General features: G+C 72.4%; 102 protein-coding genes, 4 tRNA genes, 1 pseudogene and 1 riboswitch (2 of these 108 running past the window's edge). Of the genes and pseudogenes, 50 read left to right on the top strand and 57 right to left on the bottom strand.

From position 1 onward, the window contains the following. Positions 1–4,328 carry the 5' portion of a DEAD/DEAH box helicase gene (locus CP982_RS17035; protein ID WP_150511326.1) on the bottom strand. It extends 445 nt beyond the left edge of the window, so the window shows 4,328 of its 4,773 coding nt (coding positions 1–4,328); its start codon is at positions 4,326–4,328; its stop codon lies off the left edge, out of view. Positions 4,329–4,438: 110 nt separating this feature from the next. Further along, positions 4,439–4,789: a hypothetical protein gene (locus CP982_RS17030; protein ID WP_150511325.1), complete on the bottom strand. Its 351-nt coding sequence runs from the start codon at positions 4,787–4,789 to the stop codon at positions 4,439–4,441. A 488-nt stretch (positions 4,790–5,277) separates the two neighbouring features. Here CP982_RS17030 and CP982_RS17025 point away from each other — a divergent pair, with 488 nt between their 5' ends. The 3 genes from CP982_RS17025 to CP982_RS17015 are packed head-to-tail and all read left to right on the top strand — an operon-like array spanning position 5,278 to position 9,214. Further along, complete coding sequence (locus tag CP982_RS17025) at positions 5,278–7,353, top strand: helix-turn-helix transcriptional regulator (protein ID WP_150515534.1); 2,076 nt, start codon at positions 5,278–5,280, stop codon at positions 7,351–7,353. Continuing rightward, positions 7,353–8,345 carry a hypothetical protein gene (locus tag CP982_RS17020; RefSeq protein WP_184925501.1) on the top strand — a complete coding sequence of 331 codons (993 nt, stop codon included), beginning with the start codon at positions 7,353–7,355 and terminating at the stop codon, positions 8,343–8,345. Before CP982_RS17025 ends, CP982_RS17020 begins: the two co-directional genes overlap by 1 nt. Beyond that, positions 8,342–9,214 (top strand): DUF6339 family protein, encoded by an 873-nt coding sequence (locus CP982_RS17015; protein ID WP_150511324.1) that lies wholly within the window; start codon positions 8,342–8,344, stop codon positions 9,212–9,214. The genes CP982_RS17020 and CP982_RS17015 overlap by 4 nt, the downstream gene beginning before the upstream one ends. Before the next feature lie 22 nt (positions 9,215–9,236). Here CP982_RS17015 and CP982_RS17010 read toward each other — a convergent pair whose 3' ends face one another. The 4 genes from CP982_RS17010 to CP982_RS16995 all read right to left on the bottom strand — a co-directional run bounded on the left by CP982_RS17010 (position 9,237) and on the right by CP982_RS16995 (position 13,052). Continuing rightward, positions 9,237–10,412 carry a DNA cytosine methyltransferase gene (locus tag CP982_RS17010; protein ID WP_242785901.1) on the bottom strand — a complete coding sequence of 392 codons (1,176 nt, stop codon included), beginning with the start codon at positions 10,410–10,412 and terminating at the stop codon, positions 9,237–9,239. 124 nt (positions 10,413–10,536) lie between these two features. Then, complete coding sequence (locus CP982_RS17005; RefSeq protein ID WP_150511322.1) at positions 10,537–11,508, bottom strand: DNA cytosine methyltransferase; 972 nt, start codon at positions 11,506–11,508, stop codon at positions 10,537–10,539. Further along, positions 11,505–11,912 (bottom strand): very short patch repair endonuclease, encoded by a 408-nt coding sequence (locus CP982_RS17000; protein WP_184925498.1) that lies wholly within the window; start codon positions 11,910–11,912, stop codon positions 11,505–11,507. The genes CP982_RS17005 and CP982_RS17000 overlap by 4 nt, the downstream gene beginning before the upstream one ends. A 90-nt stretch (positions 11,913–12,002) precedes the next feature. Then, positions 12,003–13,052 (bottom strand): SEC-C domain-containing protein, encoded by a 1,050-nt coding sequence (locus CP982_RS16995; RefSeq protein WP_150511320.1) that lies wholly within the window; start codon positions 13,050–13,052, stop codon positions 12,003–12,005. A 262-nt stretch (positions 13,053–13,314) separates the two neighbouring features. Here CP982_RS16995 and CP982_RS16990 point away from each other — a divergent pair. The 3 genes and pseudogenes from CP982_RS16990 (at position 13,315) to CP982_RS16980 (ending at position 15,585) form a co-directional block, all read left to right on the top strand. Further along, positions 13,315–13,808: pseudogene (locus tag CP982_RS16990) on the top strand (sortase domain-containing protein). 11 nt (positions 13,809–13,819) lie between these two features. Next, positions 13,820–14,050 (top strand): DUF3311 domain-containing protein, encoded by a 231-nt coding sequence (locus CP982_RS16985; protein ID WP_229879159.1) that lies wholly within the window; start codon positions 13,820–13,822, stop codon positions 14,048–14,050. Beyond that, positions 14,047–15,585: a sodium:solute symporter family protein gene (locus CP982_RS16980; RefSeq protein WP_150511319.1), complete on the top strand. Its 1,539-nt coding sequence runs from the start codon at positions 14,047–14,049 to the stop codon at positions 15,583–15,585. The genes CP982_RS16985 and CP982_RS16980 overlap by 4 nt, the downstream gene beginning before the upstream one ends. On the opposite strand, the gene CP982_RS16975 is transcribed toward CP982_RS16980, so the two are convergent. Then, positions 15,551–16,966 (bottom strand): MFS transporter, encoded by a 1,416-nt coding sequence (locus tag CP982_RS16975; RefSeq protein ID WP_150511318.1) that lies wholly within the window; start codon positions 16,964–16,966, stop codon positions 15,551–15,553. The genes CP982_RS16980 and CP982_RS16975 overlap by 35 nt on opposite strands. A gap of 152 nt (positions 16,967–17,118) precedes the next feature. Here CP982_RS16975 and CP982_RS16970 point away from each other — a divergent pair, with 152 nt between their 5' ends. From CP982_RS16970 to CP982_RS16950, 5 genes are all read left to right on the top strand, one after another. Continuing rightward, on the top strand, positions 17,119–17,649 hold the full coding sequence (locus CP982_RS16970; protein ID WP_150511317.1) for a winged helix-turn-helix transcriptional regulator: 531 nt from the start codon (positions 17,119–17,121) through the stop codon (positions 17,647–17,649). A 27-nt stretch (positions 17,650–17,676) separates the two neighbouring features. Next, on the top strand, positions 17,677–18,033 hold the full coding sequence (locus tag CP982_RS16965; RefSeq protein WP_221515520.1) for a DUF6412 domain-containing protein: 357 nt from the start codon (positions 17,677–17,679) through the stop codon (positions 18,031–18,033). Positions 18,034–18,127: 94 nt separating this feature from the next. Continuing rightward, complete coding sequence (locus CP982_RS16960; protein ID WP_144003636.1) at positions 18,128–18,892, top strand: YidC/Oxa1 family membrane protein insertase; 765 nt, start codon at positions 18,128–18,130, stop codon at positions 18,890–18,892. Between the two features lie 116 nt (positions 18,893–19,008). Further along, positions 19,009–19,866, top strand: a complete 858-nt coding sequence (locus tag CP982_RS16955; protein WP_150511316.1) for a fumarylacetoacetate hydrolase family protein — start codon at positions 19,009–19,011, stop codon at positions 19,864–19,866. A gap of 140 nt (positions 19,867–20,006) precedes the next feature. Next, the gene (locus CP982_RS16950; RefSeq protein WP_229879160.1) at positions 20,007–21,593 is read left to right on the top strand and encodes a choice-of-anchor A family protein; all 1,587 of its coding nucleotides are present in this window, start codon (positions 20,007–20,009) and stop codon (positions 21,591–21,593) included. 18 nt (positions 21,594–21,611) lie between these two features. Here CP982_RS16950 and CP982_RS16945 read toward each other — a convergent pair whose 3' ends face one another. Next, positions 21,612–22,097 carry a heme-degrading domain-containing protein gene (locus CP982_RS16945; protein WP_150511315.1) on the bottom strand — a complete coding sequence of 162 codons (486 nt, stop codon included), beginning with the start codon at positions 22,095–22,097 and terminating at the stop codon, positions 21,612–21,614. Further along, a complete protein-coding gene (locus tag CP982_RS16940) occupies positions 22,094–23,179 on the bottom strand; it encodes a Gfo/Idh/MocA family oxidoreductase (protein ID WP_150511314.1) in 1,086 nt (361 codons plus the stop codon). The genes CP982_RS16945 and CP982_RS16940 overlap by 4 nt, the downstream gene beginning before the upstream one ends. Before the next feature lie 56 nt (positions 23,180–23,235). Between CP982_RS16940 and CP982_RS16935 the strand changes: the two genes are divergently transcribed. The 13 genes from CP982_RS16935 to CP982_RS16875 all read left to right on the top strand — a co-directional run bounded on the left by CP982_RS16935 (position 23,236) and on the right by CP982_RS16875 (position 35,944). Further along, on the top strand, positions 23,236–24,381 hold the full coding sequence (locus CP982_RS16935; RefSeq protein WP_150511313.1) for an ROK family transcriptional regulator: 1,146 nt from the start codon (positions 23,236–23,238) through the stop codon (positions 24,379–24,381). A gap of 201 nt (positions 24,382–24,582) precedes the next feature. Next, positions 24,583–25,296 (top strand): hypothetical protein, encoded by a 714-nt coding sequence (locus CP982_RS16930; RefSeq protein ID WP_150511312.1) that lies wholly within the window; start codon positions 24,583–24,585, stop codon positions 25,294–25,296. A gap of 198 nt (positions 25,297–25,494) precedes the next feature. Next, entirely contained in the window at positions 25,495–26,271 is a 777-nt protein-coding gene (locus tag CP982_RS16925; protein ID WP_150511311.1) for a GntR family transcriptional regulator, read from the top strand. Positions 26,272–26,431: 160 nt separating this feature from the next. After that, positions 26,432–27,553: a TIGR03364 family FAD-dependent oxidoreductase gene (locus CP982_RS16920; protein WP_150511310.1), complete on the top strand. Its 1,122-nt coding sequence runs from the start codon at positions 26,432–26,434 to the stop codon at positions 27,551–27,553. 5 nt (positions 27,554–27,558) lie between these two features. Next, on the top strand, positions 27,559–28,266 hold the full coding sequence (locus tag CP982_RS16915) for a phosphonatase-like hydrolase (RefSeq protein ID WP_372503370.1): 708 nt from the start codon (positions 27,559–27,561) through the stop codon (positions 28,264–28,266). Further along, positions 28,263–29,318 carry an ABC transporter ATP-binding protein gene (locus tag CP982_RS16910; RefSeq protein WP_150511308.1) on the top strand — a complete coding sequence of 352 codons (1,056 nt, stop codon included), beginning with the start codon at positions 28,263–28,265 and terminating at the stop codon, positions 29,316–29,318. The genes CP982_RS16915 and CP982_RS16910 overlap by 4 nt, the downstream gene beginning before the upstream one ends. Continuing rightward, positions 29,311–30,231 carry a 2-aminoethylphosphonate ABC transporter permease subunit gene (locus CP982_RS16905; protein ID WP_150511307.1) on the top strand — a complete coding sequence of 307 codons (921 nt, stop codon included), beginning with the start codon at positions 29,311–29,313 and terminating at the stop codon, positions 30,229–30,231. Before CP982_RS16910 ends, CP982_RS16905 begins: the two co-directional genes overlap by 8 nt. Then, positions 30,218–31,036, top strand: coding sequence for an ABC transporter permease (locus CP982_RS16900; protein WP_150511306.1), 819 nt, complete (start codon positions 30,218–30,220; stop codon positions 31,034–31,036). Before CP982_RS16905 ends, CP982_RS16900 begins: the two co-directional genes overlap by 14 nt. A 38-nt stretch (positions 31,037–31,074) precedes the next feature. Next, a complete protein-coding gene (locus CP982_RS16895) occupies positions 31,075–32,145 on the top strand; it encodes a 2-aminoethylphosphonate ABC transporter substrate-binding protein (RefSeq protein ID WP_150511305.1) in 1,071 nt (356 codons plus the stop codon). A gap of 149 nt (positions 32,146–32,294) precedes the next feature. Further along, positions 32,295–33,779, top strand: coding sequence for an alkaline phosphatase family protein (locus CP982_RS16890; RefSeq protein WP_150515529.1), 1,485 nt, complete (start codon positions 32,295–32,297; stop codon positions 33,777–33,779). Positions 33,780–33,861: 82 nt separating this feature from the next. Further along, positions 33,862–34,641: an HAD-IIA family hydrolase gene (locus CP982_RS16885; protein ID WP_150511304.1), complete on the top strand. Its 780-nt coding sequence runs from the start codon at positions 33,862–33,864 to the stop codon at positions 34,639–34,641. Between the two features lie 101 nt (positions 34,642–34,742). Next, the gene (locus CP982_RS16880) at positions 34,743–35,261 is read left to right on the top strand and encodes a hypothetical protein (protein ID WP_229879161.1); all 519 of its coding nucleotides are present in this window, start codon (positions 34,743–34,745) and stop codon (positions 35,259–35,261) included. Between the two features lie 59 nt (positions 35,262–35,320). Beyond that, positions 35,321–35,944 carry a class F sortase gene (locus CP982_RS16875; RefSeq protein ID WP_150515528.1) on the top strand — a complete coding sequence of 208 codons (624 nt, stop codon included), beginning with the start codon at positions 35,321–35,323 and terminating at the stop codon, positions 35,942–35,944. A gap of 160 nt (positions 35,945–36,104) precedes the next feature. On the opposite strand, the gene CP982_RS16870 is transcribed toward CP982_RS16875, so the two are convergent. The 3 genes from CP982_RS16870 to CP982_RS16860 all read right to left on the bottom strand — a co-directional run bounded on the left by CP982_RS16870 (position 36,105) and on the right by CP982_RS16860 (position 38,600). Continuing rightward, a complete protein-coding gene (locus tag CP982_RS16870; RefSeq protein ID WP_150511302.1) occupies positions 36,105–36,947 on the bottom strand; it encodes a CbtA family protein in 843 nt (280 codons plus the stop codon). Positions 36,948–36,964: 17 nt separating this feature from the next. After that, positions 36,965–37,192 (bottom strand): CbtB domain-containing protein, encoded by a 228-nt coding sequence (locus tag CP982_RS16865; RefSeq protein WP_144003619.1) that lies wholly within the window; start codon positions 37,190–37,192, stop codon positions 36,965–36,967. A gap of 38 nt (positions 37,193–37,230) precedes the next feature. Continuing rightward, a riboswitch (cobalamin riboswitch) is annotated at positions 37,231–37,359 on the bottom strand. Between the two features lie 419 nt (positions 37,360–37,778). Beyond that, positions 37,779–38,600, bottom strand: coding sequence for an ANTAR domain-containing protein (locus CP982_RS16860; protein WP_229879162.1), 822 nt, complete (start codon positions 38,598–38,600; stop codon positions 37,779–37,781). A gap of 159 nt (positions 38,601–38,759) precedes the next feature. On the opposite strand from CP982_RS16860, the gene CP982_RS16855 reads away from it, so the two are divergent. Further along, on the top strand, positions 38,760–39,794 hold the full coding sequence (locus CP982_RS16855) for a glycoside hydrolase family 6 protein (protein WP_150511301.1): 1,035 nt from the start codon (positions 38,760–38,762) through the stop codon (positions 39,792–39,794). A gap of 125 nt (positions 39,795–39,919) precedes the next feature. Here CP982_RS16855 and glxA read toward each other — a convergent pair whose 3' ends face one another. The 4 genes from glxA to CP982_RS16835 all read right to left on the bottom strand — a co-directional run bounded on the left by glxA (position 39,920) and on the right by CP982_RS16835 (position 45,022). Beyond that, positions 39,920–41,857, bottom strand: coding sequence for a radical copper oxidase GlxA (gene glxA, locus CP982_RS16850; RefSeq protein ID WP_150511300.1), 1,938 nt, complete (start codon positions 41,855–41,857; stop codon positions 39,920–39,922). Then, the gene (locus CP982_RS16845; protein WP_150511299.1) at positions 41,854–43,839 is read right to left on the bottom strand and encodes a glycosyltransferase family 2 protein; all 1,986 of its coding nucleotides are present in this window, start codon (positions 43,837–43,839) and stop codon (positions 41,854–41,856) included. Before CP982_RS16845 ends, glxA begins: the two co-directional genes overlap by 4 nt. Before the next feature lie 331 nt (positions 43,840–44,170). After that, complete coding sequence (locus CP982_RS16840) at positions 44,171–44,884, bottom strand: FadR/GntR family transcriptional regulator (RefSeq protein ID WP_150511298.1); 714 nt, start codon at positions 44,882–44,884, stop codon at positions 44,171–44,173. 64 nt (positions 44,885–44,948) lie between these two features. Then, a tRNA-Lys gene (locus tag CP982_RS16835) sits at positions 44,949–45,022 on the bottom strand. A gap of 243 nt (positions 45,023–45,265) precedes the next feature. On the opposite strand from CP982_RS16835, the gene CP982_RS16830 reads away from it, so the two are divergent. From CP982_RS16830 to CP982_RS16795, 8 genes are all read left to right on the top strand, one after another. Further along, on the top strand, positions 45,266–46,570 hold the full coding sequence (locus CP982_RS16830; RefSeq protein WP_150511297.1) for a peptidoglycan-binding protein: 1,305 nt from the start codon (positions 45,266–45,268) through the stop codon (positions 46,568–46,570). A 49-nt stretch (positions 46,571–46,619) separates the two neighbouring features. Continuing rightward, positions 46,620–47,849: an SPFH domain-containing protein gene (locus tag CP982_RS16825; protein WP_150511296.1), complete on the top strand. Its 1,230-nt coding sequence runs from the start codon at positions 46,620–46,622 to the stop codon at positions 47,847–47,849. Continuing rightward, entirely contained in the window at positions 47,836–48,534 is a 699-nt protein-coding gene (locus CP982_RS16820; RefSeq protein WP_150511295.1) for a nucleoside/nucleotide kinase family protein, read from the top strand. The genes CP982_RS16825 and CP982_RS16820 overlap by 14 nt, the downstream gene beginning before the upstream one ends. Positions 48,535–48,690: 156 nt before the next feature. Continuing rightward, entirely contained in the window at positions 48,691–49,290 is a 600-nt protein-coding gene (locus CP982_RS16815) for a lytic polysaccharide monooxygenase auxiliary activity family 9 protein (protein WP_150511294.1), read from the top strand. 118 nt (positions 49,291–49,408) lie between these two features. Beyond that, complete coding sequence (locus CP982_RS16810; protein WP_150511293.1) at positions 49,409–49,948, top strand: DUF3592 domain-containing protein; 540 nt, start codon at positions 49,409–49,411, stop codon at positions 49,946–49,948. Between the two features lie 3 nt (positions 49,949–49,951). Further along, the gene (locus CP982_RS16805; protein WP_150511292.1) at positions 49,952–51,202 is read left to right on the top strand and encodes a sensor histidine kinase; all 1,251 of its coding nucleotides are present in this window, start codon (positions 49,952–49,954) and stop codon (positions 51,200–51,202) included. Then, positions 51,169–51,834 (top strand): response regulator transcription factor, encoded by a 666-nt coding sequence (locus CP982_RS16800; RefSeq protein ID WP_150511291.1) that lies wholly within the window; start codon positions 51,169–51,171, stop codon positions 51,832–51,834. The genes CP982_RS16805 and CP982_RS16800 overlap by 34 nt, the downstream gene beginning before the upstream one ends. A 14-nt stretch (positions 51,835–51,848) precedes the next feature. Next, entirely contained in the window at positions 51,849–52,139 is a 291-nt protein-coding gene (locus CP982_RS16795; RefSeq protein WP_150511290.1) for a hypothetical protein, read from the top strand. Here the strand turns inward: CP982_RS16795 and CP982_RS16790 are convergent. The 11 genes from CP982_RS16790 to ehuB all read right to left on the bottom strand — a co-directional run bounded on the left by CP982_RS16790 (position 52,079) and on the right by ehuB (position 62,509). After that, a complete protein-coding gene (locus tag CP982_RS16790; protein ID WP_150511289.1) occupies positions 52,079–54,295 on the bottom strand; it encodes an MMPL family transporter in 2,217 nt (738 codons plus the stop codon). The genes CP982_RS16795 and CP982_RS16790 overlap by 61 nt on opposite strands. 169 nt (positions 54,296–54,464) lie before the next feature. Next, entirely contained in the window at positions 54,465–55,157 is a 693-nt protein-coding gene (locus CP982_RS16785) for a response regulator (RefSeq protein WP_150511288.1), read from the bottom strand. Beyond that, positions 55,090–56,355, bottom strand: coding sequence for a sensor histidine kinase (locus CP982_RS16780; RefSeq protein WP_150511287.1), 1,266 nt, complete (start codon positions 56,353–56,355; stop codon positions 55,090–55,092). Before CP982_RS16780 ends, CP982_RS16785 begins: the two co-directional genes overlap by 68 nt. A gap of 110 nt (positions 56,356–56,465) precedes the next feature. Next, a complete protein-coding gene (locus tag CP982_RS16775; protein WP_150511286.1) occupies positions 56,466–57,305 on the bottom strand; it encodes an endo alpha-1,4 polygalactosaminidase in 840 nt (279 codons plus the stop codon). Next, positions 57,302–58,036 (bottom strand): thioesterase II family protein, encoded by a 735-nt coding sequence (locus tag CP982_RS16770; RefSeq protein WP_150511285.1) that lies wholly within the window; start codon positions 58,034–58,036, stop codon positions 57,302–57,304. Before CP982_RS16770 ends, CP982_RS16775 begins: the two co-directional genes overlap by 4 nt. A 142-nt stretch (positions 58,037–58,178) precedes the next feature. Continuing rightward, positions 58,179–58,252, bottom strand: a tRNA-Lys gene (locus CP982_RS16765). A 77-nt stretch (positions 58,253–58,329) separates the two neighbouring features. Then, positions 58,330–59,088, bottom strand: a complete 759-nt coding sequence (locus CP982_RS16760) for an IclR family transcriptional regulator (protein WP_150511284.1) — start codon at positions 59,086–59,088, stop codon at positions 58,330–58,332. A gap of 212 nt (positions 59,089–59,300) precedes the next feature. Further along, positions 59,301–60,116, bottom strand: a complete 816-nt coding sequence (gene ehuA, locus CP982_RS16755) for an ectoine/hydroxyectoine ABC transporter ATP-binding protein EhuA (RefSeq protein ID WP_150511283.1) — start codon at positions 60,114–60,116, stop codon at positions 59,301–59,303. After that, complete coding sequence (gene ehuD / locus CP982_RS16750; RefSeq protein ID WP_150511282.1) at positions 60,106–60,771, bottom strand: ectoine/hydroxyectoine ABC transporter permease subunit EhuD; 666 nt, start codon at positions 60,769–60,771, stop codon at positions 60,106–60,108. The genes ehuA and ehuD overlap by 11 nt, the downstream gene beginning before the upstream one ends. After that, the gene (gene ehuC / locus CP982_RS16745) at positions 60,768–61,580 is read right to left on the bottom strand and encodes an ectoine/hydroxyectoine ABC transporter permease subunit EhuC (protein ID WP_229879163.1); all 813 of its coding nucleotides are present in this window, start codon (positions 61,578–61,580) and stop codon (positions 60,768–60,770) included. The genes ehuD and ehuC overlap by 4 nt, the downstream gene beginning before the upstream one ends. Further along, complete coding sequence (gene ehuB, locus CP982_RS16740) at positions 61,577–62,509, bottom strand: ectoine/hydroxyectoine ABC transporter substrate-binding protein EhuB (protein WP_229879164.1); 933 nt, start codon at positions 62,507–62,509, stop codon at positions 61,577–61,579. Before ehuB ends, ehuC begins: the two co-directional genes overlap by 4 nt. A 131-nt stretch (positions 62,510–62,640) precedes the next feature. Between ehuB and CP982_RS16735 the strand changes: the two genes are divergently transcribed. The 4 genes from CP982_RS16735 (at position 62,641) to CP982_RS16720 (ending at position 66,034) form a co-directional block, all read left to right on the top strand. Further along, a complete protein-coding gene (locus tag CP982_RS16735) occupies positions 62,641–63,132 on the top strand; it encodes a DUF3830 family protein (RefSeq protein ID WP_170316442.1) in 492 nt (163 codons plus the stop codon). Positions 63,133–63,326: 194 nt separating this feature from the next. Further along, entirely contained in the window at positions 63,327–64,142 is an 816-nt protein-coding gene (locus CP982_RS16730) for a hypothetical protein (protein ID WP_150511280.1), read from the top strand. 14 nt (positions 64,143–64,156) lie between these two features. Then, positions 64,157–64,687, top strand: a complete 531-nt coding sequence (locus CP982_RS16725) for a carboxymuconolactone decarboxylase family protein (RefSeq protein ID WP_150511279.1) — start codon at positions 64,157–64,159, stop codon at positions 64,685–64,687. Positions 64,688–64,771: 84 nt separating this feature from the next. Further along, positions 64,772–66,034 carry an MFS transporter gene (locus CP982_RS16720; RefSeq protein WP_150511278.1) on the top strand — a complete coding sequence of 421 codons (1,263 nt, stop codon included), beginning with the start codon at positions 64,772–64,774 and terminating at the stop codon, positions 66,032–66,034. A gap of 18 nt (positions 66,035–66,052) precedes the next feature. Here CP982_RS16720 and CP982_RS16715 read toward each other — a convergent pair whose 3' ends face one another. Further along, positions 66,053–67,468: an amidase gene (locus CP982_RS16715; protein WP_150511277.1), complete on the bottom strand. Its 1,416-nt coding sequence runs from the start codon at positions 67,466–67,468 to the stop codon at positions 66,053–66,055. A 162-nt stretch (positions 67,469–67,630) separates the two neighbouring features. After that, positions 67,631–68,617: a D-2-hydroxyacid dehydrogenase gene (locus tag CP982_RS16710; RefSeq protein ID WP_170316441.1), complete on the bottom strand. Its 987-nt coding sequence runs from the start codon at positions 68,615–68,617 to the stop codon at positions 67,631–67,633. 336 nt (positions 68,618–68,953) lie between these two features. On the opposite strand from CP982_RS16710, the gene CP982_RS16705 reads away from it, so the two are divergent. The 3 genes from CP982_RS16705 to CP982_RS16695 all read left to right on the top strand — a co-directional run bounded on the left by CP982_RS16705 (position 68,954) and on the right by CP982_RS16695 (position 71,845). Then, entirely contained in the window at positions 68,954–69,889 is a 936-nt protein-coding gene (locus CP982_RS16705) for a maleate cis-trans isomerase family protein (protein ID WP_150511276.1), read from the top strand. Next, a complete protein-coding gene (locus tag CP982_RS16700; protein ID WP_150511275.1) occupies positions 69,886–70,626 on the top strand; it encodes a maleate cis-trans isomerase family protein in 741 nt (246 codons plus the stop codon). The genes CP982_RS16705 and CP982_RS16700 overlap by 4 nt, the downstream gene beginning before the upstream one ends. A 118-nt stretch (positions 70,627–70,744) precedes the next feature. After that, complete coding sequence (locus tag CP982_RS16695; RefSeq protein ID WP_150515524.1) at positions 70,745–71,845, top strand: LLM class flavin-dependent oxidoreductase; 1,101 nt, start codon at positions 70,745–70,747, stop codon at positions 71,843–71,845. Positions 71,846–71,997: 152 nt separating this feature from the next. Here CP982_RS16695 and CP982_RS16690 read toward each other — a convergent pair whose 3' ends face one another. Beyond that, positions 71,998–73,854: a putative bifunctional diguanylate cyclase/phosphodiesterase gene (locus tag CP982_RS16690; RefSeq protein ID WP_184925476.1), complete on the bottom strand. Its 1,857-nt coding sequence runs from the start codon at positions 73,852–73,854 to the stop codon at positions 71,998–72,000. 337 nt (positions 73,855–74,191) lie between these two features. Between CP982_RS16690 and CP982_RS16685 the strand changes: the two genes are divergently transcribed. Then, on the top strand, positions 74,192–75,463 hold the full coding sequence (locus tag CP982_RS16685) for a M6 family metalloprotease domain-containing protein (protein WP_150511273.1): 1,272 nt from the start codon (positions 74,192–74,194) through the stop codon (positions 75,461–75,463). Between the two features lie 68 nt (positions 75,464–75,531). On the opposite strand, the gene CP982_RS16680 is transcribed toward CP982_RS16685, so the two are convergent. The 7 genes from CP982_RS16680 to CP982_RS16650 form a co-directional block, all read right to left on the bottom strand. Next, positions 75,532–75,605 (bottom strand) — tRNA-Lys (locus CP982_RS16680). Then, positions 75,596–76,198: a bifunctional DNA primase/polymerase gene (locus CP982_RS16675; RefSeq protein WP_150511272.1), complete on the bottom strand. Its 603-nt coding sequence runs from the start codon at positions 76,196–76,198 to the stop codon at positions 75,596–75,598. Before CP982_RS16675 ends, CP982_RS16680 begins: the two co-directional genes overlap by 10 nt. A 146-nt stretch (positions 76,199–76,344) precedes the next feature. Then, entirely contained in the window at positions 76,345–76,692 is a 348-nt protein-coding gene (locus CP982_RS16670; protein ID WP_150511271.1) for a hypothetical protein, read from the bottom strand. A gap of 247 nt (positions 76,693–76,939) precedes the next feature. Continuing rightward, positions 76,940–78,286, bottom strand: coding sequence for an AAA domain-containing protein (locus CP982_RS16665; protein ID WP_150511270.1), 1,347 nt, complete (start codon positions 78,284–78,286; stop codon positions 76,940–76,942). Continuing rightward, positions 78,283–79,872 carry a hypothetical protein gene (locus CP982_RS16660; protein ID WP_150511269.1) on the bottom strand — a complete coding sequence of 530 codons (1,590 nt, stop codon included), beginning with the start codon at positions 79,870–79,872 and terminating at the stop codon, positions 78,283–78,285. The genes CP982_RS16665 and CP982_RS16660 overlap by 4 nt, the downstream gene beginning before the upstream one ends. 118 nt (positions 79,873–79,990) lie before the next feature. Further along, positions 79,991–81,157 (bottom strand): hypothetical protein, encoded by a 1,167-nt coding sequence (locus CP982_RS16655; RefSeq protein ID WP_150515523.1) that lies wholly within the window; start codon positions 81,155–81,157, stop codon positions 79,991–79,993. Further along, the gene (locus CP982_RS16650; RefSeq protein WP_150511268.1) at positions 81,051–82,169 is read right to left on the bottom strand and encodes a phosphatase PAP2 family protein; all 1,119 of its coding nucleotides are present in this window, start codon (positions 82,167–82,169) and stop codon (positions 81,051–81,053) included. Before CP982_RS16650 ends, CP982_RS16655 begins: the two co-directional genes overlap by 107 nt. 293 nt (positions 82,170–82,462) lie before the next feature. On the opposite strand from CP982_RS16650, the gene CP982_RS16645 reads away from it, so the two are divergent. Further along, complete coding sequence (locus CP982_RS16645; RefSeq protein ID WP_150511267.1) at positions 82,463–83,059, top strand: histidine phosphatase family protein; 597 nt, start codon at positions 82,463–82,465, stop codon at positions 83,057–83,059. A 12-nt stretch (positions 83,060–83,071) separates the two neighbouring features. Here CP982_RS16645 and CP982_RS16640 read toward each other — a convergent pair whose 3' ends face one another. Further along, positions 83,072–84,493, bottom strand: a complete 1,422-nt coding sequence (locus CP982_RS16640) for an NsdA family TPR-like regulatory protein (protein WP_150511266.1) — start codon at positions 84,491–84,493, stop codon at positions 83,072–83,074. A 569-nt stretch (positions 84,494–85,062) separates the two neighbouring features. Between CP982_RS16640 and CP982_RS41755 the strand changes: the two genes are divergently transcribed. Together CP982_RS41755 and CP982_RS16630 are read left to right on the top strand one after the other, a co-directional pair. After that, positions 85,063–85,410, top strand: a complete 348-nt coding sequence (locus CP982_RS41755; protein ID WP_170316643.1) for a hypothetical protein — start codon at positions 85,063–85,065, stop codon at positions 85,408–85,410. A 266-nt stretch (positions 85,411–85,676) separates the two neighbouring features. Next, positions 85,677–86,540, top strand: coding sequence for a spermidine synthase (locus CP982_RS16630; protein ID WP_150511265.1), 864 nt, complete (start codon positions 85,677–85,679; stop codon positions 86,538–86,540). 19 nt (positions 86,541–86,559) lie between these two features. Here the strand turns inward: CP982_RS16630 and CP982_RS16625 are convergent, their stop codons facing one another. Further along, entirely contained in the window at positions 86,560–87,084 is a 525-nt protein-coding gene (locus tag CP982_RS16625; RefSeq protein ID WP_150511264.1) for a hypothetical protein, read from the bottom strand. A 131-nt stretch (positions 87,085–87,215) separates the two neighbouring features. Here CP982_RS16625 and CP982_RS16620 point away from each other — a divergent pair, with 131 nt between their 5' ends. Together CP982_RS16620 and CP982_RS16615 are read left to right on the top strand one after the other, a co-directional pair. Beyond that, the gene (locus CP982_RS16620) at positions 87,216–87,902 is read left to right on the top strand and encodes a response regulator transcription factor (RefSeq protein WP_184925473.1); all 687 of its coding nucleotides are present in this window, start codon (positions 87,216–87,218) and stop codon (positions 87,900–87,902) included. Next, positions 87,899–89,350, top strand: coding sequence for a sensor histidine kinase (locus CP982_RS16615; protein WP_150511263.1), 1,452 nt, complete (start codon positions 87,899–87,901; stop codon positions 89,348–89,350). The genes CP982_RS16620 and CP982_RS16615 overlap by 4 nt, the downstream gene beginning before the upstream one ends. A 180-nt stretch (positions 89,351–89,530) precedes the next feature. On the opposite strand, the gene CP982_RS16610 is transcribed toward CP982_RS16615, so the two are convergent. From CP982_RS16610 to CP982_RS16595, 4 genes are read right to left on the bottom strand one after another with little or no spacing between them, the layout of a single operon-like run. Next, entirely contained in the window at positions 89,531–90,979 is a 1,449-nt protein-coding gene (locus CP982_RS16610; protein ID WP_150511262.1) for a GH1 family beta-glucosidase, read from the bottom strand. A gap of 57 nt (positions 90,980–91,036) precedes the next feature. Then, the gene (locus tag CP982_RS16605; RefSeq protein WP_150511261.1) at positions 91,037–91,978 is read right to left on the bottom strand and encodes a carbohydrate ABC transporter permease; all 942 of its coding nucleotides are present in this window, start codon (positions 91,976–91,978) and stop codon (positions 91,037–91,039) included. A 9-nt stretch (positions 91,979–91,987) separates the two neighbouring features. Then, positions 91,988–92,947 (bottom strand): carbohydrate ABC transporter permease, encoded by a 960-nt coding sequence (locus tag CP982_RS16600; RefSeq protein ID WP_150515520.1) that lies wholly within the window; start codon positions 92,945–92,947, stop codon positions 91,988–91,990. Between the two features lie 37 nt (positions 92,948–92,984). Beyond that, positions 92,985–94,307: an ABC transporter substrate-binding protein gene (locus tag CP982_RS16595; RefSeq protein WP_150511260.1), complete on the bottom strand. Its 1,323-nt coding sequence runs from the start codon at positions 94,305–94,307 to the stop codon at positions 92,985–92,987. A 318-nt stretch (positions 94,308–94,625) separates the two neighbouring features. Between CP982_RS16595 and CP982_RS16590 the strand changes: the two genes are divergently transcribed. Further along, positions 94,626–95,681 (top strand): LacI family DNA-binding transcriptional regulator, encoded by a 1,056-nt coding sequence (locus tag CP982_RS16590; RefSeq protein WP_150511259.1) that lies wholly within the window; start codon positions 94,626–94,628, stop codon positions 95,679–95,681. Between the two features lie 81 nt (positions 95,682–95,762). Here the strand turns inward: CP982_RS16590 and CP982_RS16585 are convergent. The 4 genes from CP982_RS16585 to CP982_RS16570 all read right to left on the bottom strand — a co-directional run bounded on the left by CP982_RS16585 (position 95,763) and on the right by CP982_RS16570 (position 98,532). Further along, positions 95,763–95,835: transfer RNA gene (locus CP982_RS16585), tRNA-His, on the bottom strand. Between the two features lie 113 nt (positions 95,836–95,948). Then, positions 95,949–96,551, bottom strand: a complete 603-nt coding sequence (gene orn, locus CP982_RS16580; RefSeq protein ID WP_150511258.1) for an oligoribonuclease — start codon at positions 96,549–96,551, stop codon at positions 95,949–95,951. Between the two features lie 10 nt (positions 96,552–96,561). Further along, entirely contained in the window at positions 96,562–97,872 is a 1,311-nt protein-coding gene (locus CP982_RS16575) for a helix-turn-helix domain-containing protein (protein WP_150511257.1), read from the bottom strand. A gap of 396 nt (positions 97,873–98,268) precedes the next feature. Beyond that, positions 98,269–98,532: a hypothetical protein gene (locus tag CP982_RS16570; protein WP_150515519.1), complete on the bottom strand. Its 264-nt coding sequence runs from the start codon at positions 98,530–98,532 to the stop codon at positions 98,269–98,271. Between the two features lie 693 nt (positions 98,533–99,225). Between CP982_RS16570 and CP982_RS16565 the strand changes: the two genes are divergently transcribed. Beyond that, complete coding sequence (locus CP982_RS16565; protein WP_150511256.1) at positions 99,226–99,750, top strand: universal stress protein; 525 nt, start codon at positions 99,226–99,228, stop codon at positions 99,748–99,750. A 179-nt stretch (positions 99,751–99,929) separates the two neighbouring features. Then, positions 99,930–100,493, top strand: a complete 564-nt coding sequence (locus CP982_RS16560) for a GPR1/FUN34/YaaH family transporter (protein ID WP_150511255.1) — start codon at positions 99,930–99,932, stop codon at positions 100,491–100,493. Positions 100,494–100,592: 99 nt separating this feature from the next. On the opposite strand, the gene glmS is transcribed toward CP982_RS16560, so the two are convergent. The 3 genes from glmS to CP982_RS16545 all read right to left on the bottom strand — a co-directional run bounded on the left by glmS (position 100,593) and on the right by CP982_RS16545 (position 103,696). After that, entirely contained in the window at positions 100,593–102,410 is a 1,818-nt protein-coding gene (gene glmS / locus CP982_RS16555; RefSeq protein WP_150511254.1) for a glutamine--fructose-6-phosphate transaminase (isomerizing), read from the bottom strand. A gap of 29 nt (positions 102,411–102,439) precedes the next feature. Next, entirely contained in the window at positions 102,440–102,697 is a 258-nt protein-coding gene (locus CP982_RS16550; RefSeq protein ID WP_144003572.1) for a hypothetical protein, read from the bottom strand. Between the two features lie 96 nt (positions 102,698–102,793). Further along, positions 102,794–103,696 carry a DUF4429 domain-containing protein gene (locus tag CP982_RS16545; RefSeq protein WP_150511253.1) on the bottom strand — a complete coding sequence of 301 codons (903 nt, stop codon included), beginning with the start codon at positions 103,694–103,696 and terminating at the stop codon, positions 102,794–102,796. Positions 103,697–103,821: 125 nt separating this feature from the next. Here CP982_RS16545 and CP982_RS16540 point away from each other — a divergent pair, with 125 nt between their 5' ends. Next, positions 103,822–105,432, top strand: a complete 1,611-nt coding sequence (locus CP982_RS16540; protein ID WP_229879165.1) for a beta-N-acetylhexosaminidase — start codon at positions 103,822–103,824, stop codon at positions 105,430–105,432. Between the two features lie 87 nt (positions 105,433–105,519). Here the strand turns inward: CP982_RS16540 and CP982_RS16535 are convergent, their stop codons facing one another. The 7 genes from CP982_RS16535 to CP982_RS16505 form a co-directional block, all read right to left on the bottom strand. Beyond that, positions 105,520–106,101 (bottom strand): GNAT family N-acetyltransferase, encoded by a 582-nt coding sequence (locus tag CP982_RS16535; protein ID WP_150511251.1) that lies wholly within the window; start codon positions 106,099–106,101, stop codon positions 105,520–105,522. After that, entirely contained in the window at positions 106,098–107,171 is a 1,074-nt protein-coding gene (locus CP982_RS16530) for a SidA/IucD/PvdA family monooxygenase (RefSeq protein ID WP_150511250.1), read from the bottom strand. The genes CP982_RS16535 and CP982_RS16530 overlap by 4 nt, the downstream gene beginning before the upstream one ends. Then, positions 107,155–108,597 carry a pyridoxal phosphate-dependent decarboxylase family protein gene (locus CP982_RS16525; RefSeq protein WP_150511249.1) on the bottom strand — a complete coding sequence of 481 codons (1,443 nt, stop codon included), beginning with the start codon at positions 108,595–108,597 and terminating at the stop codon, positions 107,155–107,157. Before CP982_RS16525 ends, CP982_RS16530 begins: the two co-directional genes overlap by 17 nt. A gap of 249 nt (positions 108,598–108,846) precedes the next feature. Then, positions 108,847–109,887: an ABC transporter substrate-binding protein gene (locus CP982_RS16520; RefSeq protein WP_150511248.1), complete on the bottom strand. Its 1,041-nt coding sequence runs from the start codon at positions 109,885–109,887 to the stop codon at positions 108,847–108,849. A gap of 152 nt (positions 109,888–110,039) precedes the next feature. After that, positions 110,040–111,200: an acyl-CoA dehydrogenase family protein gene (locus tag CP982_RS16515; protein ID WP_150511247.1), complete on the bottom strand. Its 1,161-nt coding sequence runs from the start codon at positions 111,198–111,200 to the stop codon at positions 110,040–110,042. 5 nt (positions 111,201–111,205) lie between these two features. Continuing rightward, positions 111,206–112,165: a hydroxymethylglutaryl-CoA lyase gene (locus CP982_RS16510; protein ID WP_150511246.1), complete on the bottom strand. Its 960-nt coding sequence runs from the start codon at positions 112,163–112,165 to the stop codon at positions 111,206–111,208. Beyond that, positions 112,162–113,050, bottom strand: partial view of an acetyl/propionyl/methylcrotonyl-CoA carboxylase subunit alpha gene (locus tag CP982_RS16505; protein WP_150511245.1) — the 3' portion only. Its footprint extends 1,058 nt past the window's final position; only the last 889 of its 1,947 coding nucleotides appear in the window; its start codon lies off the right edge, out of view — the gene reads right to left on this strand; its stop codon occupies positions 112,162–112,164. Before CP982_RS16505 ends, CP982_RS16510 begins: the two co-directional genes overlap by 4 nt.

Genomic DNA, 113,050 nt, shown 5'->3' with positions numbered 1-113,050 from the left:
TGGTCGTCGGCGAGACGTTGCTCCGCGCCCTTGGACAGGATGCTGAGCTGATCGGCACGTACCCGCTCGTCGTGTGTCAGCTCGATGGTGCCGCCGGTCAGTTCCTTGTGCGCGACCCGGGCGAGCATGCCGAGTTCCTGCAGCTCGGCATAGGGGTCGTCCGAGGCGAAGATGCCTTCGTCCAGGCGACGACTGCCGAATCGTCGGATCAGACGTTGGGTCTCCTCGACGTTGGTGTTGCGGAAGGGCGTCGCCGTCAGACCGAGGAGGTGGCGGTCGGTGCGGGAGTGCGTCAGGCCGAGGAGTTCGAGGATCTCCGTGTACTGGGGCGAGATCGCCGTATGAGCCTCGTCCACGATGACGAGTGACGCTCCGCGGAGCCAGGCGTACGCGCGGGAGCCCAGGCACACGCGCAGCTTGACGTCCGTGGCCACGACGAGGTGAGGGCGGTGGTCGACCGGCCCCGCCTCGTTCGTCGCCCACAGGCGGCTGATGGCCAACGGCGAGTCGGCGCCGACCTTGGACCATACGAACTGCCAGCTCTGTACGGCTTGTTCGCACAGTTCCTCGGTCTGGGCGATCCACAGAATCGGACCGGCCAGTTGCTCGTTCTGTTTGATCCAGCGGATCACCGCCTCCGCAGCCACCCGTGTCTTGCCCGCACCTGTGGGCAGGGACAGCATGCCGCGCTGCGGCGAGAGCCGGTCCAGCATGCTGAAGACGTTCGTGGCAAGGCGCTCCTGGTAGTCGTGGAGGCGGGGGAACTCCGTCGGGCCGTCGACATCGATGCGGGGAGCCGGGACAGGAGCGCGTACCCCTGCGAAGGAGTCCGGGAAGCCCAGATCGGAGACGAACTTCACTGCGGGAGTCGCCCCGGTGAACGAAGAGGGGGCGTGATTGGGGTACTCGGCGGTCAGATCCTTGACATGGGCTTGGAGCACCCCGTCGCCGTGCGCGTTGAACGCCATCTGGGCGATCCGTCGCGCCGAGGGCTCCCCACCGTCGAGTTCTGCTTTCTCGCTGGCCAGCAAGCCGGGCGGAAGGCCCGCCTGGAGGGCTTCGGCACCGATCAGCAGCTCCAGCTTCGCCCGGATGGACTCCGCCTCACGGACGGCGCGGAATGTCGCCTGGAGCTGCTGATCCTGTTCCTGGCGGTTCTGTGCTTCGAGGACCGCGCGGCATGCGGTTTCTCCCAGCTTCCACTGGAGCGCGTGGTCGGCGGCGCACAGGGTGGCCAGTCTGTCCGCAGGAGCGAGAACGAGCACAGTTGTGCCCTGCAACGCGCTTTTCAACGGCCTGGCTCGGACACCGTTCGGAGTTCGGACCACCTCTTCCAGTTCCGAGCAGAACTGCAGCTCGTAGTTGTTGACCCGGTTGCCCAGCCGTTGCCGGAGTGTGGGGAATTCGTCCCGCAGGGGGACCGCGCCGCCGGACGCCACATGCCGGGTTTCCTTGCTGATGACGTCGGCGTGACGCAGCATTCCCCACTGTGTCACCAGCAACTCGGCGTCCTCCGGAGTGCCCGCGAGCAGGGCGGGCAGACGCTCGGACCGAAGGGCCCGGTACTCCTCGGCCGAAGCTGCCACGGCGATCTCCCCGTCCTCCCTCGAGCCCCACTCCGATCCGATGCGACAGCGGGTGAGGGAGCCCTCGGGGAAGGCCACTTGGAGACGGGTCAACATCACATAGGTCCGACCGACGAAGCTGTCGTCCTCACTCCGGAGCAGCTCCTCCAGCAGATGTGTCCAGTGTGCTTCGGGTACGTCGTCCATCAGCACGGGGAGGTGGAGCTTGCGCGCCTTCTCGGGGCTGATGTCGGCGACCGGCAGGACGTCGCTGTAGGCGTCCAGCTGAGGCCCGACTGCGTCGACCACCGCTGTGATGCCTTTGGACGTCGGCACGCGACCATGGCGACGCACCATCCAGCGCAGCGGGGAGGCCACTGCTGCCCTGGTGTTGGCCTGTGCGCCGAACTGCCTGGTCCAGACATCTATCACCGAGTCGTCCGGGAGCGCCTTGACGAAAGCTGCTCTGCCTTCGTCCGAGAGCAGCGGGAGCAGGTGCAAGGGGCCTCCGACGGCGGCGCCTTCCAACTTGATCCGAGAGATGTGCGGCCGAGTCGCCTTGCTGTCGAGCGTGCGACAGTAGTTGTCGAAGACCGCCGCCCGGTATTCGTCGAACCAGGCTTCGTGCTCCGGCCGGAACCCCCCGACAGGGCGGTCCGACAGACCGAACTCGCGGAAGACGGCCAAGTCGTCGGAGTGGAAGGCCATGTCCACGGCGACCGAGGCATCACGGGACCCGTCGGTGGGCACCACTGTGCCGGGAACTAGGCAGTTGTACATGCTGCGGAAGCGTCCGTCCTTGGTCCGGACACGGAGAGTCACCTGCGGATGCGGCACTCGATCGCGGACCACCGCGGTGACGTGGCTGCCGCCCGCGCTGCGGAACAGCTCCCAGAACCTCGTCCAGTCCTGTGCGGAGTATCGATCGAACCCTTGGTCGAGCACGCCGATGAACCGCCCCCGTGCATCCGCCTCACGGATGCCGATGAGGTGGAACGCGGACGTGAGCGATGTGTCCTCCGACAGTTCCGGGTGCGCATAGACGAGGTCGTCCTCGAGGCCGTCCTGGACGGTCTGCCGGAATACCTTTCCTGCGATCGGTGGTACCAGACCGTGCTTCTCGGTGAGCACGATGCGCGCCGTACGCGCCTCGTCCGCGAACGGGGAGTCCTCCTTGATCATCTCCGCGAGGATGAGGATGGCCACGGCGGACGCTCGGGGCGATCCGTCGGCGACGAGGACCTCCAGCCACTCGCGGACCGTGGCGCGCTCCTGCTTGGCCGCGGCGATGACGTGCTCGACCTTGCCGGAGCGGAGTTCGGTGGCCTCCACGGAGGGGTGGAGCCAGTCACCGGGGCGGCCCGGACAGGCGTTCCACATCTCGAGCCACCGCAGCTTGAGCTTTCCCCGCTTGCCCATGTCCGGATGGAGGCGCAGATCCCGAGGGACGCGCAGAGTACCGTCCTGATCGGGGAGTGACGGACGCGTCGCCGCCATGTCCCAGACGCGCTCGGTCAGTTGCTGGTCGGCCCAGTTGAGGGTCTCCGACTCCTTCGTCCGGCCGGGCAGCAGGGGGAGGTAGGCTCCCGGGTCCTGCTGCGGCGCCAGGTGCGGCAGGGATTCCACCACCAACCCGGCAGCGGCCCGGATCAGTTCCTCGTTGAAGGGGCTGGCGTCGAGCAGGTTCTGCCGGTCCTCGTTGGTCTTCCAAGCGCCGTTGAGGATCCCACTCAACGTCATCGGGTACTTGGTCGGGAAGAACGACCAGAACTCCCCCCGTCCTCGAGGGACGCTCAACAGCTTGTCACCGGTGTACTCGGGCACGGCCCAGGCGATGTCGATCGTTCCCCTGTCGTGCATCTCCCCGGCGCTGCGGCGCGCCGCCTCGCTGGGGAGATGAGCATGAGTGAAGACCCGCCAGTCCGTGCGCGCGGCTTGATGCCCGGTCCGCGTCTCATGGATCGTGTGTCGGAAGCCGGTGTGCTCGACCTTGATGACCCGACGTCCGGGGGGCAGGACTCTGCGGTCCTCGAGTACGACCGTTCCGACGTGGTGGGAGAAGAGCTGGAACCGGGCGGGGAACTCGTCGCGTGCGGAATCCTTGCCAGTCTGACGAAGGTCGCCCGCGAGTCTCTCCGCAGCCCCACGGATGAGCGGGAGGCGTACTACTGTCGTCGCCCAGCCGAGGAGTTCGTCGAGGATCGCGTCGGCCTGCCGCTCCTCGTCCACGTTCAGTGGCCGGGCCATCCTGAGGACCGGAGCCTCGAAGTCGGCATCGGGCGCGACTCCACACGCCTCGGCGATCTCCGAGAGCGCCCAGTCCCGGTCGAAGCCGAAGCCGAACCTTCCTGATTCGCTGAAGAACTGGGGCGCATCCGTGATGGCGAGCACCGATTTCACGCCGACACCGAAGCGTCCGATCTGCCTTCCGCGCTTCTTCGAGACACTCATCCGAAGGATGGTGTCAGCACCTTCCGGGGTGACCGGAGTTCCTTCGTTGGCACAGTAGAGATGATCCGTCGAGAGAACCACCTGGATGGTCCCACCGGGTTCTTCGGCGATTTCGTCGGCCGCGTTCTGGACTATCTCGAATATCTGCCGATTTCCGTAGCCGCCTTGTGTGATCCGCCGTTCGCCGTTTGCGTGTTCCTGGACCAGGCCGGGATCCACGCGATAGGTCTCCAACACTCGTGCGGATTGTTCGAGAACCTTCTTGATGACGGGGGACGACCCTGAATCGTCCGCCCGCTCGAGATGACTCACCAGGTATCCGTTTCTGTGATCGGCGGCGGTGGGCGCCGGCCGTGCCGCGCTACGGACACGACCGGCGAGCTCGGCGAGGGTGACCGCGCAGGCCGGTGGCCAGGGGGTTTCTACGGCGTGTCGAGGTCGATGTCCAGCGTGATGACGAGGGTGACACGGCGGCCGCCGGGGCGTTTGCGGGGCGAACGGCTACGGATGCCGGGACGCCCGGGCGGGGCCGTCAGGGCACGCCGCGTGCGACGGCGGCGACGGATCGAGGAAGCGGCCGAGGTGCCCGGAAGGGCGGCCGCCCTGCGATCCATGATGTCGAGCAGCTTCCGATAGGTCTGAACCACTCCGAACGTGATGTGCTGGTCGGTCAGGAATGCGGCCTTGCTCTCCTCGCCTGCGAGGGAGTCGTACCGGGTCACGAAGTCGCGCATCATTTTCAGCACGGGATCGTCTTCGAAGGAGTGGGTCACGGGAATCCTCATCCTCTCGGAATGGAAGTGCTTCGGGTGGTGCGGTGCGGCGCATTCTGCGAAGGTGCATACGGAAAGGAGGGCGTGGCGAAATCCCTCTCCGCGGGATGCCCGTGAGGCGGCAGATATTTCTGCACAAAGGACCCTAGGGTTGACCTTGTCGCCGTCGCAAGGGCTTTGAGGAAAAGGAACGCAATCACGTTCCGACGGTGGGCTGTGGCGGTCGCGGGGCGATCTGGTGTGCCTGGAGCTGGCCGCTCGGGGTGACCGACGGCCCAGTGGGACGAAACGGGCAAGGCTCGCCATTGGTGCGGATCGTGCTGCCGTCGATCCTCCCGAGGGCGGATCGGCCTGTCAATTAACCTTATACAAGGCACCGTTTGTCAAACAGCGCTGGTAGGGTGGGGCCCCGATGCTGGCAGCAGCTAGGAGTGGCGGCAGTGGACGGTGGGGAAGACTTCGGGCCTTGGCTGGCCCGGCAGTTGAGGATGGCCGGGAGGACGCAGACGGAGCTGGCGACCTCCGTGGGAGTGACGCGTGCTGCGGTTTCGGCCTGGATCACCGGGCGGGCGAGACCGCGCGACGAGACGATCAGGAAGATCGCGGAAGCTCTCGGTACGGATCTCGGCACGGTGCGTAATCGCACTACGGACACCCTCGTCGGTCGACCCGTTGCTTGGTATCACCGGCCCGCACCCCTCGACGGGGGTCGGGAGTTCGGCAACCCGGCGGCCTTCGCGTTCGAGGCCGATGTGTCGGCGTTGGCCCGCGAAGCCACCCAGAACAGCCTCGACGAACGCATCGTCGACGGCGGACGACCGGTGCGTGTCCGATACACGCTGGACGAGCTGACAGGGGAGACCCTGGCTCGATTCCGCCGGGCGATCCGCTGGGAGGAACTCGTCCCGCACTACGAGGCTGCGGCGTCGCAGGACCAGAAGGTGGGGCAGGCCATCTCCGCTGGTCTCCGCGACATGAACACGCGGGACCGACTGGTCCTTCTGCGGGTCGATGACTACAACGCGCATGGTCTGACCGGCGATGACTACGAAGATGGTCGTTTCGCGGCCGTCATGCGACGTCAGCTCGACAGTCACAAGTCGGGAAGGCACGCCGGTGGTTCGTACGGTCTGGGAAAGGCCACGCTCTGGGCGGCCAGCCGACTCGGCCTCGTGCTGGTCAACTCCACCCTGCACGAGCCGCACGAGGGGCGCACGGAGGGACGGCTCATCGGACGTCTCGATCTGCCGTGGCGTGAGGTCGACGGCAAGGCGTGGGCCGGGCCTGCCTGGTTCGGCAGGCCGGATCCCCACGTGGAAGGAGCCGACGTCGCCCGCTCCTGGTGGGCCGACGAGGGGATCGTCGAACAGCTGCGCCTCACGCGTGAGGGCGACGAACCCGGCACGTCGTTCCTGATCGTCGGTGCCCACGACGTCGCCAGCCTCATCGATGCCACGTCGTCCGAAGGTGACGGGGTGGCGGACGACGACAGTGTGCACCGCATGCATGGGCGGCTCGTCCAGGCTCTCGAGCGGAACTTCTGGGCCGCCATGACCTCCGGTGCGGGCCGTCGGCCACTCCTGGAGGCATCCGTGCGAACGCTGCGCAACGGGGCGGAGGTCATCGCGGAGGAGCGCGTGGACCCCAGGGCCTCACAACCTTCGCGCACCCGCGCACTGCAGGCCTTCCTGGACGGCACGACGGTGGAACGCCTGACGGAGAAGGGGGCGGGCCAAGTGGTCATGACCACCGTGCCGTTGAGCGTGCCCGGCCGGGAGGAGCGGAGGAGCGGAGGGGAGCACCGGGCAGTGCTCCTCGTGACGGAGGCCGAAGACGACGACGGGGTGCTGAACACCCTGACGACGATGAGGGGCAACCGCATGACGGTCAGGATGAAACCGGTCCCGAACCTGCCCATCGGTACCGACCCCTTCCAGGCTGTGCTGCTTGCCGGACACGCCGCCGGTGACGGGGCGCCCTTCGCCGACGAGGCCGAGACCTTCCTGCGCGCGTCAGAGCCGCCCGAGCACGACAAGTGGGGGCAGACGGACGAACTGCGGACGCGTTACTCGCCCTCCGCGTACCGACGGATCGGGTCCCTGGTCCAGGAGACCCACAAGGCCGTGCGCGAACTCGTGGCGGCGCCCAAGGAGAAGCGACGCACGAGCGCCGAACGGATCCGCAAGCGACTGGCGGTCGGCGGCAAGCGTGCGGTGCGGCCCGCGACGGTCGCCGGTCTGCCGACGCTGGACGAGTTGCACGCCCACATCGGCGATGGCGGCGCCTGGTGCATCACCGCCGAGGTGAAGATCCCGGCGGGCGGTGACTCCTGGCCCCTGGTTCCGGTTGCCAAGTTGGCCGTGCGGTCGGGGCCGAAGCCGGTACTGGCGTGGTCGGAACTCGCAGCGGTGCACAACTGTGAAGTGGTGGACGGGGTACTGCACTTCACCGGCGGAGCGCGGAGAGCGACCTTCAGCGGCGTCACCGATGTGACGACCCACCCGGTCAAGAGCACGCTCAGCAGCCTTGTCGTCGAGCTGCGAACGGGCAAGGGGGACAAGTGATGAGGGCCTATCCGTACCCACGTCTCTCCGGCCGCGTGTCACTACGCGTGACCGCTGTGGAACTGAAGGCCCCGGGCGAGAGTCGGGAACCACTCGACGTCAAGGCGTTCTCCGCCGTCGAGCAGGTGGTCGCTCTCGGCGGGACCGAGCGCGACGACTGGGAGAGCGCACGTCTGAAGCTCTCGGCCACCGTTCCGAGCAAGGCCACGGACCCCGATGGCCCCTGGTCCGATGTGTCGGTCGTCGCAGTGCTGGCGGAAGGGGCCACCAATGCGCGAACAGTCGTTCCTCTGGAGCCCAGCACGGAGAGCGGGCGGGAGTGGACCGGCTCCATGGACGTGTGGCGTGCCGATCACCTCGACCGCGCTTCTCTGAACGTCCACGTGGTCGCCAGGACCGACGGTGTCGCCGGACGTGTCATCGCCACTTCGCAGAAGGACTGGATCGTCGACCTGTCCGCCAGGGCGCCCAAGCGGCAACGCGAGCTCGACGTCGTCGAAGTCAGCTTCAGCAAGGGGCCGCAGTGGCTGCAGCCCTTCAAGGGGGTGCCCTGGATCGTGGACACCTCCGGTGACGTGGCGGCCGTCCATGTGAACACCGACTTCGAGGGCCTCACGGACCTGTTGTCCGGCGCCGGATCCGCAGCCGAGGGGCTGGTTCGTGACCTGATGCTCGCCCAGATGCGCACGGACGTGTGGACCGCCGTGTTTCACGTCGCCATCGGTGACCTGGAGATCGAGGAGGACGGTACGCCACTCTTCTCCCACGACTGGCGGGGCGAAGTGCTCCGCGAGATGCTCCCGGACGTCATGCCCGGTCGACCGCTCGAGGAGGCCTTGGGCGAGGTCCATCGACGACGCGCCGGAGCATCCGGATGGATCGATCTCCAGCCCCGTATCCATTTCGCCGCCACACAGAGGGCCCAGATGCCCAAGGCCCTGTCCACCGCGATCCGTGGCCTGGACCGACTTCACCAGGGGGCGGACGCATGATCCACAAACCGGCCTATGTTCCTGAGCGTTTGGCGCTGCTCTCCGATCTCAATGCGGCGCAGTACATCACGGACGGGCTGCTCAACGGGAAGGAGGGCGTCCCTGCCATAGCGCTCGACAAGGTCGTGGAACCCTTGCCCCACGAGGGAGCTCGCACCGCGTCGGGACCGTTGAGGGAGCTCGTCGAAGACGCGATGCACGAGTACGAGGGCGGGAAGCCGACCCAGGCGGACGCCTGGCTCGCTCCTCGGCTGCACGCCACACTGCGGCTGAGCCGCAGGGAAGCCGCCGACCGAAGACTGTGGAACCACCTTGCTCTGGGAATCGCCCCGGACTACGTCGTCTGGCGGCATGGTAAACGCTCGAAGGTGGCGGCCGGTCGGTTCCGTGGGCCCGCGGACACACAAGCCTTCGCTCGACTCTGGTGGATGGCGGAGCTCTTCCGGAACGGCCCTGACTATCGGCCCGTCGTCACGGCCTGTGGTGTTCAGGACGTGCCCAACACCCTCCTCCGCCTCGATGTCATCGACCACCGACCCACGGCGCTGGCCATGGTGCGGCTGATGGAGACGGGTGCGGTGACGACGGGCCGTGAAGTGAACGCCTTGGGGAAGGCGGTCAACGCCTCCGCGGCCACCCTGATGTACGACGTCATCGCTCCGGACGTCGAGCGTGACGGACTTCCGGGACAGGAGTGGATCGAGGCATCCGAGTCGGCCGGGCCGGTGCCCCGCAGGATGCTCCCGGAGGGACCGAACGAGGAGCGGGCCCCCGGCAGCTCGGTGGAGTTGCTGGCCGACCACTTCGCGGAGCTGTTCGCCGATGCGCCGGTGCGCGGCCGAGTGGCGGACGAGGACGGTGAAGACTGACGACTCTGGTCGGACGGCGCCTTCAGTCGCTCCCGGCGGAGTCGTCGTCAGCCGGGGGCCGCCACTCCCTCAGCCTGTCGAGCAGGTCACGGTCCGGTCGCCCGAACCCGAGCGCACAGCTCAGGATGTGCAGAGAAAGACGCGGCGGAATGGCATTGCCGATCTGCTGGGCCACATCCGTCGATCGCCAGGGATATGCGGCGGGGAAGGACTGAAGAAGGCCCGCTTCCTTGAAATCCAGTCGGTCGAGCTCCTCCCCCATCTCCTTCGAGCCGGACTTCGTCTCCTTCAGAAGGTAGACGCGGTTACGCCGGATCTTGCCGGTGACAGTGGCCGAGGGTTCCTCGGACGTACGCCGGCCGCGCTTCTTGGGGTCACCGCCGGAGCCGTAGTTGGAGACCACGACGAAGTCGGCGGGGCGGTCGAGCAGGACGTCCTGCATCGCCGTCCAGCGCTCGATGGGATCGTCAGCCTCGGGGCGCGCGAACAGGGCTGCCTGCTGGTCCTGCTCGGGCTCCTTCCGCTCGGGAAGACGCTCGGCCCCCGGACGGTACCGCTGATGGGTCGGTCGGGGGAACTCCACGGTCTTGGTGCTGCTCTCCGGCGCGTACCGGGCGATCAGTACGGCGCGACGGCGGGTCTGAGGGACGCCGAAGTCCTCGGAGTGGAGGACGTGGGCGTCAGCGGCATAGCCGGCGTCCCGGAGGATGTGGACGTAGTGCTTCCACACGGGCAGAACCGTCGGCACCTGTTCCAGGAGGATGACGTCGTACGGTCTACCGCGCTTGAGCTTGGCTTCCATGATCCAACGGAGTGGCTGGAGCACGAGACCTGTGCGTTCGTCCGACATGGCGTCGGTCTCGGCCTTGACCTCTTTCCAGGCAGCTTCGAAGGAGGCCACGGTCTCGTGCCCACTCAGACGCGTGGCCAGCCGCTTGACGTCCTCCAGCGCTTTGTGTCCCTCGCGGTTTCCCGCGACCGAGAAGGACTGGCACGGGGGCCCCCCCGTGAGCACGTTCGCATCCTCGACCTCCGCATCGCAGGGGCCGAGGTTCGCGACGTCCTTCTCCTCCGTGGTCCGCAGGCGGGCCGCTGCACGGGTGGTGCGTGTCGGGTCGTCCCACTCCACCCCGATGGACTCCACTCCCATGACCGTGGCGGCGATGTCGAGGCCGCCGGGGCCGGCAAACAGATCCACGATACGGAAATCTGCAGGCCGGAGAGGTCGGTCAGGTGCGGGGGTCATGGGATTGAAGTGTAGCCGGCGGCGGGTGGTGCTCAGGTCCGCACGGGAGAGCCGATGGGAGAGTCTTCGCAGCCGGTCAGCCCTGCAGGGCATCGGCGATCGATGTCCCCAAGGCCTTGCCGACAGGTGGTGGAGAGGCGTGCCCGATCTGGCGATAGCGGGCCGTCTTCTTTCCGGCGAAGATCCAGTCAGTGGGAAAGGCCTGGAGGACGGCTGCTTGGTCCACCGTGAGCTTCTTCAGAGAAGAGCCGGAATTGTCCGATTCCTGTTCGCCGTCCGGTCCGGGTACCTCGTCGGCCAGCGCGCCGCCGTTGATTCCCATGCGGGCCCACGCCCTTTTGGAGCCGGTCAGCCCGAGATCGGCGCCTCCTCGCTTGTCCGAGCCGCCGACCAGGGTCGGAGCCACCTGGTCCGCTTGTTTCGCCCAGTCGTCGGTGCCCGTCCAGCCTCGCGCCGACATCGAGGGGTGAAGTGCCTCTCCCGCCGTCGTGTAACGCGTCACCGTCGACGTGGGCGGCTGGAACCTGCCGAAGTACTGCTTCTTCAGGGCGACGAGCACGCCCTGCTTGCGGTCCTGCGGAACACCGAAATCCTGTGCGTTGAGGATGAACCAGCTGAAGCCGTAGCCGAGGTGCTCGAGCTCCCCCTGAATGAAGGAGCGCACCTCGTCGAACGCCTCACTGTCCACGAGACCCGGGACGTTCTCGATCAGGAGAGCTCGGGGTTGTACGGCGTGGGCCAGGTAGACGGTGGCCTCGAGGAGGCGCAGCTCGGCGCCGGTCTCGACGCGCTTCGCGGTCGCTGAGGACTTCACCCGAGGGAGGCCGGCGGAGAGCAGGTCGACGTCGTACGTTTGCTGGTGGTCGACCGGATTGAAGTCCTGGAGATCCGTCTGGAGGACGTTCCACGCGGGCCTGTTCGTCCGCAGCGTTTCACAGGCGACCTGCTTCTCGTCCAGGAGCAGGACCGGTTGGAAGCCGGCCTGTTCCAGCCCGAGGGCCAGCCCTCCGCCGCCGGAGCAGACATCCACGAATCTCAAGCCGCTCACTGCTCTCCCTCGCTCTGCGGTCGACGCACCCGGCGTTGTCGTGCGACGGCGGCCGCCACGCGCTCGGCCACACGATCGGGTGCTTCATGTTCCCAGAACCGTAGAACGATCCATCCCTCATCGGTCAAACGTTCGTTCGTCTCCGTGTCGCGGGCGATGTTGCGGTCGAGCTTGTGGCGCCACCACTCCGCGTTCGCCTTGGGCTGCGTCGCGTGCTCCGGGCAGCCGTGCCAGAAGCAGCCGTCGAGGAAGACCGCCACTTTGGCGCGGGTGAACGCGATGTCGATCGTCCGTCGGGGCATTCCCGGGACACGGACGTTGAGTCGGTATCGATGCCCGTCCGCGTGCAACAGCCGTCGCACGGCCATCTCGGGAGCGGTGTCTCGGCTCGCCTGGCGACTCATCCGGAGAGAGACGCCGGGTGACGACGGCTTTGCGGTACTCAACAAGTTCTCGTCTCGTGCGGACGGGCCCCCGATCGAAGGGAACCGCTGTCAGCTTCCGGCGCCGTGGCAGTCGCCATAGGAATCGCCCGACCCGCACCAGCAATTCTCCGCAGGCCTCGGCGGCCACTCCTCCGCCCGTCCCCTGGCCGCCAGTGTTGTCGCGTACTGGGGGAGGAGGGTCGGGTCCGAAGGGGGTGTGTTCTCGGAGGCGGCGAAGGCTTCGTAGGAGGGGACTGTGCCGGTGACGATGCCGAGGTTGGGGGTGCCGGAGGCGGAGAGTTCGCGGAGGGAGGACTCTATCGTCGCCAAGTGGGCCTCGTGGGAGGGGTATTCGGCGGAGAGGCCGGGATACGCCGTCAGGAGTTCGGTGAGTTCCGTGGCGGGCCAGTGCAGGACCGCTACCGGGAAGGGGCGGGACAGGGCCTCCCGGTACGTGCCGAGTTCCGCCTGGAGGCGGGTGATCTCGGCGCGGATCTCCTCCGGGTTCTCCGAGCCGAGGGTCCAGATCCGCTTCGGGTCGTGGAGCTCGTCCAGGGGCACCGGCGTGCGGCCCGACGCCGCCGCGCGGGCCCGGTGGACGCGGTCCGCGCGCTCGTCCCAGTTGTCGTGCGGGGCGCCGAGCAGCCGCCGTACGCGGTGGCGGCCGTAGAGCAACGGGTGGGTGGAGTAGGGGGGTTCGAGGTCGGGCGCGGGGAGGAGGAGGGTCAGCGCCTGCGAGAACGTGTCCTGCGCCTGGTCCAGCTCGTCGTGGGACTCCAGGGACTCCGCCACGATCACCCAGGGGGCCGGGTCCGTCGGCCGCTGGCCGCGTACGCCGTCGATGATCGCCCGTGCCTCCGCCTCGTGGCCGTACTCCCAGAGGTTCGCGGCCTTGAGCGCGCGGATCAGCGTGGGGTTCTCCGGCGGGTGCGGTGCCGACGGGGACAGCAGCTGGTCGTAGAGCGTCGTCGCGCGCTCTCGGGCGTCGGCCAGCTCCAGGTGGGCCGCGGCCTGGAGGAGGAGGTGTTCGGCGTCCTCGGGGTAGAGGCCCGCGGTGCGCACCAGGCGCTCCGCTTCGGCGATGTGGTCGACGTGGTCGGCAGGCGTGTCGGGGCGCATGGGTGACACCGTACTGCCGTACCCGGGGCGGGGTGTATGGGCCTCGTCGTCGGTGTGGCCCGGGGTTTTCCGGTGGGTCGTCCGCAAACCCGTCCGTGACCCCTCCGCGACCCGTGCACAAACCCGTGCGCGACCCGTCCGCGGAGCGCCCGTCCCTGGGGCCGGCCTCTTCATCGCCGTGCCTCTGTCTTGCGGGCCTGCGAAGGGCCTGCCGAGCCGTCGGAAGGGGGCCGGGGTGGTTCGCGTCGTCACCCGTCGAGCGGTGCGAGGCCCGCGTCGGTCGCCGCTCGCCCGCTGCCTCTGGTACGCCGCCGAACTCCTCGTCACCCTCGGGTTCGTCCTGCTCCTGCTCGTCGTGCACCAGCTGTGGTGGACCAACCGCCAGGCCCGGGCCTCCAGTTCCGGCGTGGGGGCCGTGTCCGGCAAGGAGCCCGTCGCCGAAGGCATCGGCAAATCCGGAGGCTCACCGCAACACCCACGGTGAGCCTCCGGCACCTCGACCGGCTCCGCCCCGGCGACCGGCTGGTCCTCGCCACCCGCGAGGCCACGTACACGTACGTCGTCGACCAGGTCCTGCCGCGGACGTCGGCGCGCGACGGAGGGGTGCTGAAGCCGGTGCCGCGCAGTGACGTGCGGGCGGGGTACGGGTACCGGACGGCCGGGTACTACCTCACGCTCACCACCTGCACCCCGGCCTACACCTCCACGTACCGCCTCGTCGTGTGGGGGAAGCTGCGTTCGACGACGCCTCGGTAGGCTGACGCCCCGTGATCATTCGCCGTCAGCCGCGCGCCCCGCGCCGGCCGCAGCTGCTCTGGCTGCTCGCGCCCTTCGTGCTGTACCTGGGGGCGCTGCCCTTCGCCAACCGCGTCGACCCGGTGGTGCTCGGGCTGCCCTTCCTGTTCGTGTGGCTGCTCGGGGCCACGCTCCTGACGCCGGTCGCGGTGTGGCTCACCTACCGGACCGACCGCGGGCGGCGGACGGGGCGGCGCTCGTGAACACCGCCGTCGCCACCTCCGTCTTCGGCGTCTTCATGGTCGCGACCGTCGCGCTCGGCCTGCTCGCCGTCAGAGGCCGCGGCGGGCAGGGCGGGCTCACCGAGTGGTCGGTGGGCGGGCGTTCGCTGGGGCCCGTGTTCATCTGGGTCCTGATGGCGGGCGAGGGGTACACGAGCTTCAGCTATCTGGGGGCCGCGGGCTGGGGGTACAACTACGGGGCGCCCGTCCTCTACGTCGTCGCCTACATGTCCTGCGGATACGCGGTCGGGTACGTCGTCGGGCCGCTCCTTTGGGACTACGCGCGGCGGCACGGGCTCGTCAGCGTCAGCGACATGGTGGCGCACCGCTTCGGCCGGCCCTGGCTCGGCGCGGGCGTCGCCGTGCTCGCGACCGTGTTCCTGCTGCCGTACATCCAGCTCCAGATCACGGGGATGGGCGTCGTCGTCTCGACGATCTCCTACGGCGCCATCAGCCTCAACTGGGCCTACTTCATCGGCTTCGCCGTCACCACCGGGTTCGTGGTGGTGAGCGGCCTGCGCGGCAGCGCGTGGGTGTCCGTCCTGAAGGACGTGCTGGTCATCGGCACGCTCGCGTTCCTCGCCCTGTACGTGCCGCTGCACTACTTCGACGGGTACGGGGACTTCCTGGACCGGGTCGTGAGCGAGAAGCGCGACTGGCTCACGCTGCCCGGCCACGGCGGATCCCCGTACGGGGAGGCCTGGTTCGCCACGACGTCGTTCCTCAACGCGCTCACCGTCGTGATCTTCCCGACCACGGTCGCCGGGTACCTCGGCGCGCGCAGCGCCGACGCCCTGCGTCGCAACGCCATCTGGCTGCCCGCGTACAACGTCCTGCTCTTCGTGCCGATGCTGCTCGGCATCGCGGCGCTCTTCGTGGTGCCGGGGCTTACCGGGGCGGGGTCGAACCTGGCCCTGTTCAAGCTGGTGGTGGACTCGCTGCCCGCGTGGGCCGTCGGGGTCATCGGGGTCGCGGCGGCGCTCTCGTCCATCGTGCCGATGGCGGTGTTCATGCTGGTCATCGGGACGATGTGGGGCAGCAGCGTGCTGTCGCTGCTGCCCCGGTGGCGGTCGCCCGCGCGGCAGAAGCTCGCCTCGCAGGGCGTCGTCGTGGCCGCGGGCGCGCTCGCCCTGGTCCTGACGTACGCGACGCCCAACACCCTCGTACGGCTCTCGCTCATCTCGTACGAGGGGATGGCGCAGCTCGTGCCGATGCTGCTGGTGGGCCTGGTGTGGCGGCGGCTCACGCTCGCGGGGGCGCTGAGCGGCCTCGTCGTGGGCGTCGCGGTGGTGTGCGGTCTCGTCTTCACCGACCGCGATCCGGTGTTCGGCGTGAACGCCGGGATCGTCGCGCTCGGTGTGAACCTCGTGGTCGCGCTCGTGGTGTCGTACGCCGGTCCCGCCGACCGGGACCCCCGGCCCGACGGCGAGGTGCTCGCGCGGGACCCGGTCGACGGCGAGGGCGATGACGGGGGCAACGAGGTCAGCGGCGCCGTTCCCGCAGCGTCAGGACGGTGAGCGCGGCCAGGACGCCGAGGCCCGCCGACACCAGGAGCGCCACGTCCGCGCCGTGCGCGAGCGCGGCGGGCGAGGAGCCCGAGGCCGTGGACACCGCGATCATCAGGGCGACGCCCGCGGCGGAGCCGATGTAGCGGGCGGTGTTGCCCGCGCCGGAGCCCATGGCGGCGCGCTCCGGCGGCACCGACTCGACGGCGAGCAGCGGCAGGGCGGCGTTCAGCAGGCCGCTGCCCACGCCGGAGATCAGCAGCCCTGGCAGCAGGCGCGGCCAGGAGCCGCCGGAGGCCGCGCCCAGCATCGTCACGGCGGCGACGGCGTGCAGCAGGAACCCGGCGGCGAGCTGCGCCCCCGCGGAGGCCCGACCCGCGAGCCGCCTGGCCTGGAGGGCGACCAGGAAGCCGGTACCGGCCCAGAGCATGAAGAGCCATCCTGTGCCCATCGCGGACAGGCCCAGGGTCTGCTGGAGCACCGTCGGCAGATAGCTGAACAGGGCGATCACCGAGAGCCCGGTGAACAGGCCGCCCGCCGACGAGGCGAGGAACAGCGGGCGGCGCAGCAGGCCGAGGTCCAGCATCGGCGTCGCCGTACGTCGTTCCACATATGTGAACGCGGCGAGCAGGGCGGCGGCGGTGAGCAACAGGCCGCCGACGGGCAGCCGCAGCCAGCCGTCGCGGCCCAGGGTGAGCGCGGCGAGCAGGGCGACGAGGGCGAGGCCGAAGGTCAGCGCGCCCGCGAGATCGGGGCGGCCGGGGCGCGGCGCCCGGGACTCGGTCAGGGCGCGCGGGCCGAGGACGCCGACGGTGAGGGTGGCCACGGCCATGACGGCGTACGGCAGGCGCCAGTTCGTGAGCGTGGCGAGGGCGCCCGAGACGACCGGCGAGAGAGCTATGCCGCCGCTGACGAACGCGCCCCAGATCCCCGTCGCCCGGATCCGCCCGGGCCCGGCCGGGTACGCCTGCGCGATCAGTCCGAGGCTGGCCGCGAGCACGGCGGCGCCGGCCGCGCCCTGGACCACGCGGGCGAGCGTGAACATCCACGTCGAGGTGGCGAGCCCGCCGAGCGCCGTGGTGACGCCGAGCGCGTACGTCCCGCACAGGAAGATCCGGCGCCGGCCGTAGTCGTCGGCGAGGCTGCCCGCGACGAGGAGCAGGGCCGCGAGCCCGAGCGGGGTGCCGTTCAGGAGCCAGGCCTGCGCGGACAGGGAGGTGCCGAGCGCGGCGGCCGTCTCGGAGAGCGTGACCATCGGGGCCGTGTACGTCATCAGGACCATGAAGGTCGCGGCGCTGGTCAGGGCGAGGGTGCGGGCCGGGGACGCCGCACGGACGGGCGCGGTGGAGGAGGCGGAGGAGGCGGTGACCGCCGCCGTGGCTGTTCGTGGCATGGGTGGGGTGCCCCTTCGGGATGCGCGTGGTGAGGCGCACGCGACGACGACTCGATCGAGTTCAATGAATGAACCTTCGGTGCGTCATGACCGTAGCAGGGGTCAGTTCAATGAATGAACCTTGCGTCGGCGAAAGGGCTACAGTGGGCGCCATGGCTCTCGGCAAGGACTACGCGGCGCAGGAGTGCTCCATCGCCCGCGCCCTGGAGGTCGTCGGCGAGCGCTGGACCCTGCTCGTCGTGCGCGACGCGCTCTACGGCGTCCGCCGCTACAACGACTTCCTCGTCCACCTCGGCATCCCGCGCGCGGTCCTCGCCGCCCGGCTGCAGACGCTCACCGACGCGGGCGTCCTGGAGAAGCGGCCCCTCGCGGACGCGCCCCGGCGGCACGAGTACGTGGTGACCGAGCGCGGCCGCGCCCTGTGGCCGGCGCTGCGCGCGCTCGGCGCCTGGGGGCGCGAGGCCTTCGCCGACACCGCGCCGCTTCGCTACTTCCGGCACGCGCGGTGCGGTACGGAGCTGGGGGCGGCGGGGGAGTGCCCGGTCTGCGGCCTGCTCGTGCCGGTCGGCGACGTGGAGATGCTGCCCGGCCCGGGGCTTGATCCGGAACCGAGTGATCCGGTCAGTCGGGCGCTGTTCGCTCCCCGACGGCTGCTTCAGCCCGTCGTCACTGATCCGGTATAAACGGATCCTGTATAAACAGCAGCGGACATGTACGCACAGGAGTTCGGAGAGGGGGCGGCCTTGATCAAGGAACTGGTCAAGCGCTGGGGCACGGCCCTGCGGCCCGCCGTCCTGCTGTTCGTCCTGCTCGTCGAGACCGTCCTCGCCGACACCGGCAGCCTCGTGGGCGCCGTCGCGTTCGCCGCGACCGCCGCCGCGGGCTCCGCCCTCGCCCTCTGCTCCCTGCTCGCCGCGCGCTCCGCGCCCGCCGTGCCCCGCACCCGCGTGCGCACCGCCATCCGCGACCGCGAGCGGCGCACCGCCTTCCTGCCCCAGCGCGACCCCGACGCCCGGGGCCGCACGCGCCCGCGAGCGCCCGGCCGTCCCCTCCTGACGGCCGCGTAGGGAACCCCCGGCTCCACCCCCCGGACCCCGCGCGGGTCGTCATGCCGATACGCACTCACCCCGGCACGACGAGACCCCCGGAGGGCTCACCCCCATGTCTTTCATCGCCGATCTGGTCGCGCGCCTCGCCGACCTGCTCGAACCGCTCTTCCACGGCTCCGCCATGGCCGCGGCCATCGTCCTGGTCACCGCCTGCGTACGCCTCCTGATCCACCCGCTGTCCCGGGCCGCCGCACGCGGCCAGAAGGCACGCGCCAAGCTCAACCCGCAGATCGCCGAGTTGCGCAAGAAGCACGGCAAGAACCCGGAGAAGCTCCAGAAGGCGGTCCTCGAACTGCACCGCAAGGAGAACGTGTCGCCACTGGCCGGCTGTCTGCCGGGCCTCTTCCAGCTGCCCGTGTTCTTCCTGCTCTACCACCTGTTCTCCAGCTCGGACATCGGCGGGAAGGCCAACGCGCTCCTCGACCACAAGCTGCTCGCGGCGCCGCTCGGCGGGCGCTGGGCCGACGCGCTCGGCGACGGCGGCGTCCTCGGCGGGGCCGGGCTCGTCTATCTGGTCCTCTTCGCGCTCGTCGCCGCCGTCGCCACCTTCAACTACCGGCGCACGAAGCGGCAGCTGGCCGGGGCACCGCTGCCCGCGGCCCAGGGCGGCGAGCAGATGCCCGGGGCGCAGGCGATGGCCGCGATGACCAAGTTCATGCCCCTGATGTCCTTCATGACGCTGTTCTCCGTCGCGGTCGTGCCGCTCGCGGCCGCGCTGTACGTCGTGACCAGCACGACCTGGAGTGCGGTGGAGCGGGCCGTGCTGTACCGGAACATGCCGCAGGGCGCGGCGGGAGCCATGGCCACGGCCATGTGATGGTCCAGTACGTGAACGGGGTCTTGCGGGCCGGACGCCGGGCTTGGAGGATCGACCGACCTCCGATGGCGCCGCACCTCCATCGGCCGGGCCGGGCTCGACCAAGGGAGACAGACATGAAGCTGCTGCGAGTCGGTACCGCGGGCGCCGAGCGCCCCGCGCTGCTCGACGCCGGGGGCAGCCTGCGCGACCTGTCCGGCGTCGTCGGCGACATCGACGGCGCGCTGCTCGCCGACGACGCCGCGCTCGCCCGTGTGCGCGCCGCCGCCGACGCCGGTGACCTGCCCGTGCTCGACGCGGCCGGGCTGCGGATCGGGCCGCCGCTCGCGCGGATCGGCAAGGTCGTGTGCATCGGCCTCAACTACCACGACCACGCCGCGGAGGCGGGCGCCGAGCCGCCCGCCGAGCCCGTCGTCTTCCTGAAGGCGGCGGACACGGTGGTCGGGCCGAACGACACGGTGCTCGTGCCGCGCGGCTCGGTGAAGACGGACTGGGAGGTCGAGCTGGCGATCGTCATCGGGCGCACCGCGCGCTACGTGGACTCGCACGAGGAGGCGCTCGCGCACGTGGCGGGCTACGCGGTGGCGCACGACGTGTCCGAGCGCGAGTTCCAGATCGAGCGCGGCGGGACCTGGGACAAGGGCAAGAACTGCGAGACCTTCAATCCGCTCGGGCCCTGGCTGGTGACGGCGGACGAGGTGCGGGACCCGCAGGCCCTGTCCCTGAGGCTGTGGGTCAACGGCGAGCTGAAGCAGGACGGCACGACGGCCCAGCAGATCTTCCCGGTGGCGGAGGTGGTCCGCTACGTCAGCCGGTTCATGACGCTGTACCCGGGCGACGTGATCAACACGGGGACGCCCGCGGGCGTCGCCCTCGGCCGGCCGGAGCCCAAGCCCTATCTGCGGGCCGGGGACGTGGTGGAGCTGGAGATCGACGGGCTCGGGCGGCAGCGGCAGGAGCTCAAGGACGCCTGACGCCCGGTCAGGCCCCTAAGGGGTGTCGAGCCTGCCGCTGGTCGGCCTAATGGGGGGAGCGCTGAGCGTGTCTCCCGCCACCCATGTCCGTAATGAGCATATTTCCAGGTATGCGAAGAAAAAGCTCAGCATATCTGGCGGTGGCCATCACGGTCGCGGCGGCCACGGTCCTCGGCGGCCTGGCCGGGCAGGGCGTCGCCGACCCCCTGCCCGGCGGGCTCGGCCCCTGTAAGGGCGCTGCCTGTCCGGGTACGTACCCCGAGGTCAACAACGGTCCCGTGGCAGGCCGCGACGAGAACATCAACGTCTTCGTCGGCGAGGACATGCTCGTCCGCGAGGCGGCGGCGGAGGCCGAGGGCAAGGTCGTCGTGCTCGGCGACTTCGACATGAACAAGCGGGCGGGCGCCTCGCAGATCTACAACGTGGGCGTCGCCGGTGTCGGCTCGCGCGTGCCGCCGCCCAACGGCTCGGACTTCCTGACCACGGGCGGCGACCTGACCGTCGCCACCGGCCAGCGGCTGCTCGCCGAGGAGGGCGGCGTCTCCGGCCGCGTCGTGTACGAGGGCACGGCCAGCGGCACGGTCGCCCCTCCGGCGGTGCAGGAGGCCGGGGCGGCCGACCCGTACGCCGCGCTGCCCGGCCAGCTGACCGCGGCCAGCCAGTGCTACGCGTACGACCAGGGCGCGAAGCGCGCGACCACCGGCACCGCCAACTACACCCCCACCGGGACCATCCTCACCGGCGACGGCACGTCCAAGCTCCAGGTCTTCGACGTCGACTTCGACCTCGCGAGCCCCAACGGCGGCCAGCAGGGCATCACCTTCGCCGCCATCCCGGCCGACGCCACCGTGCTGGTCAACATGTACGGCACGGAGCGCCAGATCAACACGTACGTGGGCGGGTTCCCCGACGGGCTGCGCGAGCGGCTCCTGTGGAACTTCCCGGACGCCACCTCGGTGGAGTTCAACGGCACCGCGCAGTTCGCGGGCAGCGTGCTCGTGGGCTCGGCGGGAAGCACCTCGACGGTGCGGATGCCGGGCATGAACGGGCGCTTCTTCACGGTGGGTTCGCTGACGCACACCTCGGGCGCGGGGGGCGGGCAGGAGTTCCACGCCTACCCGTTCAACGGCGACCTGCCGACGTGCACCTCGCCGTCGCCCTCGCCGTCCCCGTCGGAGAGCGAGAGCCCGTCTCCGTCGCCGTCCCCGTCGGACAGTGACGACCCGTCGCCTTCACCGTCTCCGTCCGACAGTGATGACCCGTCGCCGTCTCCATCACCTTCGGACAGCGACGACCCGTCGCCCTCGCCGTCCCCGTCCGACAGCGATGACCCCTCGCCGTCTCCGTCGCCCTCGGACAGCGACGACCCGTCGCCTTCACCGTCCCCGTCGGACAGCGACGATCCGTCGCCGTCTCCGTCGCCGTCGGACAGTGACGACCCGTCGCCGTCGCCGTCTCCGTCCGACAGCGACGGGCCCTCGCCTTCGCCCTCCGACAGCGATGGCCCGTCCCCGTCCCCGTCGGACAGCGACGGCCCGTCGCCCTCGCCGTCCCCGACGGACTCGCCCACGCACCCGCACCCGACCAAGAGCCCCGACGAGATGGCGCACACGGGCGCCTCGTCCGGGGAGCTCGCGCTGGTGGGCGGGATCGCCGCCGCGCTGCTCGCGGCGGGTGTCACGGTCGTGGTGACGGTACGCCGCCGCCGCGCCGGAGAGTTCGAGTGACGGACCCTCACCCGGGCGTCAGGACGCGCTGAACCGCTCCAGGGCCTCCACCACGAGCGCGTGATCCGCGACCTGGGGGAGGCCCGAGACGGTCACCGTGCCGATGACGCCCACGCCCTCGACCCCGATCGGGAACGCGCCGCCGTGCGCCGCGTACCGGTCGGGGTCGAGGCGCGAGGAGTCATCGAACGTCGTGCCCTTGGCGCGGAACCGGCTGCCCACCAGGTACGACGAGCAGCCGTACCGCTCGACGACGCGGCGCTTGCGGTCGATCCAGGCGTCGTTGTCCGGCGACGAGCCGGGCAGCGCCGCGTGGAAGAGCTGCTGGCCGCCGCGCCGGATGTCGATCGCGACGGGCGCCCGGCGCTCACGCGCGAGCTCCACCAGGAGACAGCCGAGCGCCCAGGCGTCCTCGTGGGTGAAGCGCGGCAGCGTCAGCCGGCGCTCCTGCTCCTCGATCTCCTCGATGGAGGGGGCCGTCGGCTCGGTCGGACGGGTCGTCACAGCGCCACCGCCACGCCGTCGCGGGCCGAGCGGCGCGCGGCCTCCAGGACGTCGAGGGCCGCGGCCGCCTCGTGCGCCGTGACCGGGTTGTCGCCCTCGCCGCGCAGGGCGGCGGCCACGGCCGCGTAGTACGCGGGGTAGTCGCCCGGCAGCGTGGGCTCGGGGCGGCCGCCGCCGGTCAGCGGGGACTCGCCGGAGCCGACCCGGCCCCACACGCACTCGGGCTCCGCGCCCCACGGCCCTTCGGCGTCGCCGCCGCCGGGGCGCCTGCCCTCGCGCAGGGCGGCCTCCTGCGGGTCCAGGCCGTACTTCACATAGCCCGCGGCCGAGCCGAGGACGCGGAAGCGCGGGCCGAGCTGGGCCGCGGTCGCGCTCACGTACAGGTGCGAGCGGACGCCGCCGGTGTGGGTGATCGCGATGAAGGTGTCGTCGTCGGCCCGCGCGCCCGGACGGCGGACGTCCGCCTCCGCGTACACGCGCGCCGCCGGGCCGAAGAGCACCAGGGCCTGGTCGACGACGTGGCTCCCCAGGTCGTACAGGAGTCCGCCGATCTCCTCGGGGTCGCCGGACTCGCGCCAGCCGCCCTTGGGCTGCGGGCGCCAGCGCTCGAAGCGGGACTCGAAGCGCCAGACGTCGCCCAGCTCACCGGCCGCGAGCAGCTTGCGCAGCGTACGGAAGTCGTTGTCCCAGCGGCGGTTCTGGAAGACGGACAGGAGCAGGCCGCGCTCGTCGGCGAGCGCGGCGAGGTCCCGGGCGTCGGCGGCGGTGCCCGCGAGCGGCTTGTCCACGACGACCGGCAGGCCCGCCTTGAGCGCCGCGGTCGCGAGCGGTACGTGCGTTTTGTTCGGCGACGCGATCACGACGAGGTCGAGCTCGTCGGCGCGGTCCCACAGCTCGTCCGCGGACGCGGCTGTCCGGCTGCCGTACGCCGTGGTCGCCTCGGCCTGCCGGTCGGGGTTCGAGGTGACGACCGTGTCCAGGACGAGGCCGTCGGTGGCGGCGATCAGCGGGGCGTGGAAGACGGAGCCCGCGAGGCCGTATCCGATGAGGCCCACGCGGAGGTCGTTCTTGCCTTCAGTCATGACCTCCACTTTGGCAACGCTGTTGCCAAAGTGCAAGCGACAGCGACAATGGAGGGGTGAACAGGGCTGACTCCGGTACGACCGGGCCGACGGGAGCGAATCTGCGGGCGCTGCGCGGGCACAACGCGGCGGTCGTGCTCGAACTGCTGCGCGGCTCCGGGGGCGAGGGCGTCAGCCGCCTCGAACTCGCGGCGCGGGCGGGGCTCACGCCGCAGGCCGTCAGCAAGATCGTCGCGCGCCTCCGGGGGGACGGGCTCGTCGCCGACGCGGGGCGGCGGGCCTCCACCGGCGGGAAGCCGGCCATGGCGCTGCGGCTCGTGCCGGAGGCAGGGGGTGCGGTGGGGGTGCATCTGGAGCGGGACGCGCTGGTGGCCGTGCTCGTGGATCTGGCGGGGGCGGTGGTGGCCGAGCGGCGGGTGGGGGTGGACTTCCCGGCGGGGGCCGAGGCCGTGGTGGATCTGGTAGCCCGGGAGGTGCGGGTCCTCGCCGACGCCGCGGGCGCGGCGCTCGGGCCCACGGGCCTGCTGGGCGCGGGCGTGGCCCTGCCCGGCCCTCTGGACCACGTCCGGGGTGTGCTGCACCGGGTCACCGGCTTCCCCGGCTGGGACGGGTTCCCCCTGCGGGAGGCGTTGGCGGCGCGGCTCGGCCTTCCGGTGGTGGTGGACAAGGACACGAACGCCGCCGCGCTCGGGATCGCGCTCGGCGGGGGCGCGGAGTCGTTCGCTTATCTGCATCTGGGCACGGGGCTCGGCGCGGGTCTCGTGCTCGGGGGCGGCCTCTACCGGGGGCCCCGCACCGGGGCGGGGGAGTTCGGGCACCAGGTGGTGCTGCTCGACGGGCCCGTGTGCGAGTGCGGCGACCGGGGATGTCTGGAGGCGCTGTGCCTCGCGGCCGTCGCGCGCGGGGATCTGGAGAGTGCGGCCCGGCTGCTCGGCACCGGCGCGGGCAATCTGGTCTCGCTGCTCGACATCGACCTCGTGCTGCTCGGCGGGCGGACCGTGGCGGCCGCCGAGGACCTGTTCGTGCGGGGTGTCGGCGCCGTGGTCGCCGCGCGCTCCCGGCGGGAGGGCGCGCGCGGCCGCGTCGGCGTCGGGATCGCGCCGGGCGGCGAGCGCGGAGTCGCGGAAGGGGCCGCGCAGTTGGTGCTCGCGCCGCTGTTCGGCCACGCGGACGCGGCCCTGCCCGGCCGCGGGACCGGCTGACGCGCGGCCGGATCGGCTGTTCGAGGGGAATTCCGCGGGCGGTCGGCCGCAAGGAGTGGCGACGGCGGGGTGCGGCCGGGCGTCCGTGGCAGGGTCGGCCTCGGCCTGTTGCCTCCCGGCGGGGCGACCTGCGGGCGGGGCAACGGGGCATGTCCCGGCGCGAGTTCGACGCGCCCCGCCCGCGCTCAGCAAAGGTCCCGCATGCGACTCCGCTGCCGCCTGGCCGCAGGCGTCACCGCCGTGGCCGCCGCCCTGGTGCCCGCCGCGGCCGGGGCCGCCGAAGCCGCCCCGCGCCTCCTACCCCGCGCCGCCTGCTCCGCGCCCGCCTCCGCCGACTTCCCCGTCGGCGCCCGCGTCCGGCAGGGCCCCGCCGTCTACTACGCGGGTGGCGGCTACGGCCGCTGGTCCCTCCGGCTCGTGAACACCACGGGCGGCGCCTGCGAGCACATCCACCCCGTCGTCGTACTCGTCGACCGCAAGGGGAAGCTGCGGGCCGAGCAGGTCCAGCTGGAGTTCCGGGCCGGGGGCCGCTGGCGGGCGGTCGCGTTCGAGGGGGCCGGGCGGGGGGAGAACGTCGGGGTTCTCGACGACGGGGCCGGCGGGTTCACCGTCAGGCCCGGTGAGCCGGTGAACGTGCCGGTGCGGCTCGCGTTCACCTCGGGTGCCGTGTCCGACCGCGTGGTGGCGAGCGCCGCGGTCGTGCAGCGCCGGGGCGGGGACGGCGACTGGGTGGGGGAGTCCGGCGACTATCCCTTCGACGTCGTCGGCGACGGCGGCTCCTGGCCGTCCCCCGGCGAACTCGCGAGGACCGGCCCGAACACCCTCCTCGGCCTCGGCGCCACCGCAGCCGCCCTCCTCCTCACCGGCACGACCCTCGTGGCAACATCCCGCCGCCTCCGCCCCAGAACCCGCTGAACGACAGCGCCCCGAAGGGGTACGCGGGCGTCCGGGGCAGCGCCCCAAAGGGGCGCGGGGAACTGCGCGCCCAGCCACGACGATCCCGCAGACGGTCGAGGACCCCTCGCGGCAACTCCAGCGGAGCCCTCAGGGGTACAGGGGCCCGGCCCCGGCTGTCCAGCCTGGCCGCACGGCCACACGTGCGACGATCCCCCTGTGGACCACCAGACCAACCCCCTCGCCGCCCCACCCGCCCACCGGCCCGGCGCAGCCGTCCGCTCCGGCATCCCCGAGCACGGCCGCATCCCGAAGTACTACGCGGTCAAGGCCCGCATCGCGGAGCTGATCGAGGAGCTGGGCGTGGGCCGGGCGCTGCCCACCGAGCGGGACCTCGCCGAGCGCTACGAGGTGGCGCGCGAGACCGTGCGGCAGGCGCTGCGCGAGCTGCTGCTCGAAGGCAGGCTGCGCAGACAGGGGCGCGGCACGGTCGTCGCGGGGCCCAAGCTGGAGCAGCCCCTCTCCCTCGCCAGCTACACCGAGGGCGTGCGCAGACAGGGCCGCACCCCGGGCCGCACCCTCATCTCCCTCGACCGCTTCGCCTGCCCGGCCGCCCTCGCCGCCGACATCGGGGCCGTGCCGGACGAGCCGGTCTGGCACATGGAGCGCGTCCTGCTCGCCGACGACGAGCGGGTGGGCCTGGAGAGCACGTACGTCACGGTGGCCCGGGTGCCGCGCCTCGACGAGGACTTCGACCCCGACTCGTCCTTCTACGCGTATCTGCGCGACCGGCTCGGCATCGCGTTCGGGGACGCCGACGAGCGGATCGAGACCGTCCTCGCGACGCCGCGCGAGGCGCTGCTCATCGGGACGCCGCCCGCCCTCCCGATGCTGCTCCTGCACCGCGTCTCGCGGGACACGGAGGGCGGCCCGCTGGAGCGGGTGCGGACGCTGTACCGGGGCGACCGCTTCTCGTTCACGACGCACCTCGGCTGAGCCCTCGGCGCAATCGGGTCCAACTCTCCCTTTCCGGGCGCTACTTGGACTCTTTTGGTCACGGAAAGATAACGGGTCTAGTCCAAGCTTGCTCGGCAGTTCACCCTTTGGTTGCCATCCGGCCCACCCCGGGCCACCCGCCGAAAGGAGCGTTGCCGCCGTGAGAGTCATCGTCGTAGGAGCAGGCGTGGTCGGAACCATGCACGCCTGGCACGCAGTGGAGCGCGGCCACGAGGTCGTACAGATCGAGCGCGAGAGCGAGGCCCGGGGCGCGTCCCTTCGCAACTTCGGACAGATATGGGTCAGCGGCCGCGCGGGCGGCGAGGAGCTGGAGACGGCCCTGCGCGCCCGCGAGCTGTGGGAGGGGATCGGCGCCCGCGTCCCGGGCCTCGGCTTCCGCGCCAACGGCTCGCTGACCCTGGTGCGCACCGAGCGGGAGCGCGCCGTCGCCGAGGCCGCGCTCGCCCGCCCCGACGCCGCGGCCCGCGGCTACAAGCTGCTCGCCGCCGACGAGGCCCGCGCGCTCAACCCCGCCCTTCGCGGTGACTTCGCCGCCGCCCTGTGGTGCGAGCGGGACGCCGCCGTCGAGCCGCGCACCGCGCAGCTGCGCCTCCGCGAGGAGCTGCGGAAGTCCCCGCGCTACACCTTCCTGCCGGGCCGCGAGGTCCGCGACGTGGTCGGCCCCGCGTCGGTGCGCGACGACCACGGCGACGTGCACACCGGCGACGCGGTCGTGCTGTGCACCGGCGCCTGGCTCGGCGGCCTCGTCCGCGAGCTGGCCCCGGAGCTGCCGGTGCGCCGGGTGCGGCTCCAGATGATGCAGACCGACCCGCTGGGCGAGCCGCTCACCACGTCCGTCGCCGACGCCGACAGCTTCCGCTACTACCCGGCGTACCGGTCCCCTGAGCTGGACGCCCTCAACGCCGGGCAGGCGCAGCCCGCGACGGCCGCCGCGCACAAGATGCAGCTGCTCATGGTGCAGCGCGCGGACGGCGGCCTGACCATCGGCGACACCCACGAGTACGAGCACCCCTTCGCCTTCGACACCGTCGAGGACCCGTACGACCACCTCACCGAGGTCGTCGAGGGCTTCCTGGGACGCCCGCTGCCGAAGGTCCGGCGGCGCTGGGCGGGGGTGTACGCGCAGTGCGTCGACACCAGCAGGGTCGTGCACCGCGAGCGCGTGCGCGACGGGGTGTGGCTGGTCACCGGGCCCGGCGGGCGCGGCATGACCTGCTCGCCCGCGATCGCCGAGCAGACCGCCAACGAGCTGGGATGGTGAGAGAGTTGAACGCGAACATCAAGAACGCGAACATCAAGCTGGTCGTACTCGACATGGCCGGGACCACCGTCGCCGACGGCGGCCTGGTCGAGCGCGCCTTCGCCGCGGCCGCGGGGGAGCTGGGCGTCGAGCCGGACTCCGCCGACCACGCGGCGAAGCTCGACTACGTCCGCGCCACCATGGGCGAGTCCAAGATCTCCGTCTTCCGCCATCTCTTCGGCGCCGAGGACCTGGCCCAGCGCGCCAACACCGCCTTCGAGAAGGCGTACGGCGAACTGGTCGACGACGGCCTCGTCGCGCCGGTCGACGGGGCCCGCGAAGCCGTCGACGCGCTCAAGGCCGACGGTCTCACCGTGGTCCTGACCACGGGCTTCGCCCGCGTCACCCAGGACGCGATCCTGGACGCCCTCGGCTGGCGGGACCTGGCGGACCTCACCCTGTGCCCCGCCGACGCGGGCGGACGCGGGCGCCCCTACCCGGACATGGTGCTCGCCGCGTTCCTCAAGGCCGGCGCCGCCGACTCGGTGCGCGAGGTCGCCGTCGCCGGGGACACGGCGTACGACATGCGCAGCGGCGTCCGCGCCGGTGCCGGGATCGTGGCGGGCGTCCTGACCGGAGCCCACGACGAGCCCGCCCTGCGGGGCGCGGGCGCCACGCACGTGCTGCCGTCGGTGGCGGAACTGCCAGCGCTGGTACGGGGCTTCGGGTCATGAGCAGCGGCATCCGGTTCGACTCGGTCACCGTCGCCTACGGCGGCAACGTCGTGCTCGACTCCCTCGACCTGACCGTCGATCCCGGCGAGGTCATGGCGCTGCTCGGGCCCTCCGGGTCCGGCAAGACCACCGCCCTGCGGGCCGTCGCCGGATTCGTGACGCCCGCCTCCGGACGCGTGTTCATCGGCGAGCGCGACGTGACGGGCCTGCCGCCGCACCGGCGGGGCATCGGCATGGTCGTCCAGCAGTACGCGCTCTTCCCGCACATGCGCGTCGACGAGAACGTGGCGTTCGGACTCAGGGCGCAGAAGGCGCCCAAGCAGGAGGTCCCGGCGCGCGTCGCCGACGCCCTGGAGCTGGTCGGCATGGCCGCGTACGCCAAGCGGTACCCGCGCGAGCTGTCCGGCGGGCAGCAGCAGCGCGTCGCCATCGCCCGCGCCCTCGCCATCCGGCCCGGCGTGCTCCTCCTCGACGAGCCGCTGTCCGCGCTCGACGCGCAGCTGCGCTCCGGGATGCTCGCCGAACTCGCCCGGCTGCACCGGGAGCTGCCGGACGTCTCCATCCTGTACGTCACCCACGACCAGGTCGAGGCGCTCACCCTCGCCGACCGGATCGCCGTCATGGACAAGGCCAGGCTCCAGGACTGCGGCACCCCGCAGGAGCTGTACCGCAGGCCCCGCACGGAGTTCACGGCCTCCTTCGTGGGCAACGCGAACCTCCTGCCGGTGTCCGTGGGCGAGGGCGCGGTGTCCCTCGGCGCGACCGAGGTCAAGGTCGCCACCGACGGGGTGGCGGCTGGGGTCACGGCCACGCTGTGCGTGCGGCCGCACCTGATGGGGCTCGGCCCCGGGCCCAACGCGCTGACCGGGAGCGTCACGGAGGTGCAGTGGCGCGGGGCCACCCATCGGCTGTACGTCGACGTGGGCGGGCACGCGGTGAAGGCCGACGTGCGGGAGCTGCGGGTGCCCCCTGGGCTGGGGGAACAGGTCACGCTGCACTTCGCGCCCGAGGACGCGGTGCTGCTCTCCGCAGGGGTGGGCAGCGATGGGTGACCTTACGCCGGGCCTGGTCGAAGGCGGGGCGGCATCCAGTGCTGTGCCCACCCGTCCCGCCCTGCGGGACGATTGCCCACAGCGGGCAAGACGAGTGCCGTCCTTCGTCTGGGCGTTGCCTCCCCTCGCTCTGCTCGGGCTTGTGTTTCTCTATCCGCTCGGCCTCGTCGTCCAGCAGTCCGTGCAGCCGGACACGGGCGGGACCTCCCTCCAGCCGTACGCGGACGTCTTCGCGTCCGAGGCGTTCCGGGACGCGCTCGGGACGACCGTGTGGCTGGCCGTGGGGGCGACCGTCGGATGTCTGGTGCTCGGCTTCGTGCTCGCCCTGGTCATCGCGTTCGTGCCGTTCCCCGGAGGGAAGGCCGTCGCCCGGTTCATCGACGTCTTCCTGTCCTTCCCGTCCTTCCTCATCACGCTCGCGCTGCTGTTCATCTACGGCACCAAGGGCATGGCCAACGGGCTGTGGACGGACGCGACCGGGAGCGGCGGCGACGGGCCCTTCCAGTTCCTGACCACGCCGTGGGGCGTGCTGCTCGCCGAGATCACGTACTTCACGCCGTTCGTGATGCGGCCGCTGCTCGCGGCGTTCTCGCAGCTCGACACCGCGCAGCTGGAGGTGGCCTCCAGCCTCGGCGCGCGGCCCGCGCGGATCGTGCGGAAGGTGATCCTGCCGGAGGCGCTGCCCGCGCTCGCGGCGGGCGGCAGCCTCGTCCTGGTGATGTGCCTGAACGAGTTCGGGATCGTCCTGTTCACCGGGGCCAAGGGCGTCACCACGCTGCCGACGCTCATCTACGGCAAGGCGATGCTGGAGTCCGACTACCCGGCCGCCTGCGTCGTCGCCGTCGTCAACATCGCGATCTCCGTGGGCCTCTACGGCCTCTACCGGGTGGTGAGCCGTCGTGCTGGTGCATAGCCGCAAGGGCAAGTGGGGGCTGTGGGCGGTGTTCGCCGTCCTCTTCCTGCCGGTGTTCGCGCTGCCGCTCGCCGTCATCGTCGCGGCCTCGTTCGCGGGCCACTGGTCGGGGGCGTTCCCGTCCGCGTTCACCACCGAGCACTACTCAGCCGCGACCCGGGGCGAGTCCCTGGAGGCCCTCACCACCAGCCTGCTCACCGCGCTCGGCGCGAGCGCGCTCGCCCTGGCCGTGGGCACCTGGGCCGCTCTGGCCGCCGACGCGCTCAAGCGGCGCGGCGGTGTCGCCGCGCGGGTGTGGGGCCGGGTGCTCGACACCCTGTTCATGCTGCCCGTCGCCGTGCCGTCGGTGGTCGTGGGGCTCGCGCTGCTCGTCGCCTTCAGCAAGCCGCCGATGATCCTCAACGGCACGTCCACGATCGTCGTCCTCGCGCACGCCGTCCTCGTCACGGCCTTCGCCCACCAGTCCGTCTCGGCGGCCGTGCGGCGTCTCGACCCGGCGTACGAGCAGGCCGCCGCGTCCCTGGGAGCCCGGCCCGGTCACGTCCTGTGGCGGGTGAAGCTGCCGCTCCTGCTGCCGTCCCTGACGGCGGCGGCCGGCCTCTGCTTCGCCCTGTCCATGGGCGAGCTGAGCGCCACGATGATGCTCTACCCGCCGGACTGGACGCCGCTGCCCGTGCGGATCTACGCGGCCACCGACCGCGGGGCCGCCTTCACCGGCGCCGCCCTCGCCGTGGTCCTCATGGCGGCGACGCTGCTCGTCCTGTTCGCGGTGTCGCGCGTGCGCACCCGCGCCTCCTACCGCTGACCGTCCCAAGCCCGTCCTTCCAAGGAGTACGACACGTCATGGTCACCGTCACCCCCGTCCGCGCGCTCGCCGCCCTCGGCGGCTGTGCCCTGCTCGCCACCACCCTCACCGCCTGCGGCGGCGACTCCGCCGCGTCCGACGCCAAGGTCGTCACCGTCTACAGCGCCGACGGCCTGAAGGGCGAGAACGGCGACGGCTGGTACGACCGGGTCTTCAAGGACTTCGAGAACAAGACCGGCATCGAGGTCAAGTACGTCGAGGGCGGCTCCGGCGAGATGGTGCAGCGCGCCGTCCGCGAGAAGTCCAACACCCAGGCCGACGTGCTCATCACCCTGCCCCCGTTCATCCAGCAGGCCGACGAGAAGGGCCTGTTGCAGGCGTACGAGCCCAAGGGCTCCGAGCAGGTCGACGGCGCGAACAAGGCACCCGACGGCAAGTGGACCGCCGTCGTGAACAACTACTTCGGCTTCATCTACAACAAGAAGGAGCTGAAGGGCTCCAAGGCCCCCAGGACCTGGGACGAGCTGACCGACGGCACGTACAAGAACAAGATCCAGTACTCCACGCCGGGCGTCGCGGGCGACGGCACCGCCGTGCTCATCAAGGCCATGCACGACTTCGGCGGCAAGGAGCCCGCCCTGAAGTACCTCGGCAAGCTCCAGTCCAACAACGTCGGTCCGTCCGCCTCCACCGGCAAGCTCGCGCCCAAGGTCGACAAGGGCGAGCTGCTCGTCGCCAACGGCGACGTCCAGATGAACTACGCCCAGTCCAAGAACATGCCCAACCTCGGCATCTGGTTCCCGGCCAAGGAGGGCAAGAAGCCCACCACCTTCGCGCTGCCCTACGCCGCTGGCCTGGTGAACAAGGCCCCGCACAGCGCCAACGCGAAGAAGTTCCTCGACTACCTCCTCGGCCGGGCGGCCCAGCGCCAGGTCAGCGAGATCGGCGGCGGCTTCGCGGCCCGCAAGGACGTCAAGGCCACCGACGCCAACGCCATCGCCCTGGACAAGCTCGTGGACGGTGTCGAAGTCTTCGAGCCGGACTGGGACGATATCTCCAAGAACCTCACGGAGTACGTGGACGACTGGAAGTCCGAGACCGGCAGCTGACCCACCCCCCTCCACATACACCCCCAATACACCCCCAATACACCCCCATCTCCCGTCAACGCCCCTGCGTAGCCAGGGGCGTTGCCATGCCTGCCCTCGCGCCTCACCCCCGCACCTTCTCTCCCCCTGGAGGAACCGTGTCCCACGGCATGCGCCGCCGCTCGCTCCTCGTCTCCGCCGCCGCCCTCGCCACCGCCGCGGGGCCCCTGTCGGGCCTCGCCCGCGCCGCCGTCGCGCGCAGGCCCAAGGTCCTGGTCATCGGCCTCGACGGCGCGCTCCTGAACCGGATCGAGGACGCCGCCGCGCCCCGCCTGAAGTCCCTGATGGCGCGCGGCCTCACCGCCCCGAGCAGCATCTACGCCAACCCGCTCGCCCCCACCATGTCGGGCCCCGGCTGGTCCACGCTGCTCACCGGCGTCTGGCCCGACAAGCACAAGGTCGTGAACAACGACTTCACCGGCCACGACCTCGCCCGCTACCCCGACTTCATGACGCGCGCCGAGGCCGCGAAGCCCGCCCTGCGCACCTACGCCGTGTCCTCCTGGGCGCCCCTCACCGACACGATCTTCTCGTCGAAGGTCGACACCCGCGTCTCCACGCCCTCCGACGAGTACGACGCGGGCACCACGCGCCGCGCCGTCACCGCCCTCACCGAGGGCGACCCCGACGCCGTCTTCGTCCAGCTCGACAACATCGACCACGCCGGACACGCCAGCGGCGCCGCGAGCCGCGCCTACCTCGACGCCATCCACGGCGCCGACGCCCAGGTCGGCCGCATCCTCGACGCCGTGACCTCACGGCCGTCGCACGGGGACGAGGACTGGCTGGTCATGGTCACCGCCGATCACGGCCACACCGACGGGGGCGGCCACGGCGGCTCCAGCTGGCCCGAGCGGCAGACCTTCCTCATCGCCGCGGGGGAGGGGCTCACCGCCGGTTCCGTACGGTACGACGTGCGCATGCCCGACGTCGCCGTCAGCGCGCTCGCCCACCTCGGCGTCGCCGTCGACCCCGCCTGGGGCCTGGACGGCCGCCCCGTGCAGCAGCCCCGCCCGGACGCCTTCGACGCGCTGCGCGACCGGCTCAAGCCGCCCGTCGACGAGACCGGCGTCGGCGCGGGCGTCATCGGCTTCACCCACACCCCGCCCGACGGCTGGAGCGTCGACAACACGCGGATGGGCGGCGGAGGCGTCACCGAGTGGCGCGGCTGGTCCTTCACCACGGACGAGTTCTGGACGAAGACCCAGCGCGACCAGGAGCGCGAACTCAACCTCCGGGCGCGGAACGTCTTCGCCGTCGCCGACGGCGACGAGTGGTCCGACAAGTCCGTCACCGGAACCTTCGACTCCACCCTCGTCAGCCCCGCGTACGAGGTCACGGGCGGCGCCCCGGCCACGCTCACCTACACCACGTTCTACCGCCAGGAGTCCCCGCAGCAGGGCCAGGTGCTCGTCTCCTACGACGGCAAGGCGCCCGTCGTCATCAAGACGTACACCGCCGACACGCCCTCCGTCGTGGAGACCGTACGGCTCCAGGTCCCCGCCGGAGCCCGGACGGCCCAGGTCCGCTTCCGCTACACCGGAGGCAACAACTGGTACTGGGTGATCGACGGGGTCGGGATCAAGCCTTCCTGATTAGGCTGGGGGCGTCGGCACAGCGCCGTTCCGACGCCCCGCAAGCCACTTGCTTCACGCAGACCCCGCAGGAGTGCACCCCATGGCAGAGCGCAAGCCCATCGAATCGTGGCTCACCGACATGGACGGCGTGCTCATCCACGAGGGCGTGCCGATCCCCGGCGCCGACTCCTTCATCAAGAAGCTCCGCGAGTCCGGCAAGCCGTTCCTCGTGCTCACCAACAACTCCATCTACACCGCCCGTGACCTCCAGGCCCGGCTGACCCGCATGGGCCTCGAAGTGCCCGTCGAGAACATCTGGACCTCGGCCCTCGCCACCGCGAAGTTCCTCGACGACCAGCGGCCCGGCGGCACGGCGTACGTGATCGGGGAGGCGGGCCTGACCACCGCCCTGCACGACATCGGGTACGTCCTGACCGACCACGACCCGGACTACGTGGTGCTCGGCGAGACCCGCACCTACTCCTTCGAGGCCATGACCAAGGCCGTGCGGCTCATCAACGACGGCGCGCGCTTCATCTGCACCAACCCGGACGAGACCGGCCCCTCCACGGAGGGCCCGCTGCCCGCCACCGGCGCCGTGGCCGCGCTGATCACCAAGGCGACCGGCAAGAAGCCGTACTTCGCGGGCAAGCCGAACCCCCTGATGATGCGCACCGGCCTGAACGCCATCGGGGCGCACTCGGAGACGAGCGCGATGATCGGCGACCGCATGGACACGGACGTCCTCGCGGGCCTCGAGGCGGGGATGGAGACCTTCCTCGTGCTCACAGGCCTTACCTCGCGGGCCGACATCGACCAGTACCCGTTCCGGCCCTCCACGGTCGCGGACTCCATCGCCGATCTCGTCGACCGGGTCTGAGCCCGCGCGGGCACGGACGGGTGTCCTGAGGATGCGCTGACGCCCCGCGCGCGTGAATCTGCTGGTACAGGAGGTTCACGATGCGTATATGTTCGCTTGCCGTGCGTGGCGCGGGGGGTCTCGTCCTCGCGGGCGCGCTCGCGGGGGTGGCGGGACCGGCGGCCGCGCACGACCAGGACCAGGTCAGGGCCCAGGTCACACCCGCCGCCGCGGTGCCGGGCGGGCAGGTCGAGGTGCGGGTCTCGGGGTGCCGCGGCACGACGGGCGCCGCGGGCTCCGGCGCGTTCGCGAAGGACGCCGAGCTGACCGGCAGCGGCGGCAAGACGCTCACCGGATCCGCGCGGCTCAGGGCCGGGATCTCGGGGACGTACGAGATCACCGTGACCTGCGACGGGCACCCGCACCAGGGCGTCGGCACCGTCCGGGCCGGCGGTGCCCAGGCCACGCCGCAGGCGCCCGTGCGGGCCGGCGGGGGCGGCACCGCCGATCTCAAGCCCGTGGCCGCGGTCGCCGAGGAGGCCGGGCCCGGTACGCGGCACGCCGTCGTCGGCCTGGTGCTCGCGGGGGCGGCCGCCGTCGCCGTGGCCCTGCGCAGCGTCCGCCGGCGCCGCTCCGACTGACCGTGGCCGGGCCCGAGCCCGAAGGCGCCGACGCCCCGCACGGCACCAGGCGTCTCGTCATGGGCGTGGCGTGGGCCGTGCTGCTCGTCGGCCTGTGGCTGTGGGGCAACGAGATCACCGACGTGCGCGGCGGCCTCTCCGACCCGACCACCGGGGACATCGCCGCCGTCGGCAGGCCCCCCGGCCTCGAACTGCCCCGCCCGCACGAGCCGCTCGCCGACGCGCGGCCGCAGCGCGTGGACGTGCCCTCGCTCGGCGTACGGGCCCCGGTGGTGGCCCGCGGCCTGGACGCGGTGGGCGCGATCGACCCGCCGCCGTACGGGCAGCCGGGCGTCGTCGGCTGGTACGGCGGCGGGGTGCGGCCCGGGGCGGCCGGGGCCGCGCTGCTCGTGGGCCACGTGGACACGGAGAGCAGGCCCGCCGTCTTCTACCACCTCAGCGCCGTGCGCCCCGGCGAGAAGGTGCGGGTGGTGCGGGACGACGGGGCCGTCGCCGAGTTCACGGTGGACGACGTCCAGGTGCTCGGCCGCGACGACTTCGACGCGAAGACGGCTTACGGCCCCCGCGAGGAGGGCCGCGCCGAACTGCGCCTGATCACTTGTGGCGGCACCTTCGACCGCGCCAGCCGTACGTACTCGGCGAACGTGGTCGTCTCCGCCTATCTCACGGGCGTGGGCCCCTAGGGCGTGTCCGATGGGTCGGCGCGGCGTCGCGACGCCTGGCACGCACGCTCGCCGCGTTGCCGAAATGTCCTAGTAGCTCCGCTACGAGGACATCCCGGCGCCTTGCGATCGCACGCACCAGACGCCGCTCCTTGCTCCACGCCGACCCACCGGACACGCCCTAGACAGCCGGGGTCGAGGCGGCCTCGGTCCCGGCTCTCGCGCGCAGCGCCCGCAGGCCGATGCCGCCGAACACGGCCGCGAAGACCACCCACATCAGCACGTGCGACGCGAGCGACAGCATGCGGAAGTCCCACAGGAGCGTGGGGCTCACGGGCGTCGGGTCCGGGTTGTCCGGCAGCGCCCACAGCAGCGCGAGGACGGCGGCAGCCGTGCCCGCCGCCGCGAGCTGCCGCACCGGCTGCGACCGGCCGGCGAGGCGCACGTACACCTGCCAGACCAGGAACATGCCGAGCACGCTGATCACGACCGCCGCGACCCACATGGCCTGCCGGTCACCCACCGTGCCGGAGTCGCCGACGCCGGGCGGCATCGCCGGATAGCGCAGGGCGGGGAAGAGGGAGACCGCGCAGAACGCGGCCGCGCAGAACGCGAGCGCCCGCGGCCAGGGGTTGGCACGCGGATCGCGCCGGTGCACGAGGGCGTACGCGACGGCGAAGAGCACGCCGATCGCGAGGCCCGCGACGACCAGGGCGATGACCAGGCCCGCGTGCTGCGTGGAGCGTGAGAACAGCTCCTCGTGGTGCTGCACGGCGGCACCGGCGTCATGCTGCTCGTGGGCCTGCGAACGGGCCTCCTCCGCGCGGATCGCCTTGTCCATCAGGGGCTCGGCGAGCAGCAGCGAGAAGAGCCCGGCGGCGAGCCCGCCCAGGCTCCCGGCCGCGAGGCCGCGGCCGAGCAGCGCGAGGACGGGGGACGGGGCCGCTGGGGAGGCGGCGGGAGTCGAAGTGCGGGGAGCGGTGAGGGAGTTCGGGGAAGGGGGAGTCTCTGGGGACGCGGTCATGGTGCGAGCGGCCCCGATCAGTGGCAGGGGGCACCGAAGAGGTGCCTGCCGTCGTGCGCGAACTCGTGGAGGTAGTCACCGGTCGCCGAGATCAGCGAGCCGTTGTCCATGAAGACCGCGTACAGGGTGATGAGCGCGAGGATCACGGCGCCCGCGGCGATCAGCCAGTCGCGGGTCTGGATGGTCGCGGACTGTATCGCGGCGGTGTCGGTGTGTGGTGCGCTGTGCGCAGCGGAAGCGGACATACCGTGGCTCTCCTTCTGGGGTTTCCACGCCCCATGGCAGGAGGACGACGGGTTCAGTTCCTGACTTCCCCAGGCGTGCGCGTGGGGTAACAGTGGCGGGACCGTCCCGGAGTCGCACCGGGTTCCTGGCAACCGTCGCCTCGACGTATGGACTTGTCGCCGGGAGAGTCGCAGGTGGTCATGGACACTGTCAACCAGTCGCCGCGCCCGCGAGGGCGCCGCGCGCGGGCGGCGTGCGCCCCGGAGCGGGGCACAACCTGGCCCGGTCAACGACCCGCTCCCCCCGGAGTCGCCGACCGGGCCGGTCCTCGACCGCGCGCGCTCGAGCTGCGGGAGGAACCCGGCGTCGGCACGGGAGGCTTCGGATGGTCCATCGGTCGTGGACTGCGCGGAACGTCCGGGAGCACGCGGCCGCCCTGGGCCGCACCGCGTTCGGAACGCTCCACTCCGGCCGGGGGCTTGGGCCGTCACCACGACTCTAGAGCGGAAGTCGGCTTCGGCCTAGGGGAGTTTGACGCCAACTGGCCTTTTGCCGCCGCTCGCTGAACGCCGCAGGTGGCGCGGGTGCACGCCGGGCCACGCCCCCTTACCGGGACGGGCCGTGCCTGTCCTGGAGCGTCGCGTCGTCGAGCGTCCCCTTGAGCACCATCCCGGCCACCGTGTCCATGACGAGGCGCTCCCTGCGCGCGTACCGCCGCATCGCGCCGAAGGCCGCGTCGGTCCCGGTCTGCCAGCGCTCGGCCAGTATCCCCTTGGCCTGCTCGATCCGGATGCGGCTGCTGAGCGCGGCCTGGAGCTGCCGGGAGAGATCGCGGCACTCGGTGTAGGCGCGCTGGTTGTGCAGCCCGGCGGCCGCGACATCCGCGAGCGCCTGCGCGAGCCCCAACGCGCTCTCCTGCCCGGGGTCCTGGGGCGCCGGGCCCGTGACCCCGTCGGCCGCGGGCGCACCCGGCGCACCGTCCGGCCGCCACTCCGCCGCGAAGACGCCGAGCACGCCGAAGACGCGCCCCCGCGCCCGCAGCGCCACAGCCAAGGCGACGTCGACGCCCTGCGCGGTGGCCCGTGCCGCGAACTCCGGCCAGCGGGCCACCGCGTCCCGCGCGGCGAGCCGGACGGGACCCACGGGCTTGCCGCTGCCGAAGCAGTCGATGCAGGGGCCGCCCAGGTGCTGGGCTTCGAGCAGTTCGCGCGCGAGCCGCTCCCCGCGGCGGCTCGTGGCGATCCGCACCGTGTCCTGCGCGTCCGTGTACATCACGCCCGCGGCGAGCGTGTCCAAGAGCTCCGCGCAGACCTGGCTGACGCGGCCCAGGTGGCGATCCGCGTCGAAGTCGTCGGCGACCGTGACCACGGTCTCGACGAGGGCGCGCGCCAGTCCCAGCTCCGGGGTGCGGTCCGGCATGGCCTTCATGGCCTCTCCCTTTCGCCTCCCCCCAACCTTTTCGCCTACCCCGCATCGGAGGGCTGTAACAGCTCTCCTACAGCTGCCCGGACGGGCTCTCCCGGCCTCGTGAGGGTCACGTAGTTATGCCAGGATTGAGCACCGGACCGTGCGCCCAAGGGGGAGTGGATGTACCGCAGAAACACAGGTCGCGGGCGGGGTCTCACGGCCAGGGGGGTCTCGGCGGCGGTCGCGCTCACGGGGGCCGCGCTGCTGCTCGCGGGGTGCTCGTCCGACGGCGACGGGGACGGCGACGAGGCCACCCGTCCGGTGAAGCAACAGCCCAAGGACACCGACCCGTTCTGGGTCAATCCCGACGGGAACGCGGCCCGGCAGGTCGCCACGTACGAGAAGGACGGCAAGAAGGACGAGGCGGCGCGGATCCGGAAGATCGCCGAGCAGCCCGTCGGCGAGTGGATCGGCCCGGAGAAGCCGGAGGACGAGGCGCGCGGCTTCACCGAGGCGGCCGAGAAGGCCGACCGGGACGCCCTCCTCGTGCTCTACAACATCCCGCACCGTGACTGCGGCCAGTTCTCCAAGGGCGGCGCCGCCGACGGCAACGCCTACCGCGCGTGGATCGACGGCGTGGCCAAGGGCATCGGCGACCGCGCCGCCACGGTCGTCCTGGAGCCGGACGCGGTCCTGCACATGGTCGACAAGTGCACGCCCGAGCAGTTCCACGAGGAGCGCTACGACCTCCTCAGGGGCGCCATCACCAAGCTGAAGTCCCTGAAGAACACCAAGGTCTACCTGGACGCGGGCAACGCGGGCTGGTCGCACCCCGACGGTCTGTACGAGCCGCTGAAGCGCTCCGGCGTCGAGCAGGCCGACGGCTTCGCGGTGAACGTCTCCAACTTCCAGACCACCGAGGCCAGCGTGGCCTACGGCAAGACCCTGTCCGCCAAGGTCGGTGACAAGCCCTTCGTCATCGACACGAGCCGCAATGGGCGCGGGCCCTACACCGGCAAGGGCAAGGACCCCTGGTGCAATCCCCCTGGGCGGGCCCTGGGCGAAGCCCCCACCACCAAGACGGGCGACCCGTCGGTCGATGCGTACCTCTGGGTCAAGCGGCCCGGTGAGTCCGACGGCACGTGTCGCGGTGGCCCGCAGGCCGGGCAGTGGTGGCCCGAGTACGCACTCGGGCTCGCCAAGAACGCCCCCTGAGGGGCGCGGGGAACTGCGCGACCAGCCACAACAAAGCCGCAGTCGCGTCTGCCGAGTACCGAGCAGACGCGACTGCGGCTTTTCGCGCGCTGAGCGCGCAGTTCCCCGCGCCCCTTACGGGGCCTCTAGGGAACGTGAACCCACTGGGCCTTGCTGGGGATGCCCTCGGCGTTCGTGACGAAGAGCATGTACCAGCCCGACTCCACCAGGCTCCGGTTCTTCGGCACGGTCACCGTGACCGCGTCGCCGGACTTCTTCAGGTCGAGGGCGATCGACGTCTGGTCGATGTCCGTGACGTGGGTGGTGGCGGAGGGCCGGATCAGCCGGGCGGACTTGATGGAGGAGGCGTCCTTCGTGGGGAACGTGCCGGACGCGCCCCGCTTCAGGGCCTTGGGACCGGACCCGAGCGCGGGCCGGTCGCCGTTGTACAGGTACGGCGGCGTGTAGATCTCCACCCGCTGCTCGAAGCTCCCCGGCTTGGTGTTGGCCTTGTCGGCGTACAGCGAGTCCGAGCCGAAGAACATCACGCGGCCGTCGGGCAGCAGGATCGAGCCGGAGTGGTAGTTGCGGCCCACGTGCGGGTCGGCGACCTTGTCGAGCGTGTTCCTGCGCGGGTCGTACAGGCGGGCCTCGTGGATGTTGGAGTCGCCGCGGCCGCGGTAGTCCTCGGAGCCGCCCGAGATCAGGACCGAGTCGTCGGGCAGGACGGACGCCTGCGGGTAGCGGGTGCCCGTGCCCAGCTCGGGGCCGTCCTCGAAGCGGGGGCTCCGGTCCTTCAGATCGACGATGCGGGTCTTCTTGGAGGCCTTCGTGGACTCGCCGACGCCACCGCCGCCGACGACCATGTAGCGCTGGTCCTGCGCGGGCGGCAGCTCGACCGTGTTGGAGGTCTCCAGGAGGTCCGGGTCGCTCATGCCCGGGATCTTCTTGAACTTGTTGGTCGCCAGGTCCCACACGCCCGGGTCACGACCGACGTCGGCGGGGCCGTAGCCCGCGTTCGAACCGGAGTAGAAGAGCTTGCCGTTCGCCATCTGGAAGATCGCCGGATAGGTCGGGAACTGCCGGACGCCCTTGGTGTACGTCCACTTCTTCGTCTTCGGGTCGTACACCTCGTTCTTGCCCGGCACCAGCTGGCCGATCTCGTCGAGGCCGGAGAGGGAGAGCACCTTGCCGTCGGTGAGCGTGGTCAGCGTGGGGTACCAGCGGGCCTCGTTCATCGGGTCGACCTTGATGTACTTCTCGGCGACCGGGTCGAACTCGAAGGTGTCCTTGATGCCCTGGAAGTCCTTCTTGTCCAGGGCGAGCTTCTGCGCGATGCCGTACGTGTTGCGGGCGTCGGCGCCGTTCAGGCCCTGCACGCGGTAGTTGTCCTGCGTGCCGGTCTCGTACTTGGCGCCGCTCGCCTGCGCCTCCACGTAGATGCGGCCGAGACCCGGGTCGTTGCGCAGGAACGCGCCGGTCTGCTTGTCGAAGACCTTCTTCGCGCGCTCGACGACGACCGGGTCCTTCGAGACGAAGGTCTTGCCGTTCTTCTTGCCGGTGAACTTGGTGCCCGCGGGCAGCGTGATCGGCCGGTCCGGATTCTCGTTGTGCACGATCATCAGGCCGCCGGCCTTGGTGACGTCGCCCTTGAGCTTCTCGTACCGCTTGGTGCCGCCCGCGATGAGCAGCTTGCCGTCGGCGAGCTGGGTGTGGCCGGTGCAGAACAGGTCCGTCGGCGTCGGGATCTTCTTGATGGTGTTCTTCTCGGGGTCCCAGAGCCGGGTGTCGAACTTCTTCTCGTCGAAGTTCTTCTGGTTGTTGCCCGAGCCCGCCACCATCAGGATCTTCCCGGTGTGCAGGAGCGACGCGTGGATCGTGTTCTGCCGGTACTCCTCGGGGAACTCGACGACCTTCCAGTGGCCGTTCGCCGCCTTGTACTCCGGCTTGTTGATCTTGTAGTTGTGGTACTTCTCCGAGCCCACGCGCCACAGCCAGGGGCCGTTCATGCCGGCCAGGGCCAGCACCACCGCCGTGCCTATCGCTATCCGGCGGGCGCGGCGGCGGGACGAGGGGTCTCTCATGTGTCGTGGCTCCCGAGGGCGATCTGCATGGTGTCGTCATTCGAAGCGGCCGAGGGGTTCGCGGCCCAGCTGGGTTTCTGCTGCGGCGCGTGCGCGCCCGGCTGCGCGTGCGGGGGCGCGCTGTGCGGCGCGAACTCCCGGGCGGGCAGCGTCTGCTGCTCCGGCACGCCGGGCCCGCCCTCCGGCGGCGTCGGCGGCTTCTTCCGCTCCTGCCGCATGCCGTGCCGCCAGGCGAAGATCGGCGCGGCGGTGACGAGCAGCGCGAAGGTGGCCCAGATGATCATCGCCGGGTGCGCGTGGTCGTACACGTACGCCGCCGCGATGGAGCCGGCGAAGACCAGGATGAAGAACAGGTGGATGCGGAACGTGCCGAACAGCGTGTCCGGGCTCGCCGAGTCGCCCTTGGGCGTGACCACGAAACTGCTCTTGCGGCGCAGCGCGGCGTCCATGAGGGAGCGCGCGTAGATCGGGGCCGACAGGGCCGACATCACCATGCCCGCGATGCCGCCGGAGCCCTCGGGCTCGTGCGGCGAGACGTTGTGGCGGCGGTTCCAGATGTACAGGCCGATCTGGAGCGCGGACGCGTTGCCGTACAGCATCAGCCAGATGGTCGGGTCGATGTTCACGCCGGAGGCGCCGAGACCCAGGAACAGGGCGCAGCTCAGGGCCGCGAGGATCCAGTTCAGAGCCGACATCGGGTAGAAGATGACCATCATCGTGTAGTTGAAGAGCCGCCCGGGCGGCAGCGAGAACGGCGCCTTCCAGAACTGCTTGAGGATGGTCTCGTACGTGCCGCGCGACCAGCGGAGCTGCTGGGTGAAGAAGTCCGTCCAGGCGTTGGGTCCCTCGCCGACGGCGAGCACGTCCGGGGTGTAGACGGACTTCCACTTCTTCCCGGTGACCGGGTTCTTGTGGCGGTGGATCTCGAAGCCCGTCGCCATGTCCTCGGTGATCGAGTCGTACAGGCCGCCGATCTGCTTGAGGGCCTTGATCCGCACCGCGTTGGAGGTGCCGACGAACATCGGCGAGCCGTAGGCGTTGCCCGCGCGCTGGATCAGGGCGTGGAAGAGGAACTGCTGGGACTCGGCGGCCTTGGTGACGAAGGTGTCGTAGTTGCCGTAGACCTGCGGGCCGATGACGAAGCCGACGTCCGGGTCGCGGAAGAAGCCGAGCATCCGCTCCAGGTAGTTGGGCATCGGGACGTGGTCGGTGTCCACGGAGGCGAAGTAGTCGTAGGCGTCGCCGTGCGCGTCCAGCCAGGCGTTGTAGTTGCCGTGCTTGGTCTTGGCGCGGTGCGGGCCCTTGGCCTGGTTCCACTTCGCGACGCCCTTGCGGGAGAAGTGGTGCACGCCGAGGCGCGCGCAGACCTCCTTCACCGCCGGGTCGTCGCCCTCGTCGAGCAGCCAGACGTGCAGGAGGCCGCGGTGGCGCAATTTCACCGCCGCCTCCAGCGTCTTCGTCACCATCTCGAGCGGCTCCTTGCCGGGCACGAACGAGGTGAGGAAGGCGACGCGGGTGCCGGTCTCGGGCACCACGGGGACCGGGTCGCGGGCGACGAGCGTGGCGTGCGCGTTCGACAGGACGTTCATGCAGCGGAAGAACTCGATCAAGCCGATCGAGACGAGCATGACGACGTCGAGCACGGGCAGGAAGTCGTACGCGGGGTAGTCGCGCTCCGTCCAGTGCTCGGGCTGGAGCAGCCAGGCGAGCAGGACGAGGGAGAGCAGCGGCGCCGCGCCGAGCATGAGGGCCGCGCGTATCCGGTGCGGCTCCTGGGAGAGCAGGGAGCGGTACTGGACCTTGTAGGGCTTCGCCGGGTCGGGCTGGGTGAGGGGCCCCGCCAGGCGGCTGTAATGCTCGTAGTCGTAGCGCGGCAGCGACTTCTTGATGCGTCTCAGACCGCCCGTCCGGTGCGAGAGCACGCGCAGCTGGGTGGTCTGGGACGGGTCGCCGTGCCGCTCGCCCGGTGGCGTCGACGTCATGAGTCATCCCCCCGCACGCGGCTGTCCGCGTGGTCGTCGGTCCTTTCGCCCGCGGCGGTCCCCCTCGACCTGCGCGAGCGCATCAAGTGGTAGGCCACCCCTCGCTACGACAGCGAAACGTGGCCTTCCGGTTGCATGATGCCCCCCTCGGCATCCGTTCATGAACGCGGGGACCCCCTGTCCCGGTGTTCATGAGGGCTCTCGTCGCACGGGCGGTGTCCGGGGCCCCAACTGCCCCGTGTCGCGCGCCCCGTGAGAGCCGAGGCTCCGGCGAGCCTCCCGTCAGGGTTCTATGCGCCCTTGCGTGATCGCAAGAGTGAAAGCAAGGAGTTTACCGGTCATATGTGGGGCGGGAGCCCACTGTTGAGGCGGGCGCGCTCAAACGGGTACGAATGTTGCCGAAGTGCTCGCGTATGGCCCGTTCGGCGCGCAGGACGTCCGAGGAGCGCACCGCGTCGAGGATCTCGCGGTGCTGGCGACAGGTGATCTTCGGGTCCCGCGGTACGTCGACGAGGTCGGTGCGGACCTTGTGGAAGGCGTCCCAGAACGCCTCCAGGACCTCGCCGAGCAGCCGGTTGCCGAGACAGCGGTAGAGCGTGGCGTGGAAGGCGCGGTCGGTCTCGGCGCGGACCTCGCCGCCGGGCCCCGCGGCCTCGGCGTCCATGCGGTCCACGAGCGCGTCGAGCTCGGCCAGGTCGGCGGGCGGCAGGGAGCCCGCGAGGCGCGCGATGAGCCCGGTCTCGACGGCCTCGCGCAGCTCCAGGAGCTGGAGCAGGCTGTCCTCGCCGCGGTAGTGCCCGGCGACGGTGCGGAAGGCCAGGCCCTCGATCATCGGCGCCACCGACATCGGCCCGACGTAGGTGCCGAAGCCGTGCCGGATCTCGACGATGCCCATGGCCTGGAGCGCCTTGAGCGCCTCGCGCACCGAGTTCCGGCTGACGCCGAGGTGCTCCATCAGCTCCGGCTCGGTCGGCAGCACGGAGCCGGAGGGCAGCCGCTGATCGATGATGAGTTTCTTGATCCGCTCCTGGATGTCCCGCGCCATGGCGCAACCGTAGCGGCAGTACGACGAAAGCCCCCCGTCGCTGACGGAGGGCTTTCGCTGTCTGTGCGCCGCCAGGGACTCGAACCCCGGACCCGCTGATTAAGAGTCAGCTGCTCTAACCAACTGAGCTAGCGGCGCGTGCTGACGGAGATAACTCTACCGGATGTTCGAGGGTGGTCATGACCACCCGGGAGTCGGGGGGCGCGTCCCGGCGGTGCGGCGGGGGATCGGGTGAGGGCCCTTTGCCGGGCCCCCTCCATCATTCGGACCGTCAACATGCGATATCCCCGGACAGTTGGAAAACTGACGGATATGCAGATGCGCGGACAATCCTGGCCGGGGGCCTTCCCCGGACATCCCGGCGGATGTGAGGGGAATCGCATGGACGCCGCTCCGGCATTCGAGGAATTCAAGCCCGCGAGCGACTGCGAGTGCCCGGGGTGCGTGTACTGGCGGCGCGCCGGGATGCACGCGCTGCCGCCGGGGCGCGGCGGCCACCCGGGTGCGCACGGCGCGCGGCGGGCCCTGGTCCTCGCGGCCGCGGCGGGCTCCGTGCTCGGCCCCAGCCAGGCGCTGCCCGCGGCCGCGGCCCCGGCGCTGGAGTCGTTTCCGCAGGTGGGGGCGGGTGTAGCGGCTCCGAAGGGGGACGACCCCGGCACCCCGCAGGGCCGCCAGAGCCCCCTGCACGGGACCAGTGCCCACGGTGCGCAGCTGCGCACCACCACCCGGGCCGAGATCATCGGCCGGGCCCGGCAGTGGGTGAACGCGCGGGTGCCGTACAACCTGCGGAGATTCTGGGCGGACGGCTACCGGCAGGACTGCTCGGGCTTTGTCTCGATGGCCTGGAATCTGGGCGGAAACGAATGGACGGGCACGCTCGACCGGTACGGGACGCGCATCTCGAAGGCCGACCTCGCGCCGGGGGACATTCTTCTGTTCCACAATCCGGCGAACCCGGAGAGGGGCTCGCACGTGACGATTTTCGGCGGCTGGGCGGACGCCGCCCGCACCTCCTATCTCGCCTATGAGCAGGCGCGGCCTTACACGCGCAAGAAGGCCACGCCCTACGCGTACTGGAAGGACGCGGACCGCTACCGGGCCTACCGGTACAAGGGCCTGCGGGCGGCGCCGGGTCCTGCCGGTTCCACCCCGGCGGTTTCCGGGCGCTACCCCGGCGCGCGCTCCTTCGGCCCCGGTGCGCACAACGCGTACGTCACCCGGCTCGGGCAGCTCCTCGTCGCCCGGGGCGGCGCCCCGTACTACCGGTCGGGTCCGGGGCCCCGCTGGGGCGACGCCGACCGCAGGGCGACCCGGGCGTTTCAGCGGGCGCAGGGCTGGACGGGCACGGACGCGGACGGGATTCCGGGCCCGCTGACGTGGTCGTACCTGGTCACGGGCAAGGGCCGGGACATTCCCGGTGCTCGCGGCGCCGGGGGCGGGCAGGGCGTCCCGGCGTTCCCCGGCAAGGGCCACTTCCGGCCGGGGCAGAGCAACGCGTTCGTCGAGCGGCTCGGGCGGCAGCTCGTGCGCAAGGGCTTCGGCAAGTACTACGCGGTCGGGCCCGGGCCGCGCTGGGGCGAGGCGGACCGCAGGGCGGTCGAGGCCTTCCAGCGGGCGCAGGGCTGGCGGGGCGGCGCGGCCGACGGGGTCCCGGGGCCGGAGACCTGGCGGCGGCTGTTCCTGTGACGGGCCCGCGCGCGGCGGGGAACCCACGGCGGAGGCGACGGAGGCAGAGATGAGCACGACGACAGAGCGGTCCCCGGAGTCGGACGAAGGCCGGGGGCGCGGTGGCGCGGCGGGTGGAGCGGGCCGTCCGCCCCGCCTCATCCACAGCGAGGCCACCACGGAGATCCCCGTCCACCTGCTGTTCCGCGACGATCCGCGGGACCCGGTGGGGATGGCGCTGCCCTCCGCGCTGCCCTCCGCGGTGGTGCGGGGCCCTGCGGCGCGCCCCCGTGTGGAGCAAGGGACCCGAGGCGATGCGGGGCGGCCGGGCATGGCCCCGCCGTCGCCCGTGCCCGTGCCCGTACTCGGAGCCGATGCCGACTCCGGCTCCGGCCTCGACCTCGTCGAGCGGCGTGCCCGGGTGCTGCCCGGCGCGGTCGGGGTGCTCGCGGGCGGCGTGGGCGCGGCCGGGTGCGTGCTCGCGTTGTGGTGGGCCGGGGCGCTGCCCCGGTCCCTGCCCGGGGCAGCGGCCCGGCCGGGGGCGTCGGGGATCGGGCCCGCGCAGTGGGCGGTGCTCGCCGGGGCCGGGGCGCTCGCCCTCTTCGGCTTCGGCGGGCTCGCGCGCGGCCGGGTCGGCGGGGCGTGGGTCCTGACCCTGTTCGGCCGGTACCGGGGGAGCGTGCGGCGGACGGGCCTGCTGTGGGTGAACCCGCTGCTGCTGCGGCGCCGCGTCGACGTGCGGCTCCGGCACTGGCGCAGCGAGCCGATGGCCGCCGTGGACCGCTCCGGTGTGGCGCTGCGGGTGGTGGTGCTCGTGGTGTGGCGGGTCAAGGACACCGCGCGGGCCGCGCTCGCCGTCGCCGACCACCAGGAGTATCTGCGCGAGTGCGTCGAGGCGACCGCCGCCCGCGTCCTGTCGCGGCTTCCCGCCGACGCCTTCCACGACGGGGCCCGGGGCGCGGCCGAGGGCGGCCCGACGCTGCGCGACGCGGAGGCCGTCGGCGAGGCCCTGACGCGGGCCCTCGCCGCGCAGGCGGAGCCGGTGGGGATCGAGGTCTTCTCCGTACAGCCGACGCGGATCGAGTACGCGCCGGAGGTGGCGGACGCCATGCACCGGCGCAGGGTCGCCGCGCTCGACGCGCGGCACCGTGACAGCGTGCTCACGTCGGTGGTGGACTCCGTCGAGGACACGGTGGCGCGCCTGACCACGCGCGGCCTGGTGGAGCTTGACGACTACGAGCGCAAGGCGCTGGTCAAGGATCTGACGGTGGCGTTCTATACGGGGCATGGAGAACGCTGATCACCGACGGGACCGACCGGACCGACGGGACCGACCCGACCGGCCGGGTCTCAAGGCGCTCGCCGAGGACGCCTGGAAGCTGACGGGCGCGGGCCCCCGCGTCCTGCTCGGCATCGCGGGCCCGCCCGGCGCCGGGAAGTCCACGCTGGCGAAGGCGCTGGTCGCCGAGGTCGGGGCGGGCGCCGCGTATCTGCCCCTGGACGGCTTCCACCTCTCCAACGTCCAGCTGGAGCGGCTCGGCCTGACGTCCCGTAAGGGTTCCGAGCCGAGCTTCGACGTCCTGGGCTACGTCGCGCTCCTGCGCCGGGTCCTCGAAGAGACGGCGAACGACGTCTACGCGCCCGACTACGACCGGACGCTGCACGAGCCGGTCGCCGCCCGGCACCTGGTCGCGCCCACCGCGCGGCTCGTCGTGACGGAGGGCAACTACCTGGCCTGCGACCTGCCCGGATGGCGGGAGGCACGGGCCCTCACGGCGGAGTGCTGGTACGTCGAAGCGCCCGCGGAGGAGCGCCGGAACCGGCTGGTGGAGCGGCAGTTGACGGGCGGCAGGAGCCCGCTGGAGGCGCGGGCGTGGGTGGCCGGAAACGACACCCCCAACGGTGAACTGGTGGAGACCTCGCGGACTCGCTGCGATCGGATCGTCTCCACGATTGGTATGGACATGTTCAACTACCCGCAATAATCTGGGACTTGGTCTAGACCGCACATCCCCATAGGTCCAGACCATGCGAATCGCATCCCGCGTGGCGGCCGCACCATCCGTCACACGGCAGCTCAGCACGACCGTCAGCGCGCGCACGGCTCACAGAACTACCCCCACGTTGTTCAGGAGCGCAGCATGCGAAAGAAATTGTCCGCCGCCATGCTCGGGATGGCGACGGTCGGAGCGTTCGTGCTCTCGACCGGCGGCGCCAGCAGCCATGGCTACACCGACCTGCCCGCGAGCCGTCAGATCAACTGCGCCAAGGGCGTGGTGACCGGCTGCGGCGCCATACAGTACGAACCGCAGAGCGTCGAGGGCCCCAAGGGCTTCCCGGCGGGCGGCCCTGCCGACGGAAAGCTCTGTTCCGCCGGGCTCGCCGGCTTCAGCTCGCTCAACAAGGCGACGCAGCCGAACGGCAACGCATGGCCCACGACGAAGGTGTCGGGCGGCCAGAGCTACTCCTTCCGCTGGCAGTTCACCGCGCGGCACCGCACCACGGACTTCCGGTACTACATCACCAAGCAGGGCTGGAACGAGAGCCAGCCCCTGACGAGGGCGGCGCTCGACACCCAGCCGTTCCTCACCGTGCCGTACAACGCCCAGCAGCCGCCCGCGACCCTGTCGCACAGCGGCACGATCCCGAGCGGCCGCAGCGGCCACCACGTGATCCTCGCCGTCTGGACGATCGCGGACACGGGCAACGCGTTCTACGCCTGCTCGGACGTCACCTTCTGACACCTGCCGCCGCTGGTTCAGAGGTTCCCCTGAGGATCTCCGCCACCCCCCACGGGTAGGTTCTGCGCACGCCGTACGTGACCACTACGGCGTGCGCGGGATTTACCGGGGGACCCTCATGGACGCGTTGCTCTATCTCGTACCGCTGATCATGGCGGGCATAGCCATCGTCATGGCGGCCGCGATCGTCAGGCGCTCGGCCCAGATGCGGCGCGCCTGGCGCAGCGGCCTGACCGCCCGGGCGCGCTGTCTGCGCACCTACACGACGACCTCCGGGCGCGGCGGCGACCGCCACCACCACGTGTCCACGACCCTGCACCACGTCTACGAGTTCGTCACCCGCGAGGGCCGCACGGTCCGCTTCGAGGAGGAGAACGGCCCGGGCACGATCATCGAGGGCGACGTCGTGACCGTGTACTACGCCCCCGAGCGGCCCGAGCGGGCGACCGCGCACGCGCCGCGCCCGGTCGCGAACACCCTGGTCACGGTCGCCGTGCTCGGCTTCCTCGGCCTGATCGTCGCCTTCTGCCTCTTCTTCGTCTCCGAGGCGCGCGCCTTCTCCGACGACTTCGGCTGGGGCGACGGCGTGAGCGTCGAGGACGACCCGGCCCCCGACGTGCCCTGGGACGAGTCCGACCCGGAGATTGTCGTGCCCTGAGCCATGAAGCGGAAGTTGCGGAGCGCGGCCTACGTCGTGTCGGGGGTCGCGGTGGGGGCGCCCCTCCTCGTGGTCCTGGCCGCGGGCCTCGTCCTTGGCCTCGTGGCGAGCCTCGTCGTCGTGGGGATCCCGCTGCTCGGTCTGCTCGCGCTCGCGGGCGTGCCCGTCGGGGCCCTGGAGCGCCGCCGGGCCCGGCTCGTGCGGCAGGGCCCCGCCACCAGCCCGCACCGCACCCCCGACGCCCCGGGCCTCGCTGCCTGGCTGCGCCTCCGGGTGCGGGAGCAGGCGACCTGGCGGGAGCTGGCGTACGCCGTCCTGATGGCGTGCGTGCTGTGGCTCCTCGACCTGGCGGTCGCCGCCTGCACCCTGGTGCTGCCCCTCGCCCTGGCCGCCGCGCCCGCCCAACTCGCGCTCACCGGCGGCCCCGACGGCGGTGGCGTACGGCCCGCGAAGCTGTGGTTCGTCGCGTCCTACCCGGCGGCCTGCGGCACCGCCCTGATCGGCCTGGCCCTGCTCGCCGCCCTGCTGTACCCGCTCGGCGCGTACGCCACCGCCCGCGCCGCCGTCGCCCAGCTGCTGCTCGCCCCGCGCGAGGCCGAGACGGAGGCGCGGCTCGCCGAGGTGACCCGGTCAAGGGCCCGGCTCGTCGCCGCCTTCGAGGCCGAACGCCGCCGCGTGGAGCGGGATCTGCACGACGGGGCGCAGCAGCGGCTCGTCGCCCTGAGCATGGGCCTCGGCCTCGCCCGCCTCGACGCAGGCCCTGGCAGCCCGCTCGCCGACCGGCTCGCCGCGGCCCACCAGGAGGCCGACCGGGCCCTCGCCGAACTGCGCGAGCTGATCCGGGGCATCCACCCGCGCGTCCTCGCCGACTACGGCCTCGCGGCCGCCATCGAGGACGCCGCCGACCGCTCGCCGGTGCCCGTGGACACCGACGCGGACCTGCCCCGCCTTCCCGAACCCGTGGAGTCCGGCGCGTACTTCGCCGTGCGCGAGGCCCTCGCCAACGTCGCCCGGCACAGCGGTGCCGCACGCGCCGCGGTCCACGCCCGGTACGCCGACGGCGCCCTGCGCGTACGGGTGCGCGACGACGGGCGCGGCGGCGCGGAGCCCGCGCGCGGCTCCGGCCTGACCGGGCTCGCCGACCGCCTCGCCGTCCTCGATGGCACACTGACCGTCACCAGTCCGCCCGGCGGGCCGACCGTCCTGTCCCTGGAGATCCCGTGCGACCCGATGCCGCCCCCGCCCGCCGCGTAGTCCTCGCCGAGGACAGCGTGCTGCTGCGCGAGGGCCTCGTCGGGGTGCTCACCCGCTTCGGGCACGAGGTGGCCGCGGCGGTCGGCGACGCGGACGCGCTGCGCCGGGCCGTGGCCGAGCACGCGCCGGACGTCGTCGTCACCGATGTGCGGATGCCGCCGGGCTTTGAGGACGAGGGCCTGCGCGCCGCGCTCGCCCTGCGCGCCGAGCGCCCCGACCTGCCGGTCCTCGTGCTCAGCCAGTACGTACAGCGGTCGTACGCCGCCGAGTTGCTGGACACCGGCGACGGCGGCGGGGTCGGCTATCTGCTCAAGGACCGGGTCGGGCAGGTCGAGCAGTTCGTGGACGCCTTCACCCGGGTCGCCGACGGCGGCACGGTCGTGGACCCGGAAGTCGTACGGCAGCTGCTGCGGCGCAGACGTGATCCCCTGGAGCGGCTCACGCCGCGCGAGCGCGAGGTGCTCGCGCTGGTCGCTGAGGGCCGGTCCAACGCCGCGATCGCCGCCGAACTCGTCGTCACCGAGGCCGCCGTGGGCAAGCACATCGGCAACATCCTCGGCAAGCTCGACCTGCCCGTCACCGACGGCACGCACCGGCGCGTGCTCGCCGTGCTCGCGTATCTGCGGGCCTGACTACGATCCCGGGCATGAGCATGTCGGAACAAGGGCCGGCGGAGCGCGGGGCCCGCACCCCGCGCCAGGCACGGCGGCTGCGCGTCGCCGCCGCCACCGCGGGGATGGCGGTGGCGGCGGCGCTACTCGGAATCCATCTAGTAGATAGAGCGTCCGTTCTAGTCGTGGGTGTGTACGGGCTGCTGCTGATCCTCTGCGGACTCGTGGTCGAGCTGAGCCGCCGCGGCCGGACCAGACTCGGCAGCTACCTCCTCGGCTGCGGGCTCGCCGCGGCGCTCGTCATGGACATCGTCGTGCTCTCCTGAGGCTCCGGCCCGCCGTCCGGGCGCTGCGCCGCGGCCGTCGTCGGCGCCTCCGAGAGCCCGTACCGCTCGTGCAGGCGCCGCAGGAACGGCGGCGCCCACCACGCCCGGTCGCCGAGCAGGGTCATCGCGGCGGGCACGAGCAGCATCCGCACGATCGTGGCGTCGATCAGGACCGCGAGCGTCAGACCCAGGCCGATCTGCAGGATCGGTGAGAAGCCGCCCGTCATGAAGCCGCCGAAGACGATGGCGAGCAGCAGCGCGGCACAGGTCACCACGCGGCCCGAGCGGCGCAGGCCCTCGACGACCGCCTCGTGCGCGTCCCCGGTCGCCTCCCAGGACTCCCGCATCCGCGACAGGATGAACAGCTCGTAGTCCATGGCGAGCCCGAACGCGATCGCGATGATCAGCGGTGGCGCGGTCAGGCTGAGCGCGCCGAGGCCCTCGCCGCCGAGCAGGCTCGCCCCGTGCCCGTCCTGGAACACCCAGGTCACCACGCCGAGCGCGGCGCCCAGGCTCAGCAGCGTGGTGAACAGCGTCCGCAGCGGGCTGAGGAGTGAGCCGGTGAAGGCGAAGAGCAGCGCGAACAGGCCCACGAGCACGGTGAGTACGGCCCAGGGGGCACGCTCGGCGAGCATCTCCCGGAAGTCCACGAGCCGGGCCGCGGTGCCGGTGACCCGCGCCGGTTCGTCGCCGCGCAGCTCGCGCACCCGCTCGACGAGGCCGGTCGCCTTCGGTCCGTCCGCCGAGCCGGTCGGGGTGAGCCGCACCAGCGTCGAGCCGTTCGGCAGCCGTTCGCTGCTGGACCGGGTGACGCCGGACAGGGCGCGGATCCCGCGCTCGTAGGCGGGGTCGGCACCGGGCTCGATCATGACGTCGACGGTGTTCACGTCGGTGCCGGCCGGGAAGTGCTCGTGCACGGCGTCGTAGAGCTGCCGGGCCTCGGTGTCGTGCGGCAGCTGGCGGGCGTCGCCGATCTCGATGCGCATGCCGAACACGGGCAGCGCGAGGACGGCGAGCCCGGCGACGACGGTGACCAGGACGGCGTAGGGGCGGCGGGCGGAGAAGCGGGCGAGCCGGGCGAAGAGCGCGCCGGGCTCCGCGGGCCGCTTCCGCAGGCGCGACTTCGCGCGCCGCGGCGTGAGCTTGCCGCCGAACAGGGTGAGCAGCGCGGGCAGCAGTGTCAGGGCCGCCAGCATGTCGACCACGACGACCGCGCCCGCCGCGAGCCCCATGCTCCGCAGGAACGGGCTGGAGAACCACACCAGGCCCGACAGGCACACGGCCACCGTCAGACCGGAGAACAGCACGGTCCGTCCGGCGTGCGCGACCGTGGCGTGCACGGCGCGCACGACGTCCGGCTCACGCTCCCGTTCCTCGCGGAAGCGCACCACCATCAGGAGCGCGTAGTCGACCGCGAGGCCGAGGCCCAGCATCGACACCACCTGCACCGCGTACACCGAGATGTCCGTGACCTGGCTGAACGCGAACAGCGTCAGGAACGCCCCGGCCACCCCGCTCACCGCGACCAGGAGCGGCAGACCGGCCGCCCGCAGCCCGCCGAAGATCAGCAGCAGGGCGAGCAGAACGGCGGGCAAGGTGATCAACTCGGCGCGCGTCACGTCCTCCTGGGCGCGGCCGCCCGTCTGGTCGCCGAGCAGCGGGTCGCCGCTGACCGCCACGTCGACGCGGTCGTCCGCCGCCGGGGCGATCTCCCGCAGCCGGTCGGCGGCGTCGTTCACCACGCGGATCTCGTCCCGGTCGGAGAGGTCGCCCGCCAGCGTGACGGGGACCAGGAGCACCTTGCCGTCCTCGGCGGCGAGGCCCTTCCCGGTGTACGGGTCGCCGACGCGGTCGACCCCCTTCAGACCGCGCACGTCGGCGATCGCGTCGGCCACGGCCGCGCGCACCTCCGGCGCGCGCACCGACCCGTCCGCGCCGCCCGTGACGGACGCCGTGAACGACTCCCCGCCCGGGGTGAGCGGCCCGAGCACCTCGCTCGTGACCGCGGACTCGCTGCCGGGCACGTCCTCCACGGACGAGTTGAGGTCGCCGAACACCCGCGTACCGAAACCGAATCCGACGACGAGCAGCAGTAACCAGACCAACAGCACCAAGACCGGGCGCCGGGTGGCCGTCCGGGAGAGCTTGGCGAGCATGACCGCTCCTAACTGGCCCCAGGGGCCGGGGCGAAGACTGTTCTCGGCCATACCTTCGCCCGTGGCGGGCGGGTACCGGATCGCCGTGGGGAGCGGTCTTCGAGGAGGCGGTCCATGGGTCGCGCGGGGGAGGGGGACGGTCCGCCTCCCTCCGGCGGGGGAGGGGCGCTCAGCCGCCGTGGTCCCCGGGCACCACGAGCCCGTGCTCGTACGCGCAGATCACAGCCTGGACGCGGTCCCGCAGCGCCAGCTTCGACAGGACGTTGCTGACGTGGGTCTTCACGGTGTGCTCGCTGACCACGAACTCCGCCGCTATCTCCGCGTTCGACAGGCCGCGGGCCAGCAGCCGCAGCGTCTCCTCCTCGCGGGCGGTGAGCACCGCCAGGCGCCGGGAGGGGGCGGCCGGGGCCGAGGGGGACTCCGCCGGCCGGTCGGGGCGGCCCCTGCGCACGAAGTCCGCGACCAGACGGCGGGTCACGGACGGGGCGAGCAGGGAGTCCCCGGCCGCGACGACGCGGACCGCGTGCACCAGGTCGTCCCTGCGCACGTCCTTGAGCAGAAAGCCGCTCGCGCCCGCGTACAGGGCGTCGTACACGTACTCGTCGACGTCGAACGTCGTCAGCATCACCACCCGGCAGCCGGATTCCGCGCACACCACGCGGGCCGCCTCGATGCCGTCGACGCCGGGCATGCGGACGTCCAGGAGCAGCACGTCCGGCGCGAGGCGGCGCACGGCGTCGACGGCCTCGGCGCCGTCGCCCGCCTCCGCCACCACCTCGATGCCGGGCTGCGCGTCAAGGATCATCGCGAAGCCGCTGCGCACCAGCTCCTGGTCGTCGGCCACCACCACGCGGATGCTCATGCGCCAAGGATGCCGTGGGCAGCCGCGCCGCGACACGGAATCCGCCGCCCGCGGCGGGTCCCACGTCCACCCGGCCGCCACAGGCGGCGGCGCGCTCCCGGATGCCGACCAGGCCGTAGCCCCCGCTGTCCCCCCGCGCCGCGCCCGTGCCGTCGTCCGTCACCGTGAGCGCCAATTCGCGCGGTGACCAGGCGACTTCCACGGTCACCAGGCTCGCCCCCGCGTGTTTCAGTACGTTCGTCAGCGCCTCCTGGGCCAGGCGGTACGCGGCCACGTCGACGTCGGCGGCCAGCGGGCGCGCCTCGCCCGACTCCTTCAACCGCACGGTGACGCCCGCCTGTTCGACGCGCGCGAGCAGGGCGGGCAGCGCCGCGAGAGCGGGCTGCGGCCCCCGGTCGCCGCCCGCCGAGCCGTCGCCGTCCGCCTCCCGCAGTACCCCGAGGATCCGCCGCAACTGCTCCATCGCGTCCCGCCCGGCCGCGCCGATCGCCTCGAACGCCCGCTCCGCGCGCGCCGGATCGGCCCGCACCACGACGGGGCCCGCCTCCGCCTGCACCACCATGACGCTCACGGCGTGCGCCAGTACGTCGTGCATGTCCCGGGCGATCCGGGCCCGTTCCCGGGCGACGGCCCGCGCGGTCTCCCCGGCCCGCTCCCGCTCCAGGCGCAGCGCCCGGTCCTCCAGGGCCGCGGTGTAGGCGCCCTTGAGCCGGGCGAGGACGCCGAAGCCGTACGCGCTGACGAAGCTCAGCAGGTGGAAGGCGTACTCGAAGGGCTCGGCCCGCTCCCGGAACGTCATCGTGGCGGTCGCGCCGATCAACCAGGTGGCGAGCACCACGCGCCGCTGCACGGGTCTGCCGACGACGGCGAGGGTGTAGAGCGCGACGAGGCCGCCGTACGCGACGTCCGGCGGCGGCGTTCGGTAGACCGCCATCGCGGGCGTGAACAGGGTCACCAGATAGACGCTGAGCATCGGCGCGCGCCGCCGCCACACCAGGGGCACCGCGGTGCCCGCGCCGAGCAGGAAGCCGACCAGGGAGAGCCGGTCGTCGCCCTCGTGGGGGAAGACGAACTGCAGGGACGTGGCGAACAGGACGAGCGCGGCGAGCGCCCCGTCCTGGAGGTACGGGTGGAACAGGTGGAACGGGTGGTGACGGCGGCGCACCGGCCCAGGTCTCGGCACGGACGTTCGCTGCATGCGGCGGCTCCCTCGCACGGGGGTTGCCAGTTCAGCACGGGCGGCGGGCCGCGTCCTCGCCGGTACGAGGGATATCCGGCGGCCCGGCCGTACGGCCCGCGCGGGGGAGGTCAGCAGCGCCGGTACACGTGGCCGTCCTCGCCGGCCGGGGCCACGTCGCGGTCGCGCAGGACGACGGAGATCCTGCCGCCCCAGCGGCGGCACGCGGCGTCGAACCCCTTCTTCTCGTACTCGATGTCGAAGACCTTCCCGCCGTACGCCGCCGCGTAGTCGCCGCACTCGCCGTACTGGCCGCACTCCTCGGCGACGGCGAAGTCGAAGCCGAGCTTCTCGTCCAGGAACTCGGTGGTGTTCTTCTGCGCGACGGCCAGGCCCCGCTCGTGGGCCCTGCGCACCAGGAGCCGCGCGAAGGCCTGGCCGTCGGCGGCGTCGATGCGGCCTCGGGAGCGGGTGTACGAGTCGAGGTTGTCGGGCTCCACCGCGTCGAACCCGGCGCGCGCGCAGCCGTCGATCCAGGGGCCGACGACGTCGAGCAGGGCCTTGCGCCTGGCCGCGGTGGAGATGTCGAGGAGGGGCTCCGCCCAGTCCTCGTCGACCACGAGCTTGCCGTGCGCGCCGCGCAGCAGCAGGTCGGGGTGGTGCTTGCGCCACCACGCGGTGGCCTTGGCGCCGGGCTGGGCCTGGAAGGCGTTGACGTAGCAGATGTTGTAGCGGCCCGGGGCGGGCTTCGCCCCGCGGTCGCGGGAGACGGCGCGGACGCCGTCGGGGGGCGGGTAGGCGCCGCCCAGCTGGTAGTCGAAGGCGGCACCGGCACGGGGCGCCTTCGGCGTGCGGTCGGAGGGGCCGCTCTTCTCGCCGGAGCAGCTCGTCAGGAGCGCCACGGCGAGAGCGAGGGCGCCGAGGGCACGCCCCGTAGGGGCGCGGCGAACTCGGCCGGGCGCTCCGCTCATCCCCGGCCTCCCGCGGCCCGCTCGATCAGGGCGTACGGCGGTTCGTCGGCCAGGTAGAAGTGTCCGCCGGGGAGCGTGAACAGCTCGAAGGCGGCCCGGGTGGTGTCCCGCCAGGCCTCGGCGTGCGCGGTGTTCACCCGGGTGTCGGCGTCGCCGAGGAGCACGGTGACGGGGCAGTCGAGCGGGGCGGCGTCCGCCGGGGCCGCGTACCCCGCGACCATGCGGAAGTCCGCGCTCACGTACGGCATGACGAGTTCGAGGAAGAGCGGGTTGTCGAGCAGCTCCGCCTCCGTGCCGCCGAGGCCGCGCAGCACGTCGAGGACCTTCGCGTCGGAGAGCCCCGCGGCCTCCTCGGGGGAGCCCTGCGCGGTCCCCGGGGCCCGGGACGCCGAGGCGAAGAGGTGCTCGGGGCGCGCGCCCCGGGACTGCCAGATCCGCGCGACCTCGTAGGCGACGGAGGCGCCCATGCTGTGCCCGAAGAAGACCGTGGGCCGTCCGTCCGGGAGCGGCCGCAGCTCCCGGGCGAGGTCGCGGGCCAGCTGCCGCAGATCGGTGGCGGGTGGCTCGGCGATGCGCTCGCCGCGCGCCGGGTAGCAGACCGCGTGCACCTCGAAGTCCTGGAGGGCCTTGCCCCACGCGCGGAAGAAGTGCGGCGAGCCGCCCGCGTGCGGGAAGCACACGAGGCGCCGGGCCGCGAAGGGCCTCGGTTCCATGACGGTCGTCCACACCATGCTGTCCCCCCACCACCGGTATCCGCTCGACATCCGATGATCGCACGCGGAGGCGACGCCTCCGGGAACGCGAAGAGGGCGCTTCCGGAAACCGGAAGCGCCCTCTTCGAAGCCAGCACCAGGTGGGTGACCTGATCGCTAGTGCGCCGCCAGGGACTCGAACCCCGGACCCGCTGATTAAGAGTCAGCTGCTCTAACCAACTGAGCTAGCGGCGCCTGCTGACGAAGAAAATATTACCTGGTCCCAGGGGGTGCTCTCGACCACCGGCTCGGCCAGTGGCCCGACCGCCTGCTCAGATCGCCAGCGAGAGCAGCACCGGCGCCGCCTTGCGGTTCAGGGTCTCCGCGGCCTCGCGCAGCCGGTGCGCGCGCTCGACCGGCAGGGACAGGGCGAGGCAGCCGACCGCGGAGCCCGCCGTGACGGGGACGGCGGCGCAGACCGTGCCCACCGCGTACTCCTGGATGTCGAGGACGGGGACCGTGGGGGCCTGGGCGGCGAGCTTGGTGAGCAGCACCCGCTCGTTCGTGATCGTCCGCGAGGTGAGCCGGGGCATCTTGTGGCGCGCGAGGTGGTCCCGGCGCGCGGCCACGTCCAGCTGGCCGAGCAGGCTCTTGCCGACCGCGCAGGCGTGGCCCGCGACGCGGAAGTCCACCCACTCGTTGACCTTCGGCGTGCCCGGCCCGTCCGCGACGGTCAGGACCCGGATCTCGCCGTCCACGTACCGGCTCACATAGACCGCGGCGCCGATCGAGTCGCGCAGGCCGACCAGGGTGCTCTGGAGCTTCTCGCGCAGGGCGTGGCCGCGCTCGGCGGCGGAGCCGAGCCGGGTGAGCGCGGCGCCCGTCACATACGCCCCGTCCGCGAGCTGTTCCACGTACCCCTCGCGGAGCAGCATGCGCAGGAGCGGGGCGAGCCGGGCCGGCGGCAGTGCCGTGTGCCGGGCCAGCTCGTCGTCGGTGACGCCGGTGCCGCGGCGCGCGACGAGTTCCAGCACGCGCAGGGCGTGCTGCACCGACCGGTGCGCCGTCGTCGGCTGGTGCTGGAGCGTCACGGCTCTCCCCCTCGACCCCTCGTGGCCCCGGTGGCCTGGTGATCCCTGGACGGTACGGTTTCCGGACAGCTGGACTCTGTCCACCATAACCGCCAAATCGCCTGCTGGTAGGGGGCGTTGGAGGTTTCTACGGCGTTCCCCGCGCTCCCCGGCGAAGGAGCACGGGGAAACCCCGGCGCGGGCGGCGCCCGGGGCGCCGCCGACGGGAACGCTCAGAGCACCGCCGACAGGAATTCGCGGGTCCGCTCGTGCCCGGGGTCGGAGAAGATCTTCTCCGGCGGCCCCGACTCGATCACCCGGCCCGCGTCGAACATCAGGACCTGGTCGGAGATGTCCCGGGCGAAGTTCATCTCGTGGGTCACGCAGAGCATGGTGATGTCCGTGGTGTGCGCGATGTCCCGGAGGACGTCGAGGACCCCGGCGACCAGCTCCGGGTCGAGCGCCGACGTCACCTCGTCCAGGAGCAGCACCTGCGGACGCATGGCGAGCGCGCGGGCGATGGCGACCCGCTGCTGCTGGCCGCCGGACAGCTGCGTCGGATAGGCGTCGCACTTGTCGCCGAGGCCGACCAGGTCGAGCAGGTCGCGGGCGCGCTGCTCGGCCTCGTCCTTGGAGAGGCCGAGGACGGTGACGGGCGCCTCCGTGATGTTGCGGAGCACCTTCATGTTCGGGAACAGGTTGAACTGCTGGAAGACCATCCCGATGTTCTTGCGGACCTCGCGCACGTGCTTCTCGCCCGCGGGGACGAGCCTGCCGTTCTTCTCCTCGTGCGTGAGGTACGCGTCGCCGACCTTGATCGTGCCCTCGTCCGGCTTGATCAGCGTCATGAGCAGCCGCAGGATCGTCGTCTTGCCGGAGCCGGACGGGCCGATCAGCGTGACGTGCTTGCCGGAGGCCACGGAGAAGTCCAGCTCGTCCAGGACCGTGTTCGAGCCGAAGCGCTTGACGACCTTGTCGAAGCGGATCAGCTCGCTGCCGTCGACGGCCGGGTTCGCCCGGTCTTTGGAGAGGGGGGTGTCAGCGGACAAGACGGCGCTCCAGGGCTCGCAGGAGGAGGGAGGACGGATAGGCGATGAGGATGAAGGCGACGCCGACGACGGTCAGGGCCTCCGTGTACTGGAAGGTCTGCGCCGCTTCGAGCCGCGAGCGCTGGAGCAGCTCCAGGACGCCGATGCTGGCGAGCAGCGGGGTGTCCTTGAGCATCGCGATGACGTAGTTGCCGAGCGCGGGGACCACGCGGCGGATCGCCTGCGGCAGGATCACCGCGGTCCAGGTGCGCGGGTACGACAGGCTCAGCGCCTTGGCCGCCTCCCACTGGCCGACGGGCACGGCCTCGATGCCCGCGCGGTAGACCTGCGCGGTGTACGTCGAGTAGTGCAGGCCGATCGCGATCGTGCCGGTGGTCTCGGCGGAGAACTGGATGTTCCACTCCGGCAGCACGAAGAACAGGAAGAACAGCTGCACGAGCAGCGGCGTGTTGCGGATGAACTCGGTGATCAGGCCGACCGGCCAGCGGATGAACCGCGTCGGCGCGCGGAAGGCGAGCGCCCACAGGAGCCCCACCGAGAAGGAGATCAGCGAGCCGAGCGCGAGCACCTGGAGGGTGACGAGCACTCCGTCCCAGAAGTGCGGCATGAAGTCGGCGACCGCGCCCCAGTCCCATTTGTCCGTACCGTGGTTCATCGCGCGCCACCTCCGCCGGTCGCACCCGTGATGCCCGAGACGCCCGTGATGCCCGAGACGCCCGCGACGTCCGTGACGCCCGTGGAGCTCAGCTCACCGGACTTGGCGCTCGGCCGGCGGAACCTCAGCCAGGGCCCGAGGCCCTGGCCCGGCTCCGGGAACTGCCCGATCCCGGCCTTGGCCTTCCGCTCCAGGACCTTCATCCCGCGCGTCAGCAGGAACGCGAGCACGAAGTAGATGACCAGCGTGATCGAGTAGATCTGCGCGCTCTCGGTGGTCGCGAGCCGCACCAGGTACGCGGCGAAGGACACGTCGCCGATGCCGAGCAGCGACACCAGGGCGGTGCCCTTGAGCAGCTCGACGAGCAGGTTGCAGAACGACGGGATCATCTCCGGGACCGCCTGCGGCAGCAGGACGAGCCGCATCCGCTGCCACGGCGTGAAGCTCAGCGCGACCCCCGCCTCGCGCTGCGCCGGAGCCACCGCGTTCAGGGCGCCGCGCACGATCTCGGCGCCGTACGCGCCGTAGGAGAGCCCGAGGGCGAGCACGGCCGCCCACATCGGCACCAGCGCCCAGCCCGCGAGCTGGGGCAGGACGAAGAAGATCCAGAACATCAGGATCAGGGCGGACATGCCCCGGAAGACCTCGGTGTAGAAGGCGGCGAAGAACCGCACCACGCGCAGCCGGTGCGTGCGCGCCATGCCGACGGCGAAGGCCACGACCGTCGCGAGCGCCGCGCTGTAGAGCGTGAGCTGGATGGTGATCCAGATGCCGGGAAGGACCCAGTGTTCCCAGAGGCCCGCTGTCATCGGCACAGCTCCTTGGCGGTCAGGGTGGTCATCTCGGCCTTGGTGAAGCCGAACCGCTTGAGCACCCGGAAGAGCTCGCCGCTCTTCTTCATCTTGTGGATCTCCACGTTGAAGGCGTCGCGGAGCTTGGTGTCCGAGGGGCGGAACGTGAAGCCGCCGCCGTCGACGTGCTTCTTGCCGTCCACGATCGGCGCGAACGGGTCGGTCGCCTCGGCCTTGCGGCTCTTCTTCACGACGCCGCGGGTCGTCAGGGCGGTCCCGCCGAAGACGTCGATGCGCCCGGCCTCGACGGCGTTCAGGCCCGCGACCGGATCCTGGAGGATCACGATGTCGCTCTCCTTGTACCCGGCGTCGACCGCGTACGCGATCTCGGCGTAACCGGTCCCGGTGCCGAACTTGGCCTTCTTCTTCACGACGTCCGCGTACGAGTGGAGGCCCATCGGGTTGCCCTTACGGACGATGAAGGAGTCGAGCATCTGGTACTCGGGATCGGAGAAGATCACCTGCTGGCAGCGCTCTTTGTTGATGTACATCCCGGCGGACACGACATCGAACTGCTGTGTCTTGAGGCCCGGGATCAGCGAGCTGAAGTCGGTCGCGACGGGCTGTACGTCGCCGACGCCGAGGCGCTTGAAGATGATCTTCGCGAGCTCCACCGCCTCGCCGGTGAAGTCCCCTTTGTCGTTGATGTATCCGTACGGTGCCTCGCCCGCGATGCCGAGCCGCACCGTGCCCTGTGACTTCAGGCGGGCCAGCGTGTCCCCGGTGGGCACGCGGCTGCAGCCCGCCGCGCCGAGGGCGCCGACCGCGCCGATGGCGGCGGCGGACGCCAGGACCGCACGCCGGGGCGGACCGGGCGCGCGCCCCGGTCTGCCTCCGTCCGTCCTGCCGCTCGCTGTCTTGATGGGGTTGCTCAGTGGTGGAGCCATGGGCGCGCGACTACCCGACCCGATGCGAGATATGCGGATCAATTCCGGCCCCGCCGGGAACCTCGCCCCGAACCCGCCCCGGCCAGGGCGCTCTTGACGCGGGCGGAGGCCCCGGGAGGACCATGGGGCGCATGGCAGACCGCTACATCGAAGTCGCCCTCGCCAAGCGCGGTGTCCGGGCCACGGCGCTGCTCCTCGCCGACAAGGCCCCGGTGACCTGCGCGGCCGTGTGGGACGCGCTGCCGCTGAGCGGCGACGTGTACCACGCGAAGTACGCCCGCAACGAGATCTACGCCCTCTTCCCGCCCTTCGCCCCCGAAGAACCCCCGCTGGAGAACCCCACCATCACGCCCATCCCGGGCGACCTGTGCTATTTCACGTTCACCGGCACCGAGTTGGGCACGTCGTCGCACGGCTACGACCGGCCCCAGAGCGGCACGATCGTCGACCTCGCCCTCTTCTACGAGCGCAACAACCTGCTGATCAACGGCGATGTCGGCTGGGTCCCCGGCATCGTCTGGGGCCAGGTCGTGGACGGCCTGGACGCACTGGCCGAGGCCTGCAACGACCTGTGGCGCACCGGAGCCCAGGGGGAGACCCTGAGCTTCCGGCGGCAACCCTGAGCCGCCGCTGACCGCGGCCGGTGAGGCCGCCTCGGGCCATCCGAAGAGGGCATCTACGCCGTAGATGCCCTCTTTCGTCTCTCCTGGGATTTCGGTCGCCAGGCCTTTCCTGATACCCCTAGGGGGTATATGGTTCTGATCATCGCCCAGAAGGGGCGACGCCGCAGGGCGCGGAACAACCATGGGGAGACGTCATGAACAATCACGCAGGTCACGCAGGCCACGCAGGCCACGGCGGCGCCCGCCCCGGCGGCCTCTCGGTCTCGGAGAACGGGTACACCCTCGAACTCGACGCCACGATCCTCACCGCGGGCGTGCAGCCGGTCACCTTCCGGGTGCTGGGCCCCGACGGGCGGCCCGTCACCGAGTTCACGCCCGAGCACGAGAAGGAGCTGCACTTCATCGCCGTCCGGCGCGACACGGCCGGGTTCCAGCACGTGCACCCGGTGCGGGACGAGAAGGGCACCTGGAGCGTGGACCTCGCCCTGGAGCCGGGGGACTGGAGATTCTTCGCCGACGTCCACCCGGCAGGCCACGACGGGACGATGACGCTGGGGATAGACGCCGCGGTCGCCGGGCCGTACGACCCGCGGCCGCTCCCCGAGGCCACCGGGACCGCGCGGACCGGCGCGTACACCGTGGCGCTCGACGGCGCCCTCGTGCCCGGCGAGGCGAGCGAACTGACCCTCACCGTGAGCCGCGACGGCCGCCCCGTCACCGACCTCCAGCCCTATCTGGCCGCGTACGGGCACCTGGTGGCCCTGCGGGTCGGCGACCTGGGCTACCTCCACGTCCACCCGGAGGGCGAGCCCGGTGACGGCACCACCGCGCCCGGACCCGAGATCGCCTTCATGGCGACCGCGCCCACGGCCGGCACCTACCGCCTGTACCTGGACTTCCAGCACGACGACGTGGTCAGGACGGCCGAGTTCACGGTGCGGACCGCGACCGCGGCGCAGACCGCACCCGAGCACGGGAGCCACCACCACGGCCACCACGGCCACCACTGAGAGGGAGGAACGGCATGCCACGCCTGACCCGGCTCACTCCCGACACGGCGGTCGGCGCCTCGCGCGACCTCCTCGCCGACCTGGCCTCCCGCCACGGCCGACTCGGCGACATGGTCTCGACGATGGCGCACTCGCCCTCCGTCCTCGGCGGCTACCTCCAGCTCAGCCGGGCCATGGGACGAGCCAAGCTCGACCGCGGGACCAGCGAACGGATCTCGATCACCGTCCAGGCCAGGCAGGGCTGCGGGCTCTGCCTGGAGGCGCACGTCAGTGCCGCCCGCGCCCGGGGAGTGGACGAGGAAGAGATCGAGCGGGCCCGCGCGGGCACCTCGGCCGATCCCGCGATCGCGGCGATCATCACCCTCGCCCTCCAGATCCATCGCGAACCGACGTCGATCACCGACGAACAGATCGCGGCGCTGCGTGAGCACGGCCACAGCGACCGCGCGATGGCCGACGTCGTCGGCGTCGTCGCCCTCAACGTCCTCACCGGCGCCTTCAACCTGCTCGCCGGCCTCACACCGGGGAGCGACACCGGTGCGTAGAGAAGACTCCCCCGCCTGTCGTCGCGGGGCACGGCCCCCGCCCCGGGGCCGTGCCCCGCCGCATGGACACGGAAGGAACCCGCCATGCGACTGTTCGCCATCCGCGACTACCGCCATCTGTTCGGTGCCCAGGTCATCGCCCTGTTCGGCACCGGCCTCACCACCGTGGCCCTCGGGCTGCTCGCCTACGACCTCGCGGGGCCGCGCGCCGGGATGGTCCTCGGCACCGCCCTGACGATCAAGATGGTCATGTACGTGGTCATCGCCCCGCTGGCCGCCGCGTACGTCGACCGGTTCCCCAGGAGAACGCTCCTGGTCCTGCTCGACGTGGTCCGCGGCGCGGTGGTCCTGGCGCTTCCGCTGGTCACCGAGGTCTGGCACATCTACGTGCTGATCGGCCTGCTCCAGGCCGCGTCCGCGGCGTTCACCCCCACGTTCCAGGCCGTCATCCCCGACATCGTCACCGACGAGTCCGCCTACACCCGGGCGCTGTCCGCCTCCCAGGTCGCCTCCACCATGGAGAGCCTGCTCAGCCCCGTCCTCGCAGCCGTCGCCCTGACGTTGATGAGCTTCGACCGGCTGTTCCTCGGCACCTCCGCCGGATTCCTCGTCTCCGCCCTGCTCGTCCTGTCGGCGCGCGTCCCGGACGCCCGCCCCAGCGCGCACGCCAAGGCGTGGGACAAGGCGGCGGCGGGGATCAGGGCCTTCCTCGGGACGCCGCGGCTGCGCGGCCTCATGGCGCTCAACCTCGTGGTCGCGTCGGCAGGGGCGATCGTCGTCGTCAACACCGTCAACCACGTCCGCGACGAACTCGGCGGCTCGCAGTCCGACGTCGCCCTGATGCTCGCCGCCTCCGGCACCGGAACGCTCCTCGCGGCCCTCGTACTGCCGCGCGTGCTCGACCGGATCGCCTCCCGCACCGTCATGATGACCGGCGCCGGAGTCCTCGTCGGCGGCGCGACCGCCGCGGTGACGCTCACCGCGGCCGGACTCGCCACCTGGACCGGTACGGCGGTCGTCTGGAGCCTGATCGGCGTCGGCATGGCCCTGGTCATCACGCCGACCGGCAAGGTCCTGCGCGCCTCCGTCGGACGGAACGCGATCCCCGAGGCGTTCGCGGCCCAGTTCTCCCTGTCGCACCTGGCCTGGCTGATCACCTATCCCGTCGCGGGCTGGCTCGGCACGAGCGCCGGACTCACCCTCGCCTGGTCCGTCCTCGCGGTCCTCGCAGGGGCGGGAGCGGCCGGGGCCCTCCTCCTGTGGCCGCGCCACGACGGGCACCCCGCCGCGGCGCCCGCTCTCCACGCACCGGCCAAGGACCGGTCCACCCTGACCAAGGCGGCGTGACGCGCCGCGCGCCAGGCCCTAGTCCCCCGACCCGGCCGCGCCGGGCCGGGGGATCGCCGCCGCCCCGGCCTCGTACAGGGCGTGCGCCGCCCGCAGCACCAGGTCGTCGGCGAACCGCGCCCCGACGAGCTGCATCCCCACGGGAAGCCCGTCCCCGTCCACCCCGCACGGCACCGTCGCGGCGGGCTGCTGGGTGAGGTTGAAGGGGTACGTGAACGGGGTCCACCCCGTCCACCGCCGCGCCCCGCTCCGCGGCGGCACCTCGGCCCCCGCCGCGAAGGCCGTGATCGGCAGCGTCGGCGTCACCAGCAGGTCGTACGTCTCGTGGAAGCGGCCCATGCGCCGGCCGAGCTCCATGCGGACGTCGACCGCCGCGAGATAGTCAAGGGCGCTGTACCGGGCGCCCTGCCCGCACACCTCCCGCAGCGCCGGGTCGAGCGACTCCCGGCGCGCGGGCGGCAGTTGCTGCACCACCCGTGCCGCCCCGCTGAACCACAGCGTGTGGAAGGCCTCCACGGGATCGGCGAAGTCGGGGTCGGTCTCCTCGACGTACGCGCCGAGCGACGCCAGGGCCTCCACGCCCCTGCGCACGGCCGCCGCCACCGCGGGCCGCACCGCGACCTGCCCGCCGAGCGTCGGCGAGTACGCCACCCGCAGCCCCCGCACCCCGCCGCGCAGCGCCTCCCGGAAGGTGCCCTCGCGCGGGCCGAGACAGGACCAGTCCCGCGCGTCGGGAAGCCCGATCACATCCATGAGCAGCGCCGCGTCCGCCGCGTCCCGCGTCATCGGGCCCACGTGCGAGAGCGTCCCGAACGCGGACGGCGGGAACAGCGGCACCCTCCCGTACGTCGGCTTGAGCGCGAAGATCCCGCAGAAGGCGCCGGGGATCCGCACCGAGCCGCCGCCGTCCGTGCCCAGGGCCAGCGGCCCGGCGCCCAGGGCCACGGCGGCCGCGCCGCCGCCGCTCGATCCGCCCGCGGTGCGCGTCGTGTCGTACGGATTGCGGGTGATCCCGTGCCGGGGGCTGTCCGTGACGCCTTTCCAGCCGAACTCGGGCGTGGTCGTCTTGCCGACGAACACCGCGCCCTGCTCGCGCAGCCGCGCCACGGACGGCGCGTCCTCCTCCCACGCGCCCTCCTCGTCCACGCACCGGGAGCCGCGCAGCGTGGGCCCGCCGCGCTGCAGCAGGATGTCCTTGACGGTGACCGGCACCCCGTCCACGAGCCCGAGCGGCTCGCCCGCGCGCCAGCGCGCCGCGCTCTCCCGCGCCTGCGCGAGCGCCGCTTCCGCGTCGACACGGACGAACGCGTTCACCGACGGCTGGATCTCCTCGGCCCTGCGCAGCACCGCGCGGGCCGCGTCGACGGGGCCGAATTCGCCCTTGCGGTAGCCGTCGACGAGTTGGGTGGCGGTCAGATCGGCGAGATCGGTCATGCACGCTCCTGGATGAGTGCCCGGCGGGGGGACGGCGACGGGAACAACGGCAAGGGACCTGCGAACACGCGTATGTGGCGAGACGGACCCGGGGAGACCGGTGGGCCCGGGGAACGCGGGGAACGCGGGGGACGCGTGATCCCTGCCCACTCGCGGCCACGGTCAGTGCCCCGGGACGTAACCGCGTTTCTTGTCGACCACGTTGGACAGGGACCGCCCCGCCTCCCACTGCGCGTACAACTTCACGAACTGCGCGCCGAGTTCGTCCCGCCAGCCGACCGTGTCCCCGCTCATGTGCGGGGACACCAGCAGACCGGGGGCCGTCCACAGCGGGCTGTCCGGGGGCAGCGGCTCGCTCTCGAAGACGTCCAGGGCCGCGCCCGCGATCCACCGCTTGGACAGGGCGGCCACCAGGTCCTCCTCCACGACCAGCGGGCCCCGGCCCACGTTGATGAACCGCGCCGACGGCTGCATCACGCCGAAGCGGCGCTCGTCGAACATGCCGCGCGTGTCCTCGGTGAGCGGCGCCGCGCACACCACCCAGTCGGCGCGCGCGAGCAGCCGGTCGAGATCGGCGGGCCCGTGCACGCCCGTGCGCGGGCGGCGGCCGACGAGGACCGTCGTGATGCCGAGCGCCTTGAGCGTGCGCACGACCGCCCGCCCGATCGGGCCCGAACCCACCACGCACGCGCGCGTGCCCGCGATCCGCTGGCTCTCGCGGTGCAGCCAGGTCCGCTCGCCCTGGAGGGCGAGCGTGCGCGGCAGGTCCTTGGCCATGGCGAGCACGAGCGCCGCGACGTACTCGGCGATCGGCTGGTCGAAGACGCCCCGGGCGTTGGTCACCACCGTGTCGGAGGCGACGAGTTCGGGACACATCAGGCGGTCCACGCCCGCGCTCGCGGTGTGCACCCAGCGCGGCCGCGGCCCCTCGCCCGGCCACGCGTGGCGCACCGCGTCGGACAGGAAGTCCCACACCAACAGCACGTCGGCGCCCGGAAGTTCGCCGGCCAGGCCGTCCGCGTCGGTGTGCCGGATCCGGACCCGGCCGGTCAGCGCGCCGAGCCGCGGCGGCGGCGCGGGCGCCGGGGCGTCGAGCACGAGCACGGTCGGAGGCACGGCACGGCCCTCGGACCCGGTGCTTTCGGACACGGTGGAGAAACCATTTCGCAACGAGAGCCCGCTTCCCTGGAAGTGCGTGCTGGACTGGGGCCGGTACGGCGCACGCCGCGCCGCGTGAACCGGCGTCTTCGACTGTCTGAGATGTGCGGATTGACCACGCTGGCACCCGAACCTACCTTCGTCAACAGAGGCACTTCACTCCCGTGACCGCGGCGGTCGAGTGCGTACCGCGCACCCGCTCCCGCGACCGTGTGCACGCCGCACGCGTTCCCTGTCCCGACGTCCCGGCGCGTCGCCGGCACCGCACCACTTCCGGCCCCCGGCCGGCCCTGTCACCGCACGCACGCACGAACGTAGGGCCTGCTCATGGACGTCACTTCCTTCTCGATGCTCGGCGGACCACACCCCCAGCGCGGTGTCGGCGTCGTCGCTCCCTTCGACTTCGCCCTGGACCGCGAGCTGTGGCGGTGGGTCCCCGACGACGTCTCCCTGCACCTCACGCGCACCCCGTACGTGCCGGTCGAGGTCAGCCTCGACCTCGCGCGCCTGGTCAGCGAGCACGAGACGCTCGCCGATGCGGTCCGGGCGCTGACCGCCGCCGAGCCCGAGGTCCTCGCCTACGCCTGTACGTCGGGCAGCTTCGTCGGCGGCGTGGCGGGCGAGCGGGCCATGTGCGAGGCCATGACGCGCGAGGGCGCGGTGGCCTCCGTGACCACGTCGGGCGCGCTCCTGGAGGCGCTCGCCGAGGTGGACGCGCACCGCATCGCCCTCGTCACGCCGTACACCTGGTCGGTCACCCAGGCCCTGGAGGAGTACCTGGGCGAGGCGGGCGTCTCCGTCGTGGGCCGTGCCTACCTCGGACTCACCCGGCACATCTGGAAGGTGCCCTACCGCGACGTCGCGGACATGGCGCGCCGCGCCGTGCTGCGGCCGGTGGACGCGCTGTTCATCAGCTGTACGAACCTGCCCACGTACGACGTCATCCCGCAGCTGGAAGCGGAGCTGCGGGTACCGGTCCTGTCGGCGAACCAGGTGACGATGTGGTCGGCGCTGCGACGGCTGGGTACGCGTGCGGTAGGGCCTTACCAAGCGCTGATCGACGCGGGCGCGCGGCCGGGCGCGGCGACGCTCGCCCCCCTGGACCCGGCGCTCGGGTCACCGGCGGGCGGCGTGCCGGAACCGGCGGTGACCGAGCCGCCGCCGTCCGGGCCGCCCGCACCCGCGGCGCCCCCGGAGGCCCTGCCGGAACCGCCCGCGGGGCCCGGAGCCGCGGGCCCCACCGCAGAAGGAGGCTGGTCTTGACCGCACTCGGATTCCTCTACCCGGGGCACTCCGCCGAGGACGACTACCCGCGCATCGAGCAGCTCCTCGGCTCCGACATCCGCCTCCAGGTCGTCCACACCGACATCGGCGAGGACGCGCACCGCGTCGACGCGCTCCTGGAGATGGGCTCGCCCGCGCGGCTCGCCGCCGGGGTCGAGGAGCTGCGCCTGACCGGAGCGGAGGCCGTGGTGTGGGCGTGCACCAGCGGGAGCTTCGTCTTCGGCTGGGAGGGCGCCCACGGCCAGGTGCGCGCCCTGGCCCGGTCGGCGGGCCTGCCCGCGTCCTCCACGTCCTTCGCGTTCGTCCACGCGGTACGGGAGCTGGGGGCGGGGCGCGTCGCCGTCGCGGCCACGTACCCCGAGGACGTCGCCGGGCACTTCGCCGCCTTCCTCAAGGCGGCGGGGACCGAGGTGGTGTCCCTGCGCTCCAGCGGCATCGTCACGGCGGCCGAGGTCGGCACGTGGGGGCTCGACGAGGTCCTCGCGCTCGCCCGCGCGGGCGACCACCCCGACGCGCAGGCCGTGCTCCTGCCCGACACGGCCCTGCACACCGCCGCCCACGTCCGCGACCTGGAGGCCGCCCTCGGCAAGCCCGTCCTCACCGCCAACCAGGTCACCGTCTGGGAAGCCCTCCGCCTGGCCACCCGCCGGGTCAACGCCCCCCGCCTGGGAGCCCTCTTCACGAAGGAGCCCTTGGTGCAGTCCCCGGGCGCCTAGCCCGCGCGGGCCTGGGGCGCACCCGCGAGGGACCGGGAATAAGCGGAGCCCCCCTCCTGTTACCGCCTTCCGTACGGACGGACAAGGCGGACCGCAGGAGGCCCCAGTGCCAGTGGACATGGACGTGAGCGACGGCGACGGCATCCGGGCCGAGGCGAGAGGCACGGCCCCGGCGGCCCTGTCCGTCCTGGACCTCGTGACCGTCGGCTCCGGCCGCACCGCCACCGACGCCCTGCGCACCAGCGTCGCCCTCGCCAAGCTCGCCGAATCCCGCGGCTACCACCGCCACTGGGTGGCCGAGCACCACTCGATGCCGGGCGTGGCCTCCTCGTCCCCGGCCGTGATCCTCGCGCACCTGGCCGCCCACACGTCCCGCATCCGCCTGGGCTCGGGCGGCGTCATGCTCCCCAACCACGCCCCGCTCGTCATCGCGGAGCAGTTCGGCACCCTGGAGGCCCTGGCCCCGGGCCGCGTCGACCTCGGCCTCGGCCGGGCCCCGGGCACGGACGGCGCCACCGCGGCCGCCCTGCGCCGCACGGACCGGCTCGGCGAGGGCGCCGACGACTTCCCGCAGCAGCTCGCGGAGCTGACCCGGTTCCTCGACGACGACTTCCCCGACGGCCACCCCTACGCCCGGATCCACGCGGTCCCGGGCCCGGTCCAGGCCACGTCCCCCGGCGGCGTCCAGTCCCCGCACCGCCCGCCGATCTGGCTGCTCGGCTCGTCCGGCTTCAGCGCGCGCCTCGCCGGGGTCCTCGGCCTGCCCTTCGCGTTCGCGCACCACTTCTCCGCGCAGAACACGCTCCCGGCGCTCGACCTGTACCGCGAGTCGTTCCGCCCGTCGGCGGTCCTGGCCGCCCCGTACGCCCTGATCGGCGTCTCCGCGCTCGCCACGGACGTGGAGGAGGAGGCCCGCCGCCAGGTCAGGGCCGCCGCCCTCAACATGGTCCGGCTCCGCACCGGCCGCCCCGGGCTCGTGCCCACGCCCGAGGAGGCGGCCGCGCACCGCTTCACCGAGGTGGAGCGGGACTTCGTGACCAGCTGGAACAGCAACGTCATCCACGGCACGGCCGACCAGGTCCGTGCGGGCCTCGACGACCTCGCCAAGCGCACCGGCGCCGACGAGCTGATGCTCACCGCCAACGCCCACAGCGGCGACGTACGCCTGCGCAGCTACGAACTGATCGCAGACACCTACGCCCTGCCCAAGGAGGGCTGAACGGGAGCGCCCCGAAGGGGCGCGGGGAACTGCGCGCTCAGCCCCGACGAAGCCGCAGACGCGCGACGGACATGGCGCACCACATCCAGGGAAGCGGGGGTGCCGCCCCCTCACGGGGGTGGGGGCGGCACCCGCGTACGGCGCCCGAGGCGTCACGCCTCGGCGGCAGCGAGCCCCTCCGTCGTAAGGATCTTGGAGATCCGCTCAGCGGCCACGGCCCGGGAGTACAGCCACCCCTGCCCGGTGTCGCAGCCGATCCTGCGCAGCCGCTCCGCCTGCCCCGAGGTCTCCACGCACTCGGCGGTGACGGTGAGCCCGAGCTGGTGGGCCAGGCGCACCATGGCCTCGACGATCACCTCGTCGGCCGGGTTGACGTGGCCCTCGCCCTCCTCGTACTGGAAGCCCCGGACGAAGGACCCGTCCAGCTTGAGCACGGAGACGGGAAGGCGGCTCAGATACGCGAGGTTGGAGTAGCCCGTGCCGAAGTCGTCGATGGCGATGCGCACGCCCATGTCGCTCAGCGCCTGGAGGGCCTGGAGCGGCCGCCCGGCGGAGCCCATGACGGCGGACTCGGTCAGCTCCAGCTGGAGCAGCTCGGGCGCGAGCCCGGTCTCGGCGAGGATCTCCGCGACGTCCGCGACGAGGTCGGAGTCCCACACCTGCCGCACGGCGACGTTCACGCTCACGAACACCGGCTCCCGCCCGGGGTGTTCGAGCTGCCAGCGGCGCGCCTGCCGACAGGCCGTGCGCAGCACCCAGCGGCCCAGCTGCACGATGGATCCGTCTTCTTCAGCAAGTCCGATGAACCGATTCGGCGTGAGCAGTCCGAACTGCGGATGATCCCACCGCACCAGCGCCTCCACGCCGCGCAGACCGCCGTCGTCCATGCACACGAGCGGCTGGTAGTCGAGCACGAACTCGTCGCGCTCGACGGCGGGCCGCAGCGAACTGGCAAGCGCCTGCCGGGTCATGCAGTGCGCGTTGCGCTCCGGGTCGAAGAGCGTCCAGCGGGCCTTGCCGTCGGTCTTGGCCCAGTACAGCGTGGTGTCGGCGGCCTGCATCAGACCGGTCGTGGTGGTCCCCGCGGCGCGCCGCTCGACGACGCCGATGGACGCCGAGAGGGAGAGCCGCTGCCCGGACAGGTCGAAGGGCTCCTGCAGGGCCCGCAGGGTCGCGTCGGCCAGCTCCGCGAGCTGGTCGGTGCCCGTGGAGTCCTCCACGAGGAGCGCGAACTCGTCCCCGCCGAGCCGCGCCACGAGCGGCGCCGACGTCCTGCCGTACGCGGCCCGGTCGGCGCAGGCGGTCAGGCGCTCGGCCACGGCGGCGAGCAGCCGGTCGCCGACGCGGTGCCCGAGGGTGTCGTTGACCGCCTTGAACCCGTCGAGGTCCAGGTAGCACAGGCCGACGCGGCCCGTGCTCGTGTCGTCGTACGCGCCCGCCTCCAGGGCGGTGGCGAGCCGCTCGAAGAACAGCGCGCGGTTGGGGAGCCGGGTCACCGGGTCGTGCATCTGGAGGTGGCGGAGCCGTGCCTGGAGGTCGCGGCGGGCGCTGATGTCGGCGGCGGCGAGCAGCACGGTGCCCGGCGCGTGCCGCTCGTCCGGCAGCGGCGAGACGGTGATCTGCGTCCACAGGGAGTGCCCGTCGGGGTGTTTGAGGCGGCGCGTGCAGCGCAGCTTGGCCTGGCGGCCCCGGAGCACCTCGTGGTACGCGTGCCAGGCACGGGCGTCCGACGCCAGGTCCACGAGGTCGGCGGCGACCCGGCCGGGCAGTTCGGCGTGGTCCGCGCCGAGCAGCGCGGCGAACGCCTCGTTGGCGCAGACGATGAGCCCCTCGCGGTCGACGACGGCGAGGGGGAGGGGGGCGGCGGCGAACGCCGCGCGGTAGTCGGCGGTGTGCTGGACGGAGTGCCCGGCCACACCGCAGCATTGATTACGCTCTGTGACGGCAGGCCGGGTGCGGCCCGGTGCTGTGACCGCTGTGGCAGTCGGCCCTTCAGACGTTCCGTTCACCGCTTGCTCCCGCAGTGCGATCGATCGAGCAGGTCGATGGGGCCCCTGTTCCTGGCGGGTCTGGGGAGGCGATCGGCCGCTCATGTACGGCCGACGGGGCCCGGAAAGTGTGCCGATCATAGAGGGTGGCCCGCATCGCCTCCAGCCGCCGCACCTCGCGGAGGCGGCCCCGGAGTCCGCGGCAGATCGTTTCTGCTCGGCCCGGCCCCGCTTTCTTTCTGCGACGACCGCTTGTGACGGTGAGTGAGCGCCGGGAGTGTCGCCTTCTCGACCATGTTCACTCGGTCAGGTCAGACAAACTGGGCGAACTTCAACAAATCACCACAGGGTGGGTGGGGTGTCCCGCATTCCGCACCCTGAGGTCGACGTGGAGCGTCAGCTCTCCCCTTGGCGGCTCACCCGTGGCGGGGAGCGGCTGCGCACCGCGGCCACGCTGTTCACCTGTCTGACCGCCGTCGCCGCCACGTCCCTGGTCGCGGGCCCCGCGATCGCCCACGGGGCGGCGGGCCCGTGCGCCCTCCGCCGCACGGCGGCCCATCACTCGGAGGGCCTCGACACCTGGAACGCCGCCTATCCGCGCCCCACCCGGAGCCGCGACGCCGTCATGGTCTTCCTGTCGTTCCCCGACTCGCCACCGGCGACGACGCCCGCGGAGCTGGCCGCGGACCACTTCCCGGAGACCAGCGACTTCTTCGCGCGTGCCTCGTACGGGCGGTTCCAGTTGCGCGCGCATCCCCAGTCCGAGTGGATCCCGATGCCCAAGGCGTCCACCGCGTACGCCATAGAGCGCGACTGGAACGCCCAGCGGCGCGCCTCCTACCTGCGGGACGCGATGGCCGCGGCGGATCCCCACGTGGACTTCTCGGCGTACGACATCGTGTACTTCGTGGCCGACCCGGACGCGCCGGGCGTGGACTCGGACGCGACGAAGGTCGTGAACTTCGACCGGCCGATGCGGGCCGACGGCGCCTCGATCCGCCGCATCGTCACGGTCTTCGAGCGCCATCCGCCGGACCGCAACGTCCTCGCGCACGAGACGGGCCACGTCTTCGACCTGCCGGACCTGTACCACCGGCCGACCGACGGCGAGGGCGACTGGGACACGCACGTCGGCGACTGGGACGTCATGGGCAGCCAGTTCGGCCTGGCCCCTGATCTGTTCGGGTGGCACAAGTGGAAGCTGGGCTGGCTGGACCCGCGCCAGGTGGTCTGCGTGCGGGGCGGCGGCCCCCGGCGGCTGACCCTCGAACCCCTGGCGGCGCCCGCCCGAGGGGTCGGCGGCACCAAGCTGGCGGTGATCCGCACCGGCCGGGGCAGCGCCGTCGCGATCGAGGCCCGGGGCCCCGCGGGCAACGACCACGCGACGTGCAGCGAGGGCGTCCTGGTGTACCGCGTCCAGAGCGACACGGCCTCGGGCCGGGGTCCCGTCGAGGTGGTGGACGCTCACCCGCGCACCGAGGCGTGCTGGAGCGAGTCGGTCTATCCGCCGCTCGCGGACGCGCCGGTGCGCGCGGGGGAGAGCTTCACGGTGCCGGGCGCCGGGGTCAGGATCGAGGTCGCGGACCGCACGCCGTCCGGCGCCTGGACCGTCGAGATCACCCCGGCCTGAGCCGACACCGGTCACGGACAGCAACGAAAGAGGCCCCTCGCATTCCGCGAGGGGCCTCTTTCTGTCTGTGCGCCGCCAGGGACTCGAACCCCGGACCCGCTGATTAAGAGTCAGCTGCTCTAACCAACTGAGCTAGCGGCGCCTGCTGACGTCGTAGACCTTAGCACTCTGATCGCCGCTGGGAAAAATCGATATACCCACCGCCGGTTCCGCGGTGCCCCTGGCCGCCCGTACACAGGCCCAGAGGACCACCTCGGGCCCGGGCAGCCAGGGGCTGCGGGTGTCGGGGGCGACCACCCAGCGTGACCCGTGCCGGTCGTGGTCGCCGCGCGCGAGCGGGGGCACGGTGACGGCGTCCCCGGCCCCGTGGCAGAGCAGCGACGGCACGGCGGAGCCCCACTCCTCCCAGCGGAGCAGCGAGGGCAGCCGCTGGGCGGTGCCGGGCGCGGCGAAGAGCAGGACGCGCCCCCGGTGCAGGGCGACGGGCCCCGAGCCCGGCCCCTCGTGCCAGAGCCGGTCGACCATGCGCCGCCCGAAGACGGCGGGGACGCTCACCACGTCGAAGGCGCTGCCGCAGGACAGCACGGCGGGTTCGTGGGGCCGCGCCCGCCAGTCGGCGAGGACTCTGCGCGGATACGTTTCCGCGGAGGTGAGCCACGTGGCGCCGTCGGCGGTCACGTCGGCCGCCGAGCCGAACGCGCGGGGCCCCGGGGCGTGGGGGAGGGTGAGGGTCATGACGACTACGTGTACCCGCGGTGAGCACACCGTTCCGTAGAGTTCCCGAAGCTCGGGACAGCGGCCGTGCGGGTGGGGTACCGTGCGCCCTCGGCATATGCCAGGAGGGCTTCTGCGGGGGCGTGCGGCGGGCCCGCCCGCACGGCCTACGGCGTGCCCGAGCCGTCCCGGCGCAGCAGGTCCCGGCCGAACTCCACCATCTTCTTGGCGTAGTCCTCGGTCCACCGGGCGCGCTCGGCGATGTCCGCCGGGGTGAGCCGGTCGAACCGCCGCGGATCGGCGAGCTGCGCGGCCGCGATGGCCTGGAACTCCACGGAGCGGTCCGTCGCCGCCCGGAAGGCGAGGGTCAACTCGGTGGCCCGGGAGAGCAGTTCGCGCGGGTCCTCGATGGACTCCAGATCGAAGAAGTGCTCCGGGTCGGCGGCGGCTTCCGCGGGCTCGAAGAGCAACGGCGCGGGGCGCATGCGCTTGCCCCCGGCCTCGGGTTCCGCCATCTTCACGTTCCTTCCCTCGTACTCCACGTGCCGCGACCCATTGTCCCTTGCCCCGCAAGGGGCCGGGGGCTGCGCCTGGTCACCCCCGCCAGGGCACCCGGTGTTCCGTCAGGTGGGACCACGTCGTCATCATCGCGTCCCAGCCGTCCGGGCTGTTTCTGTCGGCCGCCTCCGGCGGCGTGCCGGACTCCGTCCGGCGGTGGGGCGGTGACGTGCTCGGCGGGAGGCACTGATGTCGGTGTCGCGGTCAGGAGCGCCAGGACACCCGGTGTTCCGTCAGGTGGGACCACGTCGTCATCATCGCGTCCCAGCCGTCCGGGAACTTCACCGTCACGCCGAGGCGTACGGGCTCCGTCGCCGGGTGGTCGTCGAGCAGCGTGTCCACGCCGGCCCGGCACACCACGACGCACGCGTGCCGGTGCCGTGAGGTGAGCACGCACAACCGCCCCGTCTCCAGGTGGAACGCCGTCGCGTCCGGCCGCCCCGACAGCGGATGGAGTATGACCGTGACGTCGAACTCCCGGCCCTGGAGCCGGTTCGCCGTGTCCACGGTCACGTCCGCCACGCCGAGGGACGCGAGCGCGGCGCGCACCGCCGCCGCCTGGTCGCGGTGCGCCGTGCCCACCGCCACCCGGTCCGCGGTCAGCGGCACCGGCTCGGCGGCGCGCTCCGACGTGGCCGCCCCGCCCCGGTCGAGCAGCCGCCGCACCACCAGGGCGACGGCCCGCACCGCCTCCGGGTCGGTGCGCGGCGTGTGCCGGGCGGGCAGTTCGAGCAGGCCCCACCCGGAGGCCGCCGCCTCGTCGATGACCCGGTCGGGCCCCGACCCGTCCGACGGCACGGCGAACCGCAGGGCCCGGTCATCGGGGCCCGTACCGCTGCGGAACGGCGTGAACGGATAGAACGCGTCCGACACCAGCGGCGCGGCCGACGCGGGCAGCCGCCACGACACCGGCAGGCGGTGCTGCGGCAGTTCGGGATTGTGCGCGAGCAGCGTGGACACCGCGCTCGCCGACGGGTCGTAGGCGAGCCCGGCCCACTGCTCGGCCTCGGCGATCGCGAACGGGTCCAACTGCCCCGGGTCGCCCACGAACAGCGCCCGCTCGAACAGACCGGCCACGGCGAGCAGCGCGTCCGACCGCATCTGGTACGCCTCGTCGACGATCGCGTGCCCCCAGGGCTCGACGCCCCGCACGTGCGCCCACTTCGCGGCGGTGGACACCACCACGTCGAGCCCCGTGAGGTCGGCGGCCTTCGTGGACTTCTTCACGTTGGCCAGGCCGTCGAGCGCCTTGTCGTACGGATCGGAGTCGCTGCTGTGCAGGCGCCCCACCGGCAGCTCGGGGTCCTTCTCGGCGAGGCGCAGGACCAGGTCGTCGACCTGGGCGTTCGTCTGCGCGATCACCATCAGGGGCCGTCCCGCGGCGGCCAGTTCGCGGGCGGCCCGCACGACGAGCGTGGACTTGCCCGCGCCGGGCGGCGAGTCCACGACGACGCCGCGGTGCGCGCCGTCGAGCGTGTCGCGCAGGATCGCGTCGGTGGCGCGGGCGGCCGCGGCGCCGGGGTCGAAGGCGGCGGGGGAAGCCGGGGTCACAGGGTGTCCTCCGCGGTCACGGGGTCGGGAATCTCGGCGGTGGCGTCCGGCGGGCCGCCGTGCGTCCAGGGGGTGTCCTCCGGGTCCGGCAGCTTCGGGCCGCCCCGCTGCTCGTGCTCGAACAGCGTCCAGCACAGCCGGTCGCCGACCTCGGGCACGGAGCCGGGCTCGGGCTCCTTGCCGCGCCCCATCTTGTCCACGATCCGCAGCACCAGCAGGCCCTCGTCGCCGTCGTACGTCACGAAGTGCGCGGTCTGCGGTTTGCCGTCCAGGGAGCGGTACACCTTCACGCCCTCGTCCAGATGCGGCCGGTCGGCCGTGCGCACGGTGACCAGCGGGCGCGGGCGCGGCGACTTGCCCTCGCCGTACGCCCTCACGACCTGGGTGACCTCCCCGGCGAACGCCTCGCCGCGCAGCCGCCGCCCGGCCATCACCAGCGGGTCGTCGAGGGCCTCGTGCGCGTCCAGGCGCGCCTGCTCGCGCTCGCGCGTGGCCAGCTTCTGGGCCGCCGTCACCGCGTCGTCGAGGCGCGGCTGCGGCGGCTCGCCCGCGGCGACCCGGTCGCGGTGCGCGGTGTACGACCAGCGGTCGCCGCGCCACCGGTCCTCGGCGTGCGCGGCCTCGGGCAGCGTGCACAGGGCGTCGAGGCCCCGCCAGACCGCGTCCCAGGTGGGCCGGGTGCGGCTGTCGACGAGGGCGCGGATCTCCCGCTCGGCGGCGGTCAGAGCGGCCAGGCGCGCGTCGGCCTCCAGGCCGTCCTCGGCGGCGGCGAGGGCCGTCCGCGCGCGGTCGTAGGCCTCGATGGCCGGAGCCAGCAGGTCGTTGTCGAACGCGGGGTCGGTGGCCGGGCCCGCGGGCGGGCACAGCAGCTGCCCCGCGGCGTCCCTGGCCAGCTCCGCGCGCAGCGCCGCGGCCGCGCCCGAGCTGCCCTCGGGCGCTTCGATCCAGGCGAGCAGCGCGCCCAGGTGCTGCTCCTCCAGGCTGGACTGGCCCGTCGCCCAGTGCCGCGACAGCAGGTCCGTCATCGCGAGCAGCAGGGACGCGCCGGGCACCCGGGCGCGCTCCCCGAAGTGCGTCAGCCAGCGCCCGAGCAGCGGCACGCGCGGTGGCGCCGGGTGCGGTGTGTCCGGGTCCTGCTCGGCCGTGCGGCGGAACCGCATGGAGCGGCCGAGGAGCCGGACGAACTCGACGCCCGCGCGGCTCGGCACGATCAGCTGGGGCGCGTCCGCGCACAGCTCGACCTCGACCTTGACGCGCTTGCCGGTCTCCGGGTCGGTCTCGGTGCGCTCGGCCGCCTCCACGTCGTCGCCGTACGCCTCCACGTACGGCAGCAGGACGTCGGCGAGCTGGGCGAGGAAGGCGAAGCGCAGGTCGCGGTCGCGCGGCTGGGGGACGACGAGCAGGCGCGGGGACGTGCGCTCGGTGCCGATGAGGGCGCCGAGCGGGGCGCCCGCCTCTCCGGCCGTGGTCAGCGGCACGAGGACCAGGGGCCGCTGGGACAGGTGCCGGTGGCGAACGGTGGCCCGGGGCTTCGCCCGCCCGCTGGCCGTCGCCTCAAGCCGGGCCAGGTTGTCGATCAGGGTCATGTGCGGTGCCTCGGGGTCCTTGTCTGCTGGGCTTGGTCGTCCAGCCCGTCCGGCGTTTGAGGACGAGGCGCGGAGCGCGCTGATGGGGCACAGCGGGGCGCCCCGCGCGGGACCGGCGTCACCCGGGCCTCCCCGCCAGCGCCTCCGCCCGCAGCGCCCCGGCCCGACGCAGCGCGGCCACCGCCGGATCGTCCGGATCCCCGGCCTCCCCCCGGGCCGCCGCCAGCGCCTGGTCCACGGTGGCCAGGGCGCCGAGCTCGCCCCGCAGGGAACGGCCGAGCGCCGTCACCTCGCCCTCCGCGCGGGCACGGGCACGGCAGTGGAAGGCCAGCTCGCAGGCCGCGAGGCACTCCGGCGCATAGGTCGCGGGGACCGCGTCGACCGCGGCGGTCAGCTCGGCGGCGGAGCGGGTGACGTCGAACGTCGTGCCCGGCGGAAGGGCGGCCGCGATGTCCTCGACGCGGGCGAGCCGGGACAGCTGGCGACGGGTGACGGAGAGCTGCTTGCGGATGTCGACGGGGGACGCCGTCGGCAGGTTCGAGAAGTCCTTGGGGCAGACCAGGAGGACGTGGTGGCGCACCCGGGGCGCCGGGTCGCCGAGACGGGCGGCGAGGTCCTCCAGGGCCAGCGCGTACACCGCCGCCTGCCGGGCGGCCGCGCCCACCTTCGCCGCGTCCGCCGAGCCGTCGATCATCGGGAAGGACTTGATCTCGACGACCGTCCACGTCCCGTCCGGGGCGACCACCACCGCGTCCGGCTCAAGGAAGGCAGGGGTGCCCGCGACGTCCAGGGCCAGCATGGGGTGGTCGAGCAGCGTCCAGGCCCCGGCGGCCGTGGCCTCGCGCAGCGCGAGCTCGGTGCGGCCCGCGCGGCCCTGGGGACCCGCCGCCGTGAGGTCCGGCACGCTCGCCTCGCCCGGCACCGGCTCGGGGCCGCCACCCACGCGCGCGTGCGTGAGCCGGAGCAGCTCCGCGCCGCCGTCCGCCTTGACCCGCGCCTCGAAGGCGTGCCCGCGCATGAACGCGAACTGGGACTGCCCGAAGGCCGAAGGCGCGCCCAGCGAGTGCGCGAGCTCCGCCTTGGGCACCCCGGCGCCGTCCAGGAGCGCGCGTCGGTGACAGCCCGGATTCGCCGCGAGCGCGGCGAGGGCGCGGGCGTCGAGCGGCTGCGCCGGTACGTCAGGTCCGCGCAGCTCCGCCAGCCGTCGCCGCAGCGCCGTCCCCGCTGTCCGCGGGGTGGCCGGCCGCTCGTGCGCCGCTCGGGGCCCGGGAGCCGGACTCGGCACCGAGCTTGCGCTGATGGGGAATTCGCTCACCCGTGGAAGTCTGGCATCCGCCACTGACAACGGAGGCGTGTGTGCCGGAAGTGGCGCTCGTGGCCCGCGCCGGGTACGCGTCCGCGCCCTCGACGGCCGCGGTGTCCCCGTCGGACGCGGACCCGGCCCCGGCCCCGGAGCCGGACCCGGACCGGCCGGGCAGCGCCGCCGCGACGACGGGCCGCAGCCGCGCCGTGACCCGCTCGGCGAGCCTGCGCACCGGCTTGACCAGGAGCAGCCCCACGAGCATCACGGCGACGCCCGCGACCGCGTCCAGGAAGTAGTGGTTGGCGGTGCCCATCACGACGATCGTGGTCAGCAGCGGATAGGCGACCGCCGCCGTCTTCGCCACCGGGCCGCGTCCGTACCGCCACAGCATCACGCCGCACCACAGGGACCAGCCGACGTGCAGGCTCGGCATCGCCGCGTACTGGTTGGTCATGCCGCCCAGGCCCCGCGGGGCGCTGGCCTGGCCGCCCCACCAGCCCCAGTCGCTGTACTGCGCCATGGTGTCGACGAACCCGTGACCGGAGTCGAGCAGGCGCGGCGGACAGGTCGGCATCAAGGAGAAGCCGATCAGACCGATGAGCGTGGAGACCATCAGCCAGGTGCGGGCCGCGGCGTAGTGCACGGCCCGGCTGCGGAACATCCAGATCAGGATCAGCGGGGTGACCAGGTAGTGCAGCGACGCGTACCAGAAGTCGGCCGGGACGCCGAGGGAGGCGTGGGCGGTGAACAGCCGGTTCAGGGGGTGTTCGAGGTTCAGGTTCAGGGCCTTCTCGACCCGCAGGATGGACAGGCCGTGGTCGACGGCCGTCGTCACGTCGCCGCGCGCCAGCAGGCGGCCCGCCGAGTAGGCTCCGTACACCAGGAGGATCAGCGGCAGCTCGGTCCACCAGCGCAGGCGGAGGCCGGGTACACCCCGTACCCGGTGCCCGGATATGCCGCCGTTGCCGGCGCCCTGTGCCTCGGTCTGCGGCATCCGGTGGATCCCCCATCTCATTTCGCGCTGTTCTCGCTCAGTTGTCGCGGCGTACGGCCGCTGGGTCACTTTACGGCGTACGCGAACGCGGACGAGCCATCCCCTGGTGGTCAAAGACGCAGAGATCGGCGTGCGGGTTGCTCTTCGCGCGCGTGAGTGATGATGGAGGGAAACAGAAGGGCACATGAGGGAGCGGACGATCACTTGTCCGCTTTTGTCCTAGCTGATTTCCGGCAAATCGCTTCGCCCTCGCCGCTCCCCACTGCTCCCCGCTCCTCCTAGGAAGGCCCCTCATGGCACCGCGCATCCTGCTGGCCCGGCACGGACAGACGGAGTGGTCGCTGTCCGGCAAGCACACCGGCAGGACCGACATCCCGCTCCTCGACGAGGGCAGGCGCGGCGCCAAGCTGCTCGGCGAGCGGCTGCACCGGGCGCCCTACGACGGCCTCCCCGGCGTCGAGGTGCGCACCAGCCCGCTGTCCCGCGCGCGGGAGACGTGCGAGCTGGCCGGCTTCGGCGACCGGGCGGCGGAGTGGGACGCCCTGATGGAGTTCGACTACGGCGCGTACGACGGTCTGACCCCGGCCGACATCCAGGCGATCAGGCCCGGCTGGTTCATCTGGCGCGACGGCGTACCGGACGGCGAGACGCTGGCGCAGGTCTCCGCGCGCGCGGACGAGGTGATCGACTGGGCCCGCGGCGCCGACCGCGACGTGCTCGTCTTCGCCCACGGCCACATCCTGCGCGCCATCGGCGCCCGCTGGCTCGGCTACGACATCTCCTTCGCCTCCCGCATCCGGCTCAACCCGACGTCCCTCTCGGTCCTGGGCTGGGCGTACGGGGAGCCCGCGCTCGAGTCCTGGAACGAGACCGGGCACCTCGGCGGCTGAGCGGGCGCACCGTCACCCGCGCGCGCGGGACGCGTGGTGCGCGAGGAAGTCGGTCACCCCGGCGGCGCGCCGGTGCGGGAGCAGCACGCGCGCGGTGGTGGCGAGCATCCCCTGGATGCGGGACGACTGGACCTCGTCGAGCAGCGCGAGGACCCGCAGACCCGCCGCCGCGGCCTCGTCCGGGCGGCCCGCGCGGGCCAGGTCGTCGGCCAGCTCGGCGGTGTACAGGGCGATGTTCCGGGTGAACTCGGGCGTCTGCGCCGCCGCCACGTCCGCCGCCCGGTGCGCGTGCCGCGAGGCGCGCTCCCAGTGGCCGAGCGCCGACCAGCACTGCGCCTCCAGGCCCGCCAGCTCGGCGGGCCCGTAGAACGTCATCCACTCCGGGTCCTGCGCGCCCGGACCCCGGTCGAACAGGGCGTGCGCCTGGAAGAGGGCCCGCTCGCAGCCCGCGCGGTCGCCGAGCCCCGCCCAGCCGCCCGCCTCGCGCAGCGCGATCAGCGACAGGAGCCGGGGCGACGCGACGTGCCGGGCGGCCCGCGCGGCGGCCTGCGCCGCCCGCACCGCCTCGCGCGGGCGCCCGGCGTCGCGCGCGAGGAACGCCGAGTTGCAGAAGGCGTGCGCCTCAAGAGCGGGGTCCCCGGCCATCCGGGCCGTCGCGAGCGCCTCCGCGTAGTGCGAGCGCGCGTCGTCGAAGCGGCCCGAGTCGTGCGCCAGCCAGCCCACGGAGATGGCCAGTTCGCCCGCGCCGGCGTAGAGCCGGTCCGCCGTGGCCTGCCGCGAGGTGCCCGCGTCGAGCAGGGCGTAGGCGGTGCGCAGCGGGGTGGCGGCGCGCCGGTAGAGGCCGTCGGCGCCGTGCCGGTCGTCGAGCAGCCGGATCCGGCGGACCGCCTCCTCCACCGCAAGGGCCTCGGCCTCGCCCGCCGTGCGGGGGCGGGGGACCGTGCCCGCAGCGGCCTCGGCGGTGCCGCTCAGGGGCAGCGCCGTCAGTGATGCGGCCGCCACGGTGGCTGTGCCGCTGGTCATGAATGCGCGACGCCGCACGTCGCTCTCCTCGTCGCAGTGGTTCTGTTCGTGGTGCTCGAATCCGCCCTGGGCGGGGATGCCGCTCAGGGCGTGCGCCGTGGGCGCTTCGGCGTCCGTGCGCGCCCCCCGGCCGCGGACCGCCGAGCGCGGGGCGAAGCCGAGGTCCGTCAGGGTCCGGCCGGGGAACATGTGCAGGAACACCCGCTCGTACGCGTAGTTGGGACAGCGGATCTCGCCCGCCTCGACGCGGCCGACGTACCGCGCGTCGCAGCTGACCCGCTCGCCGATCTCGCGCGCGGCGCGCCGTACCAGGGCCGCGAACTCGCCCGGCGAGCGCTGCCCGCGCAGCCGCCTGAAGGCGAGGTTCGGCCGCGGCGGCGGGGTGGACGAAGCCCTGGAAGACGACGCCATGCCGGATCCTCTCGTGGGGACCGAGGCCCTCTCGTGGGACCGTGCCGACGAACCGCTGGAGTCCCGCGCCGCGCGTCCCGCCCCCGCGCTGCCCCGTGGTCCGGCCGTGTCCCGGCGGAGCAAGAAAGTACCCTCTGTGACCCGGCGACGACGTGGAGTTTGGCTACAAACCGGATATCTCACCCGTGATCTGCCATCATCTGCCATCCATTACGGCGGCGTGGCGCCGTAGCCGTTGACGCGGTCGCGCGTTGAACCAGTGCGGAGAGGGAGCGAAGCGGCTTCCGCCCTGGCGAGGAGGGGTTCCCTTGTTGGAGGTCGGCATGGAGAACAGCGAATCTGGGGGCTCACTGACCACGGCGCGGCACTGGCCGAGCCAGGACCGCAGCGCCGGGCCCGGCGGCGGCGATCCGCGTGGCCCCGCCCACTCCGGGCCCCGGAGCCACGAGCCGTACGTACGCCACGCCCCGTCCGCCCCGCATACCGCGCACACCGCCTACGTCCCGTACAACCCCCACACCCCGTACGCCGCGTCCGGTGTCGCCCACCCCCCTCACGAGCACTGCGACCTGGTGACCGTGCCCGCGCGGCAGGGCCTCGAAGCCGTCGACATCCTGCGCCGGGGCGCGGGGGAGGAGACCGTGGGGCCCGTCCTGCACGACGGCGGCTGCGACACCCTCGGCTTCCTGGTGCCGCCCGGCACGGCGGCCGCGTGGGACCTGCCGGGCAGCGCCTGCACCCAGACCTTCACCGGACCCGGCACCGACGCCCAGGACCCGACGCCCCCGCCCCCCGTCGCGGGCACCGGCTGGCTGCTGCCCCCGGGCGCGGCGGACCCGGTGACGGACCCCGACGCCCTGCGCGCGGCCCTGGGCGAGGCCCAGCGCATGATCGAGGCGGCCGACAACTGCCGTTGAGGCTGTGCGGCCCTCATCGGCCTTCGGCCTCGTCCTCAAACGCCGGACGGGCTTGAAAGTCTCCGGTGCGGGCCGGAGGCCCCCTGCGGGCCGCGGACGGGATGCGGTCCGCACCGGCGACCTATCCAGCCCGTCCGGCGTTTGAGGACGAGGCGCGGAGCGCCGAAAAGGCGGGGGGACGGGGGCGGCAGCCCCCGGAGCGGGAAGGGGCGGGTCCGGGGCGCCCCGCGAGGGCGGGACCGGGTCGCCCCGGCGATAATGGCCGGATGGCGAGGAACAGGCGGAGCCGGGACGCGGCACGGGAAGCCGTGGTCGAGGAGGTCGACGGCGGCCTCGCCGAGCTGCTGCCCGACCGGGACCGCCCCCGGGCCTGGACCCTCGTCATCGACGGCGCACCCCAGTCGCACGTCGACCTCGACGACCCGGCGCACCTCGACTTCGAGTACCAGCGCAGGCTCGGCCACATCGCCGACCTCGCCGCCCCGCCCGGAGCCCCCCTGCACGTGCTGCACCTCGGCGGCGGCGCCTTCACCCTCGCCCGCTACATAGCCGCCACGCGCCCCCGCTCCACCCAGCAGATCGTCGAGCGCGACACCGTCCTCGTGAGCCTGGTGCGCCGCGTACTGCCGCTCGACCCGCAGGCACGCGTGCGCGTGCGCGGTGCCGACGCCCGCGAGGGGCTCGCCAAGGTGCCGGACGGCTGGGCGGACCTGGTGATCGCCGACGTGTTCAGCGGCGCCCGCACCCCCGCGCATCTGACGTCCGTGGAGTTCCTCGGCGACGTACGCCGCGTCCTGAAGGCCGAAGGCCACTACGCCGCCAACCTCGCCGACGGCCCGCCGCTCGGCTATCTGCGCGGCCAACTCGCCACCGCCGCCGCCGTCTTCCCCGAGCTGGCCCTCGTCGCCGACCCCGCCGTGCTGCGCGGCAAGCGCTTCGGCAACGCGGTGCTTCTCGCCTCCGCGCGCCCCCTGCCCATCGCCGAGCTGACCCGGCGCAGCGCGAGCGACCCGCACCCGGCGCGTGTCGAACACGGGCGCGCCCTCGTCGACTTCGGCGGCGGGGCGGCCGCCGTCACGGACGCGAGCGCGGTGGCCTCGCCCGCGCCGCCGCCCTCCGTGTTCCGCTGAGCGCGCCCCGGGCCGTGGCTCAGTACGCGGTGACGTCGACCCGCGGCGCGTGGTCGTGCCACGTACAGAACACCGAGACGCGGTCCGCGCCCGACGTGAACTCCACCCGGATCCACGCCGGGGCCTTCCACACCCGCATCGACCAGCCCGTCGCGGGCGACGCCGACACCAGCGTGGCGGCGTCCCCGCCGAGGTCGAACACGACGCGGCCGCCGTCGGTGGAGTAGGTCTTCACCCGGCCGTGGGCGGACTCGGGCGGAGGCGACGTCCGGGGCGCCGGGTCCCGCGGCTCGGGCCGCTTCCGCGACGGCTCGGGGGCGGCGGCGGACCGCGCGGGCCTCGAAGGCCGTGAGCGGGGCTCCGGTTCGGGCCGGTGCGTGGACGACGACACCGCGTCCTCCGGGTGCTCCGCCGCGAGCGGGAGGGCGCGCGGCGGATCGTAGGCCGTGCCCGCCATCACGGTGTGCACGCCCCACCACGACAGCGTGACCGCCGCGCCCGTGGCGAGCGACCACGCGCCGGCGTGCAGGAGACCTCTGCGCATAGCGGGCCATGGTGCCCCACCGTCACCGCCGTGACCAGAAATCACAGGCACAGTGGGGGACATGACGCCCATGTCCGGGCCAAAAGTCCCTCGGGGCACCGGTGCCGTCCGCATGGCGTACGGTGCCGCCCATGGCTCGTGTGCTCGTCGTCGAGGACGACCAGTTCGTCCGCTCGGCCCTCATCCGGCATCTGTCCGACGCCTCCCACACCGTACGGAGCGTCGGCACCGCCCTGGAGGCGCTGCGCGAGGTCGCCCACTTCCGGTTCGACGTGGTGATCCTCGACCTCGGGCTGCCCGACCTGGACGGTGCCGAGGCGCTCAAGATGCTGCGCGGCGTCACCGACGTACCCGTGATCGTGGCGACCGCGCGCGACGACGAGGCGGAGATCGTCCGGCTCCTCAACGACGGCGCCGACGACTATCTGACCAAGCCCTTCTCCGTCGAGCACCTCTCCGCGCGCATGACCGCCGTGCTGCGCCGCGCCCGCGGCTCCGGCGCGTCACCGGCGAGCCGGGTGCTGCGCGTCGGCGGCCTCGCCATCGACCCGCTGCGCCGCCAGGCCGAGCTGGACGGCGCGTCGCTCGACCTGACCCGGCGCGAGTTCGACCTGCTCGCGTTCCTCGCCGGGCGGCCCGGCGTCGTCGTGGCGCGCAAGGAACTCCTCGCCGAGGTGTGGCAGCAGAGCTACGGCGACGACCAGACCATCGATGTCCACCTGTCCTGGCTGCGCCGCAAGCTGGGGGAGACCGCGGCGAGCCCACGCTATCTGCACACCCTGCGGGGCGTCGGCGTGAAGCTGGAGCCGCCGCTGTGAGGTGGGCGCTCGTGAAGGTGTGCCTGGCCGTCACGACGATGGTCGTGGCGGCCTTCGCCATCCCGCTGGGCCTCGTCATCCAGGAGATGGCCCGCGACCGCGCCTTCTCCAACGCCGAGCGGCACGCCGCCGGAATGGGCCCCACGCTCTCCATCACCACCGACCGCGCCGAGCTCACCCGGGCCGTCGCCACCTCCGAGGCGGGCGGCGACGGGCGCATGGCCGTGCACGTCCCGGCCGTCGGGGCGCACCCCGCGCTGACCATCGGCGACCGCCGCGCCCACCCCCACGACGTCGCCTCCACGCGCGAGCAGGGCCGGGCCAGGACCGTCACCGTGTCCGGGGGCTACGCGCTGCTCCAGCCCTTCGCCATCGGCTCCGGAGAGATCGCCGTCGTCGAGATCCACGTGCCGGAGAGCGAGGTCAGCAAGGGCGTGACCACGGCCTGGCTGGTGCTCGCCGGCGTCGGTGTCGGGCTCGTCATCGGCTCGGTGGCCGTCGCGGACCGGCTCGGCGTCCGCATGGTCCAGCCCGCGAGGCGCCTGGTCGGCGCCGCCCGCGACCTGGGCGAGGGCAGGCTCACCGCGCGCGTGCCGGAGGAGGGGCCCACCGAACTGCGGCTCGCCGCCGTGGCGTTCAACTCCATGGCCGACCAGGTCGTCCACCTCCTCGCCAACGAGCGGGAGCTGGCCGCCGACCTGTCGCACCGCCTGCGCACCCCGCTGACCGTGCTGCGGCTCAACGCCGCGTCCCTCGGTGACGGGCCCGCTGCCGAGCAGACCCGGATCGCCGTGGAGAAGCTGGAGCGCGAGGTCGACACGATCATCCGTACGGCCCGCGACGCCAAGCCGCGCACGGTCGCCGGGCGGCACGGCGCGGGCTGCGACGCCGCCGAAGTGATCCGCGAGCGCATGGAGTTCTGGTCGGCGCTCGCCGAGGACGAGGGGCGCGAGGCGCGCGTCGCGGGCGTGGAGCGGCCGGTGTGGATACCGGTGGCGCGGGCCGATCTGGTCGCCGCGCTCGACGCGCTGCTCGGCAACGTCTTCCGGCACACCCGGGAGGGCGCCGCGTTCGCCGTGGACGTGCACAGCGGCGAGGACGCGGTGATCGTGCTCGTCTCCGACGCGGGCGACGGCATCGCCGACCCCAAGGCGGCCCTCGCACGGGGCAACTCCGGCGGCACGGACAGCACCGACGGTCTGAACGGTCTGAACGGTACGGACGGCACGGACGACGACGCGGGCGGTGTGGTCGGCTCGACCGGGCTCGGCCTCGACATCGCGCGCCGCCTCGCCGAGTCGACCGGCGGCGACGTACGGATCGGCCGCTCGGTCCTCGGCGGCACCGAGGTGCGGCTCTGGCTCCAGCGGGGCGCCGTCCGGCCGTCGGTGGGGCGGCGGGCGGCGCGCGCGATGGTACGCCGCCGACGCCGCACCCCGACGCGATAGGCCCCTTCGGGGGGCGCTCCCGCCCGGCCCGCCCGGCCTTAACGAGCCCCGATGCCTTCCTTAAGTCCGGCATAAGGACCGCTTCGGCGCCCCGGAGCAGGGCTAACGTGCTGCACGGATCCCCCCACGGGAACGCGTGCCCCGGCCGTCACCCCCCCCACGGCCGGGGCGCGTCCCTGTTCAGGCCTCGGGGGCGGGCTGCGGCAGCTCCCCGCTCGCGGCGACCTTCGCGTACCAGCGGGCGCTCGACTTGGGCGTCCGCCGCTGGGTCTCGTAGTCGACGTACACCGCGCCGAAGCGCTTGCTGTAGCCGTACGCCCACTCGAAGTTGTCCATGAGCGACCACAGGAAGTAGCCGCGGACGTCGGCGCCCTCCAGGATCGCCGCGTGCACGGCGGACAGATGTCCGTGCAGGTAGCGCACCCGGTCGGGGTCGTGGACCGCGCCGCCCTCGGGCTTGTCGTCGTAGGCGGCGCCGTTCTCCGTCACATAGAGCGGAACCCCGGGGGCCTGAGCGGTGTATTCGAGGAGAAGGTCCTTCAGTCCTGTGGGGTCCACCGGCCAGTCCATGGCGGTGAGTTCGCCGGGCGCGCGGTGGAAGGAGACCAGGGAGTCCGCGCCCGGCCAGGGGGAGTGGCCGCCGCCCCCGTGCCCGTCGTGGCGCGGGGCACCGGAGGGCGAGGCGGCCGACACGACAGCGGGGGAGTAGTAGTTGATGCCGAGGAAGTCCAGCGGCTGCCGCGTGACGTCCAGATCACCGTCGCGCACGAAGGCCCAGTCCGTCACCCGCGCGGTGTCCGCGAGCAGATCGTCGTCGTACGCACCGCGCAGCATCGGCCCGGTGAAGACCCGGTTGGCGAGCGCGTCGATCCGGCGCCGCGCGTCCAGATCGGCGGACGAGGAGGTGAGCGGGCGCACCGCGCTCGGGTTGAGGCTCACCCCGATCCGGGCGCGGGCGGGCAGCGCCGCGCGCAGCGCCCCGGCGCCCAGGCCGTGCGCGAGGTTGAGGTGATGGGCCGCGCGCAGGGCGGCCGCGGGGTCGGTGCGCCCGGGGGCGTGCACCCCCGAGCCATAGCCCAGGAAGGCGCTGCACCAGGGTTCGTTGAGGGTCGTCCACAGCTCCACGCGGTCGCCGAGCGCCCCGGCCACGATCCCGGCGTACTCCGCGAAGCGGTGGGCGGTCTCCCGTTCCGGCCAGCCGCCGCCCGCGGGGCCCGCCGTGCCGGGGAGGGCGGATTCGAGCTCCTGGGGCAGGTCCCAGTGGTAGAGCGTGACCATCGGCGTGATGCCGTGCGCGAGCAGCTCGTCGACGAGCGCGCGATAGAAGTCGAGGCCGCGCTGCACGCCGGGCCCGCGCCCGGTGGGCTGCACCCGGGGCCAGGACACCGAGAAGCGGTAGGCCTTGATCCCGAGGTCCGCCAGGAGCCGCACGTCCTCGCGCCACCGGTGGTAGTGGTCGCAGGCGACATCCCCGGTGTCGCCGCCGAGCACCTTGCCCGGCGTATGGCTGAAGGTGTCCCAGATCGACGGGGTCCTGCCGTCCTCCCGCGCGGCCCCTTCGATCTGGTACGCGGCGGTCGCGGCACCCCACAGGAAGCCGGGGGGAAACGACAGGTTCGCAGCAGGCATGGAAGCGCTCCCATGGTTCGTACGGATGGGGGAGTGGACGGACGGGAAGGGAGGGGCTCACCCCTTGACGGCGCCCTGCATGATCCCGCCCACGATCTGCTTGCCGAACAGGACGAAGGCGAGCAGCAGCGGCAGCGTGCCGAGCAGCGCGCCCGCCATGATCACGGACTGGTCGGGGATCTGCCCCCGGCCGAGCCCGGCGAGGGCGACCTGCACGGTGGGCTCGCCGCCCTGGGTGAGCGCGATGATCGGCCAGAAGAAGTCGTTCCACGCCATGACGAAGGTCAGCATGGCGAGCACGGCCATCGCGGGCCGCGCCGCCGGGAAGACCACGTGCCAGATCAGCCGCAGACTGCCGGCCCCGTCCACCCGTGCCGCCTCGATCAGCTCGGTGGGCAGCGCCTCGATGAGGTACTGCCGCATGAAGAACACCCCGAAGGCGCTGACAAGCGTCGGCAGGATCACCGACTGGAGCTGATCGGTCCACCCGAACTCGGCGATCATCATGAACAGCGGTACGACGCTGAGCTGCGGCGGCACCAGCATCGTGCCGATCACCAGAAGCAGCAGCAGGCCGCGGAAGCGGAAGCGCAGCTTGGCGAAGGCGAAGCCCGCGAGGGTGGAGAAGAGCACCGTACCGATGGTGATCGTGCCCGCCACCACCAGCGTGTTGAGCAGGGCGGTGCCCATGTTGGCGTCGGTCCAGGCGATCTCGAGGTTCTTGAAGAGATTCCCGCCGAACCAGAACGGGGGCGGTGTCTGGGCGAGGCGCGTATTGGTCCGGGACGCGGCGATCGCCGTCCACACCAGCGGGAAGAGCGAGCCGATGGTGAAGAGGACGAGCACGGCGTAGGTCAGCTTCCCGCCGTGCAGCTGCCGTCCGGCCCCGCGCTTGCCCGGGCCGCGCCCGCGCCGCAGCGGGCCGCGCCTGAGCCGCGCCGGACCGGACCCACGCCCGCCGGTGCGCGGCGCACGGTGTGTCTGCGTCACGTCGGTCATGTCATCCCCTCACGCGCTCTTGCGGATCCACCGGCTGACCGCCCAGTTGACCAGGCCGATCAGCACCAGAAGGAGGAACATGGTCCAGGCGATCGCCGAGGCCCGCCCGAGGTGCTGGTTGAACCAGCCCTGCTCGTACAGATACAGACCGAGCGTCTGGAACTGGTGGTCCGAGCCACCGGTGGGGCTCGCGCCCTGGCTGAAGAGGAGCGGCTCACCGAAGAGCTGCGTCGCCCCGATCGTCGACACCACGCAGGTGAAGAGGATCGTGGGCCGCAGCGACGGCACCGTCACATGCAGGAACTGCTGCCAGCGGCTCGCCCCGTCGAGCGCCGCCGACTCGTAGAGATCGTGCGGGACGGCCTGCATCGCGGCGAGGTAGATCAGCGCGTTGTAGCCGGTCCACCGCCAGATCACGATCGCGGACACCGCGAGCTGCGCCGTCCAGTCGCCGTTCTGCCAGTCCACGGCGTCGATCCCGAAGAGCCCGAGCCCCCAGTTGATCAGCCCGTGATCCGTCCTGCTGAACATGAGCACGAACACGAGCGTCGCCGCGGCCACGGACGTGGCATAGGGAGTGAGGATCGCCACCCGGAAGAACATGGACCCGCGCAGCCGGTAGTTGAGGAGGTGGGCGAGCCCGAGCGCCATGAGCAGCTGCGGCACCGTGGAGAGGAGTCCGATGGTGAAGGTGTTGCGCAGCGCGTTCCAGAAGAAGTCGTCGTCGAGGAGGCGCGAGAAGTTGCGCAGACCCACCCACTCCATGTCGGTGGGCGCGCCGAGCTCCACCCGGTGCAGCGAGGCCCACCCCGTGTAGAGCAGCGGAAAGAGCCCGAAGGCGACGAAGAAGAGGAAGAACGGCGCGATGAGCGCGTAGGGACTGAACCGCACGTCCCAGCGGTAGAGGCGGCTGCGCCGCGCCCGGCGGCGCTCGTCCCGGGCCGTGTCCGCCGACGGGGCGGAGGACACGGCCGTCTGGGCGTCACTCGGAAGGTCGGTCACCGGGTCACTGGTCCAGCGCGTTGTCGATGGTCTTCACGGCCTTGCCCCAGGCCTTGTCGGGCGAGGTGCCCTTCTGGTCGACGCCGAGCATCCCGGTGTCCGCGAGGTACTGGGAGATGATCCCGTCCTTGGGGCCGATGGGCTGTACGGGCACGTCCTCGGCCGCCCTGGAGAAGATCCGGCCCACGGGCGCGCCGCCGAAGTAGGGGTTCTTGGCGTCCTTCACGGCGGGCAGGTCGTACGCCGCGCTCGCGCTCGGGAAGCTGGCCCGCTCGTCGAACAGCCTGGCCTGCTGCTTCGGCGCGGTCAGCCAGGCCGCGAGCTTCGCCGCCTCCTCCTTGTGGTCGCCCGCCTCCGGCACGGTCAGGAAGGAGCCGCCCCAGTTGCCGGGCCTGGGCGCGGCGGCGACGTCCCACTGGTCCTTGGCCCCGGCGCCCGCCTTGTCCTTGATGTAGCCGAGCATCCAGGGCGGGCAGGTCACCGTGGCGAAGGAGCCGTTGGCGAACGCCTGGTCCCAACTGGGCTGGAACTGCTGGAGCTTCGCGGTGAGACCGGCCTCGGCGAACCGCGCCGCGAGGTCCCAGCCCTCCTTGACCGCCGGGCTGTCCTTGTAGACGAGCTCGCCGTCGGCGTCGTAGAACTTCTGCGTGCCGGAGGCGTGCACGGCGGCCATCACGCCCGTCGCGCCGTCCACGAAGGCGGTGCCCTTGGGCGCCTTCTCCTTGAAGCGCTCGCCCGCCCGCAGGTACTTGTCCCAGTCCCCGGCCCACAGCCTGCTCACCGCCTCGCGGTCCGTGGGGAGCCCGGCCTTCTCGAACAGGTCCTTGCGGTAGCAGATGCCGGTCGGGCCGATGTCGGTGCCGAGGGCGATGGTCTTCCCGTCCTCTGTGGTGCCCTGCTTCCACTTCCAGTCGAGGTAGGCGCTCTTGTCGACGCCGGAGGTCCTGCCGAGGTCCACCAGCTTGTCCGCGTGGCCGCCGGTCAGCTCGGCGACGTTGCCGACCTCCACGGCCTGGATGTCGGACAGGCCGCTGCCGCTGCTCAGATGGGTGAGCAGCGCGGGCCAGTAGTTCTCGTTGCGCTGTACGGAGTTCTGCTTGATGTCGATGTCCGGGTGGAGCCGCTCGTACTCCTCGTAGAGACCGGCCTCCTGCAGGCCGAAGGCGCCGAACACACCGATGGTCAGGGTCGTCTTCCCCTTGCCGCCCCCGCCCCCGCCGCCCGATGAGCCACCGGCGTCCTTGTCGTCGGCGTCCTGCGCGCAGCCGGTGAGCGCTCCCCCGGCGAGCGCGGCCACGGCCGCGAGCACCACGGCCGTACGGGGCATTCGAGTCTTGTAGCGAGTCCGGTCATGCGTCCTGCGGCGGGTCCTGTGGCGCATGGTGTCCTCCTAGTGCTCCGACGTACCGACCACCGGTCAACTGCCCTGTGAGAGTCATGAGTTGGAGAGGAACGGCTCGGGACGGAACGTGCGGATCGTGAAAGAGCCGAGTAGAGTGGGAGCGCTCCCATATTTGATGCCTTGAAGAGTTGCGGCTCGCTGCGGGGGTGTCAAGGCACCGGACGGCAGGAGTTGCGGGCCGTCGGCGGCGCCGCTGGTGGCCGGGGGCCCGGCTGTTAGATTTCGCGTCATGGGGAGGCACTGATGGGGAGTCGTCAGCCCAAGGGGCGCGGCGGGGGGCGGCCCACGCTGGAAGAGGTGGCCGCGCGCGCGGGCGTCGGCCGCGGGACGGTGTCCCGGGTGATCAACGGCTCGCCCCGGGTGAGCGCGCACACCCGCGCCGCCGTCGAGGAGGCCGTCGCCGAGCTGGGGTACGTGCCGAACACGGCGGCCCGGGCGCTCGCCGCGAACCGTACGGACTCGATCGCCGTGGTCGTCCCCGAGCCCGAGTCGCGGTTCTTCGCCGAGCCGTACTTCTCGGACATCATCCACGGGGTGGGGGCCGCGCTCGCGGACACCGATCTGCAGCTCCTGCTGACCTTCGCGGGCGGTGACCGGGAGCGCCGCCGTCTGGCCCAGTATCTGTCGGCGCACCGCGTGGACGGGGTCCTGCTGGTGTCGGTGCACGCGGACGACCCGCTGCCCGACCTGCTCCAGCAGCTGGAGATACCGGCGGTGATCAGTGGCCGCCGCCGCGCCGACGAGCCGCTGGCCTCGGTGGACTCGGACAACTTCGCGGGGGCCCGCGCCGCCGTCACCCATTTGGTGGCCCGGGGCCGCCGCAGGATAGCCACGATCACCGGCCGCCTGGACGTGTACGGGGCCCAGCGGCGCCTCGACGGCTACCGCGACGCCCTGGCGGAGGCCGGGCACGCGCCGGACGAGGCCCTGACGGCGCCCGCCGACTTCACCGAGGAGGGCGGCCGCCGCGCCATGGCGGACCTCCTCGCGCGCAGGCCGGACCTGGACGCGGTCTTTGCCGCGTCGGACGTGATGGCGGCGGGCGCCCGTCAGGTCCTGCGCCGGGCGGGCCGCCGCATACCGGACGACGTGGCCCTGGTCGGCTTCGACGACTCGGCGATCGCCCGCCACATGGATCCGCCGCTGACGAGTGTGCGCCAGCCCATAGTGGAGATGGGCCGCACGATGACGGACGTCCTGCTCGCCGAGATCGCCGACCCCCGTCCGGCGGCGGCCCGCCGGCTGGCCCGCAGGCAGATCGTGCTGCCGACGGAGCTGGTCCACCGCGCGTCGTCCTGACGCGCGGGCCCCGGCCCGGGCGGCCCGGCCCGAACGTGACGAAGGCCGGTCCGCCGAAGCGGACCGGCCTTCGCCGATCAGGGTGAGTGACGGGACTTGAACCCGCGGCCACCTGGACCACAACCAGGTGCTCTACCAACTGAGCTACACCCACCATGAGCCGGTCTTTTGTCGTTCTTCTGACCGGCCGAGAAAAAGTGTACAGGGTCCGAAGGGGTGCTCGCGCACCCCTTTCCCGGACCCCGTACACCGGGCCCTTCGGGCCGCCTAACCTGCGGGCAGTACGTGCTTCGCCGCGATCGACTTCGCCGTGTCCGAGTCCGGGCCCGGCTGCGGGACGAAGATCGCCTCGCGGTAGTAGCGCAGCTCGGCGATGGATTCGCGGATGTCGGCGAGCGCCCGGTGGTTGCCGTTCTTGTCCGGGCTGTTGAAGTACGCCCGCGGATACCAGCGCCGGGCCAGCTCCTTGACCGAGGAGACGTCGACGATCCGGTAGTGCAGGAAGTTCTCCAGGGTCGGCATGTCCCGCAGCAGGAAGCCGCGGTCCGTGCCGACCGAGTTGCCGCACAGCGGGGCCTTGCGGGGCTCCTTCACGTGCTCACGGATGTAGTCGAGGACCTGCTCCTCGGCGGCGGCGAGCGTGGTGCCGCCGGACAGCTCGTCCAGGAGCCCCGAGGTGGTGTGCATCTGCCGCACCACCTCGGGCATGGTCTCCAGCGCTCCGTCCGGCGGGCGGATCACAATGTCCACACCTTCGCCGAGTACGTTCAGTTCCGAGTCGGTGACCAGGGCGGCCACCTCGATAAGTGCGTCATCCGTCAGCGAGAGCCCGGTCATCTCGCAGTCGATCCACACCATGCGATCGTTCATGCGCCCAACCCTACGGCGCGCTCCTCTGACCGGGGAGCGGCGTGCGTCCCGGCGCGTACACGTCGGCGTGCTGCTTGCCCGTGTCCATCGCCAGGGAGGCCGAGGCCCCGAAGGCGCCGGCCGCCGCCGTACGCCGGGTCTGGGCCGGGACCGGACCCGGGGACATGCCCGGATTGGGGCCCGGCGCGGAGCTGTGCCCTCCCGGGCCGCCAGGCCCGTCCGCCGAGACCACGGTGGGCGCGCCGGGCAGGCCCGCCGGGGCGCCCGGCGCTCCGGCGGTGCCGTCCAGACCGCGCTCGTTCTGCGGCCTGCGGGCCCGGTACGCGGCCCGGTAGGCGGCCGGCGAGGAGCCGAGCTGGCGCCGGAAGTGGCCGCGCAGCGCGACGGGCGAGCGGAAGCCGCAGCGCCCGGCCACCTCGTCCACGGAGTAGTCCGAGGTCTCCAGGAGCCGCTGCGCCTGGAGCACCCGCTGGGTGATCAGCCACTGCAGGGGAGCGCTCCCCGTGAGCGAGCGGAAGCGCCGGTCGAAGGTGCGGCGGCTCATATAGGCGCGGGCGGCGAGCGTCTCCACGTCGAACTGCTCGTGGAGGTGTTCGAGCGCCCAGGCGACCACCTCGGCCAGCGGGTCGGCGCCGATCTCCTCCGGGAGCGACCTGTCCAGGTAGCGCTCCTGGCCGCCCGCGCGGCGCGGTGGCACGACGAGCCTGCGGGCGAGAGCGCCCGCCGCCTCATTGCCGTGATCCGTGCGCACGATGTGCAGACAGAGATCGATTCCGGCCGCGGTTCCGGCCGATGTGAGTACGTCCCCGTCGTCGACGAACAGCTCGCGCGGGTCGACGTGGACGGACGGATAGCGTTTGGCGAGCGTCGGCGCGTACATCCAGTGCGTCGTCGCCGGTCGGCCGTCCAGTAAACCGGCCGCGGCCAGGACGAACGCGCCGGTGCACAGACCGACGATGCGGGCCCCTTCTTCGTGTGCCCGGCGCAGCGCGTCGAGTGCCTCCAGCGGTGGCGGCGACGTGATCGACCGCCAGGCCGGGACGACGACGGTGCCGGCTCGCGCGATGGCCTCCAGGCCATGCGGCGCGGTGAGTTCCAGCCCGCCCGTGGTGCGCAGCGGCCCCTCTTCCCCGGCGCATACGAGCAGCCGGTACCGGGGCACTCCCGCGTCCTGCCGGTCAATGCCGAACACGGAGAGTGGTATGGAACTCTCGAAGATGGGACCACCGCTGAAGAGCAGCACCGCGACGATTTCCCTACGGCGCCGCCCGGAGAGTTTCCGCGCCGCGGCTTCCTGCACGGCAGTGGAGTCGTGGCTCATGGCGCTAAGCCCCCCTCGGTCGTCGCGGCTCCCTGTTCTTGACGTGCTTGCTGGACCTGTCGCTCCTGCACGTTTCCCCTCGGTCCTCCACCAGTCCCCCGCCGTACTACAGTCAAGATCGAATCTACTGCGTCGTGTGACGCCGTCGTGACCAGTTCAGCACCCGGCGCATTGTCGACATGGCAACTTGGCGTGAAGCATTCGATCACGAAGCGTCGCACTCACGGGCCGTGCAGGGAAGTGCGCCTCGCCTCAGTGGCCGGTCAACGTAGGGTGCGGATGCCTTCTTCGCTCCTTTCACCCCTGGTGGGACGTGGGTTGACCCCCCGTTCGGCCAGGGAATGCGGACCAGCCGGAAGTTGGCTGAAAACATATGGGGGAGTGCGCCGGAATCAGTCAGTCAACCGGCGCGTTCGGCCCCGCGTGACGCCCGCCCCGGCGCGCCCCCGGAGCCGCCCCCGCGCGGCGTCCGGCGGCGGTCGGACGCCGCTCGACGAGGGCCCGCTCCGCCCCTCGCTCGGACTGCCTGAGGAGCACCCGGCACACCCCCGTCACGGCCGCGAGTCCCAGGGCCGAACCGGCCGCCCCGGCCAGCGAGGTCCCGTACCCGACGAGCACGACCGGGACGAGGACGCAGGAGAACGCCGCCCAGCGCACCACGTCGCTCGCCGACTCCTGCGGGAGCGCCCCCGGGGTCTCGGCGCCCCGGGGCCCGGCGGTCCCGGGGCCCCGGCGCTCGCGCGCCCCCTCGGGAGCGCGGCGTCGGGTGGTCGCTGCGGCGACTGGGGCGGCGGTGATCGGTCCTGGCACGGCGTACTCCCTGCGGCGGTGGTTTCGCACGTGGTGTCTGTTCCTGGGGATGTCTCCGAAAGAGTGGTTTCACGGGTTCAACGCGTGGCCATGCGGCCGGTCACTGGCCGGAAGGGGCCAGTGCGCGCGAACCGGGCGCAAACCGCCTGTACGGGGCAGCTGCCATTGCCATCCGAGCCCCGCTCATGCATGCTCCGGTGAACGCCGTGGGGCCGTGCGAAGGCCGTACCGAGGCCTCACGCGGGCAGCGCGAGCCGCTGCCGCGGCCCGGGAGATCCCCGGCCGGGACCTGGGCAGGAGAGGAGTGTCGCCGTACCCTTGGGGGTAAGGGGTTGGGAAGATGATTCCCGGACACGCGTCCGGTGACGGCCCGTGTGCGCCGAAGGCCGCAGGGCCCGACCCGCGCCGGATCCGCGCTCGACCAGCTCCCCGTACCGCACCCGGGAATCCGCGCACGACCCGATCCACCGCGCCGCACCACGGGCGCCGAAGCACTCGAAAAAAGCCGACCCTCCCACAGAGGACTCCTTCGCCGAGACACCGATGGCCGGTCACGAATTCTCCGAACCCGCGGACCGCAAGCGGCAGGTCGCCGATCCGACGACGACCCCCCAAGCGGCGGAAGAACCACGTCATTCCTGCGATCCCGCTTTCCGGCACGGCGTCGTCGTCGGCTTCGACGGCTCGACGTCCAGCGAACGGGCCCTCGCCTACGCGATCGGCATGGCGCACCGCTCCGGCTCCGGCCTGATCATCGTGCACGTCGCCAACCGCCTGCCCACCACGGTCTGGGCGGGCTGTGAGCCACCCGTCTTCGTGGACGTCCCCGACCACCGCACGGAGGTCCTCGGCCTCGAACTGGCCTGTGCGGAGTATCTGTCGGAAGTGCCCTGGATCCTCGTCGAGCGCGGCGGCGACATCTGCCACGAGCTCGAAGAGGTCGGCCGGGAGTACTCCGCGGACGCCATCGTCGTCGGCTCGACGCACGGCATCGTGGGGCGCATCTTCGGATCCGTCGCGGGCCGCCTCGCGCGCCGTGCGCAACGGCCCGTGGTCGTCATTCCGTAACGGCCCGCCGTCCCCCGTGGGATGAGGGTGTCGTGGCGTCAACTCCCGTGTCGCGGCGCATAAATCTACTCGTGCGTAGAGGTGGGTTGTGCCCTTGTGAAGGGTACGTACCGGTCGCCGGGGCACCGCGTCCCCGGCGACCGCACCGCACCACCGCACCTGCACGAAGGGAGCCCGCCGTGGACAAAGACGTCTCCGCGGGACGCAGCACCTCGACCCTCGGTCAGCTCGCTCTCGGACTCACCCTGCTGGCCTTCGGCCTCGGTCACACCGAAGTGATCGACGGCGTGACGGCGGCCGACGCCGTCGCCCTCGCCACCTATGTCGGCGGCATCGCGCTGTTCGTCGTGGGCATCCTCGCGCTGCGCGAGGAGAGGCTCACCGGCACCGCCTTCACCGGGCTCGGCGCGCTCTGGTTCACCTGGGGCGCCTCCGCCGACAGCCGGATCTCCGCGAACTCCGAGGGTCTGTTCCTGCTGCTCTTCGCACTCCTCGCCCTGACGCTCACCGCGGCGTCCGGCGGCTCCTCCCTGGTGCGCGGTACGTACGCCCTGATGTGCGCGGCCCTGCTGCTGCTCGCCGTCGCGCGGTTCGCCGACAGCGGCGGCCTGGCCAAGGCGGGCGGCTGGTGCGCGGCGGCGGGCGGCCTGCTCGCCTGGTACGGCGCGACGGCCGCCCTGGCGAACTGGCCGACGGCCCTGCCCGGGCGTCCTGCCGGCCGGGGGGTGACGGCCACCGGCTGAGGCAGGCACGGGCCGGGGTAATGGGCGACCCCGGTCCTGAAGGAGTGGCCCCCCGTGTGCTTGGTGGCACGCACGGGGGGCCACTCACGCGCGCGGCGCCTACTCCACGGTCACGGACTTCGCCAGGTTCCGCGGCTTGTCGATGTCCCGGCCGAGGGCCAGGGCGGTGTGGTAGGCGAGGAGCTGGAGCGGGATGCCCATGAGGATCGGGTCCAGCTCGTCCTCGTTCTTCGGCACGACGATGGTGTGGTCGGCCTTCTCCTGCTCCTGGTGGGCGACCGCGAGGATCCTGCCGCTGCGGGCCTTGATCTCCTCCAGGGCCGCGCGGTTCTTCTCCAGGAGGTCGTCGTCGGGGACGATCGCGACCGTCGGCAGGGCGGGCTCGATCAGGGCGAGCGGGCCGTGCTTCAGCTCGGACGCGGGGTAGGCCTCGGCGTGGATGTAGGAGACCTCCTTGAGCTTGAGGGAGGCCTCGCGGGCCACCGGATAGCCGCGCACCCGGCCGATGAACAGCATCGACTTGGCCTCGGCGAACTCCGCGGCGAGCTTCTTGATCTCGTCCTCGCGCGCCAGCATCTGCTCGATCTGCGCGGGCAGCTCGCGCAGGCCCGCGATGATCCGCTTGCCGTCGGCGACCGACAGGTCCCGGATGCGGCCCAGGTGCAGGGCGAGCAGCGCGAAGGCGACGGTGGTGTTGGTGAAGCACTTGGTGGAGACGACGCAGACCTCGGGGCCCGCGTGCACGTACACGCCCGCGTCCGCCTCGCGGGCGATCGCGGAACCGACCACGTTGACGATGCCGAAGACGCGGGCGCCCTTGCGCTTGAGCTCCTGCACGGCGGCGAGCACGTCGTACGTCTCACCGGACTGGGAGACGGCCACGTACAGGGTGTCGGGGTCGACGACCGCGTTGCGGTAGCGGAACTCGGACGCGGGCTCGGCGTCGGCGGGGATGCGGGCCAGCTCCTCGATCATCTGGGCGCCGATCATGCCCGCGTGGTACGAGGTGCCGCAGCCGAGGATCTTCACGCGCCGCACCTTGCGGGCGTCGTGGGCGTCCAGGTTCAGACCGCCGAGGTGCACGGTGGAGAAGCGGTCGTCGATGCGGCCGCGCAGGACGCGGTCCACGGCGTCGGCCTGCTCGAAGATCTCCTTGTGCATGTACGTGTCGTGGCCGCCCATGTCGTACGACTCGGCCTCCCACTCCACGGTGGTCGGCGAGGCCTGGGTGCTCGAGCCCTCGGTGGTGTACGTGCGGTAGTCGTCGGCCTTGAGGGTGGCCATCTCGCCGTCGTCGAGGGTGACGACCTGGCGGGTGTGGGAGACGAGCGCGGCGACGTCCGAGGCGACGAACATCTCCTTCTCGCCGATGCCGAGGACGACCGGCGAGCCGTTGCGGGCGACCACGATGCGGTCATTGAAGTCGGCGTGCATGACGGCGATGCCGTACGTGCCCTCGATGTGGCGCAGGGCCTCGCGGACCCGCTCCTCCAGGGTCTCGGCCCCGGAGCGCGCGATGAGGTGGGTGATCACCTCGGTGTCGGTCTCCGAGCGGAACTCCGCGCCGTCGGCGAGCAGCTTGGCGCGCAGCTCGGTGGCGTTGTCGATGATGCCGTTGTGGACGACGGCGACCTTGTTCTCGGCGTCGAGGTGGGGGTGGGCGTTCTCGTCGGAGGGGGCGCCGTGGGTGGCCCAGCGGGTGTGGGCGATGCCGGTGGTGCCGGTGAAGCGCTTGGGGACGCGGGCCTCCAGATCGCGGACGCGGCCCTTGGCCTTGACCATCTTCAGGCCGGTGGCCTTGGGGCTGGTGATGACGATGCCCGCGGAGTCGTAGCCGCGGTACTCCAGGCGCTGGAGGCCCTCCAGGAGGAGCGGGGCGACGTCACGCTTGCCGATATATCCGACGATTCCGCACATAAGGGTCCCTTGGGTGTGGTGGGGATGGTCTAGCCGTAGACGATGCGGCGCAGCTGTCTGAGCGAGAGCTCGGGCGGTGCCACGGCGCGGTAGCGCAGGTCCGCCGCGATCCGCTCGAAGATCTCCGTGTTCACCAGGCCCTGACCCTGGAGTTCACGGTGGCGGCGGCGGACGTACGCCTCGGTCGTCTCGTCGAAGTACGCGAGCACGTCCTGGATCACCCGGAGCGCTTCGCCGCGCTGGAGCTGGGTGGAGCGCGTCAGGTGATCGACAAGGTCTTCGTGCACCCGTTGATCCTGGATTACACAGGGTCCTTGCGCAAGAATCCTGCCCGGAATCGGGCAGGATTCGCTCGATTGCTGGCTGCCTGGCTGATTCCTGGGTCACATGCGCTTCAGGACCGCCTGCTTGGCCGCCGCGAACTCCTCGTCCGTGAGGATGCCGCCGCGGTGCAGCTCGCCCAGCTCCCGCAGTCGGCGCAGGAGTGCGTCGTGGTCGTCCTCGGCCGGCGACGCGGGGGCCGGCGCGGGGGTGGGCGCGGCCGTCGTCGTGAGCTGCTCGGGCGCGGGGGCCTGCGCCGTGGGGCGCGCCGGGTGCGGGAGCCGGGCCTGGACGGCCGCCGCGACCAGGGCCATCAGCGGGTCCTTCTTGAAGCCCCACAGCTCCACCGAGTTCGGGTCGTACTTCGGCGGGGCCTTGGTCGGCGCGTTCCGCACGGTGAAGCGGAGGTAGCCGTTCTCCAGGCCTATCGCGGGCTGCCACTCGACGGCGGCGACATCGGCGAGCGCGATCGTACGGGTGCCCGCGGCGGCCTTGGCCTCCTCCGTCTTCCAGTTCCACTCCAGGCGGACGGTCTCCCCGTCGAAGCTCACGGTGGCGTCGCCCGCGGACACCTGGAGCGGCACGGACGGGCCGGTCAGCAGATACGCGTCACAGCCCGCGGCCGGGACCTGTTCGAGCAGCAGGGCGTTGCGCAGCTCGTCGACCACGTACTCGGCGACGCCGTACCGGTCGGGCTCCACCGCGAGCTGGTACGGGTCGGAGGCGTCAGCGAGCTTGCCCGCCGTCGCCTGGAGCAGCGGATCGGCGCCGTCGCGCAGGCGCAGCCGAAGTCGCCCGCTCTTCTTGCCCTGTTCGAAGGCGACCCCCGCCAAGGCCTGGAGCGGAAGCGTGAGTTCGCCCAGGCTCTTGCGCAGCAGCGAAACGCCTTTGTCGCGCCCCGGCACGAGCCGCAGCGTCACTCCGTCGAAGGTCCAGGTCCCGTCACGCTGGATGATTTCCGCCATGCGGCGATTCTCGCACCGCGACCCTGGTCAGGTGGTCTACACCTTGACCCGGCCTGGGGTGCGCGGTACGCATGGTGACGGTTCGACCACGTCACATCCGCGTTGCCCGTCGAAGGGACCCGCTTGTGAGAAAGGACCACAGACCGACACGTGTCATCGGTGCACTGCTCCTCATCGCCGCCGGCCTCTCGACCGCGGCCGCCGCGCCGGGCGGCGGGAGCGAGCCTCTGCCCGCGCCCACCCCGCTCGGCCGGATCATCCCCGCGCCCCTGAAGGCCGAGGCGTCCGGGCCCGGTTACGAGATCACCGCCAAGACCCGCATCCGGGTCGGCCCCCGCCCCGAGGAGCGGCGCGTCGGCGAGTACCTCGCGCGGCTGCTCCGCCCCGCCACCGGCTTCCGGCTGCCCGTGACCGACCGCCCGGGCGGCGACGGCATCCGGCTGCGCGTCAGCACCGGGAGCGCCGAGAAGGCCCTCGGCGGCGAGGGCTACCGGCTGGTCTCCGAGCGCCGCTCCCTCACCCTCACCTCCTGGTCGGGAACCGGCCTCTTCCACGGCGTCCAGACGGTGCGCCAGCAGCTGCCCGCAGCCGTCGAGCGGACGTCGCGGCAGCACGGCCCGTGGCGGATCGCGGGCGGCACCATCGAGGACGCCCCGCGCTACGCCTACCGCGGGGCCATGCTGGACGTGGCCCGCCACTTCTTCCCCGTGGACCAAGTCAAGCGCTACGTCGACCAGTTGGCGCTCTACAAGATGAACACGCTGCATCTGCACCTGAGCGACGACCAGGGCTGGCGCATCGCCGTCGACTCCTGGCCCCGCCTGGCCACGTACGGCGGCTCCACACAGGTCGGCGGCGGCCCCGGCGGCCACTACACCAAGGAGCAGTACCGGGAGATCGTCTCCTACGCGGCCTCGCGGGGCCTCGAAGTGATCCCCGAGATCGACATGCCCAGCCACACGAACGCCGCGCTCGCCTCCTACGCAGAGCTGAACTGCGACGGCGTGGCACCGCCCCTGTACACGGGCACGGAGGTCGGCTTCAGCTCGCTGTGCGTGAAGAAGGACGTCACGTACGACTTCGTGGACGACGTGATCCGCGAGCTCGCCGCGCTCACCCCCGGCCGCTACCTCCACATCGGGGGCGACGAGGCGCACTCCACGAGCCCCGAGGACTTCGTGGCGTTCATGGAGAAGGTCCAGCCGATCGTCACCAAGTACGGCAAGACCGTGCTCGGCTGGCACCAGCTGACCGCGGCGAAGCCGGTGCCGGGCGCCGTCGCCCAGTACTGGGGCTACGACCGCACCGGGCAGGCCGAGCGCGACCAGGTCGTGCGGGCGGCGCGGAACGGCACCGCGCTCGTGCTCTCGCCCGCCGACCGGTCCTATCTCGACCACAAGTACGACAAGGACACCCCGCTCGGCCTGAAGTGGGCCGGGTACGTGGACGTGCGGCGGGCCTACGACTGGGACCCGGGCACGTATCTGCCGGGCGCTCCGGCCGACGCGGTCCTCGGTGTCGAGGCGCCGCTGTGGACGGAGACCCTGTCGACGCCCGCCCACCTCGACTACATGGCGTTCCCGCGCCTGCCCGGCATCGCCGAGCTGGGGTGGTCGCCCGCCGCGAGCCACGGCTGGGAGCCGTACCGGGCGCGGCTCGCGGAGCAGGCCCCGCGCTGGGACGCCCTCGGCATCGGCTACTTCAGGTCACCGCAGGTGCCCTGGCCCGCGCGGTGAGCCGCTGACGCCGGCGCGTACGGAGACGGGGCTCCGGAGGACCGTACTCCGGAGCCCCGCCCGGTCTTCAGGGGCGCGGGGCCGCGCTCATACCGGTGCTCCCGCCGTCAGGGCGGGCCGGGCGGCCACGGCCCGGCGGACGACGGCCGCGTCGAACCGCTCGCGGGTGCAGAAGCAGAGCAGGACCCGTCCCTCCGGCCCGTCGGCCTCGCACCCGGGCACGAAGCCCGCGACCTCGTGGAGCTCCTGCGCGGCGTGGTCGGCGACGTCGGTCGCGACCACGACCCGCGCCGTCCGGGGGTCCGCGAAGAGGTGCTCCAGGACCGTGGTCAGCGCCGCCTGGCCGAAGCCCTCGACGTGGTCCGCGCCCGGCGCGACCAGGAAGCGCAGGCCGACGTCGCCGGGCTCGGGCTCGTGGGCGTCGGCGAGTTCGACGTGGCGCGGGTCGTAGCGCTCCACCAGGAACGCGGGCTCGCCGTCGCGCAGACCGACGAACGCGTCGTGGTGCTCCTCGGCCGCGACGTGCATGTACGCGCGCTCGACCTCGTGGAGCCGCGCGCCCCACAGCGGCCAGAACACGGACCGGGGGTGCGTCATCCAGGGGTGGATCAACTGGGCGTCCGTGAACGGGTCGAGCGGACGCAGCGTGAGGGTTCCGAAGGTACTCATACGGCGAACTCCTGGAACGCGGTGGGCTCATCGGCGGGGTGGACCTCGCGGCCGAGCAGCTCACGGATGATGGACGCGTTGCGGTACGGGGCCGTGCCCGGGTCCGAGCCGTGCGCGTCCCAGCGGACGCGCTCGCGCACGGGCTCCAGGAAGTCCGGCGTCCGGTACCGGTGGCCGGTGGCGAGGACCAGGCCCTCGGTGGTGAGCGTGACGTCCTCGCCCCGCTCCCGGTGGCGCAGGCCGAGGGTGTACGTGCCGTGCTCGTAGCGGGCCCTGGTGAGGGTGGAGCGGGTGAGCAGGCGCGAGGGGACGGGCCCTTCCAGGCCCTTCTGGTGCAGCAGGTCGAGGATCGCGTCGAGCAGCCCGGTGTGCTCGGGCGGCAGCAGGCGCGGGGCTTCGGTGACCCAGTCGAGCCGGTAGCCGTGGACGTCCATGTCCGTGAGGAGGTCGTAGTAGACCTCCGCCGCGCCCCGCCCGTCGCCGACGACCGTGATCTGGTTCTTCTTCTGGAGCTCCGCCTTCTGCTCCGGGTAGCGCGAGGCGTGGACGAAGTCGCCGCCGAGCTTCGCGCAGGCATCGGGCACGTACGGCGTGCTGCCTGTGTCGAGGGCGAGGTGCCGGGCGCGCAGGACGTCGCCCACGGAGGTGGCGACGGCGTACACGTCGTTCTCGTACGTCACCCGCGTCACGGTCGTGCCGAAGCGCACGGACGTGAGGCGGGCGGCGGCCCAGCGGCAGTAGGCGTCGTACTCGGCGCGCAGCGGGTAGAGGCTCTCGCGGCGGTGGAACGCGTACAGGCGGCCCGACTCCTGCAGGAAGTTGAGGAAGGAGTACCGCGACGTGGGGTCGGCGAGCGTCACCAGGTCGGACAGGAAGGGCGTCCGCGGGCGGGCGCCCTCCAGGGGCGTCCCGGAGCGCCGGACGACGTCGGACGCGTCGGGGCCCGGCGTGAGGAACAGGGCGGTCAGCTCGTCGAGGGGCTCGGTGAGGCAGGCGAGGCCGAGGTTGGCGGGGCCGAGGCCGATCCCGATGACGTCGTACGGCTCGCGGGGGTCAGCTGGCGCGGTCAAGGCTCTCTCCCAGGTACTGCTCGGCGTGACCGGCGATCAGGTCGAGCACGGCGGCGAGATCGGCGGCCGTGGTCTCCGGGTTGCGCAGGGCGAGCTTCAGATAGCGGCGCTCGCCCGCCCGCGCGCCCGCGACCACCGCGTCACCGGAGGCGAACAGGGCCTTGCGGGCGTACAGGTTGGCGCGGTCGATGTCGGCGGGGGAGCAGATCGCGGCCGGGATGTAGCGGAAGACGAGGGTGGCGAGCTGGGGTTCGGCGACGACGTCGAAGCGCGGGTCGGCGGCGATGAGGTCGAAGCCGCGGGCGGCGGTGGAGCAGACCTCGTCGAAGAGGTCGCCGACGGCGTCCGCGCCCATGACGCGCAGCGTCAGCCAGAGTTTCAGGGCGTCGAAGCGGCGGGTGCCCTGGAGGGATTTCCCGGCCTGGCCGGGGACGCGCTCCTGTGCGGCGCGGCGCGGTTCCGGGTGGTCGGTGAGGTCCGTGGCGTGCCGCAGCGTCGCCGCGTCGCGGACGAGGAGCGCGGCGCAGCCGGCCGGCTGGAACAGGGACGCGTGGAAGTCGACCGTCACCGAGTCGGCGCGCTCGATGCCGTCGAGGAGGTGCCGCCGGGTGCGCGAGACGAGCGGTCCGCAGCCGTGCGCGGCGTCCACGTGCAGCCGGACGCCGTGGCGCGCGCACACCTCGGCGATCTGCGGCAGCGGGTCGATCGAGCCGAAGTCCGCGGTGCCCGCCGAGGCGACGACGGCCATCGGGACCAGGCCCTCGCGCGCACAGCGCTCCAGCTCGCGGACGAGCGCCACGGTCTGCATGCGCCCCGCCCGGTCGGTGCGGACGGCGATGACGGCGTCCGGCCCGAGGCCGAGGAGTTTCGCCGCCTTCCGGATGCCGGGGCGGGCGCCCGCGGAGGTGAGGACGCGCAGCCTGCGCGGGTCGTCCGTCCCGGCCTCCTCGCGGGCGAGCAGCAGCGCCTGGAGGTCGGCCTGGTCGCCGCCGGAGGTGAACACGCCGTCGGCGGCGGGGCCGAGCCCGGCGCGCTCGGCCGCCCAGTCGATCAGGCGCCGCTCGATGAGGGTGCCGCCCGTGGACCGGTCCCAGGTGTCGAGCGAGGAGTTCACGGCGGACAGCACGGCCTCGCCGAGGACGGCCGGGATGACGACGGGGCCGTCGCCGCCCGCGAGGTGGCGGGGGTGGTGGAAGTGGACCGCGTCGCGCAGATACAGCTCTTCGAGCTCGTCGAGGGCGGCTACGGTGTCGTGCAGCGGGGCGTCGAGGTCGACGGCGGCGACGCGGGGGGACAGCTCGTCGGCCTGGACGCCGGTGAAGGGCCGGGAGGCGGCGGCGACCGTGGCGGCCACGCGCTCGACCCCTTCGGTCACGGAGGCGCGGTACCGCTCGGTGGTCGTGTCGTTGAGCAGGTGCGAGCGCATGGACGGTCCTCCAGGTGAGGGGACGGGGGTCGCGCCCCGGGGCAGGGCACAGCGGGGAGGAATCCGGGGCGCGACGTCGAACTAAGGTTAGCCTAACCTAAGTTCAAATCAAGGGTGCTGGAGGGGTCGGCGCGGCGGGCGGTGCGGACGTGGCGGCGGCCTCTCGCGGGCCTCGTACGGACCTCATACGGGCAGAGCCGCCCTCTCCGCGGGGCGGAGGGGCGGCTCTGTACGGGGTGCGGGCGCGGGTCAGGAGACCTTCTTGGCCTTCTCGATCGCCTCGGCGAGGTCCTCCAGGATCGGCGCGCACTTGGCGTAGGAGAAGATCGGCTCCGTCACGCGCGGGATGACCTGTCCGGCCTTCACCGCGGGCAGCTTGCCCCAGGTGGGCTTCTGCTTCTCCAGGCCCTCGGGCTGCAGGGCGGAGGTGCGGTTGTCCATCATGATGACGTCGGCCCCGTACTGGTCGACGTTCTCCCAGGACAGGTTCTCGAACCAGCCGCCGCTCGCCTTCAGGGCCTTCGCGGGCGGCTCGACGAGGTTCACGCCGAGGGCCTTGAAGTACTCCAGGTCCGCGGAGAGGTTGGAGCCGGAGACGTAGAAGATGTCCGCGCTCGCCGAGCCCACCAGGACCTTGATCTCCGGGCGGGACTTCGCGGCCTTGCGCAGCCGCTCCGACGCGGCCTCGAAGCGCTTCTTCGCCTTGACGACCTTGTCGGCCTTCACGTCCGCGCCGAGCGACTCCGCGAGCGAGAGCAGCCGCTCCAGGGGCTTGGTCAGCTGGCGGTCGTACACCGAGACGCCGACGCTCGGGGCGAGCTTGAGGATCTTGTCCTTGGACGCCTCGGGGACGTACCAGAGCGTGCCCTTGTCGTCGAACATGGTCGAGATCAGGACATCCGGCTGGAGGCCCACGTACTTCTCGATGTTGAACTGGTCCCACGCGTTGCCGAGGATCGTCAGCTTGCTGATGTCCATGTCGCCGGCCTGGACGTCGGGCTTGCCGTCCTTGGTCTTCGTCGGGCCGAAGACGCCCTTGACCTCGATGCCGTAGTCGTAGAGGGCGGCGGCGACGCCGGTGAACGCGACGATGTTCTTCGGCGTGGAGTCCTTCCTGGCCGTCTGGCCGCGGTCGTCCTTGAACGACCAGGGGCCGCTGTCCGTGGAGCCGCCGCCGCTCTTGCCGCCGCCCTTCTTCTCGTCCCCGCAGGCCGCGAGGACGGCCGTCAGGCCGAGGGCGCCGCCCGCGGCGAGGATGCCGCGGCGGGAGGGCTGGGGGAGACGGGGCATGGGGGTCTCTGCTTTCGTGCGTGCGGAAGCCGCCAGCAGGCACTGGCCGGAAATCGTGCTTAGGTTAACCTAACCTTCCCTGGCTGCCGACCCCAGGCCCCCACCTCCCGAACCTCCCCGTCATCGCGGGTGGGCGGGAGAGGGGAGCGCCCCTAGCTCGTCAGGCCCAGCTCGCGGGCGATCAACATGCGCTGGACCTCGCTCGTGCCCTCGCCGATCTCCAGGATCTTGGAGTCGCGCCACATGCGGGCCACGGGGTACTCGTTCATGAAGCCGTAGCCGCCGTGGATCTGGGTGGCCTCGCGGGCGTTGTCGACGGCGATCGTCGAGGAGTAGAGCTTGGCGAGCGCCGCCTCCTTCTTGAAGGGCTCCCCGGCGACCAGGCGGGACGCCGCGTCGCGCCAGGCGAGGCGGGAGGTGTGCGCCTTCATCTCCATGTCGGCGATCTTGAACTGGATGGCCTGGTTGGAACCGATCGGCCGCCCGAAGGTGTGCCGCTCCTTGGCGTACTTCACGGACTGGTCCACACAGCCCTGGGCCAGCCCGGTGGCGAGCGCCGCGATGGCGACGCGGCCCTCGTCGAGGATGCGCAGGAACTGGGCGTAGCCGCGGCCCTGCTCGCCGAGGAGGTTGGCCCGGGGTACGCGGACGTCGGCGAAGGACAGCTCCCGGGTGTCCGACGCGTTCCAGCCGACCTTGGAGTACGGCGCCGCCACCGTGAAGCCCGGCGTACCGGACGGCACGATGATCGAGGAGATTAGCGGCCTGCCGTCGTCGGTGCGGCCGGTGACGGCCGTGACCGTGACCAGGCCCGTGATGTCGGTGCCGGAGTTGGTGATGAAGCACTTCGTGCCGTTGATGACCCATTCCCCGGTGGCCTCGTCCAGGCGCGCCGTCGTCCGGGTGCCGCCCGCGTCCGAGCCCGCGCCGGGCTCGGTGAGCCCGAACGCGCCGAGCAGCTCGCCCGAGCAGAGCCGCGGCAGCCAGGTGCGCTTCTGCTCGTCCGTGCCGAAGAGGTGCAGCGGCATGGCGCCGAGCGAGACGCCCGCCTCCAGGGTGATCGCGACGGAGGAGTCGACGCGCGCCAGCTCCTCGAGGGCGATGCCGAGCGCCAGGTAGTCGCCGCCCATGCCGCCGTACTCCTCCGGGAACGGCAGGCCGAACAGGCCCATGCGGCCCATCTCGCGCACGATCTCGTACGGGAACTCGTGCCGCTCGTAGTGGTCGCCGATCTTCGGGGCGACCACGTCGTTCGCGAACTCCTCGACGGTGCGCCGGAGTTCCTCGTGCTCGGGGGTGAGGCGGTGGTCCATGGAGATCACGACTCCTTGTGGGAGAGGGCACGCACGGTGCGCGACGGGCTCGGTCGGCCCAACTGGGTGGCCATCCACACGCTGGTGTCGGTGAGACGGCCGAGGTCGACCCCGGTCTCGATGCCGAGGCCGTGCAGCATCCACACGAGGTCTTCGGTGGCGAGGTTGCCGGTGGCGCTCTTCGCGTACGGGCAGCCGCCGAGGCCGCCCGCGGACGCGTCGACGGTGGTTACGCCGTGCTGGAGCGCGGCGAGGGTGTTGGCGAGCGCCTGGCCGTACGTGTCGTGGAAGTGCACGCCGATCCGGTCCGTCGGCACGCCCTGTTCGTCGAGCGCGGCGAGCAGCGCCAGGACGTGGCCCGGCGTGGCCACGCCGATGGTGTCGCCGAGGCTCAGCTCGTCACAGCCCATGTCGAGAAGGGCCTTGCAGACGCGGACGACCTGGGGGATCGGCACCGGGCCCTCCCACGGGTCGCCGAAGCACATGGACAGGTAGCCCCGCACGTGCACCCGCTCGTGCGCGGCCTCCGCCGCCTTGGCGCGGGCCACCACCGGCTCGAACATCGCCAGGGCCTCGTCCACCGTGCGGTTCAGATTGGCCTGGGCGAAGGACTCGGTGGCGCTGGCGAACACGGCGACGCGGCGGGCGCCGAGCGCGAGGGCGCGGTCCAGGCCGCGGTCGTTGGGGACCAGGACCGGCAGGTGCACCCCCTCGATGTCACCGAGCAGCGGGAACAGCCGCTCGGCGTCGGCCAGTTGGGGCACCCACTTGGGGTGCACGAAGCTCGTCGCCTCGACGGTGGTCAGGCCCGCGGCGGCCAGGCGGTGTACGAACTCCGCCTTGACCTCGGTGGGGACCGTCGCCTTCTCGTTCTGCAGGCCGTCGCGGGCGCCCACCTCGTGGATGCGGACCCGGGGCGGCAGGCCCCGGGCTGGTACGGCCATGGGCAGGCCGGGGGCGGTCATGACTCCTCCTCCACGCTCTCGTCGGGGACCACCACGGCCAGGACCTGGTCCATGGCGACCGTGCTGCCCGGGGTGACGTCGAGCTCGGTGACGGTGCCCGCGTGCGGGGCGGAGATGACGTGCTCCATCTTCATCGCCTCCACGACGAGGAGGCTCTGGCCCGCGGCCACGCGGTCGCCGGGGGCGACCTTGACGACGGTGACGGTGCCGGGCATCGGGGCGGTCAGGGCGTCGGCTCCCGCGTGGGTCGCGCCGGTGAGCGCGGCCTCCACCGGGTCGTGGTCCCGGACCTCCCAGGCGTCGCCGTCCCGGCCGAGCCAGTCACCCGCGCGGTGGTAGCGGTGGCGGCGGGGCGATGCCTCCCCGAGCTCCCCGAGGTCCACCTCGGTGCCGCCGTCGGCCGCGCGGCGGGTGCGGACGACCACGGGGTCGTGCCCCGGCACCCGGAGGTGGTGCGCCGTCCACGCGGCCTCGCCCCCGAGGCGCCAGCCGCTGGGCACCGAGAAGGGGTCGACCCAGCCGGTCGCGGCGGGGGCGGCGGCCCGCGCGAGGGCCGCGGCCTCGTACACCTCGGCCGGTACGCCGGCGGCGACCAGGCCCTCGGCCTCCCGCTCGACCAGGCCGGTGTCGAGGTCGCCCGCCGCCACCGCCGGGTGGGCGAGGAGGCGGCGCAGGAAGCCGGTGTTGGTCGGCACGCCCAGGATGACCGTGTCCGCGAGGGCCGCGCGCAGCTTGCGCAGCGCCGTCGCCCGGTCCGGGCCGTACGCGATGACCTTGGACAGCATCGGGTCGTACAGGCTGCCGACCTCCGTGCCCTCGCTGAGGCCGGAGTCGGTGCGCACGCCGTCGCCGGAGGGCTCGCGCAGGAGCAGGACCGTGCCGCCG

It is taken from the genome of Streptomyces spectabilis, assembly GCF_008704795.1.
Classification (GTDB): Bacteria; Actinomycetota; Actinomycetes; order Streptomycetales; family Streptomycetaceae; genus Streptomyces; species Streptomyces spectabilis.
The sequence above is the reverse complement of the archived record's forward strand: the minus strand, read 5'-3'. Positions and strand labels throughout refer to the sequence as shown.

What these genes read in the sequence shown, in the direction of transcription:
- ehuC (WP_229879163.1), bottom strand. Translation starts at nt 61,580, where the DNA reads ATGACAGCGGGCCTCTGGGAACACTGGGTCCTTCCCGGCATCTGGATC.
- CP982_RS16930 (WP_150511312.1), top strand. Translation starts at nt 24,583, where the DNA reads ATGCGACTCCGCTGCCGCCTGGCCGCAGGCGTCACCGCCGTGGCCGCC.
- CP982_RS16595 (WP_150511260.1), bottom strand. Translation starts at nt 94,307, where the DNA reads ATGCCCCGTACGGCCGTGGTGCTCGCGGCCGTGGCCGCGCTCGCCGGG.
- CP982_RS16970 (WP_150511317.1), top strand. Translation starts at nt 17,119, where the DNA reads ATGGCTCTCGGCAAGGACTACGCGGCGCAGGAGTGCTCCATCGCCCGC.
- CP982_RS16775 (WP_150511286.1), bottom strand. Translation starts at nt 57,305, where the DNA reads ATGAGCGGAGCGCCCGGCCGAGTTCGCCGCGCCCCTACGGGGCGTGCC.
- CP982_RS16730 (WP_150511280.1), top strand. Translation starts at nt 63,327, where the DNA reads ATGAACAATCACGCAGGTCACGCAGGCCACGCAGGCCACGGCGGCGCC.
- CP982_RS16795 (WP_150511290.1), top strand. Translation starts at nt 51,849, where the DNA reads ATGAGCATGTCGGAACAAGGGCCGGCGGAGCGCGGGGCCCGCACCCCG.
- CP982_RS16780 (WP_150511287.1), bottom strand. Translation starts at nt 56,355, where the DNA reads ATGCAGCGAACGTCCGTGCCGAGACCTGGGCCGGTGCGCCGCCGTCAC.
- ehuB (WP_229879164.1), bottom strand. Translation starts at nt 62,509, where the DNA reads ATGGCTCCACCACTGAGCAACCCCATCAAGACAGCGAGCGGCAGGACG.
- CP982_RS16590 (WP_150511259.1), top strand. Translation starts at nt 94,626, where the DNA reads ATGGGGAGTCGTCAGCCCAAGGGGCGCGGCGGGGGGCGGCCCACGCTG.
- CP982_RS16545 (WP_150511253.1), bottom strand. Translation starts at nt 103,696, where the DNA reads ATGGCGGAAATCATCCAGCGTGACGGGACCTGGACCTTCGACGGAGTG.
- CP982_RS16965 (WP_221515520.1), top strand. Translation starts at nt 17,677, where the DNA reads ATGTACGCACAGGAGTTCGGAGAGGGGGCGGCCTTGATCAAGGAACTG.
- CP982_RS16575 (WP_150511257.1), bottom strand. Translation starts at nt 97,872, where the DNA reads ATGAGCCACGACTCCACTGCCGTGCAGGAAGCCGCGGCGCGGAAACTC.
- CP982_RS16855 (WP_150511301.1), top strand. Translation starts at nt 38,760, where the DNA reads ATGTACCGCAGAAACACAGGTCGCGGGCGGGGTCTCACGGCCAGGGGG.
- CP982_RS16825 (WP_150511296.1), top strand. Translation starts at nt 46,620, where the DNA reads ATGAGCACGACGACAGAGCGGTCCCCGGAGTCGGACGAAGGCCGGGGG.
- CP982_RS16675 (WP_150511272.1), bottom strand. Translation starts at nt 76,198, where the DNA reads ATGACCCTCACCCTCCCCCACGCCCCGGGGCCCCGCGCGTTCGGCTCG.
- glmS (WP_150511254.1), bottom strand. Translation starts at nt 102,410, where the DNA reads ATGTGCGGAATCGTCGGATATATCGGCAAGCGTGACGTCGCCCCGCTC.
- CP982_RS16815 (WP_150511294.1), top strand. Translation starts at nt 48,691, where the DNA reads ATGCGAAAGAAATTGTCCGCCGCCATGCTCGGGATGGCGACGGTCGGA.
- CP982_RS16840 (WP_150511298.1), bottom strand. Translation starts at nt 44,884, where the DNA reads ATGGCGCGGGACATCCAGGAGCGGATCAAGAAACTCATCATCGATCAG.
- CP982_RS16610 (WP_150511262.1), bottom strand. Translation starts at nt 90,979, where the DNA reads ATGCCTGCTGCGAACCTGTCGTTTCCCCCCGGCTTCCTGTGGGGTGCC.
- CP982_RS17025 (WP_150515534.1), top strand. Translation starts at nt 5,278, where the DNA reads ATGGCCGGGAGGACGCAGACGGAGCTGGCGACCTCCGTGGGAGTGACG.
- CP982_RS16695 (WP_150515524.1), top strand. Translation starts at nt 70,745, where the DNA reads ATGGACGTGAGCGACGGCGACGGCATCCGGGCCGAGGCGAGAGGCACG.
- CP982_RS16520 (WP_150511248.1), bottom strand. Translation starts at nt 109,887, where the DNA reads ATGCCCCGTCTCCCCCAGCCCTCCCGCCGCGGCATCCTCGCCGCGGGC.
- CP982_RS16845 (WP_150511299.1), bottom strand. Translation starts at nt 43,839, where the DNA reads ATGACGTCGACGCCACCGGGCGAGCGGCACGGCGACCCGTCCCAGACC.
- CP982_RS16885 (WP_150511304.1), top strand. Translation starts at nt 33,862, where the DNA reads ATGGCAGAGCGCAAGCCCATCGAATCGTGGCTCACCGACATGGACGGC.
- CP982_RS16940 (WP_150511314.1), bottom strand. Translation starts at nt 23,179, where the DNA reads ATGACTGAAGGCAAGAACGACCTCCGCGTGGGCCTCATCGGATACGGC.
- CP982_RS16705 (WP_150511276.1), top strand. Translation starts at nt 68,954, where the DNA reads ATGGACGTCACTTCCTTCTCGATGCTCGGCGGACCACACCCCCAGCGC.
- CP982_RS16510 (WP_150511246.1), bottom strand. Translation starts at nt 112,165, where the DNA reads ATGACCGCCCCCGGCCTGCCCATGGCCGTACCAGCCCGGGGCCTGCCG.
- CP982_RS16790 (WP_150511289.1), bottom strand. Translation starts at nt 54,295, where the DNA reads ATGCTCGCCAAGCTCTCCCGGACGGCCACCCGGCGCCCGGTCTTGGTG.
- CP982_RS16870 (WP_150511302.1), bottom strand. Translation starts at nt 36,947, where the DNA reads ATGACCGCGTCCCCAGAGACTCCCCCTTCCCCGAACTCCCTCACCGCT.
- CP982_RS16905 (WP_150511307.1), top strand. Translation starts at nt 29,311, where the DNA reads ATGGGTGACCTTACGCCGGGCCTGGTCGAAGGCGGGGCGGCATCCAGT.
- CP982_RS16810 (WP_150511293.1), top strand. Translation starts at nt 49,409, where the DNA reads ATGGACGCGTTGCTCTATCTCGTACCGCTGATCATGGCGGGCATAGCC.
- CP982_RS16715 (WP_150511277.1), bottom strand. Translation starts at nt 67,468, where the DNA reads ATGACCGATCTCGCCGATCTGACCGCCACCCAACTCGTCGACGGCTAC.
- CP982_RS16955 (WP_150511316.1), top strand. Translation starts at nt 19,009, where the DNA reads ATGAAGCTGCTGCGAGTCGGTACCGCGGGCGCCGAGCGCCCCGCGCTG.
- CP982_RS16630 (WP_150511265.1), top strand. Translation starts at nt 85,677, where the DNA reads ATGGCGAGGAACAGGCGGAGCCGGGACGCGGCACGGGAAGCCGTGGTC.
- CP982_RS16640 (WP_150511266.1), bottom strand. Translation starts at nt 84,493, where the DNA reads ATGGCGTCGTCTTCCAGGGCTTCGTCCACCCCGCCGCCGCGGCCGAAC.
- CP982_RS16620 (WP_184925473.1), top strand. Translation starts at nt 87,216, where the DNA reads ATGGCTCGTGTGCTCGTCGTCGAGGACGACCAGTTCGTCCGCTCGGCC.
- CP982_RS16720 (WP_150511278.1), top strand. Translation starts at nt 64,772, where the DNA reads ATGCGACTGTTCGCCATCCGCGACTACCGCCATCTGTTCGGTGCCCAG.
- CP982_RS16770 (WP_150511285.1), bottom strand. Translation starts at nt 58,036, where the DNA reads ATGGTGTGGACGACCGTCATGGAACCGAGGCCCTTCGCGGCCCGGCGC.
- orn (WP_150511258.1), bottom strand. Translation starts at nt 96,551, where the DNA reads ATGAACGATCGCATGGTGTGGATCGACTGCGAGATGACCGGGCTCTCG.
- CP982_RS16645 (WP_150511267.1), top strand. Translation starts at nt 82,463, where the DNA reads ATGGCACCGCGCATCCTGCTGGCCCGGCACGGACAGACGGAGTGGTCG.
- CP982_RS16660 (WP_150511269.1), bottom strand. Translation starts at nt 79,872, where the DNA reads ATGACCCTGATCGACAACCTGGCCCGGCTTGAGGCGACGGCCAGCGGG.
- CP982_RS16860 (WP_229879162.1), bottom strand. Translation starts at nt 38,600, where the DNA reads ATGAAGGCCATGCCGGACCGCACCCCGGAGCTGGGACTGGCGCGCGCC.
- CP982_RS16895 (WP_150511305.1), top strand. Translation starts at nt 31,075, where the DNA reads ATGGTCACCGTCACCCCCGTCCGCGCGCTCGCCGCCCTCGGCGGCTGT.
- CP982_RS16605 (WP_150511261.1), bottom strand. Translation starts at nt 91,978, where the DNA reads ATGACCGACGTGACGCAGACACACCGTGCGCCGCGCACCGGCGGGCGT.
- CP982_RS16830 (WP_150511297.1), top strand. Translation starts at nt 45,266, where the DNA reads ATGGACGCCGCTCCGGCATTCGAGGAATTCAAGCCCGCGAGCGACTGC.
- CP982_RS16735 (WP_170316442.1), top strand. Translation starts at nt 62,641, where the DNA reads ATGGCAGACCGCTACATCGAAGTCGCCCTCGCCAAGCGCGGTGTCCGG.
- CP982_RS16975 (WP_150511318.1), bottom strand. Translation starts at nt 16,966, where the DNA reads ATGCCACGAACAGCCACGGCGGCGGTCACCGCCTCCTCCGCCTCCTCC.
- CP982_RS16805 (WP_150511292.1), top strand. Translation starts at nt 49,952, where the DNA reads ATGAAGCGGAAGTTGCGGAGCGCGGCCTACGTCGTGTCGGGGGTCGCG.
- CP982_RS16890 (WP_150515529.1), top strand. Translation starts at nt 32,295, where the DNA reads ATGCGCCGCCGCTCGCTCCTCGTCTCCGCCGCCGCCCTCGCCACCGCC.
- ehuD (WP_150511282.1), bottom strand. Translation starts at nt 60,771, where the DNA reads ATGAACCACGGTACGGACAAATGGGACTGGGGCGCGGTCGCCGACTTC.
- CP982_RS16820 (WP_150511295.1), top strand. Translation starts at nt 47,836, where the DNA reads ATGGAGAACGCTGATCACCGACGGGACCGACCGGACCGACGGGACCGA.
- CP982_RS16910 (WP_150511308.1), top strand. Translation starts at nt 28,263, where the DNA reads ATGAGCAGCGGCATCCGGTTCGACTCGGTCACCGTCGCCTACGGCGGC.
- CP982_RS17020 (WP_184925501.1), top strand. Translation starts at nt 7,353, where the DNA reads ATGAGGGCCTATCCGTACCCACGTCTCTCCGGCCGCGTGTCACTACGC.
- CP982_RS16865 (WP_144003619.1), bottom strand. Translation starts at nt 37,192, where the DNA reads ATGTCCGCTTCCGCTGCGCACAGCGCACCACACACCGACACCGCCGCG.
- CP982_RS16515 (WP_150511247.1), bottom strand. Translation starts at nt 111,200, where the DNA reads ATGGACCACCGCCTCACCCCCGAGCACGAGGAACTCCGGCGCACCGTC.
- glxA (WP_150511300.1), bottom strand. Translation starts at nt 41,857, where the DNA reads ATGAGAGACCCCTCGTCCCGCCGCCGCGCCCGCCGGATAGCGATAGGC.
- CP982_RS16625 (WP_150511264.1), bottom strand. Translation starts at nt 87,084, where the DNA reads ATGCGCAGAGGTCTCCTGCACGCCGGCGCGTGGTCGCTCGCCACGGGC.
- CP982_RS16725 (WP_150511279.1), top strand. Translation starts at nt 64,157, where the DNA reads ATGCCACGCCTGACCCGGCTCACTCCCGACACGGCGGTCGGCGCCTCG.
- CP982_RS16565 (WP_150511256.1), top strand. Translation starts at nt 99,226, where the DNA reads ATGGCCGGTCACGAATTCTCCGAACCCGCGGACCGCAAGCGGCAGGTC.
- CP982_RS16995 (WP_150511320.1), bottom strand. Translation starts at nt 13,052, where the DNA reads ATGCGCCCCGACACGCCTGCCGACCACGTCGACCACATCGCCGAAGCG.
- CP982_RS16785 (WP_150511288.1), bottom strand. Translation starts at nt 55,157, where the DNA reads ATGAGCATCCGCGTGGTGGTGGCCGACGACCAGGAGCTGGTGCGCAGC.
- CP982_RS16525 (WP_150511249.1), bottom strand. Translation starts at nt 108,597, where the DNA reads ATGCGCTCGCACCTGCTCAACGACACGACCACCGAGCGGTACCGCGCC.
- CP982_RS17000 (WP_184925498.1), bottom strand. Translation starts at nt 11,912, where the DNA reads ATGAGTCGCCAGGCGAGCCGAGACACCGCTCCCGAGATGGCCGTGCGA.
- CP982_RS17015 (WP_150511324.1), top strand. Translation starts at nt 8,342, where the DNA reads ATGATCCACAAACCGGCCTATGTTCCTGAGCGTTTGGCGCTGCTCTCC.
- CP982_RS16960 (WP_144003636.1), top strand. Translation starts at nt 18,128, where the DNA reads ATGTCTTTCATCGCCGATCTGGTCGCGCGCCTCGCCGACCTGCTCGAA.
- CP982_RS16670 (WP_150511271.1), bottom strand. Translation starts at nt 76,692, where the DNA reads ATGGCGGAACCCGAGGCCGGGGGCAAGCGCATGCGCCCCGCGCCGTTG.
- CP982_RS16875 (WP_150515528.1), top strand. Translation starts at nt 35,321, where the DNA reads ATGGGCGTGGCGTGGGCCGTGCTGCTCGTCGGCCTGTGGCTGTGGGGC.
- CP982_RS16535 (WP_150511251.1), bottom strand. Translation starts at nt 106,101, where the DNA reads ATGAGTACCTTCGGAACCCTCACGCTGCGTCCGCTCGACCCGTTCACG.
- CP982_RS16650 (WP_150511268.1), bottom strand. Translation starts at nt 82,169, where the DNA reads ATGCCGCAGACCGAGGCACAGGGCGCCGGCAACGGCGGCATATCCGGG.